This window comes from Flavobacterium sp. N2820, assembly GCF_025947285.1.
In the GTDB taxonomy this organism is placed as follows: domain Bacteria; phylum Bacteroidota; class Bacteroidia; order Flavobacteriales; family Flavobacteriaceae; genus Flavobacterium.
Genome location: NZ_CP110008.1, coordinates 172,415 through 287,757, shown reverse-complemented (window position 1 = coordinate 287,757; position 115,343 = coordinate 172,415). Strand labels below are relative to the sequence as shown.

Genomic DNA, 115,343 nt, shown 5'->3' with positions numbered 1-115,343 from the left:
TTCCTTTTAAGAAAGCGGTTAATCTTGCGTTGTATTTGTATCCTACGTGCGCATTCAAATCGAAATAACTGTCTAATGTAACTACTGTTGGATCAAAAATTGGTGGAAAAACAGCCGCAGCATTCTGAACTGATATCAAATCTTTTCTTTCGCCTACAAAAAACACATTGGCACCTGCATACCATTTTTCGTTGATGTCAAAATCTACTGTTGTTCCAACTTTTAATTGTGGTAAATTCCAAGCTTCGGCTTGCGTATCTGATGAATAATTATTGTAGGTTCCATTAATACCAAAAGTTACACTTTTAGAAAAATCGGCCTTTAATTCACCAAACAAACTCAATGTTTTTATATTATCATAAACTACCCCAAACGAATTCCCATAAGCGTAACCTTCTGTATTTGCAAATGTAGGATTGTATTCGTTACTCACATAAAGCGCTTTATCATCTTGGTTCAAATAGGATGCTCTAACATTAAAGGCTACTGAATTCGCTAATTTACCTTTTAAACCTGCATAAATATCATATTTGTTATCTGTGGGTGCAATAAAAAGTGTTGGTGACACAAATGAATTTTCTTCCACAAAATCAGCATATGAGTTTTGCTGTAAACCTCCTTCTGCACCAGCATAAGCTACTAAAATATCGCCAACTAATTTATAGGAAGCTTTGATGTTTGGATAAATAAAAATCTTTCCATCACTTTCCCCATTAATTTTTGCAGTTGCATAGAAAACGCCCGCACCTAACTGCACCGATAAATCATCTTGTTGGTATAAAATACTTGGTTTCATTCCTGCAATTATTGTACTGTATTTTAATTCCGAATCTATAGCTAACATTCTATCAAAACTACCACCAACGTAATCAACTACAAAATCGGCTTTGATTTTTTGATTCATTACTTCAAAATCAAAATTTGGCTTGATAAAAAATCGATTTTCACCCGAATTTAATCCATCTGAAAAACGTTTAAATTGCATACTTGCCTCACTAAAAATTCCGTCTTTTAATGTCATTTTTCCGCCAAGAGCAATTGTATTGTAACTTTGTTTTGAATCGATGCTGTTAATTGTTGCATCATCAAAAGCAATAGTTTCTGTAGGTAATCCGTACCAATTATAAATTTGATTTTTCACCCCTAAATCTACATTCCAGCTTAAATCGCGCTCACGCACTCCATAAGTTACATCTAAACTTGTGTTGTAATATTTATCATCTAAAACCAAATCTTTGATGCCGCCTTGAGAAGACAAATGGCGCAACATTCCACCTACATAATTGCTTCGGCTAAGATTTTGTGTTATGAACAATTCTGCATTTATTGTTGGATAATTTCCGAAACCTAACGTTGCGTAATTGTTGTATAATTTTTCTTTTTCGGCTTTATCAACTCCTGCCGCTTTTCCTTTCGCGGGTGTAAAAGTTGACGCTACTGGAAATGAAAAAATATTATACTGAATGGTTTCCTTTTTTTGCTCTTCTTCATCTTCCAAAACTGGTGTTTCTTTTACTTTGAAAGCATCAGAAATGGTAGGCGTGTATGGTTTTACAATATTTACTACTTCAGAGCCAATGTTTTCATCTTTTTTTTGAGAAAACGAAAATTGGATTCCGAATATTACTAAAACTATTGTGATTCTATTTAATTTCTTCATGTTCAAATTTTTTAGATGCGATTCTGAAACTAGTTCAGAATGACAGTTTCTTGCTATATATTAATTTGTGATGGATGAATTACGTTTTGCTTCTTCGATTTTTATCGCGTCTAATTCCTTTTGTGCTTCAGCAACTACATCTGCATATTCTGTGAAATTATCTATTACACTTTGCAAAATTTCAGTAGCTTGAAAACTATCATTTAAACTGAAATAGTTTTTTGCCATAATGATCAATGCTTTTGCTCCAAAAAACTTATAACCCGAATAATCACTTGCAATTTTTTCAACAACTGTGTTAGATGCATCAAATTTTCCTTCTTTATTTTTGAAATAAGCATCATAATATAATGCTTCTGCTTTTAGTTCGCCTTTTGCAATTTTATTCAATTTTGCATAAGCTTCTTTTGCTTTTGTTTCATCATTCGTTTTAATTGCCGAACGCGCTACTATTATTTGTGCATCACTTTTAATTCGATCATCAACTTTATCATTTGCCAATACTTTATCAGCATAAATTACAGCATTTACAAAATCTTGTTTTTCGTAATACGATTTCATTAAATTAGATTGTGCATACGTTTTATTTTGCGGAAATTCTGCTTCGGTTTCCAAACGTTTTAAAACCGGAATTGCACTGTCGTAATTCTTTGCTTTTAAATGCACTTGACACAAACGAGCTAGTGATTGTTCAGTAAATTCATTTCGTGGTTTTGAAACTACATAATCATAATGTTTCACGGAATTTGCTTCTAAATTATCAGCAAAATACAACTGCGCCAAATAGAAATTTGCTTTTAACGCATGTAATCCGTTTGGAAATTTACTCACATAACTTGTAAATCCAGAAATAGCTTGTTTGGCATTGTTTTGCAAATATTGTTTTTCGGCAGATTCATAGGTATCATTATCCAAATCAGCATTTGAAACTTCTACAAAAGATAAGGTTTTAACCCAATCAGCATATTCGTCAACTTTACCGCTATCTACATAAATTAAACGTGCAGTTGATACGGCTTCTAATGATTCTGGAGAATTTGGATATTCAGCAACTACTTTTTTAAATTTTGTTAACGCTTGCTCTTCTTTATTTCCGTTGTAATAAATCAACCCTTGTTTTAGAATAGCTTTTGCTACATAAGAACTCGATTTGTAACTGCTAATTAATTTGTCATAAGTCGAAATCGCCTTATCGGTTTGATTTTGATTCACGTAAGTATTTCCCAATTCATATAGTGCATCGTCTGCATATTGAGACGTTGGATAGGTTTTTATAAATTTTTCTAAATCTTCAATTTTACGTTCAGGTTTGCTTACAAAACCATAACTAATTCCTTTTTGAAAAGCTGCATAATCAGCATCAACACTCTTTAAATCAATTGCTTTATTGTAAGCGTCCATTGCTGGCCAATATTTTGTCGAGATGAAATTACAATCCCCTAAACGCAAATAGGCATCTGTCAAGCGTACTTTATCGTCTTTAATTGAAGTTGTAAAATCGCCAAAATATTTGATGGCATTATCATATTCTTTTAATTTAAAATACGCATACGCTAAGTTGTAATTTGCATTTTTGAATTCAGGAGTAGTTGAAGCTTCTGCGCTATTTAAAAATTGTAAAAAACTTAATTTTGCTTCTTCAAATTGATCCAAATTGTATTCTGTTTCGCCTTTCCAAAAGGTTGCTCTTGCTGAAAATTTTGCATCTTTATTTTCTGCGATAGATTTTTTAAATAATGAATAAGCTCCTTTGAAATCGCCATCGGTATACAGTTCTAAACCTCTATAAAAAGTCACTTTTTGATACGCTAATTTGTTTTCTGGTGATTTACTTTTTTCTAATAAAACCAAAGCTTCTTTATAATTTTTTGAAGTGATATACGAACTAATTAAGAGCGTATTGATTTCTTGTTTATATGACGTATTTGGATATTTTGCCAAATACGCATTCATAATTTCAGGAACTGATTGATATGGATTTCCAATTTCGTAACTTAATTTAGCATAATTCAAATACGCATCTTCTTGAATTTTAGCATCAAATTCCATTTCAGATGCTTTTTTAAATGCGTTTAAAGCTTGTTGCTTTTTATCTGTTTTTAAATAGCTTTCCGCTAAATGATAATAGGCATTTTGAGCCACAGCATCATTTCCATCAATAATTTTATTGAATTGTGTGATGGCATTTTCATAATCTTTTTGTTGATAATACGCATAACCCAACTGATAGAAATCGGTGTTGTTCCATTTTCCTTTTTTTCCTTTATAGTCTAATAAATAAGGTAATGCTTTGTCGTATTTTTTTAAATTGAAATAACTTTCTCCAATAATTTTGGACAATTCGCTCTTCTCATCGGCTCTTGATTTTGGCATTTGTTCTAAACCTAAATCAACTGCTTTTTGAAAATTACCCAATTTAAAATTCATATCGGCCTGAAAATAGCCCATTTTTTCTTTGTACTTATCTTGGTCAGAAACTTGTTCAAAATACTCATTGGCACTTTTATAATCATCCGTTTCATAAGACATGTACCCTAAATAGTATTTTGCCTGACTTCCAAATGTTTTAGAATTCACCACCATATTAAAATACTTAGCGGCTTCTTTGTTGTTTTTAGCTGTAAAATAGGCATATCCTTTTTGGAAATTATATTTTTCTTTGTCTGCTTGAGACATTGAATTGGGATCTGCTTTATCAAACCATTCTAATGATTTTGGATAATTTCCCTCATCAAAATAGTAATGAGCCACATCAATATAGGCTTGATTTGTTTTTGTACTGGTTGGATAATCTTCTACAAAATTTTCAACCAAAACATCAGCACCCATTTGATTTAATCGAATGGCGCAATTGGCAATATAGTAAGCGCAATCAGCTGCAACTTCTTGGTTGTTTGTTTTTGTTTTTTCTTTATCAAATAAAATTTGTGCTGCTTGATATTGTTTATCTTTATACAATTCAACCGCACGATTAAATTCGGTTAAATCATGTGTGTAAACCGACGATTGTTGTGCAAAAAGAGTTCCAGAAAAAAAAACTGTTAAGAAAGAAAGTTTTAAATACTTTATCATAAGATTCGTTATTTATAAGTTCCAAATATAAGGCTTATTAAAAGTATAAACGAAGCTTCTTAACATATTATTGTACTATTTTTGAACATAGTTTTTAACCAAATGCACTATTTTTAGTTGAAAAGCGTTTAAAATTTTGAAACCCAGTCATAAGTTATTACTTTTACATTTTAAAATCCATTTTCACTATGTCAGAAGCAGTTCTATCTTTAAAAAACGCAACCATTTATCAAGATAAAAATCCAGTTTTAACCGATGTTAATATCGAAGTAAAGCATGGCGAATTTTTATATTTAATTGGTAGAACAGGATCAGGTAAAAGTAGTTTTTTAAAAACTTTATATGCTGATTTAGCGTTAATTGACGGTGAAGGTAGCGTTGTAGATTATGATTTACCAACTCTTAAAGAAAGTGATATTCCGTATTTAAGAAGAAAATTAGGTGTGGTTTTCCAAGATTTTAAATTACTACCAGACAGAAGTGTAAAAGAAAACCTTTTATTTGTTTTGAAAGCAACTGGTTGGTCTGAAAAAGCCGAAATGGAATTAAAAATTGAAGAAGTTTTAGACAAAGTTGGCATGAAAGGTTTTGCTTCAAAAATGCCACATCAACTTTCAGGTGGAGAACAACAACGTGTTGGAATTGCAAGAGCATTACTAAACGACCCAGAATTAATTTTAGCCGATGAACCAACAGGAAACCTTGACCCACAAACCAGTGTGGAAGTTATGGAGGTACTTCGAAAAATTAATGCTAATGGTAAAACTATTTTGATGGCTACGCACGATTATGCATTGGTTTTAAAATATCCTTCAAAAACGCTGAAATTTGAAGGTGGAAAAATGTTTGAAGTAGTTCAAAGAACGGTTTAAATGTTTTCAATTCTAATTCCCATATATAACCATAATGCTTTCCCTTTAGTTGAAGAACTTCATAAACAATGCCTTGAATCTAAAATAACATTTGAAATTTTATGTCAAGATGATGCTTCTCAATCTGTTTTAAACACATTTAATGAAGAAATAAATCAATTACCAAATTGCTCTTTTATTAGTTTAAAAAAAAATGTTGCGCACAGACAAAATAGAAATTTACTTGCCGAAAAAGCAAAATATGAATGGTTACTTTTTATAGATGGAGATTCAAAAATTATTCAAAAAAATTTCATTCAGAATTATATTGACAATACGCAGAACTATCAAGTAGTTTATGGAGGAAGAAATCATCCTGAAGATTGCCCTTCAAATAATCAAAAATTACGATGGAAATATGGAAAATATATTGAAGATAAAATTGCGAATGAACGGAGGAAAAATCCCTATAAATGTTTATTGTTCAATAATACACTCATCTTAAAATCTGAGTTTAATAAAGTAAAATTTGATTCAGAAATTACACTATATGGCCATGATGATACACAATTTTCATACAATTTAAGTATCATAAAAAGCAATGTTCATCATATAGACAACCCAATCTTACATGATGATATTGATGATAATAAAAAATATTTAAAAAAAGCTGAAGAAAGCTTAAAAAGCCTTTTAAAACTTTATAGTTTACATAAAATTAGCGCTGAATTTGTTTCTATTTTAAAACTATATGAATTCTTAAAAAAAAGCAGATTAATCTATTTGATACAATTCGGTTTTAAAATTTTGAAGAAATTATTAACGAAGCAAATAATAAGTAACAATCCATCGCTATTAGTTTTTAATATCTACAGAATAGGATTTTTATGTACTTTAAAAGAACACGAAAAATAATTTAATTTTGTTTCAAACTCCAGTCATGTATCAATCATTAAAAAAAATAGTTCATTTAATAGTTCCCAAAAAAGCACTTTTTAGGATAGAACCAACTTTGAGAACTGTCTTTGCGATGCTACAAACTGGAAAAAACCATACGTGCACAATTTGTAGTTTCAATGCCAAAAAATGGACCAAAATATCAAACAATGACAACTTATGTCCAAATTGCGGAAGTTTATCACGCGATCGCAGACTGTGGAAGTTATTGAATGAAAAATATCTGCAAGAAAACAAATCCGTTTTAGATTTTTCACCATCAAGAAGTTTGTTCCGCAAATGGAAAAAAATTAAAACTGTAGACTATACAGCTTCTGATTTATCTGGAGATTTTATTGCTGATGTGCAATTTGATATAACTAATATTTCTAAACCAAATGAAAGTTATGATTTAATTATTTGCTATCATATTTTGGAACACGTAGTAGAAGATATAAAAGCGATGCAAGAATTATTTCGCGTATTGAAACCAAATGGAACAATATGGATTCAAACACCTTTTAAAGAGGGTGAAATTTATGAAGATTACACAATTACAAGTGAAGCTGAACGTTTAATACACTTTGGACAAGAAGATCATGTTCGATTTTATTCGGTTGATGGATTAAAAAAACGATTAGAATCTGTTGGATTTACTATTCTTGTAAATGAATATGAAAAAGACGACTATTTAGGATTTTCAAATGAAATAATACTGCTTGCAACAAAATAAGATGCCAAAAATATCTGTAATTATTCCACTTTTCAACAAAGGTTTTATCATTTCTAAAACCATCCAAGCCGTTTTAGCGCAAACTTACGCGGATTTTGAAGTGATCCTAATTAACGATGGCTCAACAGACAATAGTTTTGAAATTGCTTCTCAATTTTCAGATAAACGAATCCATTTATTCCAACAAGAAAATAAAGGAGCGGCTGCAGCTCGAAATTTAGGAATTGAAAGAAGTAATGGCGAATTTATAGCTTTCTTAGATGCTGATGACTACTGGTTTCCAAATCATTTAGAAGAATTGGTAAACCTCGCTGAACAATTTCCAAATTGTGGATCCTACTGTTCTAGATACCAAATTAAAAACACTGAAAAAACAATTTCTACTCCTGTTTTTAATGGCATCTCTAAAAATTTTAATGGAATTGTAGCTAATTATTTTGCTTCCAATCATCCTTATAAAATAAACATCACACTAAATCAAATGATTCCTAAAAAAATACTTTTAGAAATGAACTGCTTTACTTCTGGTGTTACTAATGGTCAAGATTTAGAATTGTGGACCAAAATTGCAATAAAATATCCTATTGCATTAAATAATAAAACAACAGCAATTTATAACTACTATTTACCAAATACTCTTTCGAAAAAAAGCATTAAAACAATGACTTTAATGGATTTTAATCAATTCAAAGAGCAAGAAAAACAGAATTTAGATTTAAAACGTTTTTTAGATTTTCATCGAATATTTTATGCCAAACATTATAAAATAGTTGGAAATAATGATAAAGTTGAATTTTATTTGAATGATGTAAACAAAGAAAACATTTCAAATAATATGAAACTATTCTTTAAAACACCTTCATTTATTTTAAGTAGTTTATTTCAATTTAAAAATTGGTTGTTCAAAAAAGGAATTAAAATTTAATGTTTGGTTTCTAAAAAAATTTGAAATTCTCTTATATAATCTTCTTCAGAAAATACGTCAGAAGCAATAACTAAACAAACAGCACCAGAAGAAAAATTCTTCAATTCGCGCCAAATTCCATTCGCAATTAATAAGCCCTCAAATGGTTTGTTTAAAGTAACTATATTTTCTTTTTGGCCATCATTTAAAACAACATCAAAACTGCCCGAAAGTGCAATTAAAAACTCTTGTTGTTCAATATGCGAATGTCCACCGCGCTCAGCACCACTTGGTACGTCATACAAATAATAAACACGCTTAATTTCAAAAGGAATGACATTGTTTTCAATTACGGAAAGATTTCCTCTAGGATCTTCGATCTTTGGAATAGATAATAATTTACAATTTTGTAGCATTGGCATAAGCTTTTTTCCCTTTTAGCGCTTGATTAAACAAGTGACCGATTTTTGAAAAGTTAATTTTGCGTAATTTTAAATCAAAAAATAATTTCAAAGCTATCCAAAATAAATACATTTTGCCAAATATTCGATAAAAAACTGCACTTTGCACAAAATAAATAGCTGAAATAGCCGTTTTTTGTCCTGTTGAAGGTTGTGAATGAGAAACTAATTGTTCAGGAACAAACCCAATTTTCAACCCTTTTTTAATTCCATCCGAAACAAATATCGCTTCTTCACCCATAAAAAATTCAGTTCCTAATCCAAAATTTTCATCAAATTGCATCATTGCATTTGTAAGACTTTCGTGTTTAAAAACTAATTCTACAGAAGAAGAATTTAAGATTTCTAACTTGGATAATCGAGACCGAAAAGTTCTTGGGTATTTTTTGGCTAAATTACCTTGACTGTTTAAAAATTGAAATCGAAAACCATCGTGTATAGAATAAGAATTGAATGATTTAATAATTTTTTTTTCAAATTTTTGCTGAAAAACAACGTCATCATCTGTAAAAACAAGTAACTTTTGTGTAGCATTTTTCAATGCTAAATTTCTACTTTTTGATAAACCTTTTTCAAATACATTGAGCACTTTTATGCACTCATTATCAGAATGTAAAATTTTATCTTCAATAGTTTGGTTAACTATAAGTATATTAAACTTTGTATAATCAGAAAACAAAAACATAGATTCCAAAAAATCAAAATTGGTTTGATTCATGGTAGCAATTAATATTTCTATGTCTGATTTTTGATACATTTTTAGCAATTATACTATATTTACACAAAGATATGAATTTAGAAATCAGAATTTAGAATTTAGAACTATTCCATGAAAATACTTTTACTTGGCGAATACAGCAGATTACACAATTCTTTGAAAGAAGGATTAGTCGCGCTTGGCCATGAAGTATCTATTGTAGGTTGTGGTGACAAGTTTAAGCAGTTTCCGGTTGATTATTCGATACATGCTCGAATTTGTAATGATATTAAATTTGTGAATTTTCTATATCGAGGAATTCGAAAAGTAACCCGATTAGACTTTGAAAAAATCGAAAAAGCCATACGCTTTTATTTGTTTTTACAAAAACGAAACGATTATCAGCATGTGCAATTGATAAATTCTGATGCTTTAGAAACTTATCCTTTGCTATCCCGCTTTTTATATAAAAAACTCTTTAAAAAAGTTAAAAGTAGAAGTCTATTAATTTGTGGTGATGAAACGCCAATAGTAGATTATTTGTTTAAAAAAGAATTCAAATATTCCGTTTTAACACCGTATTTTGAAAAGAATTCATTAGAAAAAGAATTTCATTTTCCGCTAAAATATAGAAAAAACAGCTATCGAAAAACATTTGATTGGTTAGTAAAAAATTGCCAAAACCTAATTACGTCTGACTTAGATTATGAAATTCCTATGCGAAAAATGGGATTTCAAACTACGTTTATTCCAAATCCGATAAATATAGATAAAATTACTTTTCAAAATATAAAAATTGAGGATAAAATTGTAATTTTCTTAGGTATCAATAGATTAAGTTACATCAAAAAAGGCATCAATTATTTCGAAAAAGCATTGGAAATTATCCAAAAAAAATATGCAGATAAAGTTGAAATTATTATCACCGAAAATCTTCCGTACAACGAATATATTTTGCAATATAACAAAGCACATGTTTTGCTAGATCAAGTATTTGCTTATGATCAAGGTTATAATGCTTTAGAAGCTATGGCAAAAGGAAAAGTAGTTTTTACAGGTGCTGAAACCGAATTTTTAAACCAATATCAATTAGAAGAAGACGAAGTTTGTAGTAATGCTTTGCCTAATGAAAATAAAATAGCTACCAAACTTTCGTTCTTGATTGAACACCCAGAAAAAATCAGCAAAATTTCTAAAAATGCCCGAAAATTTATCGAAAAAGAGCATGATTACAAATTTATAGCTGAGAAGTATTTAGTCTCTTGGAAATAACTTTATTTTTAAAAAACATTAATACTAAAATTATCATTATAAATTCAAGTGGATACGAATACTTTGCATTAGTTCCATAAGTTACAAAAGCTTGAAGTAAAGCCGTAACAAAAATTATAATAACACCAATTGCTTCTATAGAAATTCTTCTATTTCGTAATAATTCATAGAGATAATACGTTGCAATTAAGATGAAAAAGAGTTTAAAAATTTGTAGAATATATTTTTGAATAGTCCAAATTTGTGTAATAACTGAATCCACTAATGAGTTATCAAAAGTAACATACGGTTTCATATCATATACTTTCCAGAAATCTAAAAATGAACGATTGAAAACTTGAAACAAATAATCTGACTTATTTTTTTGAATAGTCGCCTTCGCAAATTTTCCCAATTCGTTTGAGAAATCAGGAAAAGGCAAATGATACTTTTTAAAAACACTATCGTTGTAAGCATACCAAATTGCCATTGAAACATCTTTATTTTCTCTGATTGCTTTTTCTCTGTAAGCAACATAAGGCTTAGAAATCCAATCAAATTCTGATGGAGATTTTTCTGCAAAATAAACACAATTTTGAGAGGTATTCAAACCTAAAAAAGTTGTAGAAACAAAGTAATTCGTATTCAATTTATTCACATATGACCAACCGAAGTAAGCTAAAATCGGGAAAATTAAAATAACAATTTTTTTATTGATTATAGTTTTCCAACTAAATGATTTTAAAACATATAAACCATAAATTAAAAAGGACAAAAAAACAAAAAATGGTTTTATCAATACTAAATAACCAAAAAATAAACTTATACTCGTTAAAACTAACTCATTTGTGTTTTCAAAATGATTCTTAGCTAACATCCAAAAAAGAATCGTTATAAAAAAGAGGGTTACTGTTTCTACTAAAATTGAAGTTTCAAAGAAAAAATGACACAAAAAAGAAGAAATAAAAATAGTTATCCAAAAACTATACTTCTGAGAAAATTTTAAAGCTATCAAAGTATCAAACCAAAATAATGTTGTGAGAATTCCTAAAATAAGTTGATACACTACTGTTAATTTCATGGTGCCCAAACCTAATGCAATGAACAGCGGATAACCTGGACTTCGTTCTCCGTTATAACCCGTTAAATCAAATTTCAACAAATATTCGCTTAAAGTCATAAAACTCCAACTATCAGGAACTTTAGTTATTTTTAAATATAATAAAGCCAATATAAACCGTACCAAAAAGCCTATCAATAACAATAGTTTTACTTCCTTTTGATTTAGAAATGATATGATATTATGGATTGTTTTACTTTTTATCATAATGAAAATAAATCTGTAATAATTGAAGTGGAAAACCTATCATATCTTTAAATCGAATTTTAGAATTTCCTTTTTCAATCCAAGTATCAAGGGGTATTTCAGCTACTTTTTTGTAATAATCCGTATCGATTTTCTTAAATCTTAACAGTAGTTCAACATCAAATAACCATTTTGTTTTAAATGGATTTTTAAAAAGCTCAATAGCTAAATCAGTGGCTATTATTTTTGCGCCACATTGCGTGTCATAAATGGGTGTTTTTAAAATAAACTGACTTATTACAGTGGCAAAAATTCTACCAAAATAGTGGCGAACTAATGAGCGTTGTACATTATTTCCTATCAATTTTATCCTACTTCCCATTACAAATAAAAAGTGTTCGCTCTTTGAAATAAAATGAAATAACTTTATCATTTCTTCAATAGGTGTAGCTAAATCTGCATCAAAATAGCCTATGTATTGATATTGAGCAACATTAAATTGTAAAAAACCTTGTCTGATGCTTTCTGCCTTTCCCGAATTTTTAGAATTCTGAAGAAAAAAAACATTAGAAAATGTGCGAGAAAATTGCTCTAACATCTGCAATGTATTATCAGTGCTAGCATCATCAACTAACAAGAAATCAATTTCGGAATACTTTTCAAACATAACGATGTAATCTTGTTTCGAAATACGAAAAGATTCATTGTAAAAAGGAATTATTAAAAGTAATTCAGCCATTATTTAAAATATTTTCCAAAATCAATTATCAAATATAATTTTCAAAGCTAATTATTTAATTCAGAAAAAGATAATTGAATATTAAAAACTATAATTTACTTTTTGTAATTAGAAATATTGTTTTCTCTTTCTTTTATGTCAGTTGCGAGTTTTCTTGTAAAAAGTTCGGCTCCAAATTTGTTTAAATGACTTGCGTTGTAAAAAAGATTTTTATCTAAACATATTTCATCTGTAGAATAATCATAAAATGTTAAACTATATTTTGTAGACAAATCTTCATAAATTTGAATTATTTCCTTTCGGTTTGATACAAAGTTCTGCCCTTCAATATATTCGGGAGCATAAACTAAAATTAAATCTATCTTCTCTCTTTTACATTCTTGAATAAATGATTCAAATAATTGCATACTTTGTTGATGCAATTTAACTTCATAAGACTTCATTTCTGCTTTGGCAGTATCAAAATCGGAATTCCATTTTAAATCCATTCCTAAATAACCTTTATTTCGATAAGTTTTATTTGATGAACCTGTTAATAGCATTTTTATACTCCCTTTTAAAGCTTGAAATTTTCCCGCATATCTAATAAGTGGTATCTCGTAATCATATTTTGTGTAACCTTTATAAGAACTTGTATATTTTTTAATGTTTTTATTCCATAACATATATGGAAGAAATTGATCTGACTCATACAAATCATCTCTTTTTTGCAAACTATATAAATCTACCGCTAATATTATTTTTTTGGGTTTATTGTTGTGTTTTAACAGTTCTAAATGTCTTAAATATTGTAACCAAAAATTATGACCATCAATTCCAAAATTATAAGCTGTAAGGTTTAATGAATCGCTAATAATTGCCGGGTCAATATGTACCCATGCTCTTGAAGAACCATAAATTGCCACTTCACAATTAGCCTTAGAATTATAAATATCATTCATTACTTCAAATTCTCCTGGAAACTGATTTGATTTACTTAGAAAGTAAGAAATACCATAGTCAAGAGGCAATATAAGCACTATTAAAGGCAAAATAAAAAACAATATTTTGAATATGAATTTTCTCATAAATTAAAACTGAAAATAAATAAATTGCTGCTCTTTACCGCCAAATAAAAATATTATAATGATAATGGAATAATAAAACAAGTAGCGCAATGGTTGTTTCCATTTTGAACCAAAATGTTCAATTGCATATTGCTTTTCTCTTCCTTGCCATTCTATTAAAATAAAAAACAATATGAGAATAATTGTTGTCAAAGCCTTTATCATTCCTTCAAATTCAGGAAAAGTAAAAAGAGATGATGAGAAAATTTGAGAAATATAACTTAAAGCATGTTCTATGTTTTCAGCACGAAAAAATATCCATGCTAAAACGGTTAATCCAAAAGTTAACAACATAAACAAAAGTTCTTTTGCACTTGGTAGTTTTGAGCCTTGAGCTACAATTCCAATATTATTACGATGGCTATTTGTTAATAATAAAGGTAAAAAATAGATCGCATTTAAAGCGCCCCATGCAATAAAAGTCCAGTTAGCTCCGTGCCAAAATCCACTGACTATAAATATGAGAAATGTATTTGTAATTTTCATCCACGTTCCACCACGACTGCCGCCAAGTGGAATATATAAATAATCTCGAAACCACGTTGAAAGTGAAATATGCCATCGTCGCCAAAACTCGGCAATATCCCTTGAAAAATAGGGAAAGTTAAAATTTCGCATCAAATCAAAACCAAAGAGTCTGGAAGTTCCAATTGCAATATCTGAATAACCCGAAAAATCACCATAGATTTGAAAAGTAAAAAACAAAGCTCCCAAAACTAAAGTACTTCCTGAATAATCAGATGAATTGTTGAAGATTAGATTTGCAAACTCAGCACAATTATCAGCAATTACAATTTTTTTAAATAATCCCCATAGAATTTGTCGCAAACCATCAACAGCTTTAGAATAGTTAAATGTTCTCTTTTTATTAAACTGGGGTAACAAATTAGTTGCTCTTTCAATTGGGCCAGCAACAAGTTGAGGAAAGAAACTCACAAAAGCAGAAAAAATAATGAAATCTTTTACTGGTTCAATTTTTTTTCTATACACATCAATAGTATAACTCATTGTTTGAAAAGTATAAAAACTTATTCCAACAGGTAATATTATATTGAGTGAATTTGCTTTTATATCGGAACCAAAAAATGAAAAAGCAGTTATAAAATTGTCTAAAAAAAAGTTGTAATATTTAAAAAAACCTAGAATTCCAAGATTTACAACAATACTTACCCATAATAATAGTTTCCTTTTTAACTTATTTTCTTCAAAACTTAAAATTCTACAAACAGTATAATCAACTATAGTACTTAATAGAATTAGTAATAAGAAATTCCAATTCCACCAACCATAAAAAAAATAACTAACTAAAACAATTAATGCGTTTTGTAGTTTTAAATTTTTGTTCGTTACAAACCAATAAAGAAAAAAAACTATTGGTAAAAAAATGGCAAAGTCTATTGAGTTAAAAAGCATTTTTGCTATTTTTAATTAAATTATACTCTTTTTTTATATTTAAAAAACAATTTTCTAAACATCAATAAAACTACAAAAAAGGTTATCGCATTTGCAATTACATACGCTTGCATAACTCCTTTTACTTGAAGCGAATCAAACAGAAAAAAACTTAAACCTAAAAACAATCCGTTGTAAATGATTTCAATAAAAATATATTTTGAAACCATAGCTTTTACAAGGATTTGAAAGCCAAAAGCTAAAGTCATCACTCGAAATAAATCGCCAATAAGTTGCCAAATTAACAATTCGCTCACCGCTTGAAATTCTGAAGTTAATGCAATTGAAATTATAATATCTTTTAATAAAAAAACCATTAAAAGAACGCCCATAAAAACCGGAATTAATATTTTAAAGTAATATTTTAATTCGGTTTTAAATTCATCATCCGTTTTTAAAGCTGATAACTTTGGCAAATAATACAACGATAATCCAGCGCTAAAAAACATCATATAAAACCCTGATATTCTTGTAATTGCTTCCCAAATTCCTGCATTGTATAAACTTGAATTATCAATAATATAATTACGAATTAAAATGGCCGTAACTGGAATTAAAATCGCACTAACTAAAGCCATTCCTATGAATTTAGATATTGTTTTTAGATAATGAGATTGAAATTTGAACGAAAAAGAAAATTGCTTTCTTACAAAAAAAACAGCGACAAAAAAGCTAACAAAATCGGCAATCGCAATCGCAAAAAAAGCACCTTCCAACTCTTGTTGGTAAATAAAATAAAACGAACTTACAAATAAGAGAATATTCGTACTAATTTGAATACCAACGATTTTCTTAAATTCTTGATTGGCATTAAAAATAGTGATTAGCAACGTTTGCAGAACAAAAAATGGCAATAAAACAGCAAAATAGTTCAAATAAACCGAAAAAACAGGGTTTTGAAATAAATAAGAACTTAATGGTTCTGCGAACAAAACAATTAGTATTGTTAATACAAACGATAAGCCCAAAAAGAATACTAAAAAAGAAGAAACAACGCTGTTTTTTTCTTCTTTACTATCTGTATTTTCTAAAAATAACTTGATTAAACCTTCTTTTAAACCTAAAACACTAATCGATTTGAATAATGATGTAAAACTTCTAAAATTTCCCGTTAATGCCATTCCGTTTGGTCCTAAAAACTCAGAAATGATTCGCACAGAGAAAATTCCCAACACAAATTGAACCAATACGCCAAAAGCATTTAGTGATAAAACTTTAAGTAATTTATGTTTTTCGAAAAAATTCAAATTAAATTTCTTTAGTAATTTTTGCTGGATTTCCAACAGCAACTACATTAGCAGGAATACTTTTTGTTACAACAGAACCATTACCAATCACCGAATTTTCGCCAATAGTTACCCCTTTCAAAATGGTAACATTATCACCTATAAAAACATTCTTTTCAATTGTAATTTCCGCACATTTTGGCGTTCCTGAAAGTCGTTTGTCAATTGCTAAATCATGTCCATCGTTATCCAGAATAGCACAATTTATTCCAATCAAAACATTATCATGAATCGTAACTTTTGAAAGCGATTCGATGGAACAATTGTTATTAATTGAGACGTCATTTCCAATGAAAATTTCACTTTCTGAACTTCTTGCTTCAAAATAAGAGTAATGTGAATAGTAGTTTGGTGAATTTACAACACCAATTTGTACATTTTTTCCAAACGAAATCTTACCTTTTCCGTTTAAAAGTAATGGATGATATAATTTGGGTTGACCCAAAACCTGCTGACAAGTTGATAAACTTTTATATTTTAATATCCGTAGCTTTACAAAAGTAAATTGTTTCAATTGATGCAGAATTCCCATTTTAATAATGATTTAAAGTTGAAATAATATGCTGAATTTCATCATCAGTCAAACTTGGATTCATTGGAATACTCACTACTTCTTCGTGTATTTTTTCGGTAATTGGAAACGATAGATGATTCCAATTAGACAACGCTTTTTGTTTGTGTGGCGGAATTGGATAATGAATCATCGTTTCTATTTTGTTATTTTTTAAATAATTTTGAAGTGCTTGACGGTTTTGAGTACGAATGATAAATAAATGAAATACATGATTTTCGCTCCCATCCCAAAATGGCAAGACTAATTTATCATTTTTAATTTCAGAAAGATAGCGTCTTGCAATTTGTCTTCTAAATTGATTTTCAGCGTCTAAATGAGGTAATTTCACATTTAAAAAAGCCGCCTGCAATTCATCTAATCGTGAATTTATACCAATAATTTCGTTTTCGTATTTTACTTTTGAACCATAATTTCTTAAAGAAAATAAAACCTCTGCCAATTCATCATCATTCGTTGTAATCGCACCACCATCGCCAAGAGCTCCTAAATTTTTACTGGGATAAAAGCTGTAGGCTGTTGGATGATAAGATGCTGAAACGAGTTCAGCATGACAATCTGTGACTGAAAACTGCGACTGAACACTAAATTTTGCGCCATGAGCTTGAGCTGCATCTTCAACTACTAACAAATTATGTTTTTGAGCAATTGCATTTATTTGTTCCATTTCGCACAATTGTCCATATAAATGAACGGGTAAAATAGCTTTGGTTTTGGAAGTGATTTTTTGTTCAATCCAATCCGGATTAATGTTGAAAGTCTCAAATTTTGGCTCCACTAAAACCGGAACTAAATCGGCTTGTAGAACTGCTAAAATACTAGCAATATACGTGTTAGCAGGCACAATAACTTCATCTCCTTTTTGCAATTTCCCCAAATGAATGTAGGCCTTGAAAATTAAGACTAAAGCGTCTAAACCATTTCCAACGCCTATACAATGTTTTGCTCCACAATAGCTTGCAAAATCAGCTTCAAATGTTTTCACTTCATTTCCTAAAATATACCAACCCTTCGTTAAAAATTGTTCCATTTTTTCTTGGAGTGCAATTTCAAACGGTTGGTTTATTTTTTTTAAATTTAGAAATGGAATCATATTAAAACGTTTTCTAAAAGTGAATAATTCTTGGTTTCAATTTCATAAAAATTTTGAACTATTGTTCGCGCTCCAAAACTTTCTTTCCAAAATAACAATCCATGATTAATGTTTTTTCCATGATTTTCATTGGAAATTCCGAAATCAAAAAAGTCTTTTTTAGGAAATACTTCATGAATTAAATAATTATGTAAAAAATCTAAACTACCCAATTCATTTTTATTTGAATTTCCAGAAATATATTGCGAATGCACAACAGAATTTGATTCAAAAATTGTGGTTCCGGCAACTATCTCGTTTTCTTTATACACATTAAATTGTCTAATATTGTTTGGAAATTTTGACTTTAAAAACGTAATTTCATCAAGTGAATGAACTGGTTTTGCTCTGTGTTTTTGCTTTAAATTAGGAATTAAAATTTCATTCCAAAATGACTCAAAACTTGCCTCTTCTTTGCAAATCAAATTATTTTCTTTGCCTTTTCTAATTCCTTCAATTCTTCCTTTAGTAAAGAGAAAATCAGTATGCATTGCTATTACTGATAAGGTGTCTCTTCTAACTAATTTCGCATTTAAAATAAAACTTAAATATTCCATTTCTTCAGAAGGAAATTTGGCATAAAAAGAAGGTAATTGTTTTAAATTAAGGGTTGAAATTTCATTCTCATATAAAAAACGCAACAAATTGAATGTTATTTCAATTACTTCTTGCATTTTTGTTTTTTGGTTTAGAACCAAACCGCCATACGTTAATCCTTGATGTGAAAAAACGATATCATCTACCTTATTTGCAGGCAAAATGGCTTTCAAATTTTGGTTTTCGTCAAAAATTAAGAGTGAAAAATCCTGAAATCTATCGCTGTGATATTCCATAAAATCGCGATGAAATAAAAAAGTAGCATTTTTAGCAGTGGCTACAAATTCATTCCAGAGCGAATAATCGGGTGATTGATATTTTCTAATGAAATAATTCTTCAAAACTTATTTTTAATTGCGGAAAATTACTAATTTTTTAGTTGCCAAAGTTTCATTATCCTATTTTTTAAAAAAAATATAGTAAATTGGAACCATAATTTCTGAATAATAATGTGTTGAAAAAAATTATTTGCCTCCTTTTTTGGGTTCAACTCTTTTTTCCTTCCTATACAAATGGACAGGATATAACACTTTATGAACAAGTAAACGGTCGGTATGATTTTACTTTTGTGGGAAACACATTAAATAGTGCAGAAAACAATCCAACTTTAGGCTATGTCACGGGAAATTCATCTTCAGCAACATTAAATTTAGGAAGTGGAGATTCGATAATAAGAGCTTATCTGTATTGGGCAGGAAGTGGAGATGGTGATTTTGAAGTAGATTTAAACGGGATTCCAATTACTGCAGAACGTACTTTTAGTCATTCGCGTTTTTTTGCACCAAATACCTTTACCTATTTTAGTGCTTTTAAAGATATTACAACATTTGTTCAAACTACTGGAAATGGCACTTATACAGTTTCAAACTTAGATATTTCACCTTATGAACCACTTCATTATTCAAGAAAAACAAATTTTGCGGGTTGGGCCATTTTAATTGTTTACGAAAATCCAAATTTAACATTGAATCAGCTGAATATTTATGATGGTTTGCAAGGTGTACCTGATACTTTACAAATAAACCTAACAAATTTATTTGTGCTCAATAATACAAATGCAAAAGCTGGTTTTATTGCTTGGGAAGGAGATTCACAACTTCCAACCGAAACTTTTACGGTTAATGGTACAACAATTAGTAATCCTTTTAATCCAATAAATAATGTATTTAATAGTACTAATTCTGTAACTGGTTCAACCACACTTTACAACATGGATTTAGACATTTATGATATTGATAGTTATGTTTCTATTGGAGATACAAATGCTACCATTACATTGTCTTCATTTCAAGATTTCATAATGATTAATACCGTTATTACCAAACTCAACAGTCAATTACCCGATGCAACTATTGTAACCAGTAATCCAATAACAAGTTGTAATTCGAGAGAAGTTGCTATAGATTTTACGGTTTCAAATACCAATAGTACTGAAGTATTACAATCAAATACGCCAATTACTTTTTATGCAGACGGAATTGCAGTAGGCACAACATATACTCAAACTGTCATACCAATTGGAGGAAGTGAAAATGGCACTTTTACACTAACTATTCCAAGTGCAATTCCCTTAAACTTTACACTTTTGGCTGTAGTTGATGATGCTGGAAATGGTGATGGAATAGTTACCGAATTAAATGAAAACAACAATTCTTTTGAATTAGATATCGAATTATTGGTTTCACCAGACTTTAATGATTTATTAGATTTAACAAGTTGTAATTTAGGATTTACCAAAGGATTATTTGATTTTTCAAGTTATGATGAACTGGTGAAAACAGATTTGAATCAAACAGTATCTTTTTACGAATTTTTTGATGATGCTACAAACAGTATCAATCCGATTAATAACACTTCAAACTACGAAGCTTTTTATACACCAAAAGAAATTTTTATCCGAATTGAAGATGAAAATTGTTATTCAATTACTTCTTTTAATTTATTAACTCGAAATTGTCCACCAAGAATTTATAACGCCGTTTCGCCAAATAATGATTATAGCAACGATGTTTTTTTTATTGATGGTCTTCGAGATATTTTTGTGAATTTTGAATTAGAGATATACAATCGATGGGGCAAACATTTATGGTCAGGAAATCAAGATAAACTGGATTGGGATGGAACTGTTCCGGAAGGAATTGGAAATCAAAAAGCAGCTCCAGGAACCTATTATTATATTTTATATTTGAATGATCCAGATTATCCTGAACCTTTAACAGGCTATTTGTATATTAACTACTAAAATTACATGTTTTGAGTGTAATAGTTGTAATCTTTCAATAAAGTTCTAATGAAATCTTGATCATTTCCTGATTGGTTTTTTATTCCAGTAACCGAAAGTACTTTTTCTCTCAACTTAATTATAGTCGCATAATCTCGAGTTGTAATCGCGGTTTCAAAGGTTTCTTTGATAATCCTAACATCATTATCCGATAATTTTATAACCAAAGGATAGGTTGGCACATAATCAGAATTGATGTCTTGAATAATTGTATGATTTATATTGACCTTATTTTTTAAAGTAATCACAGCTGTTCCTGCTGCCATATCCCCTAAACGTTGATTTTTTTGACTTGCAATTATTGTAATTAGCCCTATAATTCCATTTCCAATAAAAACTTCAACCAATCTAAACAACCATCGTACTAAATAATCGCCAAAACCAGCCTGATAACCATCTAACTTAATCACTTTGGTTTTCATTATGCGCTTTCCAATGGTTTGACCTTCCCACAAACTTTCCTGAACTATGGTGTAAAACATTATAGGTGAATAAATTATCCCATAAACAGCCATTATTGACCAATCATCCATAGCTTCAATTGTAGTGGTTAAACCTGTAATGTCTAAAAAAAATCCAATAACAACTACATAAGCTATCATAACCAGAATATCAAGCAGTTGCGCAAAAATTCGATCTCCTACAGAAGCCGCCGTAAAATTTATATTTACATTTTGTGTTGTATTTATGGATAATTGTGTCATATTTTATATTTTAGCATTTCATGAGAGAAATAGCATTCATAAAGCAAAATAAAGAAAAATGGCTTGAATTTGAACAAGCAATTTTTGGTAAAGCTAAAAAAAATCCAGATGATTTAGCCAATCTGTATATACATTTAGTGAATGATTTGTCGTATGCGCAAACGTATTACCCTAAAAGTAAGACAGTTGTCTATCTAAATCATTTAGCGGCACAAACCTATCAAAAAATTTATAAAACGAAAAGAACAGAAACCAATCGGATAAAACATTTCTTTTTAACCGAAGTGCCTCTTTTAGTTTATCAATACAGAAGATATATTTTGTATGCATTTTTGATTTTTGGAATTTTAACAACGATTGGAGTAGTTTCGGCTAAAAACGACGATACATTTGTTCGCTTGATCTTAGGCGACCATTATGTAAATATGACTTTAGAAAATATCGAAGACGGAAATCCGGTTGCGGTTTATAAAACGGGAAGTAACTGGGGTGGTTTTATTGCAATCACATTAAATAATCTTCGAGTTGGAGCACTCTCCTACTTTTTTGGAATTTTTTTAGGAGTAGGAACATTCTATATTTTATTGAACAATTGCATTATGTTGGGTTCATTTCAATACTTTTTTTATCAAAGAGGTGTTTTTTGGGAAAGTGTTAGAGGAATTTGGATTCATGGATCAATGGAAATTTTTGCAATGATAATTGAAGCAGGTGCCGGATTTATTTTGGGAGCCAGTATTTTATTTCCACAGACTTTTTCTCGCTTAAATTCGTTTAAAATTGGTTTTCAAAATAGTTTCAAAATATTTTTAAGCACCATGCCCTTTACCTTTGCCGCAGGTTTTTTAGAAGGCTACATTACAAGATTTTCTATGGAAATGCCTACCTATTTAAGCATTGGTATCATTTTAATAACCTTATCAATTATTAGTTTTTACTATCTAATTTATCCGTTTATAGTACACAAAAAAGCAAAGAAATATGTTTCAACTTTATAAAAAAAGAGATTTTAGCGCTCTTATAGGTGATACTTTTAACTTTTTTAAGTTGGAAGGAAAAAATTACTTTAAAAACTATTTTACCATCAATGGCGGATTACTTTTGCTTTTAGTAGTTATCATTTATTTCTTTTCAAATATTTTTATCAAAGGTGCTTTTGCAGGAGCTCAAAACGGAAACGATGACGCTTTTGTTAATGAAATTTACAGCAATTTATCGTTATTTATTGGGTTTGGACTCGGAATGATTTTACTTATGACCATAATTTCAGTTATAAATTATTCATTTCCTATTGCCTATTTAAAATTAATTGAAGAAAACAAAGAACGAAACTTTCAAAATTTAATCACCTATTTCAAAAGTAAATTAGGTAGAATTATTTCGTTTTATCTTCTTTCGTTAGTCATTTTAATTCCATTACTAATAATTGTTATTGGACTTACCATTTTATCCGTTTTTATCTTAATCGGAATTCCTTTAATTTTTCTATTAATCCCAACGATAACAAGTTTTATTGCATTAACGTATTACAATTATATAACCGAACAAATTGGTTATTTTGATGCGTTAGGCAAAGCCTATGAAATGCTAAAAAGTAAATTTTGGCCTATTATTGGTGCTACTTTTATTGTACATATGATTATTCAAATTACACTCGGAATTTTTACAATAATTCCATATATTATTGGTGTTATCACACTTTTTATAAATCCTCAATCGTTGCAACAAAATCCTGAAAATGCAATTTCATTTGTCATGATTTTACTAACAGCCATCATAATTATTTCTATTATTTTTAATTATACTTTACAAAACATCATTTTAATTAATCAAGGTGTTATTTTCTACAGTTGTAAAGAAGAATCTGGAAATGTGAGTGTAAACAACAACATTGATTTAATTGGAACCGATGAAGCTTAAATTGCTATTTCTTTACCTTATTCTTTGCTTAGGAAACGGTTTTGGCTTTTCACAGGTACAAACCGATTCTGCTGCTTTTCAGTCAAGAAAATTTGAAGACTTAAAAGAAAAATATTCCGACTCAGATTTCAATTATGTTGAAAAACCAACAAAAGTAGACACAACGGCTTGGGACAGGTTTTGGAGTGCTGTAAAACGATTTTTTAGTAATTTATTTGACTTTGGTGACGGAACAAAAGCATTAAGTGGTGTAGAAATTCTTATGAAAATAATTGCCATTTTAATCATTCTTTTTGTGGTTTATTTGATTGTAAAAATTATCATCAATAAAGAAGGTGGTTGGATTTTTGGTAAATCAGCAAAAAAAATTATAGTTTCAGAACTTACAGAAGAAGACATTCATTCTCTTGATTTTAACACGATAATTACGAAAGCTAAAAAAGAAAAAAATTACCGATTAGCAACGCGTTATTATTATTTATGGCTGCTTAAATCGTTTTCTGATCGCACTATAATTGAATGGGATATTGAAAAAACCAATGGGGATTATATAAATGAAATTTCAAATGCGGAATTAAAATCTGAATTTCAGTTTTTGTCTTACGTTTATGAATACAGTTGGTATGGCGAATTTGACCTAACGCAAACCGATTTTGAAAAAACAGAAACCGCTTTTCTAAAATTAATCACTAAGAAATAATATGCCAAAGAGTTTAAAAATATACATATTTCTTTTAGTAGTAATTTTCATTGGTATCATTTGGGCAGATGCTACAAAAGAAAGACCAATTGATTGGCGAGAAAGTTATTCACTTAACGAAAAAATTCCGTTTGGTTTATTCGTTTTTAATCAAGAACATAAAACACTTTTTAAACCGCAAACTGTTGAGAAATTTAGCGAATCACCTTATGAGTTTTTAGATCGAAATTACAACACTTACGATTCTATATATGATATCGAAGGAACCATTTTATTGATTCAAAACAAATCGGCAATTGATGAGTTTTCTGAAAACGAACTTTTCTATTTTGCTAGTCATGGGAATACTATTTTTCATAGTAATTCTATTTTTTCTCAAAAATTTGCAGATTCGCTCGGCTTTGAAATAAAATATTCAAATGATTTTGCAGATTCACTTCAATTCAAAATAAATCGAAATCAAAAAGCTAGTAATTTCTATTTTAACAAAGGCATTAATACGGCTTATTTTTCAAAAATTGATAGCAGTAAAACAGAAGTTTTAGGTACGCAAATTAATTCAAAAGGAGAAAAATTTGCAAACTTTATAAGAGTTCCCTATAAAAACGGAAATTTCTATTTGCATTTGCAACCGGTCGCTTTTACAAATTACTACCTTTTAAATAAACACAGTCAATATACCGAAGATGTTTTAGGCTATATCCCTTCAAAATCATCTATATATTGGAAAGTAAAACAATATGATAACGAAGAATTATCGAGTTCGCCAATGCGTTATTTATTGAGTCAACCGGCTTTAAAATGGAGCTGGTATTTAGCTTGGATAACTTTGATAATTTTTATGTTTTTCAATGCAAAACGAAGACAACGCGTCATCCCAATCAAAGAACCATTGAAAAATACCACAGTAGATTTCACAAAAACCATTGGAAACTTATACTATCAAGAAAAAGACCATCAAAATATTGCTGAGAAAAAAATCATTTTCTTTTTAGAAAAAATAAGAAATGAATATTACATTGACACCTACAATTTAGATGAAACATTCATCAATAGAGTCAATCAAAAAACAGGAAGAACTAAAAAAGATATTGAAAATGTTGTATTTATGATTAAAAAAATTAGAAATCAATCCAATACAACCGAAAAAGAATTAATTACTTTTAACGAACTATTAGAAAAACTCAATTTATAATGGAAAATAATTTTGAAACCAATAACGAACAAAACGAAAATGTAAACTTTGAATCGCGTTTAAATTTACAACCGTTACAAGAAAATGTTCAAAAAGTAAAAGCCGAAATTGCAAAAGTAATTGTGGGTCAAAACAAAATGATTGATCAACTTTTGGTTGCTGTTTTATCAAACGGACACGTTTTATTGGAAGGTGTTCCAGGAGTGGCAAAAACCATTAGTGCCAAACTTTTAGCAAAAACATTATCCTTAGACTTTAGCCGAATTCAGTTTACACCCGATTTAATGCCTTCGGATATTATTGGAACTTCAGTTTTTGATTTATCGAAAAGTACTTTTGAGTTTAAAAAAGGTCCAATATTTTCCAATTTTATTTTAATTGACGAAATCAATCGTGCGCCAGCAAAAACACAAGCTGCTTTGTTTGAAGTAATGGAAGAACGCCAAATTACAGCTGATGGAACTACGTATGTTTTAGAAAAACCTTTTTTAGTAATTGCCACACAAAATCCAATTGAACAAGAAGGAACATATCGTTTACCTGAAGCGCAATTAGACCGTTTTCTGTTTAAAATCAACATCGAATATCCAAATTTAGCTGAAGAAATTCACATCATTCAAAAAGAAAATGAATTACAGAGTCGTGATAAAATGAGCGCAATTGCAACCATTATTTCACAAAGTCACATCATTGAATTTCAAGAATTGGTCAAACAAATTCTAATTGAGCAAAATTTGATTGAATACATTGCAAAAATCGTTTTAAATACGCGTGAAAATGCGTTTTTATATTTAGGAGCTTCGCCAAGAGCTTCAATTGCAATTTTGAATGCAGCCAAAGGTTTTGCAGCTTTACGCGGAAGAGATTTCGTAACACCAGATGATATTAAAGACGCGGCAATTCCTGTTTTACAACACCGAGTAGTTGTAACTCCAGAACGCGAAATGGAAGGAATTACCAGTACCGAAATCATCAAACAAATTGTGGATTCAGTTGAAATTCCAAGATAATTTTCTAAAAGTTAAAGATAGTTTGTCATACTGAACTCGTTTCAGCATCTATTCTCAATAAACTTCCGTAAATATCGAATTTCAGCATCTATAATACAAATTTTAAAAAATAAATGAAACGCATTTTTAAACAGCTTTATCTCAATAATTTCCTTTTTTATTGCCTCATGGGAATCATTTTGCTATTTGCAGTAGCTTACCTTTTTCCTGCGTTGTATCATGCTGTTTGGTATGCTTTGTATGTATTAATTGCCTTTGTGAGCATCGATATTTTACTGCTTTTTGGTTCCAATAAAAAAGTAATTGGGATTAGAAATATGTCTGAAAAATTATCAAATGGTGATGAAAACGAAATTCACATTGCACTAAATAATCAGTTCACTTTTCCAGTTCATTTAAAAATCATTGACGAAATTCCGTTTCAATTTCAACAACGCAATTTTGAAGTAAAAAGAAAAATCAAAGCGTTGGCAAAAGACGATTATCGCTACTTTTTGAGACCAACCGAACGTGGTGAATACTTTTTTGGAAATCTAAATATTTATACGACTTCTCCACTTCGATTAATTAGCCGAAGATTTACTTACGATAACAATCAAATGGTACCAACCTATCCATCATACATGCAATTAAGAAAGTATGATTTGATGGCTTTTTCTAATAATTTATTCCAATACGGATTAAAAAAAATTAGAAGAATTGGACATACCATGGAATTTGAGCAAATTAAAGAATATGTGCAAGGTGATGATTTGAGAACCATTAATTGGAAAGCTACTGCGAAAAAAAATCAATTGATGGTAAACCAATACCAAGATGAAAAATCGCAAAATGTATATATGGTGATTGATAAAGGTAGAGTAATGAAAATGCCTTTTAACGGACTAAGTTTGTTGGATTATGCCATAAACGCGACATTGGTTTTGTCAAACGTAATTCTCAAAAAACAAGACAAAGCCGGAATGTTTGCTTTCTCTAAAAAAGTTGAAAACCGTGTTGTGGCTGAAAAAAGACAAAGTCAAATGCAACTCATCATGGAAAATTTATACAATGTAAAAACCGATTTCTTTGAAAGCGATTTTAGTCGTTTGTATGTTGATGTAAAAAAACACGTCAACCAAAGAAGTTTAATTATGTTGTATACCAACTTTGAAACTTTAGATGGTTTACACCGACAACTACCTTATTTAAAAGGAATTGCAAAGAATCATTTATTAGTTATAGTCTTTTTTAACAACACCGAATTAAATGATTTAATTCACAAAAATGCAAGTAACGTTCAGGAAATTTATGATAAAGTAATTGCCGAAAAATTTGCTTTCGAAAAACGATTAATTGTCAACGAACTAAGAAAATACGGCATCTATTCGGTTTTAACCCAACCCGAAAATCTAACTTTAGATACCATTAATAAATATCTTGAAATTAAAGCAAGAGGAATACTTTAAAATACAACAATTGTTAAATTTCTATTGTGGGAATTTTTTATAATCAGTTAATTTTTATCTTTAGCCTTTACTAAACCCAAAAACATGAAATACTTATCGTTACTGTTAGTATTCTTGATTTCCTTTTCAGGAAATGCACAAGAATATTTTCCAAAAAATGATGGCGTAAAACAAAGCTTCAAAAACTATGTTGCGATCACAAACGCTACCATTTATGTTGCTGCTAACCAAAAAATTGAGAAAGCAACATTACTTATCAAAGAAAACAAAATCATTGAAGTTGGCACAAACGTTTCTATTCCAAAAGGAAGTACAATTGTAGATGCAACAGGAAAAATTATTTATCCTTCGTTCATTGAATTGTATAGCGAATTTGGGATCAGCAAACCTACTCCAAGACCAAACGGAAATTTCACACCGCAATACGAAACCAATCGTGAAGGTTATTATTGGAACGACCACATCAAACCAGAATATAATGCGTATGAAAACTTAAGTTATGATGAAAAAGCCGCTGGAGGTTTAAGAGAAATTGGTTTTGGTACCATTTTAAGCCATCATAACGACGGTGTAATTGCAGGAACAGGTTTATTGTGGACATTAAACGATTTCGGTACAAACGCAGACAGAATACTAAAAGATAAAGTTTCGCAACATTTTACATTCAGTAAAAGTAAATTTTCAAAACAAAGTTATCCGTCTTCAATGATGGGAAGCATGGCCTTAATTCGTCAGGTTTTTCATGATTCAAAATGGTATGCACAAGGAAATGCAACTAACAAAGATTTGTCTTTAGAAGCTTTTAATAACAACAAATCACTATTGCAAATTTTCAATGCAGGCGATAAATTAAGTGCATTAAGAGCTGATAAATTAGGAGATGAATTCGGAATAAAATATCTAATAAAAGGTGGTGGAAACGAATTTGAACGTATTGAAGAAATCAAAAAATCGGGAGCAACTTTTATTATTCCAATAAATTTTCCTGATGTTTATGATGTTTCTGACCCATATTTAGCACAACAAGTAAGTTTGAGCGATATGAAATTTTGGAATCAAGCACCTTTTAACTTGAAAATTTTGGCTGAGAACAACGTTTCATTCGTACTTTCAACAGCTGATTTAAAAGAACCAAAATCATTTCTTTCCAATTTAAGAAAAGCCGTTTTATATGGTTTACCAAAAGAAAAAGCATTAGTAGCCTTAACCGAAACACCAGCAAAATTGGTCAATCAATTTGATAAAGTAGGGTCGCTTTCAAAAGGAAAATTAGCTAATTTCATCATCGTTTCAGGTGATATTTTTGAAGAAAAAAGCAATATCTTAGAAAACTGGGTACAAGGAAACCGCAATATCATCGATAAAATCAATCCTGCAGCTATTAAAGGGACATATGATTTAACCTTCGACAACCAAAAATATGAATTAAAAATCGAAGGCGAAGCTCCGAAATTCGAAGCAAAAATAGTTCGTGACAGCATTGAATATGGAACAAAAATTCAGTTTAACGATCCATGGGTAAATTTAGTTATCAAAAATCAAGATACTACAAAAGCAAATTTCGTTAGACTTTCAGGAACTTTCGTAAAAGACATGATACAAGGAAAAGCCGTTTTAGAAAATGGTAACGAAACTTCTTGGTTGGCTACAAAAAAAATAACAGAAGTTACAGAAGAACAAAAGAAAGAAGACAAAAAAGACGAACCGAAAGTACCGTCAATGTATCCAGTAACGTATCCTAATATTTCTTTTGGAAACGATGAAAAACCAAAACAAGAAACTATTTTATTCAAAAATGTAACCGTTTGGACAGGTGAAAAAGAAGGAATTTTAAAAGAAACCGATGTTTTAATCCAAAACGGAAAAATTGCAAAAATTGGTAAAAACTTACCTTCTTCAGGTGCAAAAGTAGTTGACGGAACGGGGAAACACTTAACGGCTGGAATTATCGACGAACATTCGCACATTGCCATTTCTAATGGAGTTAACGAGGGAGGACAAAACTCATCAGCAGAAGTTACCATTGAAGATGTAGTAAATTCAGATGACATCAACATTTACAGAAATTTAGCAGGCGGTGTTACTTCTGCAAACTTATTACATGGTTCTGCAAATCCAATTGGTGGTCGTGCGGCATTCATCAAATTAAAATGGGGCTATTCACCAGAAGAAATGTTAGTAAATGATGCTCCAAAATACATCAAATTTGCTTTGGGTGAAAACGTAAAACAATCGAATTGGGGTGATAATGCACGTAATCGTTTTCCACAATCGCGTATGGGTGTGGAACAAGTTTATGAAGATTATTTCACCAGAGCAATCGAATATAAAAACGAATGGGATGCGTACAAATCTGGAAAAGGTAAAAACAAAGTTATGCCAAGATTTGATGTAGAAATGGAAGTTTTAGGCGAAATTTTAGCTAAAAAACGTTTCATCACTTGTCATTCTTATGTGCAATCGGAAATCAATATGTTAATGAAATTAGCTGAACGCTATAATTTCAAAATTCAGACATTCACACATATTTTAGAAGGTTATAAATTAGCTGATAAAATGTCGGCTCACGGCGTTGCTGGTTCTACATTTGCCGATTGGTGGGCTTACAAATATGAAGTTAACGATGCAATTCCATACAACGCAGCGATTATGATGAATGAAGGTGTGCAAGTTTCCATCAACTCGGATGATGCTGAAATGTCAAGACGTTTAAATCAAGAAGCGGCAAAAACAGTCAAATATGGAAATGTAACTGAAGAAGAAGCTTGGAATTTCGTAACCTTAAATCCAGCAAAAATTCTTCAAGTAGATAACAAAGTGGGAAGTATTAAAGTAGGAAAAGATGCTGATATAGTACTTTGGTCTGATAGTCCATTATCTATCTACACTAGAGCAGAAAAAACGTTAGTAGACGGAATTATTTTCTATGATTTAGAAAAAGAACAAGAAGTATTGAGTGAAATTAAAAAAGAAAGAGCCGAATTAATCAACTTCATGTTAGATGCTAAAAACAAAGGAATGAAAACGCAATTACCTAAGAAAAAAGAAAACGGTCATTACCATTGTGACACCTTAGGAGAATATTGCAAAGAGTCTCACTATAAATACAATTAATGATGAAAAAATATATAGTTCTTTTATTTATTTCTTTGTATGGGTTTGCCCAACAAACGCCTGCTCCAAAACAAAGTAAATCGATTTTAATCCTTGGCGCCAAAGCACATTTAGGAAACGGACAAGTGATTGATAATAGCTTGATTTCAATTATTGATGGAAAAATCGCAACCATTGGCGATGCCACAGTAATGAAACCAGCTAAACATGACATAATGATTGAAGCAGCTGGAAAACACGTTTATCCTGGATTCATTGCACCAAATTCAACATTAGGTTTAGTCGAAATTGATGCGGTAAGAGCTTCAGATGACGAAAGCGAATTAGGTGATTTTAATCCTCATGTGAGAAGTATTATTGCATATAATGCAGAATCTAAATTAGTGGAGACGACGCGTCCAAACGGCGTTTTATTAGCGCAAATTACACCAAGAGGCGGAAGAATTCCTGGAACTTCATCAATCGTTCAATTAGATGCTTGGAATTGGGAAGATGCTACAATAAAAGGGAACGATGGAATTCATTTAAACTGGCCAAGAAGCTATTCAAGAGCTGGTTGGTGGGCAGAACCAGGAGGCATCGAAATGAACAAAAATTACGATCCGCAAGTAAAAGCTATTCAAGAATATTTTGACAATGCTTTTGCTTATTTGGGAAGTAAAAATGCTAAAAAAGATATTCCATTCGAAGCTATGAACGGCTTACAATCGGGCGAAAAAACATTGTTTGTAAATGCAAATGGCGAAAAAGAAATCATCGATGCGATTTTATTCAAAAAGAAAAACAACATCAAAAACATGACGATTGTTGGAGGGTATTATGCTTTTAGAGTCGCAAATTTATTAAAAGAAAACAACGTTTCTGTATTATTAAAACGTGTTCACGATTTACCTTTATTAGAAGATGAAGACGTAAATTTACCATACAAAAATGCAAAATTATTAGTCGATGCGGGTGTTTTAGTTGGTTTGCAAAATGCAGGCGACATGGAACGTATGCAAACCAGAAATCTTCCATTCTACGCTGGAACTTGCGCCGCTTGGGGACTTTCAAAAGAACAAGCATTGCAATTAATTACTGGAAATTCAGCTAAAATTCTTGGAATTGACAACCAATACGGAACTTTGGAATCAGGGAAAAGCGCCACATTATTTATTTCAGAAGGTGATGCTTTAGACATGAAAACCAACATCATATCATTCGCATTTATCGATGGAAGACAAATCAGTTTAGAAAGTCACCACACCGAATTATACGAACGCTACAAAGGAAAATTTGAACAACAAAAAAAATAAGACCAAAAGCCTTTCAGTAAATGAAAGGCTTTTTTGTATTTTTGCACTATAATTTCTATTTCATGAAACAAATTACCTCGGTTCAAAATCCGTTTATTAAATCGTTAGTCCAATTGCAAGAAAAAGCAAAAGTTCGTAAGCAAACGGGCACTTTTTTAATAGAAGGAAAACGCGAAATTGAGTTAGCACTAAAAGGCGGTTATGAATTAGAAACTATTTTGTTTTTACCCGAAATCATTTCGGAAAGAGAAATAAAAAATCTAGTTAAATCAGGTGAAATAGAACTTATCGAAATATCAAAAGAAGTCTATCAAAAATTAGCCTATCGTGATACAACTGAAGGTATCTTAGTCATTGCCAAAACAAAATCGTTAGCTTTATCCGATTTAAAACTTTCTAAAAATCCATTGATTTTAGTAGGCGAATCATTAGAAAAACCAGGAAATGTTGGCGCTATTTTAAGAACTGCTGATGCCGCTAATATAGATGCAGTTATTATCGCTCATCCAAAAAGCGATTTATACAATCCAAATATCGTTCGCTCAAGTGTTGGATGTTTATTTACTAGACAAATTGCAGTTGGAACTACGGAAGAAGTAATTACTTATTTGAAAGCAAATAAAATTAACATCTATTCGGCAACTTTGCAAGATTCTTCAGAATACCACACACAAAACTTCACTACTCCTACTGCTTTAGTGGTTGGGACAGAAGCTACAGGTTTGTCAGAAAAATGGAGAACTGAAAGTACTAAAAACATCATTATTCCAATGCAAGGCGAAATTGACTCAATGAATGTTTCTGTAGCTGCAGCTATTTTACTATTTGAAGCCAAAAGACAACGCGGATTTTAGTCTTTCATCTTTTCTCTTTTTTCTATTTTCTACATTTGCACAATTAGAAAAATTAGCTTACTTTTAAGTGGTTAAAGAAAATGTATGACAGAGATAGAATTAGAAGCCGAAAACAAAGCCATTGCGCAAGAATATAAAGAACTACTTCGCATCAGTTATCAAACCCTTACTGATGAAGACAAAAAAATCATCCGTAAAGCATTTGATGTAGCTGTTGATGCTCACAAAGACCAACGAAGAAAATCGGGTGAAGCCTATATTTTCCATCCCATTGCCGTAGCTAAAATTGTAGCGCGAGATATTGGTTTGGGAGCAACGTCAATAGCGGCCGCTTTAATGCACGATGTGGTAGAGGACACCGATATTACAGTTGAGGACATTGAAAAAATGTTCAATCCTAAAATTGCTCAATTGGTTGAAGGCTTAACCAAAATTGCCAAAGTTAAAACCGATCAAGAAATTTCAATGCAAGCGGAAAATTTCCGTAAAATGTTATTGACTTTGAATGATGATGTTCGGGTGATTATTATCAAAATCGCTGATAGATTGCACAATATGCAAACTATGGGAAGTATGGCCGATTACAAACAAGCCAAAATTGCTTCCGAAACCTTATACATTTATGCTCCACTCGCCCATCGTTTAGGGTTATACAACATCAAAACACAGTTAGAAGATTTAGGATTAAAATATACCGAACCTGAAGTTTACAACGATATTGTTAGTAAAATTAAGGAAACCAAAGAAGAACAAGATGCTTACATCAAAACTATTTCTGATGTTTTAAGCAAATCGATGATTGATGAAGGCATTGAATTTACGATTAAAGGTCGTCCAAAATCAATTTATTCTATTCGTAGAAAAATGAAAGCGCAAGGGGTTACTTTTGATGAAGTATACGATAAATTTGCGCTTCGAATCATCTATAAATCAAATCCGCATGATGAAAAATTCATTGCTTGGAAGATCTATTCTGTAGTTACCGATCATTATCGACCATCTCCAAGTAGATTACGCGATTGGATTTCTTCACCAAAATCAACAGGCTACGAAGCTTTACACATTACTGTAATGGGTCCAAAAGGGCGCTGGGTCGAAATTCAAGTTCGAAGCGAACGTATGGATGAAATCGCAGAAAAAGGCTACGCAGCACACTACAAATACAAAAACGGTGCAACTGAAGAACATGGTTTGGAAATTTGGCTAAACCAATTGAAAGAAGCTTTAGAAAATTCAACAGCAAATGCAGTTGACTTTGTAGAAGATTTCAAGTTGAATTTGTATGCTAAAGAAATCTATGTATTTACTCCAAAAGGCGAAATTAAATCGTTACCAAAAGGGGCTACTTCTTTAGATTTTGCATTCAGTATTCACTCAGAAATTGGTGTAAAAACAAGGGGAACAAGGGTTAACGGAAAATTAGTTCCATTAAATCATGTTTTAAACAGTGGTGATCAGGTAGAAATTATTACTTCCGCAAATCAAAAACCAACTTCGCAATGGTTGGATTATGTAACAACTTCTAGAGCAAAAAACAAGATAAAGAATGTTCTAAACGAAAATACTAAAAAAATTGCAGAGGATGGTAAAGAAATTTTAGAACGAAAGCTTCGCCATTTAAAAATCACCTTAAATGAGAATACAACCAACGAACTAGTTAATTTTTTCAAATTACAAACTAGTTTAGATTTATTCTACAGAGCAGGAATTGGTTCAATAGAAAACCAACAATTAAAAGATTATGCCGCTCAAAAAAGCAATACGTTAGTCAATTTCTTTAAGAAAACGATAAAACGTTCACCATCATCACAACCCGATCAAATCCATAAAAATGAAATCAGCAAGAAATTAGACATGCTGGTATTTGGAACAGAACAAGATAAATTAGACTACAAATTATCCAGTTGCTGTAATCCAATTCCTGGTGACGATGTTTTTGGATTTATAACAATTAATGAAGGAATTAAAGTACACAAAAAAGATTGTCCAAATGCCATTAGTATGCAATCGAATTATGCTTACCGAATTATTCAAGCCAAGTGGATTGATTCTTCGCAAGAGGAATTCAAAGCAATTTTAAAAATCACCGGAATGGATATTTTAGGGTTAACTAACGATTTAACTAAAGTGATTTCAAGTCAAATGAATGTCAACATTCAAAGTATTTCATTGAGTAGCGAAGCAGGTATATTTAACGGACAAGTAACTGTTGTAGTACAAAACAATACCATTTTGAAAAAACTAATAGATAATATTAAAAAAGTAGACGGAATTGACAAAGTAACACGTGTATACACTAATTAGATATGAGAAGATTTTTATTTCTATTAATATTTTTTACTGTTAGTCTTTCTGCACAAAATAAATTTGCCAAATATTGGTTAGATCCTGAAGGCAAGGAAATAAAAAACAAATACATGAGGCTTCTATCAGAAGAATATCCTGACAATTCAATGGCTTTTAGAAAAATCGCTGATAGTGGAATGGTCTATCAATATAATGCCCCAAAATATTCAACATACAAAGTTGACTATACCATTATTAAAACAGAAATTGAAAAAATTACAAATAAAACTTACACTGATTCGACTATATTTTTAATTAACTTCAATTACTTAGATGACACCTGTTCTGACTGGTTTTCGAATAATCTAAGTTCAGAAAAAATTAACGATAGAAAAACATTTATTGAGCCATTAAAAAAAGGCATTGAATATAAAAGCAATGTAATTTATTTAGCTTTCTTTGAAAACGGAATTGTGTTAAAAAACAAACCTGAATCAAAAAGAGAATATTTTTTTTCAGACCAAAATAATTTCTTTAGAAAAAATTTATTCATTAACGCAACTGTTTGTGGCTCATTTGGACTTATAAAACCAAATGGTCAAACTCTAATTAGAAATGGTGAATATAGACCCGATTCAATGAACGAACATCTCAAACCGGAAATTTGGAATCTTATTTTTCAACAATAATTATAATGTCTTAATAACTCTGTTCAAAAAAATTGCTAACTCCTAACTTCTAACTTCTAACTTTCACTATCTTTGCCAATATTTCATTTAACAAAGCAATGGAAAACAAAAATCAGGAAATTGTAAAAAATGTTTTTACAAAATATTTAGAAGAAAAAGCACATCGTAAAACACCAGAACGATACGCCATTCTTCAGGAAATTTACAATGCAACCGAGCATTTTGATATCGAATCTTTGTACATCAAAATGAAAAATAAAAACTATAGAGTAAGTAGAGCTACACTTTATAACACTATCGAACTTTTATTAGAATGTGGTTTGGTGCGTCGTCATCAGTTTGGACAAAATCAAGCGCATTATGAAAAATCATATTTCGACAAACAACATGATCATATTATTTTAACGGATTCTGGCGAAGTTATCGAATTTTGTGACCCAAGAATTCAACAAATAAAACAAACCATGGAAGAAATGTTTGGAATTGATATCACAAACCATTCACTTTACTTCTACGGAACAAAAAAACAACAATAAACAACTAACTACAAATAATAAACAACAACACAATGACTGTAGATTTACTACTTGGATTACAATGGGGCGATGAAGGGAAAGGAAAAATCGTTGACGTTCTTACTTCAAAATATGATATTATTGCTCGTTTTCAAGGTGGACCAAATGCGGGACACACTTTAGAATTTGACGGAATTAAACACGTTTTAAGAACAATTCCTTCTGGAATTTTTCATAAAAACGCCATCAATATTATTGGAAATGGTGTGGTAATTGACCCTGTAGTTTTTCAAAAAGAAATCGAAGGTTTAGCAAAATTCGATTTAGATATTACAGCTAAATTATTCATTTCAAGAAAAGCACACTTAATTTTACCTACGCACCGTTTACTTGACGCTGCTTCTGAAGCATCAAAAGGAAAAGCAAAAATTGGTTCTACTTTAAAAGGAATTGGTCCAACTTATATGGACAAAACGGGTAGAAACGGACTTCGTGTTGGTGATTTAGAATTAGAAGACTTCAAACAACGCTATAGAGTATTAGCTGACAAACACGAAGCGATGATTGCTTTCTATGATGTTGACTTACAATACGATTTAAAAGAAATGGAAGAAGAGTTTTTTGAAGCTGTAAAAGACTTGAAAAAATTAACTTTTATCGATAGTGAGGAATATTTAAACAAAGCCTTAAAAGAAGGAAAATCAATTTTAGCAGAAGGAGCACAAGGTTCTTTATTAGATGTTGATTTTGGAACCTATCCTTTTGTAACTTCTTCAAATACAACTGCGGCTGGTGCTTGTACTGGTTTAGGAATTGCACCAAATAAAGTAAAAGACGTTTTCGGAATTTTCAAAGCTTACACAACTCGTGTAGGTAGCGGACCATTTCCAACAGAAGATTTCAACGAAGCTGGTCAAACAATGGCTAAAGTGGGTAATGAATTTGGATCGGTTACTGGACGTGCACGTCGTTGTGGTTGGTTAGATTTAGTAGCTTTAAAATATGCAGTTCAAGTAAATGGCGTAACCCAATTATACATGATGAAAGGCGATGTGCTTTCAGGATTTGATACGTTACAAATTTGTACAGGTTACAACTACAAAGGACAACAAATTGAACATTTACCATACAATATTGAACCTGAAAACGTAACACCAATTTTTATAGAAATGAAAGGTTGGAAAGCCGATTTAACAGGAATGACAACCTATGATGAATTACCACAAGAATTAAAGGCATACATCGAATTTATTGAGACTGCAGTCGAAGTGCCAATCAAAGTAATTTCGGTGGGACCAGATAGAAAACAAACTATTACCAAATAATTTTAAAAACGCTTTCTTTTTAGAGAGCGTTTTTTTTTGACTATTAATGATAAAAAAATCTTAATAGATAACCGCATTTCTACTTTTTACTTAAATTTGACTCAAAATAAATACGTCTTGAAAAAAACAGTGTTGTTAATCGCTTTTTTACTTTTTACGGTAGTGAATGCATTTGCTCAAAAAAGTAAAGAAATAATCATCGAAAACTCAGATTATACAGATAGAAATGAAATTGAAATTCCTGGAGCAGTTATTTTTACTGGGAATGTTCAAGTACTTCATAATGGTATTAAAATGAATTGTAACAAAGCCTATTACTTTGAAAGTGAAAAGTATATCAAAGCCTTTGGAAACGTTATAATTAATCAAGGTGATTCTATTTTTATGAATAGTCGCTATGCAGAATACGATGGAAAAACTGAGTTTGCATTTGCAACAGGCGATGTATCAATGCGTTCTCCTGAATCAACTTTAGTTACAGATACCGTTTATTTTGACAAAAAAAACCAACAAGCTTTTTATAATTCTTATGGAACCATTCATAATAAAGAGAATACTCTAAAGAGTAAATCAGGTCGCTATTATGTGGATCAAAAAAAATACAAATTTACAACTGCAGTTACTGTTACCAATCCGCAATCTACGATTAAAACCAATAACTTAGATTTTTACGAAAATTCTGGACATGCATACGTTTTTGGACCTTCAACCATTACCAGTAAAGAAAATGTAATTTATACTGAAAATGGTTTTTATGATACGAAAAACGATGTTGGAAAATTATCAAAAAATTCTAAAATCACGTATGATAATAAAATTATTGAAGGCGATGATCTATTTTATGACCGAAAGAAAAATTATTCGAGAGGAATTAATAACGTAAAAATTACTGACACCATAAATAAAGTAATTGCTACAGGACATTTTGCTGAACTTTACAGAAATCTTGAAACTAAAAAAGATTCAATGGTATTAACTAAAAAAGCATTAGTTAAAACATTAGTAGAGAAAGATACCATGTTTATGCACGGAAAAAAAATCATCGTTTCTGGCCCACAAGACGACAGGGTAATTCGAGCTTTTAATAATGTTCGATTTTACAAAACCGATATGAGTGGAAAATGTGATTCGTTACATTCAAGTACAAAAAACGAATTAACACAACTAATCGGAAAACCAATACTTTGGAACAACGAAAACCAAATGACAGGTGATGTAATGCATTTAATAGGCAACAATGAAACTGAAAAATTAGACTCGCTAAAAGTATTAAATAACGCATTTATTATTCAAAAAGACAGTTTAAGTAAAAACGGATTCAACCAAATGAAAGGCCAAAATTTATTTGGAAGATTTGAAGAAAACAAACTAAAAGAAGTGGATATCATCAAAAATGCTGAATCCATTTATTATATTTATAATGATAAAAATGAATTTGTTGGCATCCGGAAATCAGTTTGTAGTCGCATCAACTTAGAAATGAACGAAAACAAAATTGAAACAATGACCGGATTTAATAATACTGAGAGTAATATTTATCCAGACAACGAATTTCCAGAAAATGCTCGAAAATTAAGAGGTTTTGCGTGGCGTGGCGATGAACGAATTCTATCCAAAGAAAATATTTTTCCTGAAGATGAATTGGCCATAGATGCTAAGGTACAAATAGATGCCAAACAGAAAGCTATTGAGTCTGAAAAACCAATGAAAATTCAAAAAGAAACTTTGGAATACGATGAAAAAAATCCGAAACCAAAAGATAAAACCGTGAAAAAGCAATAAGTTTTATACTTAATACAAAATATTGTTTAGTAATTCACAACAAAGCTTAGAGCCTATAGCTTAAAGCCTAAAGCAGATTAAAAATGATTGAAGATTTTTTTAAATACCAAGCACAAACTTCTCCTTATCCTTTAGCGCTAGAAGTTTCCTATGCAAAAGGTTCCTATATATTTGACACTAACGGAAATCCATATTTGGATTTTGTGGCTGGTGTTTCGGCATGCACATTAGGCCATCAACCTAAACGTGTAAACGACGCTATTAAAAAGCAACTAGACACCTATTCTCACGTAATGGTATATGGCGAATATGCACAACATCCAGCGACAGAATTATGCAAATTATTAGCCGAAAACCTTCCCTATCCACTAACAAAAACATATTTAGTGAATTCAGGAACGGAAGCAATTGAAGGTGCGTTAAAACTAGCTCGTCGTGTTACGGGAAGAAGCCAATTAATATCGTGTCACAACGCCTATCATGGCAACACAATGGGAAGCATGAGTGTGATGGGATTTGAAGAACGCAAACAAATTTTTCGTCCGTTAATTCCTGATGTCGATTTCATTACGTTCAACAACGAAGCCGATTTAGAAAAAATCACTACAAAAACGGCAGGAATTTTATTAGAAACTATTCAAGGTGGTGCTGGTTTTATTGAACCTCAAAACGATTTTCTTAAAAAAGTGCGCCAACGTTGTGATGAAGTTGGTGCCATTATGATATTAGACGAAATTCAACCTGGATTTGGTCGAACAGGAAAGCTTTTCGGATTTCAAAACTATGATGTTATTCCCGATGTGGTTGTTATGGGAAAAGGAATGGGTGGCGGAATGCCTGTTGGTGCTTTCACAGCTTCCGAAAAAATGATGGATTTATTAAGTCATGACCCAAAACTTGGGCACATAACTACTTTTGGTGGACATCCTGTCATTGCGGCAGCATGTTTGGCAACATTACAAGAAGTTACCGAAACCAATTTAATGGCGGAAACTTTAGAAAAAGAACAATTATTCAGAAGTCTTCTCGTTCATCCTTTAATTAAAGAAATTCGCGGCCGTGGATTAATGTTAGCGGCCATGACAGAAACTCCTGAAATCACTAACGAAGTAGTGCTTCGCTGTCATAAAAGAGGGCTTATTTTATTTTGGTTATTATTCGAAGGTTGCGCCGTTCGAATTACACCACCACTTACACTTACTAATGAGGAAATTAGAAAAGGTTGTGGCATTATTATTGAGGTACTTAATGAGATTGAGAAAGAATTTAATTGATGCAAAGTTGAATGATAAAAATTGGCCGTTTTGGACATAAAAATTGTTAATTAAATTGTTTAAAACAAATCCTTTTTAATCCTACGCTTGCATCAAATATAAGTACCTTTATTAAGGATAAATCATAAAAGAGAGCGCTATGAATTTGAGTCACGAAGAAGAAGAAAACAGCTTATCCTTATCTAAATTTGAATCGATGTTAAAAACCAACAAAGTTTTTTTCTTTGATTCGGAAGAATTTGAAGACATTATTCTTCATTATATGGATACTGGCCGATTAAATTTGGCCAAAAAAGCGCTAAAATTAGGTTTAGAACAACACCCAAAATCTACCGGATTAAAATTAGTTCAAGTAGAAATGTTAGTCTATGAGGATAAACTCGATGTAGCTGAAAAGTTATTGAATGAGTTATATGCTATTGAACCTACAAACGAAGAAATTTACATTCAAAAAGCCAACATACATTCCAAAAGAGATGAGCATGAAAAAGCTATTGGGTTTTTAAAAATCGCGCTTAAATATACAGATGACTATGCGGATGTATATTCGATGATTGGTATGGAATATCTTTTCATGGATAATTTAGAATTAGCTAAAGAAAATTTCATCAAGTGTTTAGACGAAGATACCGAAGATTATTCGGCACTTTATAACGTAGTGTATTGCTTTGATTTTTTAGATCAAAACGAAGAAGCTATCGTATATCTAACCAAGTTTATTGATAAAAACCCGTATAGCGAAGTCGCTTGGCATCAGTTAGGTAGACAATATTATGCGCTTAAAAACTTTGATAAAGCGGTTTGGGCATTTGAATATGCTACCTTAATCGATGAAGGTTTTTTAGGTGCTTACATGGAAAAAGCAAAATCGTATGAGAAGCTTAAAAAATTTGAAGAAGCAATCGACTGTTACAAAATAGCCATTGAATTAGACGATCCATCTTCGTTTGTTTTATTACGCATGGCAAAGTGCTATGAACGACTTGGAAACATTGAATTTGCGCTTAATTTCTATTTAAAAACAGTTCACGAAGATCCATTGCTAGACAAAGGTTGGATTGCAATTACCGATTTTTATATTCGTCAAAAAAACTACCAAAAAGCCTTGTATTATGTCAACAAAGCAATTGGAATTGATGGTGATAATCCGTTATATTGGAAACGTTTTGCTGCTGTAAATAGTGCCTTACATTTCTTTGAAGAAGCAGAATATGGCTACAGAAAAGCATTTGAATCGGGTGATGTAAATTTAGATACTTTCACACTTTGGACAGATGTTTTACAATTTCTAGGCGAATTTGACAACGCTATCGAAATACTATTAGAAGCCACTACCCTTTTCCCAGAAGAATACGAAATCGAATACCGATTAGCGGGATTGTACTTTTTGAGCAACGAAAATAGTAAAGGTAATTTTCACCTAAATAATGGATTACGATTGAATTACAAAAACAAAACCGTTTTAAAAGATTATTTTCCAGTAGTTTGGGAAAGAACCGAAGTACAAAACCAAATTGCAAAATTTAAAAAATAATTATCAACTTATAATTCTATTCCAAAGTAGCAATGCTTTGGAATTTTTATTGCTATGAGAAAACTATTTCCCGATTATTTAATTATTACTTTAAAAGGTTTAGCTATGGGCGCTGCCGATGTTGTTCCAGGTGTTTCAGGCGGAACAATTGCTTTTATATCTGGTATTTACCAAGAATTAATTGACAGCATCAACAACGTAAATTTATCGGTTTTAAAAACCTTAAAAAAAGAAGGATTAAAAGCCGCTTGGCAACAAGTAAATGGTAGTTTTTTATTGGCTTTATTAACCGGAATTGGAATTAGTATTCTTACTTTTTCAAAAGTAATTACACATTTGTTAGAAACACAACCTATTTTAGTTTGGTCGTTCTTTTTTGGATTAATTATCGCAAGTATTGCATTAATTTGGAAAGAAACCAGCAACTGGAAAATGGTAGACATTTTAGCACTAATAATTGGAATTGCGCTATCTTATTACATCACAATCGCAAGACCTGTAAGTTCTCCTGATAGTTATTGGTATTTATTTTTATCAGGATTTATTGCCATTATTGCTATGATTTTACCAGGTATTTCAGGTGCTTTCATTTTACTTTTAATGGGATCGTATGAAACCGTAATTGGAACCATAAACCAATTTAGAGATGGTTTAGTAAATTTTAATACCGAAGTACTCGGACAAGCCATTTTAAAATTAGGTGTATTTGCCATTGGGGCAATTATTGGTTTAAAATCATTTTCAAAAGTATTGCATTGGATGTTCGAAAAACACAAAAACACAACACTTGCTTTATTGATAGGTTTTATGGCAGGTTCATTAAATAAAGTATGGCCTTGGAAACAAGTTTTAGAAACAAGAATCAATAGTCATGGCGAAGTGGTGCCCTACATAGATAAAAGTATTTTGCCCCAAAATTTTGATGGACAACCGCAAATTCTAACCGCTATTACATTAGCAATTATTGGATTTATTGTAATTTTTGGAATGGAAAAATTAGCTGCTAAATTGGGAAAAAATTAAAAAATAACATTCTCCTAACACAAATTAATGAAATACTAATTAACTTTGATTAGTCTCATTTAAAAACCATCAAAAATGAAAAAGAAAAGTAAAAAGCAATTAAAATTTGGTCTTATTGGACGAAATATTAGCTATTCTTTTTCTAAAAAATATTTCTCCGAAAAATTTGAAATTAGTCATTTTGACAATTGCGAATACAAAAATTATGACATAGAATCCATCAAAGAATTTCCTAAAATTGTTTCAGAAACCAAAGGACTGATGGGATTTAACGTAACTATTCCGTACAAAGAAGAAATTATTCCGATGTTGGATAAACTTTCTAAAACGGCAAAAATAATAGGTGCTGTTAATTGTGTAACTGTTTCTAAAAAAAGAAAATTAAAAGGCTACAACACTGATTATTATGGATTCAAAAAATCGATAAAACCATTAGTAAAAGAACATCATAAAAAAGCATTAATTTTGGGAACAGGCGGTGCGAGTAAAGCAGTTGCTTATGCGTTACGAAAACTAAAAATTGAATACGATTTTGTTTCCAGAACGCCCGACGAATTTCAGTTTGATTATGCTGATTTGAATGCTGAAGTTTTTGAAGAATACCACATTATCATCAACACAACACCAGTTGGAACCCATCCAAATGTGGAAGAATATCCAAATTTAGACTACAGTTTGTTTACTAAAAAACACATTGCCTATGATTTGGTTTACAACCCCGAAGAAACGGCATTTTTAAAAAAAGCCAAAGAAAATAACGCAAAAACAAAAAACGGCTACGATATGCTTGTTTTTCAAGCGGAAAAAGCTTGGAAAATATGGAATGAATAGCCTTTATTAGTCAAAAGATACATAAAAAAACAAGCAAAGTTTTTCAAATCAATTTGTCATACTAAACGCGTTTCAGTAGTTCTGAGTATCTTATTTTGTTCCTTCATAATTTCATACCTAAGCCATTTTAAGTTAAGCTTTTGGAAAAGTATATGACTAATAATCATTAAAACCCAAAAAAGCGAATCATCAGCAGTCTAACCCCAATAGCAGGGCAACTTGCCCTTGAGCAAATGGAATGTATAGTTTAAAAAGAGATCAAAAAAAATGCTTAAACCTTTCGTTTCAAAGAAAATAACAGATAAATAGTCGATTTTTTTTGAATTTTCGTAGTGCTTTACTATCTTCACACCTTTAATAGTAACCTTAAGCATTTATACAATGTCAGAAGCACAACACGATAACCTGCAAAACGCAGACGGACAAGACTCAATTGAACAACAAAATGATGTTACAATTATTAGTCAAACAGTATTAGAAGAAATCGACAATTCAAATGCAGAAGAAAACGAAGACGACTCGGTAAAAGAAAAGCACGAAATCCCAATGCTGGATTACGATTCCTTATCGATGGAAGAATTAACCGATGAACTTGAAAAATTGGTTACCAACGAAAAAGTAATGGCAATAAAAGACCATGCTGAAGGAATTAGAAAAGCTTTTTCAGACAAATACCATCATTTTATCGATGAAAAAAGAGAGGAATTCAATGCGCAAAATAACGAAGAAGGTGTTGATTTTGAGTACCATTTTCCTTTAAAAAATAAATTTGATACGATTTATAACGCGTACAAAGCCAATAAAGCAAAACATTTTAAACAATTACAAAATAATTTAGAACACAACTTTGCGGTTCGTGAAGCATTGATTGAAGAGTTAAAACAACTTATCGATTCTGGTGATTCTAACATTGGAGACATGTTTAAAAAAGCGAATGATATTCGTGAACGTTGGAAAAATGCAGGAGCCATTCCGAGAGATAAATACAACATCTTATGGAACAATTACCATTTTCATACCGAGCGTTTTTATGATGTAATTCATTTAGATAAAGAAGCGCGCGATTTAGACTTGAAAAACAATTTAGAGCAAAAGCTACATATTATTGCAAAAGCGAAGGAATTGTTAAATGAAGAAGATGTAATGAAAGCCTTTCGTGAATTGCAATTATTACACCGTGTTTGGAAAGAAGAAATTGGACCAGTAGACCGAGAACACAGAGAAGTAATCTGGAATGAATTCAGCGATATCACCAAACAAATGCACGATAAACGTGAAGCGTTGTATGCTATTGCAAGAGGTAGAGAAACTGAAAACTTAGCAGTTAAAAACGAAATTATTGCGCAAATTGAAGCTTTGGGAACCGAAAAAATCGATTCACACAGTGGATGGCAAGCACAAATTAAAAAACTAGAGGCTTTGCGTGAAGCCTTTTTCAAAGCAGGAAAGGTACCAGCAGAAGTAACTGAAGATACTTGGGCAAAATTCAAAAATGCGGTTAGAGCGTTTAACGTTCATAAAAATGTATTTTATAAAGATATCAAACACGAGCAACACGAAAATTTGACTAAAAAGTTAGCCTTAGTTGAACAAGCAAAATCATTACAAGAAAGTACCGATTTCAATGTTGCAACGCCAATTATGAAGAAAATTCAAGAAGATTGGAAAAAAATCGGGCATGTACCTCGTAAATATTCAGACAGCATTTGGAAAGATTTTAAAGATGCTTGTAACGCTTATTTTGACCGAATGCACGAAGCCAGAAACGCAGAAAGTAGCGAAGAAGTAGAAGCATTTGAAAAGAAGAAAGCCTTTTTAGAAGAATTGAAAGATTTTACCCTTTCGGGAGAACATAAAGCGGATTTAGATGCGATAAAAGCACACATTGCAACTTGGAAAACATTTGGTAAAGTGCCGTTTAACCGCAGACACATCGAAGGAAAATTCAACAAAATTTTAGATGCCTTATTTGAAAAGCTAAGCATGTCTAAAAAAGATACCGAAATGATGCGTTTTAGCAACCGTTTAGAGCAAATGAGCGACAACGATGATAAGCGTGCGTTAGAACAAGAACAATTCTTTATTAGAAAGAAAATCGACGAAGTTCAAAGCGAAATTTTTCAATTAGAGAACAACATTCAATTTATTAGTAGTAGCTCTAAAGGTGAAAACCCATTTATTAAAGAGGTACAAAAAAGTATCGAACGCCACAAAGACGATTTGAAATTGTGGAAAGAAAAACTACAACAAATTAAAAATATGTAATAAAAAATCCCGAGTTTAGGCTCGGGATTTTTAATACTTTCACAATGAAAAAAATCTTATTACTCTTAGCATTCACTTCATTTCAATTACTTTCGAGTCAAATAAATGTTAAAGATTCTTCCTTTCAAGCCATAGGCTATTGGGATTTGAATGAAACACAAAAATATAAAGTAACACATTCAAAATATAAGGTTGTTGGTACAGACTCTACACTTACCACAAAAATTGAATATGATTTAAATATCAAAATCACAGACTCAACAGCAAAATCATATACCATAGAATGGGAATATCTTAATTTTAAAACCAATCTAAAAAACCCTTTTATTTCCAAAATGTTAGGTATAAATGAATTCAAAAAAATTGTTTTCAAAACCGATGAAATGGGAAGTTTTCAAGAAATTGTAAATAGTGAAGAATTAGAAAAAGGATATAAAAAAAGCATGGCTTTATTAAAAAAAGAATTTTCTGGATTTGATAAAGAAGCTTCACCCATGTTGAAACAATTAGAAGCACTCTATGCAAACAAAGCTTCAATTGAAAACGGAGCTACTAAAGACATCAAGCAATTTTATAATTTTCATGGTGGTGCATATACTTTAAATGAAGTCTTAGAAGGTGATTTAAAAGTGGATAATTTGTTTGGTGGTGAGCCATTTGACGCAAAGGTTTATGTTGAACTAACCGATATTTATAATGAAGACGAATATGTTATTTTAATGATGGAACAATATGTAGATAAACAACAACTATCTGATTTAATTGTAGATGTTGGAGAATCGCTTACAAATAAAAAAATAAGTGAAGATTTAAAAAAAGACATTGAAAACATTGAACATAGCATAATACTCACAAGTTCAATTCACTCAACCGGATGGCCTTTATATTCTATGCAAGTGACGGAAATAAACATCAAAAATAAAAAAGAAGTAGAAATAAGAGAAATCGAAATTATAATTGAAGAAGAATAATGAAATCCCAAGTGAAAGCTTGGGATTTTTTGTTTTGAAATATTGAACAAAAAATCCAGATTTAAAATATTATAAAAATCAATAAAAGAATATCAAATGGACAAAATCTAATGTGATGCTTCGTTACCTCAGCATGACAAATAATGCAAAAAAAATGTATCCTTTGTGTCTTCTTTGTGGACTTTGTAGTTAAAAAAGATGTTTCAACACAAGAAACTAAACCTTAATTTTTTTTCTCAATTCCACACAAAAACATTAATTTTAGCATAAACTATTAAAAAATGAAATACTTTATTTTCCTCTTTTTATCAATTTCAATGTTTTCTCAAAAACGTGAAATAACTTATAATTTGCATTTTAATAACTCTGAAAAAAGCTCATCGATTACCATTAAAGAAGAAAAAAAAATGCTGCTTTTGGAATATAAATTAATTGATAGTATTTCTTCTGCTCTAAATAAAGATAAAAAATACAATAGAATATTACGTAAAATTGAAAAACTTTCATTTAAGCCAGAAAATTTAAAACGGATAGAAAATTATGTTTACCAATTAAACATTATTAAAGAAAAATATTTTTTTTACAAATCAGATAGAATTTTGGTACCAATTTCAGAAAATGAAATTTTTTATAACGATTTTAATAATTTATTCAACACTCATGTCGATATCTTAAAAAATAAAAAGAAAACACGAATTGTATTAGATAGTAACAGAAATATAGAAACAATATTAAAATTTAATAATGATATTAAAATTATTTTTATGACATCACCTGATGAAAAAAGTCACCCAATATTAATTTCATTCTTAAAAAACACACTTAACTTATATAGAGAACAAAAACAAAATAATTTTTTAAAAAAAGAATATATTTATAATTATTGATATGCATTTTTGATTTCAACTACTCTCAATTCCACACAAAAACACTAACTTTAGTTACCAACCATTGTACAAATGAACCGCTCAGAAGAAATAAAAAAACAGTTTCCGTTTTTTCAAGATGCACTTGTAGCAGAATTAGTTACACACGCCATTGAGAAAGAATTTGAAAAAGAAACCGAGTTGGTTCGTGAAGGGCAATACATTAAGGTAATTCCGTTAGTGATTAGTGGATTAATCAAGGTTTTTACCCGTTTTGAAGACAAAGAACTCCTACTCTATTACATCAAACCCAATGAAAGTTGTGTAATGTCGTTTTCGGCAGGTATTAATGAAGCACCTAGCAAAATTTTTGCAATCACCGAAGAAGATAGTCACGTTTTGTTAATTCCTGTTGAAAAATTATCCAAATGGATGAAAGATTTTCCTGATTTTAATTCCCTTTTTTACACACAATACAATTTGCGCTATGCCGATTTATTGAGTACAATTAACTCATTACTTTTTGAAAAATTAGACAAACGTGTGTATGATTACTTAAAAGAAAAAGCAACTATTTCACATAAAAATCCTTTAAAAATTTCACATCGTCAAATTGCCAATGAATTAGGAACGGCAAGAGAAGTCATTAGTCGCATCATGAAAAAACTCGAAGCCGAAGGCAAAGTCAAACAATTCTCAACTACCATAGAAATTTTTTAAACTTTTTTCCTCATGGTGACTATAGTCACTGCACAACCATTTTCTTGCGTCTATCTTTACCTCATATTAATTAATCAATAAAATATTTATCATGAAAAAAAATATGGGAAGTGCAGATAGAATCATCCGTGTGTTGATTGCTGCCGTGTTAGCATTTTTATACTTTAATGGAACTCTTCATGGAACATTGGGAATTGTTGCTTTAGTTGCTGCAATTGTTTTTACTGCCACAAGTTTAATTAGTTTTTGCCCTCTTTACCCCTTTCTTGGTATAAATACTTGTTCTCTAAAAAAGTAATTTTTCGGAATAAATCAATACTTATTTGTACAACCAATAAAACAGTATCACATTTTTTTTGATACTGTTTTTTTAATTTCTAAATTCTAATATCTGAATTTAAAATCTATCTTTGCACCTTCAAAAATTTAAGGAAGCACTTTTAACCTTTTAAACCTTAAACTTTTAAACTTAAATTATGATTACAGTAAACGACATAGCCGTAGAATTTGGAGGAACCACTCTTTTTAGCGAAGTAACTTTTGCCATCAATGAAAACGATAAAATTGCCTTAATGGGTAAAAATGGAGCAGGAAAATCTACGCTTTTAAAAATTGTTGCCGGAGAAAACAAACCTACACGTGGTGTAATTTCGGCGCCAAGTGATGCTGTAATTGCCTATTTACCTCAGCATTTATTAACTTCTGATGATTGTACCGTGATGGAAGAAACATCAAAAGCGTTTGCTGATGTGTTGAATATGAAGAAAGAAATCGACGAAATCAATGAGCAATTAACGATTCGTACGGATTATGAAAGTGATGAATACATGAAATTGATTGAACGCGTTTCGGAATTATCTGAAAAATTCTATTCGATTGAAGAAGTAAATTATGAAGCCGAAGTTGAAAAAGTATTAAAAGGTCTAGGTTTTGAACGTGAAGATTTTAACCGACAAACTTCAGAATTTTCGGGTGGTTGGAGAATGCGAATTGAGTTAGCTAAAATTCTTTTGAAAAAACCCGATTTAATTTTGTTAGATGAGCCAACGAATCACATGGATATCGAAAGTATTCAGTGGTTAGAGGATTTTTTGATTAATCAGGCGAAAGCAGTAATGGTAATTTCCCACGATAAAACCTTTGTTGATAATATTACCAATCGAACTATTGAAGTTACAATGGGACGAATTTATGATTACAAAGCCGTTTATTCTGAATATTTAGAATTGCGAAAAGACAGAAGAATTCACCAACAAAAAGCTTATGATGAGCAACAAAAGTTCATTGCAGAAAATCAAGCATTTATTGATCGTTTTAGAGGAACTTTTTCCAAAACTGAATCGGTACAATCGCGTGTAAAAATGTTGGAAAAAATTGTTCCAATTGAAGTGGACGAAATTGATACTTCTGCCTTAAAACTAAAATTCCCACCTTCACCACGTTCAGGACAATATCCAGTGGTTGTTGAAGGTTTGTCAAAAACGTATGGCGACCATGTGGTGTTCAAAGACGCCAATATGGTAATTGAACGTGGACAAAAAGTAGCTTTAGTTGGAAAAAACGGAGAAGGAAAATCAACCATGATTAAAGCGATTATGGGCGAAATTGATTTTGAAGGAAAGTTAGAAGTGGGCCACAATGCTCAAATTGGCTATTTTGCACAAAATCAAGCGTCGTTATTAGATGGCGAAATGACCATTTTTGAAACGATAGACCAAATTGCAGTGGGCGATGTGCGCACAAAAATCAAAGATTTATTAGGTGCGTTCATGTTCAAAGGCGACGATATTCAAAAGAAAGTAAAAGTGCTTTCTGGAGGAGAAAAAACGCGTTTGGCCATGATTAAATTATTATTAGAACCTGTCAATGTTTTGATTTTGGATGAGCCAACGAATCACTTAGATATGAAAACAAAAGACATCATTAAAGATGCCTTACGTGATTTTGACGGAACTTTAATCTTAGTATCTCACGACCGTGATTTCTTAGATGGTTTAGCCGAAAAAGTATTTGAATTTGGTCACAAACGCGTAAAAGAACATTTCGAAGATATCAAAGGTTTCTTAGCACACAAGAAAATGGATTCTTTGAAAGAAATTGAGAAGTAGTTTTTGAGTATTTAGTTTTCAGTCGCAGTTTTCAGTGTTCAGTCTGTCATACTGAACTTGTTTCAGCATCTAAAGCATTAAATATCCTGCAAAAATTTCAATTTAAAATTTTGCAGGATATTTATTTTTACTCAATTACAAATCTAACTCCAACTTCACTGGAGATTTTTATTTTTTCAAATTCTATTGGAGAAATATAACCTTTACTTTCTTGTTCATATAAACTTCTATTTCCTCTAATTAGAACTCCTGAAACGTTACCTTGCAACATGTTTGTTGTATTAATATGACCAATAAAAATAGCTTTTCCTACTTTTTGATTGAGCGGATTTAAATAGCTTTCTGCTGTAGCTTTTGCGTTTTCAATTGCCTTTGAGTTGATTTTTAATTGTATTTTTTGTGATTCTGAATGTTCCGTCTTTTCTACGTTTACATTTGAAATCCCTATTTCTTCCAAACCAATAAACACTTTGGTGGTTTGAGTTGCATCAAATACTAAAATGGAATATGATTTAGACTTTTGAATGTCTGTTGATTTTAGAAAATATTTTTTAAATGTACTTAGCATATCTTTCATAAATACATCTTTTTTTACATCAACACCAATTACTTGAAGTTTGGTAAACATTTCTTTTTCTAAATCTTCAACCGATTTTTTTCCTTTCGTATCTTTTTCTGTAATAAGAACATCAATATAAATACGATTAGGCGTAACTAATGTATCTGATTTTCCTTCAACTTCAATATACGGTTTATCAATAAAGTTTTTCTCTTGACATATTGCAGTCATAGAAATAGATAGGATTAAAATTTGTGTTAATTGTTTCATTTTTATCTGTTTATGATTATACTTTTTTCACCCACTTCTCAAAACCTAGAACAGTTGATTTGATTTCCTTTTGCCATTGCTTTCCATAATTCTTATTCAAATATTCAAAAATTAAAGTGTTTTTTACTTCATATTCTTCAAAATTTTCGGGTGCAATACAACCAAAATCATGAAACCGAACATTATATTTTTTGGCAAAAGCTAAGTCATCTTTTGTAATTACCGATGCAATTCCGCCTAAAACATAAATGGTTTTAGTATTTGAATTGATTTCGATTTTTATAGTTTCGTTTTGTTTTTTCTCTTGTGCTTGGATTGCAAAGGAGAAAAGAAAGATTACTAAAATCAATTGTAACTTTTTCATTTTTTAGAACTTTTAGTTATGACAATAAAGACACCATTTCTGCCTTCTTCACCGTAGTAAGCTGCACCAGACATTCCATCTAAAATTTCAATTTTTTTAATTTCTGAAGGATACAGTTTATCAAATATTTTTTTAGTTGAAATTTTATTGTCTATTACATATAATGGTTGGATATTTTTTGGCTCTTTTCTTTTGTGTGATAAAGTTATATATTCAGGAAGTTTATTAATTGTGAAGAAATCTTCTTCAGAAATGTCTCCACTAAAATCAGCACCACCCCATTCTACAAGAGTAAACCCTTTTCGCTCTGTTTTTGGAAGTTGTTGTTCTTTAATTTCAGTGAAATTTTCTAAACCATAAAATTCCATGTAAATTCTAATTGTGGTTTCTGGTTTTGGATTGACATTTAAAATAGCAATTTCGTCGCATTCTTCATTTACTAAAAAATGAATAAAATTGTATTTATTTCGTTCCAAAAGAGGCAACCAATATTGAATAAATTCATTTGTTTCTTGATTATTCAGACCAATGTGTTCTAATTTTTCGATTAAAAATTCGATTGACTTTTCCTTTGGCACAATAAAACCATCATGATATTTATAATGTTCTTCTGGAAAGTCAATGGTTCCGTCCCAAAATAACGAACTATAATAACGATTGGTTTTTTTATCGAAAATTTGTCCGTTTGGTTCAGCAATTACGTCCCAATTTTTATCGTATTTTGGAAAAGTAGTTAATAGTTTTCCTTTTAAATCGAGTTTTATCTCAATTGCTATTTTTTCAGTCGGATAAAGATAGATGACAGGTTTTTCCAGCATAATCTGTTGGTCTGATTTGAGATTAACAACAAGGTTTTCTTCATTTTCAATTTTTATTTTTTGTGATTTAAATCCTAAAAATGAAATTTCTATAACATCATTTAATTTAACTTCAATTGAAAATTTTCCATCAAAATCGGCTTGTGTTTCTGTTTTTGAGTTTAGATTCTTAATATATGCACCTGAAAGTTCAAGTTTTTCACAATCGTAAACTGTTCCAATAACTTTAAAAACTTCGGTTTCATTTTTTATTGAATTTTCAAGCGAATATTTTTCATATAATTTCTTCAATTCTCGCTTAGAAATATTTTTGGTGGTAATTATAATGGCTCCGTTACTTTTTGCATTAATAAAATTAGAGGGTATATTTTCTTTTTTAAATACTTTTACAGATTCAATATTTTTTGGATCAATTGCATACATAATATCTCTATGAACCATGTCTCCATTGATTACAATTAGAGCTTCTGTTTCTCTATCGTTATAAGTGTTATCTCTTTTAATATGAGATGTTCCTACAACTTCAATAGGTTTTAAATCTTTTGATAGAAGTATAGGATTGATTTTTTTATTTTTCCCAATTTTTACTTTTTCATAAACAATTGAATAATAACTGAAAATTAGAGTATCTCCTTCTTTAGCATGAACAGAGTAATTTCCATCAAAATCAGTTTTTACACTATTTGGATTTCCTTGTACTTGAATGTCTGCATCATAAATTGGTCCTAATTCGTCAGAGACAACTCCACTTACAGTTACTAAGTTATGATTTAATGTTTTACAACTTTGTAATAGTAAAATCAAAACTATTGAAATTGCTGTTATTTTCATTTTTTTATATTAATTATGCTCACTTAACTGAGTTAAAAATGATTTATTTAATGATTATATATATAGCTTAATAAATAGTTTCCTTGTGTTCATTTTAAACGAGCACAAGGAAAACTAAATTAATCTTTTATTCTTAATTAACCGCTTCCACCAAACGAATAAATTCTGCACGATACCCTTCTGCATCATTTGATTTTCCTTGTAAAGCTAATGCTTTTATAGCAAGTGCTGATTTATTATCTATCAATTTAGAATCTCTCAGTTTTAATCCAAACCAAGCCACAGCAGAACAAAATTTAAAATCTTCGCTCGTATTTTGCAATGCAATCGATTTATTTTCAATCACTTCAACCATTTCAATACTTTTTTCTCCATCTGGTTTTTTATAACGAAATTTAATCGTAGCCAATTCATTAGAATAATCTTTATTTGATGTTACAGCTTCAGTATATTTTAAATCTGGAATTGCATCGGTAAATTTACTTTCAACACCAATTGGTATAATTTCATACAAAGCAGTAACGGTATGACCACTTCCTAATTCGCCTGCATCAATGGCGTCATTTTTAAAATCTTCTGGACGTAATTTTCGGTTTTCATAACCAATCAATCGGTAACTTTGAACGTGTTTTGGGTTGAACTCAATTTGAATTTTCACATCTTTAGCAATTGCAAACATACTGCCTTTAAATTCTTTTCCTAAAAAACGATTTGCCTCTTGAATGTTGTCAATATAGGCATAATTTCCATTTCCTTTGTCGGCTAACGTTTCCATCTTACTGTCTTTATAATTTCCCATTCCATAACCTAAACAAGTTAAAAACACACCCGATTTTCGCTTTTCTTCAATAAGTGTTTCCATATCTTTGTTAGAACTAGCACCTACATTGAAATCGCCATCAGTAGCTAAAATAACTCGGTTATTTCCCCCTTTGATGAAATTTTCAGAAGCTATTTTATAAGCTAATTCGATTCCTGCACCACCAGCCGTGCTTCCGCCAGCGTTCAAATTATCTAACGATTTAATAATTGCTTCTTTGTTATTTCCAGCTGTTGGTGGTAAAACTAATCCTGCTGCTCCGGCATAAACCACAATAGCTACTTTATCCTCATCTCTTAATTGACTTACCAACACCTTCATAGATTCTTTCAACAATGGCAATTTGTTTTGAGCACTCATCGAACCTGAAACATCAATTAGAAATACAAAATTTGAATTGGGTAAATTATCGCTATCTATTTGTCTTCCTTGTAATCCAATTTTAACTAATTTGTGTTTTTCGTTCCAAGGACTATTACTATATTCGGTATGAATAGAAAACGGATGATTTGATTTAGGTTGTGCATAATTGTACTTAAAAAAATTCATCATCTCTTCTACTCTAACAGCATCTTTTGGCACCACTTGTCCATTATTAATAAACCTTCTAACATTAGTGTAAGAAGCATTATCTACATCAATTGAGAAGGTTGAAAGTGCTTCCGTTTTTGGATTTGTAAACGGATTTTCAATAAATGTGTCATAATCTTCTTGAGAAGGTGTTTCAATAGTAGTAACAGGCTTACATTTTGCAATAATTTCTTGTACTTTCTTTTTATCTTCTTCATTTAATCCTTTTTTTGTCAGCACAATAATTACTCCACTAGCACCTTGATCACCATATAAAGCGGCACCTTGAGCACCTTTGATAATATTTGTAGATTCGATAACTTCAGGTGGCAAAGATTGCAAAGTGTTTGCATCTGCAATAACATTATCAATTACTATTAAAGCTTGATTGTTACCAGAAATAGAACGATTTCCTCTTAATACAATTCGGGTTGTTGGCGTTACACCATTGTTAGTTGTATTTACAGTTAAACCAGATACTTTGCCAGATAACGATTGTACCACATTAGGATTTGAAGCTTGTGTAATTTCTCTAGAATTAACAACTTGAACAGAAGTAGTATATTCTTCTTGCTTCTTTCTAATTCCCAAAGCACCAACCACTTCAACATCATGTAGAGTTCCTTCGCTTTCCAAAAAAACATTAATGACCGGATTCTTCTTAACTGTGATTTTTTGTGATTTCATTCCAAAATACGAAAAAATTAAAACATCATTTTCCTTGGTTTCAATTTTGTATTTTCCGTCAAAATCAGTAGACGTTTTTGTTTTAGTTCCTTGAATTAAAACTTGAGCACCAGCAATTGGCCCCAATTGATCAGAGACAACTCCAGTTACCATAATATTTACATTATTAACTGAATTAAAGCTACTTAACACGATAAAGCTAAGGAAAGTTAATAGCATAGCTATCCCTAACGAAAAGATTTTTACATTTTTCATGACGTTTGATTTTAAATTAATAGAAAGATTTTTTTTTAAGGACGGTTTTTTGGTTTTCCGTCAATTGTTGTAATAATTACCACACCATTTTTACCTTTTTCGCCATAAATTGGAATGGCTCTTTCAGGGAGAAGAACTACGATAGTATCAATTTTTTGTTTACTCAATGGAGCATACGGACTAGTAGGTTTTTCGCCATATAATTCTTCTTCGGTATAGGCAACACCATTTATGTAATAAAGCGGATTTTTGAGTTCGGTTACGGTTTCATAATCTGAATTTGCAATATTTTTTGGCGATTTTTTACTCAACTTTCCATCGATAAGAACTAAATCATCATTTGCTGCTTTTTTGTCTTTATCCTGAGTGGTTTCGGCTGAATTCATATTTATGTCATATTGCCTTCCCTTTGCTAAATAGCCTGAATTATTTATGGATGCAGAATTAGACATGTTATTATTGTAACTCGGAACCAAACTAGTTTTTGCCATTTCTTGAACTTCTTCCATCGCAATTGGAGTAGGCATCATCACTTCTTTTTTCGATTTATAATTAATCGTATCGTTAATTACAATGTTATTCTGAATTACAATTTGTTGCTGTAAAATTTGCTCCGCCTCTTTTTTAATTTCTGGATTTGTATTTACTAGACCATTTGCCGATTCTAGTGTTGGAATGTTGTTTTTTGATGAATCAATTGTAGTAATTGTATTTTCAGGAATAATTACATCTTCTTTTTCTTGTAGTAAGAAAAAAGTTAACGTTCCGACTAAAACTACTGATGCTGCAACTGCTAATTTTTTCCACAAATGCTTCTCTTTTTGAAGCGTTTGTGTTTCCATTTTGTCTTCCACACGAGCCCAAATCTTCTCCATGCCTGGAAAGTCTTTTTGAGTTGCGTTTTCGGCAGCTTGTTGTATTTTTTTATATAATTTTTCTTCTGTTCCCATGACTATTTTGCTTTTTGATAGTAAAAAGTTCTTACCAATTCTTTTAATTTACTTTTTGCCGCATTCAATTGCGATTTTGATGTGCCTTCGCTAATGCCAAGTTGCTCTGCAATTTCTTTGTGCGAATAGCCTTCAATCACAAACAAATTAAAAATCGTTTGACATCCATCAGGAATATAATTCAGTAAATTGAGCAAATCTTCTTCTTCTAAATCGGTAACTTCATCGGCTAAGGGTTGCGAATTGTAACTCACATCTTCCAAATACAAATTAAAGTTGATGTTCTTTTTAATTTGTAATAAGCAATTGTTCACTGTTATTTTTCGAGCCCATGCTTCAAAAGCTAAGTCTTCTTTAAGTTGTTCGATTTTTGTAAAAATTGTAAAAAAAGCATCGGCCAACACTTCTTCAATTTCTTCCTCCTTTTTTAAATACCGTTTACACAAACGATAGAGTTTTGGCGCCATAGTTTCATACACCATGCGTTGTGCTTCGCGGTGTTGTTTTCGGCAGCCTTGTATGTGTTTTACATCCATTGGTAAACTTGCTTTTTTATATAGAGTAGAAAAGTGGGGAAAAGGTTGGGAAGAGCATGAAAAAAAGTATTCTGTGTTTAGTTTTTAATGATTAATTTTTAATGATAGTTTATAAATCGTAGCTTCTAACGCCTCAGTATCATTATCTTCACACAATAAAAATTCTAATTCGGTTTCTGTTTCATTATAAAGTGTTATGCCTTCAAATTTTTGATGTTCTGATAACAAATGAACTTCTATAATTTCAAATGTTGGTGCGTGCATAATGCCTAAAATAGTTCCTAAAACTTCGCCGTCTTCATAAGTAGATGTTGTGTTTTCGGCGCAAGCCAAGAAATAAATTGTATCACCAACCAAAATTGCATCGGTAAAAGTGGTTTCTACATCATCTAAAGTAGGAAGTGAAATCGGTACAAAACGTATTCCGTCTTCTTGATGATTTGGGATAATAAAAATTCCATTTTGGCTGTTTTTTGAATTGCCTCTTTGAAAAAGTAACATGGTTTGGTTAGCATAAATTGCACCTTCGATATTCAATTGATCATGGGAAAACGAACCTACAGATTTTAATTTTTGATATAAAACACTCAAATCTTGTGATTTCAAAGCATCGGAACCTAAATCTAAAGTAAACATCGAATTTCTTTTTTCGGTAGAACCAGAAGCCAACATAATTAGTTGATTTCCATATTGTGTGATGCTTTCTAAATCGGGTTTTTCAGCTTTTTCTATATTTTCTTTGGCCTCTTTAACAAGGGGAAATTTCAGTAAAAGTTTTTTTGCAATATCATATTGGTATAAAAAATGACTCGAATCTGAAATAACAAATAAAACATTTTGCGTATACCACAAACCAGATGGTGCTGTAATACCTTTTATAGTGAATAGATTTGTAAGTTTGAAATTTTCCATATTTTTACCGATAACTTTATGAAGTTTTTAAGTCAGAAATTGCTCATAAAAGTACTATTTTTACATTTATTAAAAAGCGATTGAAAATGGAAAATATAAACAGTGAAGATTTTAAAGTAAAAACAACTATTAAATTAGCTGATTTTGCTACGAAATTAAACATTGATACCGATAAAGATCAAGAAGAATTAGCCTTAGATAAAATCCAGAAAAAGCTTTCTAAAAAACAAGACGCTATGTATGCACACAATCGTCATGCGTTCTTAATTTGCTTGCAAGGTATGGATACCAGTGGAAAAGACAGCTTAATTCGTGAAGTTTTCAAAGAATTTAATCCACGTGGAGTTGTGGTACATAGCTTTAAAACGCCCAATTCAACCGAATTAGAACACGATTATTTATGGCGTCATTATTTGGCTTTACCCGAAAAAGGAAAATTCGCTGTTTTTAATCGCACGCATTATGAAAATGTATTGGTAACAAGGGTGCATCCCGAATATATTTTGTTTGAAAATTTACCAGGAATTGAAAAAGTAGCAGATATTACACCTCAATTTTGGGAAAATCGTATGGAACAAATGGTAAATTTTGAAAAACACATTTCGTTAAACGGAACCAAAGTATTGAAATTTTACTTTCACATGAGTAAAGATGAACAACGCGAACGTTTACTAAAACGATTAGAAAACCCAGAAGACAATTGGAAATTTAGTACTGGTGATTTAAAAGAGCGCGCCCTTTGGGACGACTACATGAAATATTACGAAGAAGCCATTAATAAAACATCAACTGATTTTGCTCCGTGGTATATTATCCCAGCAGATGACAAAGGTGTTGCACGATATATTGTTGCAAAAATTATTTGGGAAGAACTGGAAAAACTAACCGATATAGCCGAACCCGAATTGGACCCAAAAGTAAAAGCAAACATTGAAGAATATAGAACACAATTGAATAAATAGTTTCAATAAAAAAAACTACTAATGAAAGTATATACCAAAACAGGCGACACTGGAACCACAGCATTATTTGGAGGAACACGTGTACCAAAACACCATATCCGTATCGAAAGTTATGGAACAGTTGATGAATTAAATTCGCACATTGGATTAATTCGCGACCAAAACATGAGCGATTTATACAAAAAAGTACTCATCGAGGTACAAGATAGACTATTTACAGTCGGAGCCATCTTAGCCACACCACCCGAAAAAGAAACATTGAAAAATGGTCAGCCGCGTTTACAAAATTTAGGTATTGTTGAATCTGACATTGAATTTTTGGAAAACGAAATTGACACAATGGAAGAAGCATTGCCACCTATGACGCATTTTGTTTTGCCAGGCGGACATACAACTGTGTCATATTGTCATATTGCACGCTGTGTATGCCGTAGAGCCGAACGTTTAGCGGTGCATTTGAATGACATAGAACCTACAAATGAACTTGTAATTAAATACCTAAACCGACTTTCTGACTATCTTTTTGTGTTGGCACGAAAGTTGTCCCATGATTTGAACGCTGAAGAAGTACAGTGGATTCCTAGGAAATAAGTGTTCAGTGTGTAGTTTTCAGTCTTCAGTTTAACCATTTTATTGAACACTAAAAACGGAATACTGCCTACTAAAAAAAAGACGTTCTTAAAAATTATTAAAAAAAGTAAAAAAAAACTTGATTTTTTGAGTAATAAATTTATTTTTGCATAAACTTAAATCGATAAAAAGATGTATTGGACATTAGAATTAGCGTCATATTTGAGTGATGCCCCTTGGCCAGCGACCAAAGACGAACTTATCGACTATGCTATCAGAACTGGAGCACCATTAGAAGTAGTGGAAAACTTACAGTCTATAGAAGACGAAGGCGAAATCTATGAATTGATGGAAGAGATTTGGCCAGATTATCCTACAGACGAAGATTATCTTTGGAATGAGGATGAATACTAAAAATAAATAAACACAACAGAAACAAAGTCTCTTTACTGAGACTTTTTTTGTGGTTTTATAAGCAATTAAAAAAGAAAATTAAAATTATGAGTATCATAAATTCCATATTGAAGGCTTTTGTGGGTGATAAATCGGAGAAAGATGTAAAAGCGATTCAACCTATAATCACAAAAGTAAAATCGTTTGAAAGTGCCTTAAAAGCATTATCTCATGACGAATTGCGTGCTAAAACAGCCGAATTTAAAGCTAAAATTCAACAAGCTCGTGCCGAGAAAGACAACAAAATTGTTTCGCTAAGACAAGAAGCTGAACAAACACAAGATATTGATGCTCGTGAAGATATTTATGCTGAAATCGATAAAATCGAAAAAGAAGCTTACGAAATTTCAGAAAAAGTATTAAACGAAATTCTTCCTGAAGCTTTTGCTGTAGTAAAAGAAACGGCTCGTCGTTTTAAAGAAAATACTTCTTTAACTGTAACCGCTACACCAAAAGATAGAGAATTATCGGCTACAAAAACATACATCACTATAGAAGGTGATAATGCAACTTGGGCAAATTCATGGAATGCAGCTGGAAAAGCAATCACTTGGGACATGATCCACTACGACGTTCAGTTGATTGGTGGAGTTGTTTTACACCAAGGGAAAATTGCCGAAATGCAAACAGGTGAAGGAAAAACATTAGTAGCAACATTACCATTATATTTAAATGCCTTAACTGGAAACGGTGTGCATTTAGTAACTGTAAATGACTATTTAGCAAAACGTGATAGCACATGGAAAGCACCTTTATTCGAGTTCCATGGTTTAACTGTGGATTGTATTGACAATCATCAGCCAAATTCTCCAGAAAGAAGAAAAGCGTATGAAGCAGATATTACGTATGGAACAAACAACGAATTTGGTTTTGATTACCTTCGTGATAATATGGCGCATGCCCCAGAAGATTTGGTACAACGTAAACACAATTATGCAATTGTTGACGAGGTCGATTCGGTTTTAGTTGATGATGCAAGAACACCATTAATTATTTCAGGACCAGTTCCACAAGGTGACCGTCATGAATTCAACGAGTTAAAACCTAAAGTTGAAAACCTAGTAACTTTACAACGTAAATTAGCTACGGATTGTTTAACTGAAGCGAAACGTTTATTCAAAGAAGGAAACAATAAAGATGCAGGATTTAATTTATTGCGTTCGTACAGAGCCTTACCAAAAAGCAAAGCATTAATTAAGTTTTTATCAGAAGAGGGTGTAAAACAACTACTTCAAAAAACTGAAAACAGCTATATGCAAGATAATAACCGAGAAATGCCAAAAATTGATGAAGCATTATACTTTGTTATAGAAGAAAAGAACAATCAAGTAGAATTAACCGATAACGGAATTCAATACTTGTCACAAGATACAGATGCCCAATTTTTCGTTTTACCAGATATTGGAACCGAAATTGCTCAAATCGAAAAAGCAAATCTTTCAACAGAAGAAGAAGCTGAACGAAAAGAAGAATTATTCAAAGATTTTTCTATAAAATCAGAACGTATTCACACGTTAACACAACTATTAAAAGCATATACTTTATTTGAAAAAGATACCGAATACGTTATCATGGAAAATAAAGTGATGATTGTTGATGAACAAACAGGACGTATCATGGATGGTCGTCGTTACTCTGATGGTTTACACCAAGCCATCGAAGCAAAAGAAAATGTAAAAATCGAAGCTGCCACGCAAACATTTGCAACTGTTACATTACAGAATTATTTCCGTATGTATAGCAAATTAGGTGGAATGACAGGAACTGCGTCAACTGAAGCTGGAGAGTTTTGGGAAATTTACAAATTAGATGTTGTAGAAATCCCAACAAACCGTCCGATGGCTCGTAAAGACAAAGACGATTTAATATACAGAACCGTTCGTGAAAAATTCAACGCAGTTATCGAAGATGTAGTCCAATTATCAAATTCAGGTCGTCCTGTATTAATTGGAACCACATCGGTTGAAATTTCGGAATTATTAAGTCGAATGTTAAAGATTAGAGGTATTCAACACAATGTATTGAATGCAAAAATGCACAAAAGTGAAGCAGAAATTGTAGCAGAAGCTGGAAAACCAGGAGTTGTTACGATTGCGACCAATATGGCTGGACGTGGTACCGATATTAAATTATCAGACGAAGTTAAAAAAGCAGGTGGTTTAGCAATTATCGGAACAGAACGTCACGATTCGCGTCGTGTGGACCGTCAGTTAAGAGGTCGTGCTGGTCGTCAAGGAGATGTAGGTAGTTCTCAATTCTATGTGTCTTTGGAAGATAACTTAATGCGTTTGTTTGGTTCGGAAAGAGTAGCAAAAGTTATGGATAGAATTGGTCTAAAAGAAGGTGAAGTAATTCAGCATTCAATGATGACAAAATCTATCGAAAGAGCACAGAAAAAAGTAGAAGAAAATAACTTTGGAGTTCGTAAGCGTTTGTTAGAATATGACGACGTAATGAACGCTCAAAGAGAAGTAGTTTACAAAAGAAGACGCCACGCTTTACACGGAGAACGTTTGAAAGTTGACATCGCAAACATGATGTATGACACTTGTGAAATCGTTGTTGAACAAAACAAATTATCGGGTGATTTTAAAAATTATGAATTTGAATTAATTCGTTATTTTTCAATTAGTTCGCCAGTTTCTGAATCAGAATTTTCTAAACTTTCTGATAGAGAAATCACTGGAAAAACGTACAAAGCTGTTTTAGAACATTATAACGATAAAATTGCGAGAAATGCTGCGGAAGCTTTCCCAATTATTAAAAATGTTTACGAAAATAACAATGGCCAATATTTACGAATAATTGTTCCTTTTACAGACGGAATAAAATCGTTAAATGTGGTAACCGATTTAGAAAAAGCGTATACTTCAGAAGGTAAATCATTAGTTGCTGATTTTGAGAAAAATATCACTTTAGCGATTGTTGATGAAGCTTGGAAAAAACATTTACGTAAAATGGACGAGTTGAAACAGTCAGTTCAATTAGCTGTTCACGAACAAAAAGATCCATTATTGATCTATAAATTTGAAGCCTTCAACTTGTTCAAAAAAATGATTGATGAAGTAAATAAAGAAGTAATTTCGTTCTTATTTAAAGGCGATTTACCATCTCAAAGTCCATCAGACATTCAAGAAGCTAAGCAAGTGCGTCAAAAAGAAAACTATACTGAAACAAAAGAAGATTTAGATAGTGATGATGCTGCAAGCGAGGCAAGAAAAGCTGGTGAAATGGCAAGTCAAAGACCTCAAGTAACTGAAACAATTACAAGAGAAATGCCAAAAATTAATCGTAATGACACTGTTACAATTAAACACGTAATGAGTGGAAAAAGCGAAACCATGAAATACAAAAAGGCAGAAACCCTATTAGCTTCTGGCGAATGGGTTTTAGTAAATGAATAAATTTATTGGCACTTTTTTTGACATACTAAAAACATCAGTACTTTCACTGGTGTTTTTTTTTATATTTGTAAAAACTAATTCGTAATAAAATGTTTAAAAACATCCCATTTCTATTTGTTACTCTATTATTAGTAACTAACGTCTCTTTAGCTCAAAAGAAAGAAAAAATAAAAGGTTCTAAAATCGTAACTGTAGCACTTAAAGAAATTAACAGCTTTGAAAATATTGAAGTAAGTGACAATTTTGAAGTTTTATTAGTAAAAGGAACACAACCATCTTTAGAAATTGAAGCCGATGATAATTTACATGATATTATAAATTTTGAAGTTTCTGGTAACACACTAAGAGTAAATGCATTAAAAGACGCTAGTGGTTTTAAAAAATTTACGGTTAGAATCAATTATTCTGACAATTTAAAACTAATTATTGCTCGTAACGAAACTACAATCAAAGCCTTGGCCGATTTAGAATTAGAAAACATAACCATAAAAAATTATGATAATTCTAAGTCTTTCGTAAATGTAAAATCTGATTATTTTTCACTCATCTTAGATGATAAATCGGAAGCCGAAATCAATGTAAAATCAGAAAATACAACTTTAGAGTTAAGTAAAAGTAGTGAGCTGAAAGCATTAGTAGCTTCTCCAGAAGTTAAAATTGACATGTACCAAAAAAGCGAGGCTACAATTGAAGGAAATACTGCTAATGCAAAAATTCGTTTAGACAATACAAGTAACTTAGTAGCGCAAAAATTTGTAATCGGAAATTTAGAACTTGATGCAGAAAACTATTCTAAATGCGAAGTAAATGTAAGCAGTACAATCCAAATAACTGCAGCTGGAAAATCACAAATTGAATTATTTGGAGAACCGAAAATTACTATTGAAAAATTTGCAAATAATGCAACTCTTTATAAAAAAGAAAAAAAATAAATCTTTATAAATAATAAAAAATCCGGCATTACTGCCGGATTTTTTATTATTCATTTTTGATTACTCTTTCGAAGCAATATATCTTTCAGCATCTAAAGCTGCCATACAACCTGTTCCCGCTGCAGTAATAGCTTGACGATACACATGATCAGCAGCATCACCCGCTACAAAAACACCTGCTACATTCGTTTTTGAACTTCCTGGCACATTTACAATATAACCTGTTTCATCTAATGTAATATAATCAGCAAAAATATCTGTATTTGGCTTATGCCCAATAGCTACGAAAAATCCGGTTGCTGGTATTTCTGTAATTTCACCGGTTGCTCTGTTTTTTGCTTTAACACCAGTCACTACTTGTCCGTCACCTAAAACTTCTTCTGTTTCAGTATGCATTAAAATTTCGATGTTTTCAGTTTTTTGGACACGTTCAGCCATAATTTTAGAAGCTCTAAATTTATCGCTACGCACTAACATTGTCACTTTTTTACATAATTTAGAAAGATAATGGGCTTCTTCACATGCGCTATCTCCAGCTCCAACAATTACTACTTCCTGATTTCTGTAGAAGAATCCGTCACAAACCGCACAAGCAGAAACTCCACCACCTAATTTTAAATAATGTTGTTCCGATTCTAATCCTAAATATTTAGCAGAAGCACCCGTAGAAATAATTACTGTTTCAGCGTGAATTTCTATAGTATCGTTAATCCAAACTTTATGAATTTCTCCCGAAAAATCAACCTTAGTTGCCCAACCATCACGAACATCTGTTCCAAAACGTTGCGCTTGTGTTTGCAATTGTACCATCATTTCTGGTCCGGTTACACCATCTGGATAACCTGGAAAATTTTCCACTTCATTTGTTGTTGTTAATTGTCCTCCAGGTTGAGTACCTTGATATAAAACCGGATTCATATTCGCTCTAGCTGCGTAAATAGCTGCAGTATATCCTGCTGGACCAGAACCTATAATTAAACATTTTACTTTTTCAATTGTATCAGACATAATTTTATTCTTTTAAGAGTAGCAAATGTAAGTTTTTAATTAAAATTATTTCTTAAAAATAGATTAGAATTAACAATTCCGTAATAAGTTATATTTATTTTAGAAAAAAATTTTGATAATAAATATTAAGTCCTATATTTGCACTCACAAATTCGGGGTGTAGCGTAGCCCGGTTATCGCGCCTGCTTTGGGAGCAGGAGGCCGCAGGTTCGAATCCTGCCACCCCGACAAAAAGACTTTCTCAGGAAAGTCTTTTTTTGTTTATAAAACTTTTCAATAAGCTATTCAAAGCATCTATACCTTCTCATCACAATTATCTATATTTTTTTAGCATCTATTCCCAAAACTTTCTCATGAAAACAAAAAACACATAGAATATTATTTCTATTTTTGCTAAAATAAAACAATACAACATTTTATGCTAATTATTGGAATTGCCGGTGGTACCGGAAGTGGAAAAACAACAGTTGTACATCAGATTATGAATGAGTTACCTTCTTCTGAGGTAGGAATCATTTCTCAAGATTCATATTATAAGGAAACCCATCATTTAAGTTATGAAGAACGTACTAAAATCAATTTCGACCATCCAAGAGCTATTGATTTTGAATTGTTAGTAACACATTTGAAAGAGCTAAAAGCTGGAAAAACCATTGAACAACCTGTTTATTCTTTCGTAACTCACGATAGAACCGATGATAAAATTATCACACATCCAAGAAAAGTAATGATTGTTGAGGGTATTTTAATTCTTACAAATCCTGAATTGAGAGATTTATTTGATATTAAAGTATATGTTCATGCTGATTCTGATGAACGTTTAATTCGTCGTTTAAAGCGTGATATTGCAGAGCGTGGACGCGATATGGAAGAAGTTTTAAATCGCTATCAAACTACTTTAAAACCAATGCACGAGCAATTTATTGAACCCACAAAAGCATTTGCAGATATTATTATTCCTAACGACAAATACAACACCGTAGCTATAGATGTAGTTCGCGCTGTAATCAACCAAAGACTAGTATAATGAACAAATTAAAGAATTTAATTGCCAACTATCCGTTCCTGAAAATTTTAGCGAACCGATATGTTTTGGTGTTAATTTTCTTTGCCATTTGGATTTTGTTTTTAGACAATTATTCCTATTTAGAACATCGTGTTTTAGACAAGGAAATTGATGTGATTGAAGACAACATCAACTACTACAAAACCGAAATCAAAAAAGACAGTGCTAGTATTAAGCATTTAAAAAACAATGATAGAGTTGAAAAATACGCTCGCGAAAAATATTACATGAAACGCGAAAACGAAGACATTTATATCATTGAATTTGAAGAGGAGAAAAAAGCAGAAAAAGAAGCTGAAGCCAAAAAAACAAATAGTAACAATTAAATATATAATTCGTGACTAACAATAATCTATTTTCAGAATTTGAATCAGTTTCCGCAAAACAGTGGAAACAACAAATTCAATTTGAACTAAAAGGTGCAGATTACAACGAAACACTAGTTTGGGAAAGCCCAGAAGGGATAAAAGTAAAACCTTTTTATCACAGTGATGAAACAAAAGTGAATCTTGATGCTATCATTCCTTCAAAAGCTTTTACAATTCTACAGAATATTTTTGTGCACGATGTTCAAAAATCAAATGCTCGTGCGATAGAATCTTTACAAAGAGGAGCAGAAAGTGTTCGTTTCACTATTGAAAATGATGCAATTTCGCTCGAAGAATTGATGCAAAATCTTCCGTTAGAAAATGTAACTTATTATTTCAATTTGCCTTTTCTATCAATCGATTTCGTAACTAAGATTAACGACTATTCATTCAAAAATAAAGCGAATATTTGCATTCAAATTGACCCAATAGGACAATTAATAAAAGATGGTAATTGGTTTGAAAGCCTTGAAAAAGATTTTGAGAAACTAAATACAATTGCTTCTAAATCAACTGTTCCATTTTTAACGATATCAAGCGGAATATACCAAAATTCAGGAGCAAATATCGTGCAACAATTGGCTTACACTTTAGCTCAAATAAATGAATATTTTAATAAAATTCCTGCAATAAATCAGCCAATTACAATTGAAGTAACTGTTGGAACGAATTACTTTTTCGAAATCGCAAAACTAAGAGCATTACGATTATTATTCAACACATTAGCATCAGCATACAATCATAATTTCGATTGTCATATCATTGCTACACCAACCAAACGTAACAAAACGTTATACGATTACAATGTAAATATGTTGCGAACTACTACCGAATGTATGTCGGCAATATTAGGTGGAGCAGATGGCGTAGCAAATTTAGCTTATGATGCGATTTATCACAAAGACAACGAATTTGGCGATAGAATTTCGAGAAATCAACTCTTGGTTTTAAAACACGAGAGTTATTTCGATAAAGTGAATAATCCTGCTGACGGTACATATTATATTGAATCCTTAACCGAACAATTAGCTGAAAAGGCTTTAGAATTATTCAAAGATATCGAGAAAAATGGCGGTTTAATTTCGCAATTAATCGATGGAACTATCCAAAGAAAAATCAATGAAAGTGCACAAAAAGAACAAGAACTTTTTGATTCTGGGAAAGAAGTTTTGCTAGGGACCAACAAGTATCCAAATAAAAACGACCAAATGAAAAACGATTTGGAATTGTATCCTTTCGTAAAACAAAACGCCAGAAAAACGTTAATCACACCAATTATCGAAAAACGTTTGGCTGAAAAACTAGAACAAGAACGTTTAGCTCAAGAGTAATAATCATGAGAAAAGATATACAACATTTACAAATAGGGAAAAGGGAAAAGGGAAAAGGGAAAAGCACTGATTCTAACAATTTTACCACAGCCGAAAACATCGAGTTAAAACCAATTTACACTAAAGAAGATATTTCTAATTTAGAACATCTTGGTTTTGGAGCTGGTTTTGCACCAAATTTACGCGGACCATACGCTACTATGTATGTTCGCCGACCTTGGACGATTCGTCAATATGCGGGATTTTCTACTGCGGAAGAAAGTAATGCCTTTTACAGAAGAAATCTTGCCGCTGGACAAAAAGGTTTATCAGTTGCCTTCGATTTAGCTACACACAGAGGTTACGACTCAGACCACGAAAGAGTTGTGGGTGATGTTGGAAAAGCTGGAGTTGCAATTGATTCAGTGGAAGATATGAAAGTACTTTTCGACCAAATTCCGTTAGGTGAAATGTCGGTTTCGATGACGATGAATGGTGCGGTTTTGCCAATTATGGCATTCTACATTGTTGCAGCGGAAGAACAAGGCGTTGCTCCTAACCTATTGTCGGGAACGATTCAGAATGACATTTTGAAGGAATTCATGGTGCGAAACACCTACATTTACCCACCAACACCTTCGATGAAAATTATTGCGGATATTTTTGAATATACCAGTAAAAATATGCCGAAATTCAACTCGATTTCGATTTCGGGTTACCATATGCAAGAAGCGGGAGCTACTGCCGATATTGAATTAGCGTACACTTTAGCAGATGGTTTGGAATACATTCGCACTGGTTTAGCAGCAGGAATGGATATTGACACGTTCGCTCCTCGCCTTTCGTTTTTCTGGGCGATTGGAATGAATCATTTTATGGAAATTGCGAAAATGCGTGCCGGTCGTATGCTTTGGGCAAAACTATTGAAACAATTCAACCCAAAAGACGAAAAATCATTAGCATTAAGAACGCATTGCCAAACTTCGGGTTGGAGTTTAACGGAGCAAGATCCTTTTAATAACGTAGCTCGAACTGCGATTGAAGCAGCAGCTGCAGCCTTTGGAGGAACTCAATCGTTACACACGAATGCCTTAGACGAAGCGATTGCTTTACCAACCGATTTCTCAGCTAGAATTGCTCGTAATACGCAAATCTTTTTACAAGAGGAAACCAAAATTTGTAAAACGGTTGACCCTTGGGCAGGAAGTTATTATGTAGAAAGTTTAACCGCAGAAATTGCTGAAAAAGCTTGGGCTTTAATTGAAGAAGTAGAAGCGCTTGGCGGAATGACAAAAGCCATTGAAGCTGGAATTCCTAAACTAAGAATAGAAGAAGCTGCCGCACGCAAACAAGCCCGTATCGACAGTAGTCAGGATATTATTGTGGGTGTGAACAAATACCGTTTGGACAAAGAAGATCCGTTACATATTTTGGATGTGGATAACCAAATGGTGCGCAAACAACAAATTGAACGTTTAGACCAAATTAAAGCGACTCGCGATAATGCAAAAGTTGCCGAATGTATAGCAAAATTAACTGAAAGTGCTAAAAATGGTGGTGAAAATTTACTATCTTTAGCAGTAGAAGCAGCACGAAACAGAGCTACTTTAGGCGAAATTAGTGATGCTTTAGAAGTTGTTTTTGGAAGATATAAAGCACAAATTAGAAGTTTTAGCGGCGTGTATAGTAAAGAAATAAAGAACGATGTAAGTTTTGAAAAAGCAAAACAACTAGCTGACGCTTTCGCGAAGAAAGAAGGTCGTCGTCCTCGTATTATGATTGCGAAAATGGGACAAGACGGTCACGATCGTGGTGCAAAAGTAGTAGCAACAGGGTACGCCGACGTAGGTTTTGACGTAGACATTGGTCCGTTATTCCAAACGCCACAAGAAGCTGCGAAACAAGCGGTTGAAAACGACGTACACATTTTAGGTGTTTCTTCTTTAGCAGCGGGACACAAAACCTTAGTACCACAAGTAATTGAAGAACTAAAAAAATACGGAAGAGAAGATATTATGGTAATTGTTGGCGGTGTAATTCCTGCACAAGACTACCAATTCTTATTCGACGCCGGAGCAGTTGCAGTTTTTGGTCCTGGAACTAAAATTAGTGAAGCGGCAATTACGATTTTAGAGGTTTTATTGGAGGAGTAAATTTTCAAAAACCATAAAAAAAGCATTTACAATTTAAACGTTGTAAATGCTTTTCCTTTTTTTGTGAGTACTATTACAAACTCATTCTAAACTCCTCTAAAACTGGACTAATTTTGCCGTAATAACGTTCATCTACAAATAATTCTACTGCTAAATCTGTATTTCCAAAACCTGCCAATCTAGCTGATTGTAAATTGTCTTTTTTTAGAACATCAACACCAACTGCTTCAATTTTTTGTTTTAATGTTTCGGCTAAAATTTCACTTCCCGAAAAAACTTTCATCATTCCCATAGTTGTATATTTTTTAAATTAATCTTCCATTTCGAAGAAAAGTGGTTCAATCATTATTCGATCTGCTAAAATTTCAACTCTTTCCGTAATTTGTGAACAGAAGAACAAACGTTGTGTTTTCTCAGCACTCATGGAAAGCCTTTGAATTATTGAATCTTCGCGCTTTCGCAACATTTCTTCTACATCGTCAACCACAAACATTTTAATCGTATTCATGTTAAATCCTGCCGATGAAAACATTTCATTAATTCGAATTGGCGTTCCAATTAAAACGTCCATTCCTAAAGAAATTTGATTTTTGTCATAATCCATATCGCCTTTTTCATGTACGCCAAAAATACGTAAATTGGTGTAATGATTCATTTTTTTGAATGTTTCAAGCGCTTCCAATACTTTTTCTTTGTCTTGCACCAAAACCAAAGCGCGCGTACTTTCGCCCATAGGTTTATCCATGCGTTGGATAACATTCATTAAAATGGTAGTTGTTTTTCCACTCTTTTTTGGAGATTGAATAACTGCATCAACGCCACTTTTAATAGTTGAAAAAGTTTCTTGTTGCATTTCATTGGCCTCGATTAAATTGTTTTCAATCAACGCTTTTTGAAGACTTGGATTTATTTTTTTTAATTGCATTATTTTATTTTGTTGCGAATAATTTTACGTCTTGTTCTGAAATTTCTGTTCCACCTAAAATAATTAAGCGTTCAACTACATTTCGTAATTCTCGAATATTTCCGGTCCAATCGTATTCTTGTAATAATTTTATAGCTGATTTGGAAAAGCTTTTTACTGCATTTCCTTGCTCAGAAGCTATTTTTGCAGCAAAGTGTTCAATCAATTCTGGGATATCTTCTCTTCTATCATTTAAAGCCGGAACTTTGATTAAAATAACCGCTAAACGATGATACAAATCTTCTCTGAATCTTCCTTCTTCAATTTCCTTTTTTAAATCTTTATTTGTTGCTGCAACCACACGCACATTGACTTTAATGTCTTTGTCTGCACCTACTCTTTGAATTAGATTTTCTTGCAAAGCACGTAAAACCTTAGCTTGAGCCGATAAACTCATATCGCCAATTTCATCTAAGAAAATGGTTCCTCCATCAGCGGCTTCAAACTTTCCTGCTCTATCTTTTACAGCGGAAGTAAAAGCACCTTTTACGTGACCAAACAATTCACTTTCAATTAATTCAGACGGAATTGCTGCACAGTTTACTTCTATAATTGCTGCATTGCAACGCTCACTTCTTTCATGCAATTGATGTGCTACTAGCTCTTTTCCAGTTCCATTTGGACCTGTGATTAAAACTCTAGCATCGGTTGGAGCAACTTTATCAATCATGGTTTTAATGTGATTGATTGCCTCGCTATTTCCAATCATTTCATAGTTTTTAGAGACTTTCTTTTTCAAGATTTTGTTCTCTACAACCAATTGTTTTCGGTCTAAAGCATTTCGAACCGTATTCAACAAACGATTCAAATCAGGTGGTTTTGAAATGTAATCAAAAGCGCCTAAACGCATCGTATTTATAGCAGTTTCCAAATCACCATGACCAGAAATCATCACCATCGGGATTTCAGGTTTAATTTTTTTAACAGCTTCTAATACCTCAACACCATCCATTTTTGGCATTTTGATATCGCAAAGAATCAAATCATACTCTTCGTTTTTGATTTTTTCTAAACCTTGCAAACCGTCTTCTGCTTCTTCAACTTTATACGAGTCATTTTCTTCAGAAAGTATTTTAGTCAATACTCTTCGAATAGCTGCTTCGTCTTCTATAATAAGGATTTTACTCATTTTTTTTAGGTTAGAAGTTTATGTGTTTAAAAGTTTATGAGGGTTTTGAAAACTTATAAACTCCTAAACTTTAGACTTTTTAAACTTACTTTAATATTTCAACCATTTGTATAATTCTTTCCAAGTTGGTTTTTTTCCGTACATTAAAATACCTACACGATAGATTTTTGCCGCAAACCAGACTACAAAGATAAACGTTCCGTACAATAAACCTATAGAAAGTAGTAATTGCCACAACGGAACTCCAAATGGAATACGCATGAGCATCACAATTGGCGACGTTAATGGAATTATGGAGAATACAGTCGCTATTGTGCCATGAGGATCATTTATAACCGTGAAAAATCCGATATAAACACCCAAAATTAAAGGCATAATTATCGGCAATAAAAACTGTTGTGAATCGGTTTCTGAATCTACTGCTGCACCAATTGCTGCATAAAACGAGCTATATAAAAAATAACCTCCAATAAAATAAATAATAAATGAAATAATTAATGTAACTAAAGGTAAATTGGTAATTTCATTAAAATACATTTGTAGTTTAGCCACTTTATCAACATTTCCGGCAGCTTCCATCATTTCTGGCGACATAGTTGAAGAAGCGCCCATTTGCAATCCTAAAAATGTGGAAGCAATAAAAAACAATAATGTTCCAACAATTGCCCAGATTAAAAATTGTAAAATTCCAGCTAAAGAATTTCCAATAATTTTTCCCATCATTAATTGGTATGGTTTTACCGAAGAAATAATGATTTCAATAATTCTTGACGTTTTTTCTTCAATAACACTTCGCATTACAAAATTGCCGTAAATAACTATAAACATCATAATTAAGTAACCAAACAATCCTCCAATGGCTACCTTAATTTCATTCAAGCCTTTTAAACTTTCTTCACCCGAAAATTTTGAAAGTTTTAAGGAAGAATCTGCTTTGGCTTTATCAATTTTTTCTGCATCAAAACCCAATACTTTTAAATTTTCTTGCGTAATTACAGAATCAATAACTTCTTCAACATCTGAAATAAAATCTAAACTTGGGCTATCTTCTGAAATATATTCTACTTTTTCCTTTAAATCCTGAACCGAAGTTACTTTTGGAATGTAAAGCAATCCTTCATAGCTTTTACTTGCAGTATCTTTTGCAATTTTGAATGGCATTGCTGACAAATCTGTATAATTGGTAAACTTGTCGTTTTTAAATTCTTTTTTGAGCAATCCTGCTTCGTCATGAATGGCTATTTGTGTTACAGAATCTTTATTCATTGTAGATAAATAACCCACAAGAACAGCCATACCAACAAATAAAAGCGGACTTAAAAAAGTCATTACGATGAACGATTTATTACGCACTTTGGCAATAAATTCTCTTTTTATAATTAAGGATAATATGCTCATGATTATTTGCTTACAGTTTGAATGAATATATCGTTAACACTTGGAATTTTTTCTACAAAATGGGTAACTTGACCAAATTGCGACAAAATAGAAAGTAATTCGTTTGAATTGTGTTGACCTAAATGCACTTCTAATTTTAAATCATCATTTAGTGATTTGAAATTGGTTTGACTTATCGTGAATTTTTGTGTCAAATGCACCATCAATCCTTCAATATTATTGGTTAACACGCCCACTTGAAACGTATTAGAACGATGATGACGTTTTACATCTTCTAACTTCCCTTCAATTAACTTATTTGATTTGTGAATTAAAGCAATGTAATCACACATCTCTTCAACCGATTCCATTCGGTGGGTTGAAAATATGATAGAAGTTCCTTTTTTGTTTAATTCGATGATTTCGTCTTTAATTAAATTGGCATTTACTGGATCAAATCCTGAAAAAGGTTCATCTAAAATCAACAATTTTGGTTGGTGTAAAATCGTAACAATAAACTGAATTTTTTGTGCCATTCCTTTTGAAAGCTCTTGGATTTTTTTATCCCACCAACCTTCAATTTCAAACTTTTCAAACCAATATTTCAATTGTTTTTTAGCATCCGCATACGGCATTCCTTTTAACTGTGCCAAATACAAACACTGCTCTCCTACTTTCATGGTTTTGTACAAACCACGTTCTTCAGGCATATAACCAATATATTGAACATGTTCGGGCTTGAGTTTTTCTCCATCTAACAATACCGTTCCACTATCAGGCATTGTGATTTGGTTAATGATACGAATTAAAGTTGTTTTTCCTGCTCCATTTGGCCCAAGAAGTCCATAAATACTTCCTTTGGGAACTTGCAACGAAACATTGTTTAGGGCTGTATAATCGCCATATTGCTTGACTACATTTTGTACTTCGAGAATATTGCTCATAAAAAGTGATTTTGTTTGATTAGTTAGTAGCGTAAAACTACATTTTGTTACAAAAAAAACCCACCCTTTATTGCTAAAGGATGGGAAAAATTGCTATGAAAAAGAAAAACTCACTCTCCTAAGAAAGTGAGTTTCAAATGTATTAAATTATATTTAATTATGAAAACATATCTTTAACTTTTTCAAAAAAAGATTTATCTGATTTTTCTGGTTTCGGAATGAAGTTTTCATCGGTGAGCATTTTTTCAAAAAATTGCTTTTGTTCTTTGTTTAAAGTCTTTGGTGTCCAAACATTTACATGTACTAATAAATCACCATTTCCGTATGAATTTAAACTCGGAATTCCTTTACCTTTTAATCGTAAAATCTTGCCCGATTGAATGCCTTCTTCCAACTTGATTCGTACTTTTCCAGAAACAGTTTCAATGTCTTTTGATGCACCTAAAGCGGCTTCTGCAACACTGATATATAAATCGTAATGTAAATTTTCACCTTCACGTTTTAAAAATTCGTGTTCAATTTCTTCGATAGCAACAATTAAATCCCCAGGAATACTATTGCTCCCTGGCGCTTCATTACCTTTATTAGCCACTTTTAACTGCATTCCATCAACAACTCCAGCAGGAATTTTAATAGAAACCGTATCGTCTTCTAATAACATACCTTGTGCATCTGCTCCAGCTGGTTTTTGATCTAAAATTTGACCCGAACCACTACACGTATGACACGTAGTAGCCGTTTGCATTCTGCCTAAGATAGTATTAGCAATTTTCATGATTTGCCCAGAACCATTACAAGTAGGACAAGTTCTATAAGTTACACCTTTAGCCTGAACTTTACGTTTGACTTTGACTTTCTTTTCTACACCATTAGCAATTTCTTCCAAAGTTAGTTTCACTTTGATTCGAAGATTACTTCCTTTGACTCTGCGTTGACCACCGCCACCACCGCCAAATCCAGAAAATCCGCCGCCACCAAAAGCGCCACCAAAAATATCTCCAAACTGACTAAAAATATCATCCATGTTCATGTGTTGACCACCGCCAAATCCACCGCCATCAAAAGCTTGGTGACCATATTGATCGTATTTAGCTTTTTTGTTGGCATCACTTAAAACTTCATAAGCTTCTGCAGCTTCTTTGAACTTTTCTTCCGCTTCTTTATTTCCAGGATTTTTGTCAGGGTGAAATTCGATTGCTTTCTTACGATATGCTTTCTTAATTTCTTCTGGTGTAGCATTTTTTGAAATGCCTAATATTTCGTAAAAATCTTTTTTCATTTTAAAATATTATAATAATGATTAAAACGCGATGAATCGCGTTTCTACGGTAAAAATTATTGTCCGATTACAACCTTTGGGAAACGAATAATTTTGTCACCTAACTTGTACCCTTTTTCAATTACGTCAACAATTTTACCTTTTAATTTATCGTTTGGTGCTGGAATTTGGGTAATAGCTTCAGCAAAATCAGCATTAAAAGCATCTCCTGCTCTAACTTCTACTTCTTCCAAACCTTTAGAAATTAATGTACTTCTTAGTTTATCATGAATCAATTGCACACCTGTTACCAATGCTTCATCTTCTGACTTAGAAACTTGTGCCCAAGCTCTATCAAAATCATCTAAAACAGGTAGCATCGCTTGTAAAACTTCTTGATTTGCTGTTTTGAACAAATCAATACGTTCTTTGGCAGTTCTTCTTTTATAATTTTCAAATTCAGCAAAAAGACGTAAAAATTTATCTTTTTCATTGCTTAATTCTTCTTGTAATTGTTCTTCTACCGATAATTCTGGTGTTGGAATTCCTTGAGTTTCTGAAACATTTTCTTCATTAATGTTCTCCTTTTCGATGTTTTCAGTACTTTCTTGACTCATATTTTTGAATATTTTTTTAAACATTTTTACTTTAGTAAATGGGATTGCAAATGTATTGCCAAATCTTTAAAAATGTCAAATTGTCAGCTATTTTTATTTGATTTGAAATTTTAGGAACCCTTTAAGAGAATTTAAAAATTCGATTTATTAAGTTTGTGATGAACTAAAAAAAATTAAAATATGAAAAAAATCATCTTGAGTTTATTTGTATTGGCTACTGTTTCTTTAAACGTAGCCTGTAAAGGAGATAAAAACGAAAATGGTGAAGTTGGAGAAGTAGCTTCAGCTTCAGCTGAAAGCACCACCTATGTTGTAGATGCAAAAACATCTGTAATTGAATGGATTGGCTCTAAACCAGCTGGAAAACACAATGGGACTATTAACCTTAAATCGGGTGAATTAGCTGTTAATAATGATAGTATTCAAAGTGGAAAATTTGTAATCGATATGAATTCGATTGTAGTTACTGACTTAAAAGCGGGAGATGGCAAAGAAGATTTGGAGTCCCATTTAAAAGGAACTGGCGATAAAGAAGGAGAAGATCATTTCTTTAATGTTGGTAAATTCCCTGAAGGAATGTTTGAAATTTCGAGCATTACTTCTGAAAACGGAAAAGCAACTGTGAATGGAAATTTAACTTTAAAAGGAGTTACAAAACCAGTTAGTTTCCTTGCTACTGTTGCATATGAAGGAAATAACATGACATTAACCTCTGATTCATTTCAAATTAACAGAACACATTGGAATGTAAATCATGCTTCTAAATCAATTTTTGATGATTTAAAAGACAAATTTGTAAACGATGAAATTGAACTAGTTGTAAAATTAAACGCAACCAAACAATAAAATCAAAACCGCCAATTGGCGGTTTTTTTTATTTTAATAAATCATTCAAAGCTTTGTCTAAAGAGGCAAACTTGAACTGAAAGTTTTCATCTAATAATTTTCTGCAACTAACATGTTGACTTGAAAATAAAATTTCGTGCATTTCACCAAGAATAAATTTCATTACAAACTGTGGAATATTTGGTAAAAAAAAAGGTTTTTCAAGTGATTTAGCAATCGCTTTTGTGAGTTCGCTATTTGATACAGGATAAGGTGAAACACCGTTATAAATTCCAGGCAACTTGTTTTCAATAACATGATAAAAAATAGCTGCTAAATCATGAATATGAATCCAAGATTGATATTGCTCACCCGAACCAAAAGCTGCTCCTACTCCATATTTTATAGGTTTTACCATTTCTTGTAAAGCGCCACCGTTTTTTGCAAGTACAATGCCGATTCTTATTTTGGAAACAATTAGTTCTAATTTTTCAAATTGGCTTACTTCATTTTCCCATTGTTTTACAACATTTCCAAGAAAAGAAACATCGACATCTAAATCAGTTTCATGATAAATATTTGTCAAACTGTTTGGATAAATCCCAATAGCGGACGCCGAAACGATTTGTTTGACTTGATTTGGCGTTTTTTGAAGTGTTTGAAACAGTAATCGAGTTGAAAGTACGCGACTTTCAATAATTTCTTCTTTATAGGATGTTGTCCATTTTTTTGCAACACTAGCTCCAGCCAAATGAACAATTACTTCAACATCTGTTAAGGAAGCTACATCTATTTCTGATGTTTTTGGATTCCAATAAAAACCTTTATAATTAACATTGGTAACCAATTTATTTTTTGAAGTAGATAAATAATGAACAATGTGTCCGTTTTGAAGTAACAAGCCTACTAATTCTTGTCCTACTAACCCCGTTGCACCTGTAATTAAAATTGTCATTTTCTTTTTCCTTTTTCTCAAAGTTACAATCAAAAACAGAACAATGAAAGCAAATTAACTTATGTTTAGGATTAGTTGGAAGTTTTAACCTCTCACTTTAATAGTCCATTCAAATTGCATTTCTGAGACTTGCTCACCTTTTTCGTTTTTACCAGTTGAAGTTAGCCAAATGGTTTGACCTTCATTTGAATCAATTGCTTTTTGAATGGTTTCTTTTATTGCTGTACCTTGATTACAAGTAAATGTTATTCTTCCAGTGGCTTTTTTAGTGAAGACACTCTTATTTTGAGCTACAAGCATTGAAATGTTTTTCTTGCTTTCTTTAATTTGATACATTACCAAAGCTCCCGTTGTAAACTCAGCCGCCATTGCTTGCACTGCAAAATACATGGAGTTAAACGGATTTTGATTAAACCAACGGTGTTTTACACTTACTTCACACGTTTCTGGAGAAATTGATCGAACACGTACGCCACTCCAAAATGCAGAAGGCAGTTTAAAAAAGGTAAAAAGATTCAGTTTTGCGGGTGTAAACTCCATAATTCATTGATTTATTTTGTAAAAATACAAAAAATACTATGCATTCCTACTATTTTTTTAAATGTTAATTTTATGTTAAATATTAGTACTATGCGTAACATAATACTTGCTTTTAGACTTATCTTTGTATAAGAAATTAATAGGTAATCTAATTTCAATCATCAAATCAATCAATTGCGCAAGCAAAACAAATCAAAAAATGAACAGTTTAATTAAAAAAATCAAAAGGAATTATGAACATTGAAAACACTAAAGCGCAAATGCGAAAAGGTGTTTTAGAGTTTTGCATCTTATCGGTATTAAAAGAAAAAGATGCTTACACCTCTGAAATATTGGACACGCTAAAAAACGCAAAACTACTTGTAGTGGAAGGAACAGTATATCCTTTATTAACAAGATTAAAAAACGATAACTTACTAAATTATCGCTGGGAAGAATCCACATCGGGACCACCTAGAAAATATTATGGGCTAACCGAAGAAGGAAAAGATTTTTTACAAGAATTAAACGGCACCTGGAAAGAATTAGCAGACGCCGTAAACATAATAACAAGTCAAAACTAACAGTCATGAACAAAACAATAAGTATAAATTTAGGAGGTTTTTTCTTCCATATTGACGAGGATGCCTATCAAAAATTATCGCGTTATTTTGATGCGGTGAAACGCTCTCTTGCTCCTGATGGAAGAGATGAAATCATGAAAGATATTGAAAGCAGAATTGCAGAATTGTTTCAAGAACGCATTCAAAACGAAAAACAAGTCATTGGCTTAGTAGAAATTGACGCTGTAATCGGAATCATGGGACAACCAGAGGATTACAAAATTGATGAAGAAGCACCTTTAAATTCAAATTTTAGCGCTTCAAATAAAACCTACAACAGAGCTAAAAGATTATATAGAGACAAAGACAATTCGCTATTAGGTGGTGTTGCTGCTGGTTTTGGACATTATTTAAATATTGATCCATTGTGGGTTCGTATATTATTTATTATTGCCACATTCATAAGTTTTGGAACTGCAATAATTATTTATCTAATTCTTTGGATATTAATTCCTGAAGCCATTACCACTTCGCAAAAACTAGAAATGAAAGGTGAACCCATCAATATTTCTAACATTGAACGAAAAGTAAAAGAAGGAATTGATGAAATTGCAGATAAAATTGGAAGTATTGATCATCAAAAAATAGCTGATAATGCAAAAAATGGTGCTGAAAAAGTAGGAAGTTCTATTGCTGATATTTTTGGAACTATTTTTAAAATATTTGCAAAGTTTATTGGTGCGTTAATTGTAATAATTGCTTCTTCTTCACTTTTAGGAATAATAGTTTTTGGAATAATCATGTTGTTTACCTCAACGATGCCCGATAATTATATTCTAAACCGATTTGAAGCACCTATAGGATTAGAAACTCCGTTTTGGGTACAAGGAATATTATTTATTTTAGTATTTGGAATTCCGTTCTTTTTCTTACTTTTATTAGGATTAAAATTATTGGTAAACAATTTAAAATCAATAGGAAACGTTGCTACGTATACCTTAATTGCTACTTGGGTAATTGCTTCTGGAATAGCAATATCATTGGGAATCAATGAAGCAACTCAAATGGCGTTTGAAGGAAAAGTAATTCAAAAAGAAGAAATTATTTTGATGCCAACAGACACGTTATACATTAAATTCAAAAACAATGATTTCTATTCTAAGAACACACACAATGGAACTGATTTTAGATTAACACAAGATGAAAACAATAAGGATATCATCTATTCTAACAATATTTCGATAGAAATTATGGAAACTGATGAAGCGATTCCTTATATCCAAATTGAAAAATTAGCCAACGGAAAATCCGCTTCTGAAGCAAAGAAAAGAGCAGAAAAAATCAAATATGGTTACAAAATTGAAGGAAATACATTAATTTTAGATAATTATTTAATTTCTGCTGTTGAAAACAAATTTAGAGGACAGGAAGTAGAATTATACTTATATTTACCAAAGGGAACGCTATTTAAAACCGATAAAAATTTCAAACATTTTGATTATACAAATAATGATTTTTTTGATTTAAATTATGATTTTTCTAATGGTATTTATAAAGTTGAAGCTGAAAATATTATATGTTTAAATTGCCCGTCTTCAGAAAATAATTTTGAAGAAAATGAAACAAACAATGACTCAAGCTCAACTATTATCTTAGATGCAAATGGCGTTTTAATCAAAAAAGAAATCAAAGAAGTTCAAAACGATGTAAATCAAGAAGTTCAAAATGTAAAAATTGAAATTGATACTAAAAAAGAAACCAAAAACTAAATAACTATGAAAAAATCCCTAAAACTAGTAATAGTTTTCATTTCAATGACATTACTATCGTGTAATGCCAATCTAAACCTAAAAAACGGCGTAGATGGAAGTGGTAATATCATTACAGAAAAAAGAACTATCAACCAAAACTTTGATAAGATTGCAGCAAGCAGTGGCGTTACAGTAATTGTTGAACAAGGTTCACCAACCGATGTTGAAGTTGAAACAGACGACAACTTAATGCAATATGTTGTTACAAAAGTTGAAAACGGAACATTAATTGTTAAAATTGAAGGCAGCATTAATACTATGTCCTCAATCGATGTAAGAGTTAGAATGAGTTCAATTGCTGGATTAGAAAGTTCAAGTGGTTCAAGAATTAGCTCTAAAAACACGTTAAAAGGAAATACCATTGCTGTGAAATCTAGTAGTGGAAGTGAAATTGACACTAATTTAGAGTATGAAAACGTGAGTTGCGAATCGTCAAGCGGAAGTTCAATTACCGTTTCTGGAAAAGCTTTAAAGCTAGAAACAGCCTCATCAAGCGGAAGTGAAATTGATGCTGATGAATTAATTGCAAATGATGTATATGCACAAGCTACGAGCGGAAGCTCAACTACAGTGAAACCAATTGTGAAATTAGACGGTAAAGCTTCTAGCGGAAGCTCAATAAATTATGTGCAGACTCCTAAAACTATCACAAAAGAAGAAACCTCTGGTGGAAGCGTTGATAAAGAGTAACTGATTAAAAATCAGAATATTTTAACAAATAATTAGTACATATTTTAAAATCAACTAATTACTTTTACACATACAACTAAACAAACTAAATTCAATTCTCATGATAAAGTTAGTTATCCAAATTATCGAATTTGTATTTACTTTTATCGTAAACTTGATAGAATCAATACTATAATAAAAAAAAAACACCTGCAAAAATGTTGGTGTTTTTTTATTTTTCACCATATAGCTCAACTAAAGTGGTGAGAAAAAAAACGGGATTTAAACAAACCAGATTGTATTAAATTTCATTTATAGCCTGAATTCCTTCTAGAAAATCTATTGTTTTTACTTCTTCAAAAAAATCAATTTCGGTTTCGTGAGGCAAAAAATCAGAAATAATCCGAACAATAAAATCTTGCGGTTTTTTCAAATACATAAATGTGTAATCTTCCATATTAACTACCGTTTTCTCAGCTAAATCGGTTGTTCTTACAAACTTATCAGAAGTCAAAGAAGATAAGCATGGTAAATTCAACTTGGGTTCATTGATAATGGGTTTTCCATTTTCAAACAAGCCACCTTCGTAACCGTATAAAGAAGCAGTAGTGATTTCGATTGGTTTTCCTAAACGCAAATGAGAAGGTAAATTAGCTTCTTTTCCAATTACAGCTGCAAAACCCATTAAGATACAAATATCGTGTGGTGGCAATTGCATCAGAGTTTTAGCTGTACTTTCACGACCAATTCCAGAAACAATTATGTCGTAAGTATGATTTAAATTAGGAATTCGAGCTAAAGCATGAAGCACTTTTTCTCGTTCAATTTCCATTGGTGTAAGGATAATTATCGTCAAGGTCTTAGAATTAAATCACAAAATAAAGTAATTTGAAGAAAATATTGCGCGTATATTTTTTATATTTTTGTTTCATGTCAAAACTTCCCAACATCACCTCAAGTATATTCTCTGTAATGTCGCAATTAGCGAACGAACATAGCGCTATAAATTTATCGCAAGGATTTCCAAATTTTCCAGAAGATGAACGCTTGATACAAATTTGTGAACGCATTATTAGAGAAAATATTCATCAATATACCCCAATGGCAGGTTTACCTTCGTTGTTGGAAAAAATTGCGAATCAAACTCTAAAACAATACGGTAGAAAAGTCAATACTACAACTGAAATACTCATTACTGCTGGTGCTACTCAAGGCGTTTTTACAGCGATAAATACATTTGTAAATCAGGGTGATGAAGTGTTGATTTTAGACCCAAGTTATGACAGTTATGAACCTTCGGTTTTGGTAGCGGGAGGAAGACCCGTTCGTGTTTCATTAAATGATGATTACACTCCAAATTTCAACCGAATTGAAAACGCTATTACAGCTAAAACCAAAATGATTGTGATAAATAATCCACACAATCCGACAGGAAGAATTTGGACAGAGAATGACTTTGAAGCTTTAGAAACTATTTTAGAAAAACATCAACAAGTTCTTATTTTAGGAGACGAAGTTTACGAATACATTACGTTTTCACAACCGCATATTTCATTTAATTCACGTGCAAAATTAGCAAGTAAAACCATTATAGCATCTTCTTTTGGGAAGTCACTACACGTTACAGGTTGGAAAGTTGGCTATTTAATTGCCTCTGAAAAATTAATGAACGAAATGAAAAAAGTACATCAATTTTTAGTATTTAGCGTAAATAGTTTTTCGCAACATGCCATTTCAGCATATTTAGAAGTTGTAGATTTTAATGAAGTTTCAAAAATGTATCAACGTAAACGTGATTTGTTTCAAAACCTAATCAAAAAAAGTCGATTTGAAGTAATGCCTTGTGATGGAACCTATTTTCAAGTAGTAAATTACAATGCTATTTCTAGTAAAAATGACATTGATTTTGCAAAAGAATTAATAATCAATCATGGTGTAGCTTCAATACCTATATCAGTATTTTATAATGATGCTACCGATAGAAAAATGCTGCGCTTTTGTTTTGCTAAAACAGACGAAACATTAATCGCTGCTGCACAAAAATTATGTGTAATTTAGTTTTTACTTCTAAATTTAATTATAACGCCAACTCATTGACCTTAACAATACCTATACAAAAACTCAAATTGAACCTATAAACTACTATAAAACTCATTATTTTCAAAAGGTTAACACAAGCAAAAATATATTGTATAGTTTTTATACGTTGTTGATGTTTATTATTAAAAAAAGATATGTTAATTTTAAAAATATGAATTCTCTCAAAAACATGATTTTAAAATTACAAAAAAAAATCTTTCTCATCCTCCTCTTTTCATTCACCTCTACCACATTTGCTCAATTGAGTTTTTGTAACGGAAGTAGTGGAGCACCAATTTTTTTAGAAAATTTTGGTAGCGGAACTAACTATGGTCCAGCTTTACCAGCGAATGTAACAAATTATACCTATGTAAATAGTGGTTTTCCGCAAGATGGTCAATACACATTATTTTTCAGAACCAATCTAATCCCTAACAATTGGTTGTATTCATTAGACCGAACACCTGATAATGAACCAGATGGTTTAAATGGGAAATGTCTAATAGTAAATGCAAGTAATTCTCCAGGGCAGTTTTATAGAAGAACTGTTACTGGATTGTGCAGTAATACCCGTTTTGAATTCTCAGCATGGCTATTGAATATTTATAATGCAGCTTCAAATTCATGCCCAGGCAGTGGAATACCAATTAATGTTACTTTTGAAATTTGGGACGAAACAGATACTTTTTTACTACAGTCGGGCAATACAGGAAATATTACTGGTACTGCTGTGGCAAACTGGAATCAATTTGGACTAGTTTTTACTATGCCTGCTGGGCAAACTTCCGTTGTACTCAAAATGCGTAATAATGGCGTTGGAGGTTGTGGAAATGATTTGGCAATAGACGATATTATGTTTAGAGCTTGTGGAGAATATAGTGCCATTACCAATACAACTACAGGAGTTAACACGATGACTATATGTGAAAACACTTCAATAACTAATCCTAATATAGAAGTTAATACAACAGGAACGATAACACATGTATATCAATGGCAACAAAGTAACGACAATGTAAACTTTACAGATATTGTTGGACAGAACGCTTCAAATTATACAATTCCCAACATTAACACCACAACATATTACAGAGTTAAACTAGCACAAGATGTGTCAAATTTAAACAATCCATTTTGTTCAACACTTTCAGATGTTTATTCCGTAATTTTCAACTCAGCTCCTAACCCACCTGTTTCCAATGGAAATCAAACAATTTGCTCCAATCAACCCACTAATTTAAGTGTTGGAGTTGCTCCAAACGAAGGAGTCGATTGGTATGATAGCCCTACTGGTGGAAATTTAATACAATCCAATTCAACTATTTACAGTTCAAGTAGCATTGGGATATATTATGCAGAATCCTATAATTACACCACTGGATGCAGAAGTAACACACGAACTCCTGTAGAACTTTTACCCGCTACAACACTATCTTATTCAGGCTCATCAACATTGTGTTCAGGCTCATCAACAGCAATTACACTTGTTGCTTCAGATTCAAATGCAACATTAAATTGGACCGCAACCTCAACAGATGTAACCGGATTTTCAAACGACTCAGGAACTAGTATAAACCAAACTTTACAATATACTGGATCAACATCTGGCACTGTTGTATACACTGTAACACCAGTTTTAAATGGCTGTGAAGGAATTGCCGAAACAATTACTGTGACAGTAACACCTGCAACAAATATTTCCTTAGTTTTTGCACCATTCACAACTACATATTGTTTAAATGCTGTTCCAGAAAGTCTACCGCAATTCTCCTCGAATACAACTCCAATTGCAGGAACATGGAATCCATCAACTGTAAATACATCTTTATTGGGCACCACAACCTACACTTTTACGCCTCAGGTAGGACCTTGTGAAAGCATTCTTCCATTTGAAATTAACATTACTATAGGTACTAATTTTTCGCCCAATTTTGAAGATACCATATCGTTTTGCTCTGGAGAAAATCCGCCTGTACTTTTAAATACATCACCCAATGGAATTACTGGAACGTGGTCACCCGCAGTAATTAATAATTTAGTGGCGGGTAGTTATACTTTTACACCTATTTCTGGTTCAGGTTTATGTACAGTTTCACAAACAATAAATACAATTGTTTTACAGCCTTCGTTGACGAGCATCACATACTTTCTTTCAGGAACTTTTTCTGAAAATCAAACCATAACTGTTGTTGCATTTCCAAGCGGTAGTTATTACTATCAACTTGATAATGGATCCTTTCAAGAACATGCTATTTTTGAAAATGTAAGTGCAGGAAGCCATACAATAACTGTTATTGATCAAAATGGATGCGGTGAAGCTATATCTAAAGATGTTTTTATTATTGACTATCCTAATTATTTTACACCAAATGGTGATGGAGTAAATGACTATTGGACAATTGTAGGAATCAATAGTTTTGAAAAATGGAAAATTTCAATTTTTGATCGCTATGGAAAACTACTTACGCAACTTTCATCTACAAACTTGATTTGGGATGGCACATTTAATGGGTACAAACTACCCGCTACTGATTACTGGTTTGTAATTGACTATCAAGAAAATAACATCAAGAAAACATTTAAATCGAATTTTAGCTTATTGCGATAATATGAAACTTATAAAGTGTTTCATTTTAAATGACTACATTTACTAAAAACTATTTATTATGGCAAAAAGTCAAGATGCAAAGAAAACTGCAAAAAAAGAACCTTTAAAGACCGCTAAAGAAAAAAAGGAGGAAAAACGAACTAAAAAAAATACGCCAAAGCGTGATTAATAAACACCCAAACACGAATTATTTTCGTGTTTTGTGTTTATATGTACCATCAAAAGCATTTAAAACAAATTAAAAGTTACAAAATTAATGCAAACAAAATTGGGAATAAATCATGTGAAATACCCTCTAAAAAAGCATTAAAGTGTAACATCAAAATATTTTTATTTTATTATTTTTCTGGCTCTAAATCAGTTATCTAGCACTTTAACCCATTGTTAACAAAATTGACTTGAAAAAACCATAAATAATTGTATTTTTACCACTTAAAATTTTTAACAATCAAATGGGTAAAATCATTGCAATTGCCAATCAAAAAGGTGGTGTAGGAAAAACAACTACTTCAGTTAACTTAGCGGCGTCTCTTGGTGTTTTAGAAAAAAAAGTACTTTTAATTGATGCAGACCCACAGGCAAATGCCAGTTCGGGTTTAGGAATCGATGTAGAAAGTGTCGAAATCGGATCGTATCAAGTGCTAGAACATAGCGCAACTCCAGAAGAAGCTACAGTTTCATGTTCTGCTCCAAATGTTATGGTTATTCCAGCTCATATTGACTTGGTAGCTATAGAAATTGAATTAGTAGATAAAGAAAATCGTGAGTACATGCTTAAAAAAGCATTAGAAAGTGTAAAAGACAAATACGATTACATCATTATTGACTGTGCTCCTTCATTAGGATTATTAACATTGAATGCACTAACAGCTGCTGATAGTGTAGTTATTCCAATTCAGTGCGAATATTTTGCTTTGGAAGGTTTAGGCAAATTATTGAATACCATTAAAAGTGTACAAAAAATTCACAATCCAAACTTAGATATTGAAGGATTATTACTCACTATGTACGATTCACGCTTGCGTTTATCAAATCAGGTAGTGGAAGAAGTCCAAAAACACTTTAACGATATGGTTTTTGATACCATTATCCAAAGAAATATTAAATTGAGTGAAGCACCAAGTTTTGGCGAAAGCATTATTAATTATGACGCAACAAGCAAAGGCGCGACTAATTATTTAAACTTGGCAGAAGAAATTATTAAGAAAAATCAATAATATAAAGATGACAAAAGCGGTAAAAAAACAAGCCTTAGGAAGAGGTTTATCGGCTTTATTAAAAGATCCTGATAACGATATTAAATCGGTTGAGGATAAAAATGCTGATAAAGTTGTAGGAAGTATTATTGAATTAGACATTGAATCGATTGAAATCAACCCGTTTCAACCTAGAACAAATTTCAACGAAGAAACATTACAAGAATTAGCCAAATCAATTAAAGAATTAGGTGTAATTCAACCCATTACGGTTAGAAAATTAGACTTCAATAACTACCAACTAATTTCGGGAGAGCGTCGTTTGCGTGCTTCAAAATTGATTGGATTGAAAACCATCCCTGCATACATTCGTTTAGCAAATGACAATGAATCATTGGTTATGGCTTTGGTAGAAAATATCCAAAGACATGATTTAGATCCAATTGAGGTAGCTATTTCATACCAACGCTTAATCGAAGAAATCAATTTAACCCAAGAAGAATTGAGCGAGCGCGTAGGAAAAAAACGTTCGACAATTACTAATTATTTGCGCTTATTAAAATTAGACCCAATCATTCAAACTGGAATGAGAGATGGATTTATATCTATGGGTCACGGAAGAGCATTGATTAATATTGACAATCAAGACATTCAAAGCGATATTTACCATAAAGTAGTGACTCAGAATCTTTCGGTTAGAGAAACAGAAGCTTTGGTAAAAAATTATCAAGATAGTTTAAAACCTAAAGCTGCAAAGTCTGCAAAAGGCAACGCATTTGACATCAGAGAAGATGAGAAAAAAGCATTTGCAAACTATTTTGGAACAAAAGTTGAAGTAAAAGTAGCTGGTAACGGAAAAGGAAAAATTACTATTCCATTTCATTCAGAAGAAGATTTTAATCGCATCTTAAAATTAATCAATTCGTAGTGAGAAAACTTCATTGCATAGTTCTTTTAACCTTTCTTTTTTTGAGCTTTCAAGGAAATGCACAAGAAGAATTACCGTTACGTCCTGCTGATACTGTTAAAACAATTATCAATCCAAATGCACCAGCAAAAGCAGCATTTTATTCAGCATTAGTGCCCGGATTAGGACAAGCGTACAATAAAAAATATTGGAAAATTCCTATTGTTTACATTGGATTAGGTGTTGGTATTTATTCTTACACTTGGAATCAAAAAAAATATCAAGGCTTTAGAGGTGAATATAAGAAACGTTTAGCTGGAACTTCACTTGGCGAAGACGATCCAACTTATGGTATTTATTCTGATGACAAATTAATAAGAGGTCAAAAATTTCACCAAAGAAATCGTGATTTATCGGCATTAATTACAGCCGGAATTTATATTTTAAACATAGTCGATGCCAACGTTGATGCACACTTAATGCAATTTAACGTGAATGATAATTTATCAGTAAAACCCGATTTAAACCAAAACGAATTGGATTACAAATACAATTATGGTTTGACGCTTACCTATAATTTTTAACAAATAATTGGGTAACATTTTATTAAAATCCCAACTAATTCAAAATGAAGATAGCACTTTTAGGTTACGGAAAAATGGGAAAAGTTATTGAAAAAATAGCTTTAGAACGCGGTCATGAAATTGTATTAAAAAAAGATCATGATTCCACATTTGCAGGCATAGAAAATGCTGATGTAGCGATTGATTTTAGTGTACCAGATAGCGCTGTTGTAAATATTTCAGAATGTTTAAATAGTGGAATTCCTGTGATTTCAGGAACTACTGGCTGGTTAACAGATTACCCTAAAATGGTTGAATTATGCAACGCAAAAAACGGAAGTTTTATTTATGGTTCCAACTTTAGTTTGGGCGTAAATGTGTTTTTTGAATTGAATGAATATTTAGCAAAAATGATGACCAATTTGAAACAATACAACGTTTCAATGGAAGAAATTCATCACACGCAAAAATTAGATGCCCCAAGTGGTACTGCAATAACATTAGCTGAAGGTGTAATAAAACATACCGATTATGCAAATTGGACATTGGAAACACCAATTAGTAACGAAATACACATTGAAGCTAAACGCATTGAAAATGTACCAGGAACACACAGTATTTTTTATGACAGTGAAGTAGATCAAATCGAAATCAAACATACTGCTCACAGCAGAGAAGGTTTTGCATTAGGAGCCGTAATTGCTGCCGAATGGTTGGTTGGTAAGAAAGGTGTTTTCACAATGAAAGATGTTTTGGGGTTGAACTCAAAATAAACAATTATACAATTTAACAATTAAACGATATTAAAAATGGAAATATCAGGTTGGTTACTTTTTATCTTATTCGTTCAAGTAATTCACGGAATTGGAACTTGGAAATTATATGTAAAAGCAGGTAGAAAAGTATGGGAAGCCTTTGTACCCATATACAACGGAATTGTATTAATGCAAATTATAAATCGTCCGAAATATTGGATTTTACTACTTTTTATTCCAGTTATTAATTTGTTTTTATTTCCAATAATTTGGATTGAGACATTGAGAACTTTTGGTAAAAAATCAACTTTAGACATGGTTCTAGGTGTGGTTACACTTGGTTTTTATATCGCTTATGTAAATTACACCCAAGAAGTAACTTACCATGCTAATCGCGATTTAACACCGCCTAACAAAACAATGGATACTTTAGGTTCGCTTTCGTTTGCAATTGTAGTGGCAACAATTGTTCATACCTACATTCTACAACCTTTTGTTATCCCAACGTCTTCACTAGAAAAATCATTATTAGTTGGTGATTTTTTATTGGTAAGTAAATTTCATTATGGAGCAAGAACACCAATGACACCAATTGCTGCACCAATGGTTCATGATACTATACCTGTAGTTAAAGTAAAATCATATGTATCAAAACCTTCGTTACCTTACTTTAGATTTCCGGCATTACAATCTATCGAGCGTAATGATATTGTAGTGTTTAACTGGCCTACAGATACTTTGTTTCACATGTACAAAGCTGCTGATAAACGATATGATAAACCAATTGATAAGAAAACCAATTACGTAAAACGCTGTACAGCTATTCCAGGAGACAAAATTGAAATTAAAGAAGGTATTGTTTTTATTAATGGAAAAGAATCTATTCTTCCAGAAAGAGCAAAGCCTCAGTTTTCTTACAAAGTAGCATGGGATGGTACAACACCTGTAAATTTAGACTACATTAAAGAAGAATTAAAAATTACTGATGCATTTGGACAAATTGCAAAAGACACGCTTGTATTCAGTGCTTTACCATTAGAATCTGTTGAACGTTTAAAAAGTATACCTGGTCTTACTAAAGTCGAACGAATAATTCACAAAGAAGTTGATAAAACAATATTTCCTGGTACAAAAGACTGGAATGTAGACAATTTAGGACCTATTTATATTCCTCAAGCGGGCAAAACAGTGGAACTAAACAACGAAACTTTACCTTTTTACAAGAAAGTTATTAGTGAATATGAAGGTAAAGATTTAAAAGTAAATGGAAACGAAATAAGAATTGATGGAAAAGTAACCACTTCATACACTTTTGAACAAGATTATTATTGGATGATGGGAGACAATCGTCATAACTCATTAGATTCTCGCTATTGGGGATTTGTACCCGCTGACCACATTGTTGGAAAACCAATTTTTATTTGGATGAGTATTGAGGGCATTAATGATGGTATTAAAAATTGGAGCATTAGAGGAAATAGATTATTTACAACCGTTAGCGGAACTGGGCAACCACAATCTTATTTTAAATATTTCTTATTTGCTTTAGCAGGCTATTTTGCTTTTGACTATTTCAGAAATAAGAAAAAGAAAAAAGAAGAGAATAATGTTTAATTGTTAAACCGTTTAATTGTTTAAAAGGAATGCATAAATTTTCATTTGAAAAATTAGATGTTTGGATTGAATCAAAAGAGTTAACAAAAACAATTTATAATTTAACTATATCTTTTTCTGATTGTGAAAAATTTGGACTTGTTTCTCAATTAAGAAGAGCTTCCGTTTCTATTTGTTCAAATATTGCGGAAGGAACTTCAAGAATTTCAGATAAAGATAAAGCACATTTTATTTCTATGTCTTATAGTTCAACAATGGAAGTTTTAAACCAATTAATACTTTCTTTTGAATTAGATTATATTGATGAAACAAACTATATTAATTGTAGAAATCAAATAAATAGTATTTCAAATAAATTGAATGCTTTAAGAAACTATATTCTAAAAAACAAAAACTAATCTGTTAAACAATTTCACAATTCAACTTTTTAACATAAAAATGAACATTCTAATACATCCTACATACTTTCCGTCTATTAGTCATTACGTTGCGATGATTAAGACTGACATGGTTACTTTAGAAATGGAAGATAACTTTCAAAAACAAACCAACAGAAATAGAATGTACATTTACAGTCCAAACGGTGTTCAATTGCTAAATATTCCTATAAAACACAGTCTTGACAGACATCAAAAATACAAAGATGTTCGTATTGAAAACGATTTTGGATGGCAAAAAAATCATTTTAAATCATTAGAGGCTGCCTACAGAACTTCCCCTTTTTTTGAATATTTTGAAGATGATTTTCGTCCGTTATTTGAAAAAAAGCACGAATTTTTAATGGATTTGAATTTAGAAACCTTTGAATTAGTAAACGATGCATTAGGAATACAATTTTCGATTGAAAAAACAACCGAATATTTCCATGAAATAACCCATTTAAAAGATTATAGATCACTTGCAAACGGTAAAAAAGACACTACTCAAATTGAAGAGTACACGCAAGTTTTCAATGAAAAACATGGTTTTCTCAATAATTTAAGTATTTTAGATTTACTTTTCAACGAAGGAAGATATGCCGTAGATTATTTAAAAAATCAACAATTATAAATTAAAAAGCCAGAACTAATCTTCTGGCTTTTTAACTTCATAAGGTTGCAGATTTATTCTAAAACAAAACTTACTGTAACTGTACTAACAATTTCAATTTCACCAATTGCTAAGGTTTCTTTTGGCATACCACCTTCGTCTGCAAGAGCCATTGTTTTCATTTCAGAATACATTGGTCTTGGATAATTGGTATATGAATTATCAGAAATCACTAATGCTTTCCCCACTTTTTGACCCGCTAAAACCGAAACATAATCTTCTGCTTTTTGCTTGGCATCTAACATAGCGTTTTTTCGCGCTTGACGCTCATACTCTTTAATTTTAGACGATTTAAATTCTACACCTTGAATGTTATTTATTCCCGAATCAACCAAATCCATCATTAATTTTTCATATTTAGATAAATCTTTTAAATGAATTGAAATGGTTTGATTGGCAACATAACTGTGCTTTTTAGTATTGTAATCGTAATTTTTATATAAATTCACACGTTGCGTTTGATAATCACTGGTAGGAATTCCCCTTTGCTTGATTAATTTCAAAACTTTATCAACGATTTCATCGTTTTTCTTTTTAACTTCTGCAGCTTCTTTACCTGTGTTTTCCACAGCAACTGTAATGATTGCTTCATCGGGAGTAACTTTAATTTTTCCTTCACCTGAAACACTAATTTGAGGAATTTGTTTCACCTCTTGCGCTTGTACCATAGTTGTAAGTAAGGTTAGTACCAAAAATAATTTTTTCATAATTTCTAATTTTAAATCTATAATTTCAACTATTGTGCCAAACTTATCTTTATAATTTATTTGCTCTTTGCAAGAAAAAAAGTACAACGATTGGAATCAACAAAGCAACTACAGTAATTGTTTCGTTTTGAATTAGTTCTGGTTTTTTTGATAACGTAATTAAATAGCCACCAATTGCACCACCAAAATGGGCTACATGACCAATATTATCATTTTTTGCTTTCATTCCATATATTGAAAATAACAAATACGCAAAACCAAAAATATAGCCTGGAATTATGCCATACATATATAAATTAGGTTCTAACAAAATTGCACTGTAAATAATTCCAGTAACAGCTCCAGAAGCTCCAACCGCACGATAGTAATAATCGTCTTTATGAAAATATAAGGTGAGTAAGTTTCCAGTTACTAAACTTCCAAAATAAACAAATAAGAAAAGTGCATTATTTAGATTGCCCACCACATGGGGTGCAAAAATGAAAAGCGTAAACATATTGAAAAACAAATGTTGCATATCTACATGTAAAAACCCTGAAGTAAACATTCTAATTTGCTCTCCAGATCGAATACTTCCAACATGAAATTCATATTTTCTAAAAAAATAAGAATCATTAAACGCTTTATAACTTGCTAAAACATTAGCTATAATAATGGCAATAACTACAAAATTCATTTGACTAATTTTTGGTAAATTTAGCAATAGTTTGTCTATTTACTATGCGATTAAAAAAGTATATTTGTAAAAAAAAGTTTCATGCAGTTACTCATATATTTAATTTTCTATCCCATTTTATGGTTAATTTCTATATTACCGTTTCCTGTTTTTTATGTACTTTCTGATTTTGTTTGTTTTTTAACTTACAATATCATTGGCTATAGAAAAAAAGTAGTTCGTGAAAACATTGCCTTAGCATTACCCCATTTATCTGAAAAAGAACGTCTTGTCGTAGAAAAAAAATTCTACAAGCACATGTGCGATATGTTCCTTGAAATGATTAAAACACTTTCTATTTCACAAAAAGAAATCGAAAAGCGTTTTGTGTTTAGCAACATGGAAGTATATCATGAATTAGAAAAGAAAAATAAAAGTATCGCACTATTATGTGCACATTATGCGAGTTATGAATGGGTAGTTTCTATGAATTATCATATTCATTATAAAGGCTTTGGAATTTACAAAAAACTTGCAAATCCTTATTTTGATAAATTAGTAAAACAAATCCGTTCAAAATTTAAAGCAGAATTAATTACAACAAAAGAAACAATTCCAACTATTGCTGAAAACTACAAAAATGGAACATTAGCATTATATGGTTTTGCTAGCGATCAATCGCCAAAAGCACATGCTGCATACCATTGGGCGCCTTTTATGGGACATATAGTTCCTGTTCACACTGGTGCTGAAATGTTGGCCAAACGTTTTGACATGAATGTGATTTTTCTTAAAACTAAAAAAATAAAGCGTGGTTATTATGAAGCTAGTTTTGAAATTTTATCGGAAGATGCTAAATCAGTACCAAATTATGAAATTACAGATCAGTTTTTAAAACTTGTAGAAGCACAAATATTAGAAGCTCCAGAATATTATTTATGGACACACAAACGCTGGAAACACAAAAATAAAGCTCAGTAATTACTGAGCTTTATTTTTGTTATTTGAACCAACTGTCAACCATTCTCTTTTCTGAGTGTAAAGCATTTTTATGGGTAAACTCATTCGTTTTTGGATTATACGTATAATCAATTGACCATTCTTTATGATTGGCTGCTAAAGCTTTAATACTTTCACAAACCAACTGAATTTCATCAGAAGTTGTAGTTGGGTGAATCGACATTCGAATCCAACCTGGTTTTTGGATCAAATCGCCCGACGAAATTTGACATACTAAATTATGCGAAGTTTCTTGGTCTACGTGCAATAAAAAGTGTCCGTACGTTCCTGCACAACTGCAACCACCACGCGTTTGAATTCCGAATTTATCGTTTAATAATTTCACCCCTAAATTGTAATGCAAATCGTCAATATAAAACGAAATGACGCCTAATCGGTCTTGATGCTGATTGGCTAAAATATGTAAATTATCAATTGCATTTAATTCTGAAAAAATATAATCAACCAATTCATGTTCTCGGTCCAAAATGTTTTTAATTCCCATTTTTTCCTTCAACTGTATCGCTAATGCAGTTTTAATCACTTGAAGAAATCCTGGCGTACCACCATCTTCTCTATCCTCAATATTATCTATATATTTATGTTCTCCCCATGGATTTGTCCAACTTACCGTTCCTCCTCCTGGGCAATCTGGCACATTATTTTTATATAAGTTTTTATTAAAAATTAAAACACCCGAAGTACCAGGTCCTCCTAAAAATTTATGAGGCGAAAAGAAAATTGCATCTAAATAACTTTCTGCATCTGGATGCATATCTATTGCTACATAAGGTCCTGAACACGCAAAATCAACAAAACAAACACCATTATTTTGGTGCATTATTTTTGCCACTTCGTGATAAGGTGTACGAATTCCTGTTACATTTGAACAAGAAGTAATTGAGGCAATTTTAAAACTTCTATCTTTATATTTATCGACTAAAATTTTAAATTCTTCCATACAAAACAGACCTTCTTCATTCGCCGGAATCACCTCAACATCTGCAATAGTTTCTAACCAAGAAGTTTGATTAGAATGATGTTCCATGTGAGAAATAAAAACAATTGGTTTAATTGCATCAGGAATTATGGTAAACTCTTTCAAATTTTCAGGAATACGAAGTCCTAATATACGCTGAAATTTGTTAACAACCCCTGTCATTCCTGTTCCGTCAGTAATTAAAATATCATCAACATTAGCATTAACATGGTGTTTAATAATATGTCTTGCTTCATGATAAGCCATGGTCATTGCAGTTCCTGAAACGGTAGTTTCGGTATGTGTATTGGCTACAAAAGGACCAAATTGATTCATTAACTTTTCTTCAATTGGGCGGTATAATCTTCCGCTTGCAGTCCAATCGGTATAAATAATTTTTCGTTCACCAAAAGGCGATTCAAAACTTTGATTAATTCCGATTATATCTTTTCTGAATTGGTCAAAATAACACTCTAATTCCGTTTTCGTAGTTGTTGTTGACATGCTTTAACCTAATTTATTTATTCTTTTGTGGGTCTTTCGTATAAAACTGTTTCTACCGTTTCAAAATCGGTAGGTTTTCCTTCAGCAACAAAATATTTTACTAAAATTTGTCCCCATAAATCACCATTAGAATATTCTGCAATCAACCATCGGTGATTTAAAATTTTTGAGGTGTTTACTAAAAATGCTTTTCCGTCAATTGGTTCATATGGAATAAGTATATTTCCGTTCTTATTTTCGTTTAAAACCAATAAATCTTCTTTTACTTTTTCGGCAACTTTTTGATAATCTAAACTGTTTTTGTAAAAATACTCTTGTGCATCTTCATCACTTTCTAACGAAAAATAATTTGCCATTGCTAAAGTTGCAACAGAATCACGAGAAGTTTTTAAACGCTGTTGAATTTTAGTTACTTCTTGATCTTTAGCATCTAAAATTTTAGTCGAATTCACATATTGAAAAATATTAAACAATACTGAAAAAATTAGTCCGTATAAAATTACGTTTTTCATATTTTAACAATTAATTATTAAGTTATCATAAGCTACAAACACATTTTTAGGTAATTTTTGCTGAATTTCTTCGTGAAATCCAAAAACATGACTAATGTGTGTTAAGTAGGTTTCTTTTGGTTGCACCAAAGATATAAAATGTAATGCTTCTTCTAAATTAAAATGTGTGGTGTGCAATTCTTCACGCAAGCAATTAATTACCAGTACTTTACAATTCTTTATTTTCTTAATTTCTTCTTCACTCATGGTTTTAACATCTGTCAAATAAACAAAATCTTGAATTTTATAACCAAAAATTTGTAAATTTCCATGCAATGCATCAATCGGAATAATGGCGGTATTCTTAACGAAAAAAGATTCATTTTTAACCACTTTATTTGTGCTTACACTTGGTGCACCCGGATATTTATTTTCGGTTTCAAAAATGTAATCAAAACGTTTTGCTAAATTGGTTAAAACGCGTTGGTGAGCATATACAGAAATGTCGCCTTGTTGAAAATAAAAAGGTCGAATATCATCTAAACCAGCTGTGTGATCGGCATGTTCGTGAGTAAATAACAAAGCATCAATACGCTCACATTTCGAAGTTAGCATTTGCTGTCTAAAATCGGGGCCACAATCAATTACGATTGAAGCATCTTCGGTTTCAATCCAAACCGAAACACGTAATCTTTTATCTTTACTATCTGAACTCAAACAAACAGAATGTTTGCTTCCAATTACAGGAATTCCTTGCGAAGTTCCAGTACCCAAAAAATAAATTTTCAAAGCCTTTTCTTTTTACAAAAATAACAATAAATATGGTATTTTTTCTCAAAATGATTAACTTTGCATTCTACCGGTGAAGTCTATGGCTCGCTAAACAAAAAAATAATGAAAAGTATTACAACTGATATAAAAGTGCGTGGTGATAAAGTTATAGAACAAATTCCTTCTATAAAAGATAAGGCATTGCGTATTAATCTCAATGAAAATATCTACGGAACTTTTGCTGAAATTGGAGCTGGACAAGAAACCGTTCGTAACTTTTTTAGAGCTGGAGCTTCTTCTGGAACCATTGCTAAAGCCATGTCTGCATACGATAAAGACTTTAGTGATGCTATTTATGGTGAAGAAGTAGATGGTCGTTATGTTACCGAAAGTCGCTTAAAGAAAATGTTGTCGCATGAAATTAATTTAGTAGAACAACGTTTAAATCGCGATAAGCATCCCAATAAATTATTTTTTAGTTATGCCAATACCGTTGCTACTATTGATTTTGCAAAACAATTCAAAGGGCACGGATGGGTAGGAATTGTGTACCAAGTTGAACCAGATGAGGATTATAACGAAATTACGTTACACATTCGTTTTAAAGAAAATGATGCCAAATTGCAACAAGAAACGCTTGGAATTTTAGGTGTGAACCTAATTTATGGCGCATTTTACAAATACAATGATCCTAAAAAACTTTTACGTTATTTATACGACCATTTAGATAAAGACCAATTAGAAATTGATACCATCAACTTTTCGGGGCCACGTTTTGCTAATGTTGACAACCGATTAATGAGTTTACAATTGGTTAAAAATGGCATGACCGATGCCGTGATGTTTGGTCCTGATGGAAAAAATATTCTTCCAGCTGCTGTGTTATATAAGAAAAATATTTTAGCGTTAAGAGGAAGTTTTAGACCTGTTACTAAAGTAAATATGGACATGTATGAAGAGTCATACAACATGTTTATTGAAGAAAATAAAGTAGATAAAGACAATACATTTGTTGTTTTTGAAATTACACTTTCTAACTTAAAAGCCGAAGGTGAAATAGACGAACGTGATTTTCTTGACCGTGCAGAACTACTTTGTAAATTAGGTCAAACCGTAATGATTTCAAACTTCCAAGAATACTTTAAAGTAGTTGAATATTTCTCCAATTACTCAAAAGCACGCATGGGATTGGCTATGGGTGTAAACAATTTAGTTGAAATTTTTGATGAAAAATATTACCGCCATTTATCAGGTGGTATTTTGGAAGCTTTTGGAAAATTATTCTACCGCGATTTAAAAGTGTATTTGTACCCAATGAAAGACGAAGAAGGTAATATTATTACGTCTGAAAATTTAAAAGTACATCCAAGAATGAAAGAATTGTACAAATTCTTTAAATTCAATGGAAAAGTAATCGATATTAAGGATTATGATGAAAAAAACCTAGATATTTTCTCTAGAAAAGTATTAAAAATGATTTGCAAAGGCGAAACAGGTTGGGAAGAATTATTACCCGATGGTACTGCAGAAGTAATTAAAAAAGAGAAATTATTCTCCTATGCTTGCGAACTAGATTTAAAAGAAACAGAAGGAATACAATAACAAAAAAGGCTACAAATTGTAGCCTTTTTTTATTTCAATATCTGCGCTGCATGAGCTTTTGTTTTTACATCTGAAATTACTTCTTCTATAATCCCGTTTTCATCAATTATAAATGTGGTTCTGTGAATACCATCGTATTCTTTACCCATAAATTTCTTTGGTCCCCAAACACCAAATGCCTGAATAACCGATTTATCTTCATCAGCTAACAACGGAAATGGCAAATTAAATTTCTCAATGAACTTAGCTTGCGCTTTTGCACTATCTGCACTCACACCTAATAACGCATAATTATTGGCTTGAAAACGAGCATAATTATCTCTCAAATCACAAGCTTCTGCCGTACAACCAGGCGTGCTTGCCTTTGGATAAAAGAAAACAACTAATTTCTTTCCTTTATAATCGGCTAATTTGTGAGTGGCTCCATTTTGGTCTAAACCTGAAAAATTAGGTGCTTTATCTCCTGTTTTTAATGTTGTCATATTTTTATACTTTTACAAATGATTCAAATAAAAACTAAAGATAGTTAAAAATGACCAAAAGCGAGAAGGTAACATTTGTTATAAATACGTTAAATGAATTATATCCCGAAATTCCGATTCCGTTAGACCATAAAGATCCATACACATTGTTGATTGCAGTTTTGCTTTCGGCACAATGCACCGATGTTCGTGTGAATCAAATTACACCACTCCTATTTGCCAAAGCTGACAATCCGTATGATATGGTAAAAATGACAGTGGAAGAAATCAAGGAAATCATTCGTCCGTGTGGTTTATCACCTATGAAATCGAAAGGAATTCACGGTCTATCCGAAATTTTAATTGACAAATACAATGGCGAAGTACCTCAAAGTTTTGAAGCATTAGAAGCATTACCAGCTGTGGGACACAAAACAGCAAGTGTCGTGATGAGTCAAGCTTTTGGAGTACCCGCTTTTCCGGTAGATACACACATTCATAGATTGATGTATCGATGGGGATTAACCAATGGCAAAAACGTACAACAAACAGAGAAAGATGCCAAACGTATTTTTCCAGAAGCGTGTTGGAACGAGTTACACTTGCAAATTATTTGGTACGGACGCGAATACTCACCTGCTCGAGGCTGGAATTTAGAAAAAGATATTATTACCAAAACAATTGGAAGAAAGAGTATAATTAATGAAATTAAAAAATAAATGGCTTCAAGAAATATAAATCAAATGATCTTTGCTGGTGTTTACCCACATTATATAGCCAAAGCAGAGAAAAAGAATCGAACAAAAGAAGAAGTTGACGAAATTATTTGTTGGTTAACGGGTTACACGCTTGAAAGCTTACAAAAACAAATTGATAGCAAAGTTGATTTTGAAACTTTTTTTGAGCAAGCACCACAACTCAACGAAAACGCAACAAAAATCACTGGCGTTATTTGTGGTTATCGCATAGAAGAAATCGAAGACCCATTGATGAAAAAAGTACGCTATATGGATAAATTAATTGATGAATTAGCCAAAGGAAGGGCTATGGAAAAAATCTTAAGACCATAAAAAATGCCTCAAATCTCTTTGAGGCATTTTCTTTAATTAGCTATAATTTCAATTGAAACATTACCTACTTTATAGGTACTCAATGCTTTAGAAAAATTGAGTAAAAACGAAACCGTTTCTTTTTTAGGTAACATCATTTGAGGAACTAATTTTCTTTTAGAGTAAAGTTTTGCCATGTATGGAGTTTATTTGTTTAATTCTATAACGGCAAAATTTTACTTTTAGTATTAATTCGTCAAAATAATTTGATTTTTTTCTATAATTTTTCTCAAATTCAGCAGTGCATAACGCATTCTACCTAGGGCAGTATTTATACTAACTCCTGTTAATTCAGCAATTTCTTTAAAACTCAAATCTTGATACATGCGCATCACTAAAACTTCTTTTTGATCGGCTGGAAGTTCGTCTAATAAGCGTGTTAAATCAACCTCAACTTGCTCAGTTATCATTTGACTTTCAACCGTTGGCGCATTATCAGTCATATAATTAAAAATAGAATACTCTTCCGTTTCCCTTTGAAAAGGCATTTTTTTTGCTTTTCTAAAATGATCAACTACTAAATTGTGAGCAATTCGCATAACCCAAGGCAAAAATTTTCCTTCTTCGTTATACGATTTTGTTTTTAGTGTTCTAATGACTTTAATAAAGGTATCTTGAAAAATATCATCTGATAAATCTCTATCATTAACTTTTGAATAAATAAATCCGTAGATTTTAGATTGATGTCTTTCTATTAATGAAGCTAAAGCAGACTCATCACCGCTTATGTAATTCTTCACCAATATCGCATCCGGAAGTACAAGATTAGCCATAACAATACCTTTTAGTTAATTTAAGTTTTCGGGTTCTAAAAAGTATTTTTATTGTATAGGCAATTCTTGTTTTGAGATTATTTAAGCCAAATTTAACATAAATTTTATTTAAGAAACAAATTTTAATTAAAAATTTAACATTTAAAAGACAATAAAAATAAAAAACACTTTCTTTTCCTAATGAAACTGAAAGTGTTTTATACTAAACATGAGCTAATTCATAGTGTGCTTTTCGGTAAATTACACTTTTTATTGAATTACTATTTTTTTATTACTTTTTTGATTTCCTGAATAAATTGTTAGTACATAAATACCTTCTGCTACATTTGAAACATCAATTGTATTGGTATTTACTTGTGTATCTAAAACTTTATTTCCAATAATAGAATACATTTCAACCTTATCAATCTTGTATTTAGAGGTAATTTGAATAAAATCTCTCGCAGGATTAGTGAACGTAAAATTGATAAATTCATTATAATCTACTTGATCTAAAGCACAGTTGTTACCAACAACATAGGGAAAATATGCTGTCACAGATAATCCATTCGCGTAAGCAAATTTTACGGCATAATTAATTGTAGCTCCAATAGTTTGCCCTGTAATTGTGTGAGTAAAAATGTTTCCAGAAACATTTGTCATTGGTGTTTCGGTAAAAGGTGATTGTTTCCACAAATAGGCTACAACACCTACTTTATCAGTATCTAACATTTCAAAAGTAATTTTTACATCAGTTCCAATGGTTTCAAATGCATAATTGTATCCAATTGAAAAAGAACCTTGTTGTGCAACCGTATCTGTTCCTGAACAACCCGTAACATCTAGAGTTGTAGCATTTAATACAATTGAATTATTCACAGCATCATTTCCAGTTACATCACTTGCGGCAACAGAAAAAGTATAATTTGTATTTGGGCTTAAACCAGAAATTACTAACGATTTTTGCACCCCAGAAGTTCCTGCAGACGAATTAGTTAAGCTTCCATAAGCAACATCATAAACTATTGTTCCAGAGTCATCATTTGCATTCAGCAATAATTCAACAGAGGAACTAGTTATATTACCAACAGTAGCAGTGAAATTTGTTGGTATTTGCGTGTCTACTACAATATTTTGATAGACTCTTACATAATCGATTACCATTGAACTTTGTGTATAACTTGGACTGATATTTCCAGCTATTCCACCCATTGCAATATTGAGTAAAAGATATTGTTCTAAATCAAAAGGCCAATTACTTGGTGTTTTAACCGCTGGATTATAGGTATAAAATGGCACACCGTCTAATAAAAAAGTAATTTGAAAAGGAGACCAATTCATAGAATATATATGATAATCTGTACCCAAATTATTAGCAATTGTTCCACCAATGTTCATTGTATTTCCAAAAGAAGAAGGGGTGTGAAGAGCACTTTGAACATAATTTACCGATTGCGAAGGTGTTATTCCATGTTCCATAATATCAATTTCACCACATGCAGGCCAATTTGTAGTTCCAAAGGCTGCATCAAAGAAGCCACCATCTTCATTTACGTTTTTACCAAGCATCCAAATGGCGGGCCAAGTTCCTGCTTCTATTGGTAATTTTGCTCTAACATCAACACGACCATATTTAAAAGCAAATTTTGAATTCAATCGTGCCGAAGTATATTGTTTTGTAAAACCTTGTGATGTGTAGGGTTCTTTTTTGGCTACAATATTTAGAAATCCAGCATTTACAAATGAATTAGTTAATTCGTCGGTATAATGTTGAACTTCACCATTGAACCAACTTCCGCCAGCTGGCAATTGCGTTTGATGATGCCATTTGGTAGGATTTACAGCGCCGTTTACATCAAATTCATCTGACCAAACTAAATCATTATAAACCACATCAACTTGCGCAAAAAAACATTGAGTGCAAATTAAAAATGAACAAATGATAGTATAAAAAGTATTTTTTTGCATAATAAATGTGTTTTAACTAAATGAAATTTAAACCATTAAATTTTCCATAACCAATTTTGGAGTGCGGTCAATTCTAAAAAGTCCCCAATGCTTTTCGGGTTCTAATGCATCATTTGAACCTTTCCATGATTCATCAAAAGCCTCAAAAACGTAAGTTAAAATCCCTTCCTTTTCTGACCAATTGACTAAATCGTTATAATATATGGCTTGATATTCTTCACTAACATTGTGAGATTCTATTCCTTTTCCGTTGGAATTGGTTGCCCAACCTGCTTCGGTAATAACAACAGGTTTGTTAGGGTACAAATTTGCTACAGCGGAATAATTTTCTCTTGTATAATCTAAAGCTTGATGAATATTTTTATATTCCCAAACCGGATAAGTGTGAATAGATATAAAATCAACCAATTCTGCCAAAGGTTTTAATTTTGTTAACCATGGCACATAATTTTCACAAAAAGTTACAGGTTGTTTCGCTTCTTTTTTAATTAACATCACATAAGCCATCACACTAGAAACTGGAACATAGTGATCTGTCCAATCTACACATGCTTCATTTCCTGCAGAAAGCAAACAAATAATATCCGAATATTGATTGGCTAACTCAATTAATCGTTTGATTTGATTGAGGTTTTTAATTTTATTGTGAGCCAATTCTGATTCTGAATAATTTGCACCTCCCCATGGACATCCAAAATTATTCATTTCGGCAACAATATAAGCACCCAACATTACTTGTAACGGTAATTTTTCTTGACGAATGACTTCTAAAACGGTTACTGCATGTGCATCACAATCATACAAACGAATGTGTTTCCATTGGGTTTGAAGGAGCAGTAAATCTTCTTTTATTTCATCATACGAAGGATAAATCCCTCCCGGTTGTTGTCCTTCTCTAAAACCCGAATAGCAAATTGCATTACCTGGAATGAGCTGAAGTGCTTCAAAATTATTTACCATATTTTAGCTTTTCGTTTTTATCCCAAATTCCCCAATGTGCACCAACTTCGCCTTCTGGCCCTACTTTCCATGATTCATCAAATGAAGAAAAATAGAAAATTTGGATATTTTCATCTTTGGACCAAAGTTGAGTATTGATAAAATACTTCATTGCATTTTCATCCGAAGGATGCGAATCTTTGAAACTTTCCCCATGACTTGGCCAACCCGTTTCTGTGATAATCACTTTTTTTCCATTGGCTACACTTTTTGCTTGATGATACATACTTTTCATGTGAGACAAAGCATATTCTTGATTTGTTCCTTCCCAATACGGATAACAATTGGTTAAAATAACATCACATGCTTCTGTAATTCTTGGCTTAATGGTAAACTCATAATAGGCATCTACATAACCTACGGGAATATGAAAAGGGATTTCGTTTTTTACTTTATGGATAAACTGAAGTAATTCATCTTCCGATAAGTCTTTTCGATACATTACTTCGTTTCCTACAGCGGCAATATCTACAAAACCCTCTTTTGCCAACTGAATTAGGGCTTCTATTTCTTTTTCGTTCTTTTCGGCGTCGTCTCCTAACCAAGCTCCTACGAGTGTTTTCATTCCTAACTCACGAGCAATTTTAGGAATAAATTCGTTTCCTTCAATGCAAGAAAACGAGCGAACCCATTTTGTATAAGGCGCCATGATTTCAAGCCTTCTTCGCACTTGCTCTTCAGAAATAGTATCACCAGGTTTTTGACCTTCTTCATACATACTAAAGCAAAGTCCGTGCATACCACTTTGCAAAACTTGTGAATATAAAAGTGTGATGTCTTCTGGAGATTTTGTTGAAAAATCAAGGCCATTTTTGAAATCAGCAGTTGCAGAATCAAAATTTTTGGAATACAGTATGTAGTCGGTTCTGAATGACATTTTACTTTACTTTTAAATTGTTATTTTTTTCAGCTCTTCTTTCCTTTAATTCCTTTTGTATTATTTTTACTCTATCTTCATTTAAGCTATATTTCCACATAATCCAAACAGCTATAAGTGCAGTTAATGAAGGTATAATAATGTCTGCAATTCTTAAGTCATTCATTGTTTCTAATGTTTGAGTGTCACTTCCAGCATCAAAACCAACAAGTGACAAAACCAAACCACCTAACGCTAACGCAATTGATTGACCAATTTTTACTGACCACCAGTATATTGCACCAAATGTACCTTCTCTTCTTGGTAAACCATTTTGAAGTTCATCTAAATCACACACATCCGCTGTCATACTCATCATTAAGGTGAACAATCCACCCAATCCAAATGCCATAAAAGGAATTGGAAGTAGCAATATAATTGGTATCTCTAAAGAAAATTTAACCACACCAACTTGAACAAAAACATCATTAAAAAGCACAGCGGTATTTTGATCAACTTCTACAAATCCCCACCATTTAAATATGTAACCTACTATTGAAATAAATGTAGAAATAATGAATGCATTACGCTTACCAAATTTGTTTGCCATCCAAGTTACTATAGGAATAACTATAAAAAATGTAGTTACCGCAATTAATATTGAGAAAACAGCTGGTACCGTTCCTGCTAATTCATAACTTCCTTTAAACATGTAAAAAACAATAATAAAAAAACTAAATGAACCAACCATTTGAAATCCATTGAACACTAAAAATGTTGCTCCACACAAACGCATAAACGGATTATTTTTAGTCATATTTTTCATCGTAATCCATAAAATTTTCATGTTTTTTGTCAAATCTTTGAATGTTAAATTGGCTTTACTATCTGCGTCAGAAACATCCATTTCTTTACAAAAAATAGCAGGCATAATTCCAAAAAACAAACACGTAAAACCTACATAAATTGATAATGTTCGAACACCGTCCGCTTGTGATTCAAACAAATCTTTGTTAGCAATTAATACCCAAAAAAGAGGAACTATCATCCAAGATATTTGTCCAACCATATTAGCAATTCCCATTAATCTTGTTCGTTCTTTAGTATCAGAACTCATTTCATATCCAAAACCGATTAGTGGTGTTGAAAAAATTGTATTGGCAAAAATGAATAGAATAGAAAATAATAAAAAATACCAGAAATTAAATGTTGTACCATTTTCTGCAAATAACTGCCATTGCACTGCAAATAATATAGCCGATAAAATTGCACCCACAAAAATGTAAGGTCTTCTTCTACCCCATCTTGAAGTAGTATTGTCTGAAATAAATCCCATTATAGGGTCGGTAAGTGCATCGAAAAATCGTGGAATAGCCGAAAGTAAACCTGCAATTGCTGGTTCAATTCCAAAAGCTGTAATTAAAAAAAATGAGAAAACTCCAAGTGCACCAGGCAATAAATTATTGACCAAATGTCCTGATCCAAAAGCAGCTTTTTGAACAATAGGAACTTTTGCTACGATATTTTCGTTATTTTTTACCATAATTTTATTTTTTTATAACAACTGTCTGCAATGCCTTTGCATCAATAGAAATGACTGTATTTTGATTATTAATTTGAATTTCGATGGTATATTTTGTTGTAGTTGGATTAAATATCACTAGAGCAATTGATTCATCTGGATTCTGAACTGCGGTTACTTTAAGGTCTTTATTATTGACATCACATCCAATTTTAATTGCTCCTGGTCGCATGAATTTGCTAAAATGTGCCATTACATAATACAATGGTGTAAAGTATACTTCGTCGTTTTCAGCGTCTACAATTACAGGTGCGACACACCAGTTTTTGAACCAATTTGGACCACCTTGTCGATCTAAAACCATATTCCAATCAACCCAACCATCAACTTGATTATTCAAACATCCGATAATATCTTCTGCATAACGATTAACAGGTGCATATTTTGGATGCAAATATTTGTCTTTCTCACTAGCCCAATCCCAACCCCAATCAGTAGCTTCTTTTTTCCAATACCAAGCATCATCTTGCCAGTGTGGAACTTCAGAATCTACACAAGCTTCAGTTTGAATTAAATATTTATTGGGTGCTTTATTGTGTGCATATTGTAAGGCTTCCGGAAAAACTTCATATGTGCTTTCGTACCAATGAATAGCGGTTCCTGCAAAATATTTTGATGTCTTCTCATCTTTGTACATGGCATCCACCCATTCTTGTAAACCTGCTCTATTTTGGTCGTAACCTAAAACTTTAATATCTTCCCAACCATCTCTTTCTAATTTTGGTCCCAAATGATTTTGAACAAATAAGGTCATTTCTTCTGGTGAAAAAAGTGTGCTTTCCCAGTTGTTTCCATTGCCATGAGGTTCATTTATTACTGTAACACCCCAAATATCAATCCCTTCTTTTTTGTAAGCTTCTAAATATTTTGAAAAATACAAGGCAAAAGTGTCGTTAAATTCAGGTAATAATTTTCCGCCTACATAACTTTTATTGTCTTTCATCCAAGGCGGGCATGACCAAGGCGAAGCAATAATGTTAAATCCCTCTTTAGAAATTGCTTTCGCATCTAAAATCATAGGAATAATATCTGCTTTATCGTCTTCAATTGTAAAATGTTCTAAGGCTAAATCATTTTCTACTTTAGCATAAGTATAATTCTTAAGTGAAAAATCACAAGAAGCTATAGTTGTTCGAGTTAGTGAATAATTTGCCCCATTTTCACTAAAATAAGCATTCAGGATTTTTTCACGATTTACTTTACTAATTTTAGTCAGTAAATGAGCTGAAGCTTCTGTAAAAGAACCACCAAAACCTGTTATCGTTTGAAATTTTTTCTCAGGATTAATGTTAATTAGAACCTTATTTTCTGTAGAAGAGAATTGATCTATCTTTTTCAATGCATTTCCGCTTTCAGAAGTTTCATATACCTCTAATTCGATAGCATTATTTATTCCTTTACAATTTATCATCGTTATCAGTAATAGGGTAAAAAGTATATATTTTGATTGTTTCATGATGTTACTTTTTAATTGGTGGTGCTAAAACCGTTTCCATCAGTTCTGTTTTATTTCCAGAAAACGTTTTAACTATTGCGTTTCCATCTCTTTTTAAAGAAGAAAATACATTGGCATCTACTTGATTCCATAAGGCAAATTTTGCTTTTCCATCTACGGTGAAAATTCCGAAATAATTTTCAGAACCGTTTTTATTTTGGCTGTCTTTCCAAGGTTCATCAAAGGCTTCAAAAAAGAAACAAGAAATACCCTCTTTAGCGGTCCAAGTTCTCATACTTTGATAATATAATGCTTGTTTGTATTCATCAGAAGCTTTTGAACCGTGAGCACCATAATGTCCATCAGAACTAGAAGCCCAACCTGTTTCCCCGATATGAATGGGTTTATTAGGACTTATCTTGTGCACATAGGCTGTTACATCCTGAAATTGTTTTTCGGCAAATTGTTGTGCTCTTAGCATTGCTGATTCCGCTTTTTGAATTTCATTCAAATGATTTTCTTTACTAGATGATTGCCAAAATTCAGGGTTATAATGCGAATTATGATACGGGTACGTATGCATCGAAACATAATCGACTGCTTTTATCAATTCTTCTAAATCTTTAGTGTGATAACTCGTATCTCCACCACCCCAAGAAGCAAAATCGTCTGAACTTGTAATCCAAACCTCTTTTGATAGTTTGTTTTGCTTTTTTAAATCTTGCAAATGATTCACCCATTTTAAAATGACACTTGGTTGCACATAATAACTGGTTGCCCATTTTACCATAGCTTCGTTACCCACTGCGATGATTTTTACAATTTTTGGATGTTTATTAGCTAATTCTACTGCTTTTTTAATTTCAATTGCGTTTCTTTCGCTTTCTTCAAAATGATTTGGTTCGAGATTTGTCCACGCATTTTTACAATCAATCCAAGCACCTAGCATAACATACATTTCAAAATTGGCATCTTCTTTTTTTAATTGTTCAATTGCTAATAAAACATTTGAGGCGTGTTTCAAATGGACATTATAGGTTCTAACAACTTTTATTTTTAAAGCAGAAAGAATTTTTAAATCTTCTTTTAATTGTTCGATTGTGGGTTGAATATCTCTTGTATTTTCTCGATAACCGCCATAGCAAATTGCTAAATAACTTGGATTTCCTAAAATATCTTTTGCCGTCACTTCTTTTGGTTTTGAATTTTTGGTTTGGCTCGTTAATTTGGTTTTACATGAAAATCCAAAACATAGGATTCCAATCAAAAAAAATATTTTTGATGCTTTTATGAATGCTATGCTTTTGACACTTTTCATCATTGATTCGATTATTTTAAATCGTGGTTTAAAACGTTTACAATAATTTGTTCAATTTTACCTGTTCGACCAAAAATTTGTTGGCTTGTCATTGTATCTAATGTTAACGAATCTATTTTTTTAGAAGTTCCATCAGTTGAAACAATTTCTATACATTGATTAGTTGCTATTTTGTATACCACCGGAATTTGACAAAAAGTAAAACAAAGCGAATTTGCTTCTAATGCTATCGATTGATGTTCAAAATAAACATTCACGTAATTAAATAATTTTGAAGTAGTTAAAAACTCTTGTTTTCGCAATAGACAAGGATTAAATTGTAGCGAACCGTTTTTGATGAAAACACCTAATTCGCCAAAACGACTTAAGATATCTTCTTTTACTTGTCCAGTCATTCCGGGTTGTTGCGCTCCTTTTCCGGCTGGTGTGTGCGAATAAGCATCAGTTGGAAATGCGCCGTATAAAGTTGGTGACTTATGAACACCAATTCCTTCATTTATTTCGTAATAATGTTCTAACAATCTTCCAATAACTTCTGGTGATTCGTTTTCTTCAATAGCTTTTAGGCAACATTCTTGCACCGCCAATTGTAGTTTTGAAACCATGTGCCAATAGATTGAACCTAGTCCTTCGTAACCATAAAAAGTTCCTGAACGACCTGTAAATGCTTTGTGATTAAAGATTTCTTCAAAAATTTCTAAAATCGTATTTTGTTCTTTTTCAACTAATGATTTGAAATCTGATTTTTGTTTTAACTGCTCTAAAGCGTTTTTTAAATCGTTTGCATTATGAAAATTTCCGTTGAAATGATAGTTTCCTAAGATGTCTTTTTCTACAATTTGTGTATTGTTTTGAGCAACTAGATTTTGTAATAATTCTGATTTAACAATGGCTTCTTTAGCAATAGTATTTTTATCGATGAATTTTGGTAATTCTTTATTTGGATACAACAAATAGCTGTATTGATCGTGTCTAAACAGTTTGCTTTTCTTTAAACTATCTAACACATTTAGATTTTCTTTTGAAGATAAATATCCCGAACTCAAAACGGCAACCTGACCTTCTAACATCTCACTTAAATAAGAAATCGAAATCTCAGCATTATTTTTAATGGTCATTAAATTGTATGCGTGATACAAATTATCTGAACGTTTGTTAGCGTTGATCGCATGTTCGATAAAATTCAAACTCACATTGGTAAAGTTTTTTAAACCTTGCATTGAATGTGTTCTTTTTTTACCCCAAAATCCACTATTGTATATTTGGTAACGGTATTCAGACGCTGCTTTTCCTAATCTATCTAATATATTTTTTCTTGAAACATCATCAATTTTTCCTGAAAGTAAATGTTCATTTTCCAATAAACACTCTCTTACTTCATGATAAAACTCAACCATTTCATTAGAAATTTTGATATTTTCTAATGTTGATTTATCAAGCATTTGCTGGAAAAACTTCAAAAATCTTCTCAAATAACACAACGTTACCATCGAAACACCGTTACCAACCAAAGCGTTGTTGGCATCGTTCCATTCTGGTCGTTGTGTGTTCATCCAAATACCAGCTTCTGGAATAAAATTGGACATTTTTGATAAAACAGTTGCCAATATTTTTTCGATGAAATTAACGTGGTAAATGCTTTTATCATTACTATGTAATAATGCACCATCAGCACCTATTTGCTGTTTTCTTTCATTGATTAATTTTTCCCAACTATGACTGTATTCAATTGTATCTTTTGGATTTTTTAGAATTTCTTCATACGGTTTAATGATGTAAGGAACAGCCGCATATACAAAACATTCCTCATCGAAGTAAGCATTTAATTTACCTGGAGCAAATTTTTCAATAAATTCTAAAAACTTCAGTAAATAGATAATTTGATGGTCGCCCCAATATCCAATATATGACCAAGGGTTGTCTGGTTCAATGGCTTCCCAATCAAATCCATCTTTTGTAACACGGTACGGATTGTAACCATCAAAAGTAGAAGCGTTTAGGAATTTATGAATCATACTATCAATAAATTCTGGAAAAGAATGCGCTAATGCTTCCCAATTTTGAAAAATATCACGCCAATTTCCCTCATAATCTAATATTTTTGAGCCATCAATTTCACTGTGTGTATTGATTGAAAATTTATTCCATGGACGACTTGGATCACCGTGTCTTCTACTGAATTTTAGTGGCAAATATTCAAAACATAAACGCTCAAAATCAGCATCATTTTGTTGTTTTGCAAACTCTTTTAACGATTGAAGCGAAAATACGTCTGGTAATTGATTGATTTTATGTCCTAATTTGTCAAAAACACTTTTGTTTGCTTTTTTACAATAAAGTGAAAAGTCGTTTTTTTCAATTTGGTAGTTGTTATCAAAAATTCCACCACGCATGATATTAAAAAGCGTGTTTGAAAAGTGTCTTGTATCTCTTAAATTATCTTCGGTCGCTTGAAGTGCATCAGAAGAAGCGTTGATTTCAATTAATTTTTTTGTTCCTAATTCAATATCCGCTTTGATGCGACTTTCAAGAGTACTATCATTAGAAATCGTTTCAATGATTTGAACAATATCTGCATGATTTTGATTTACGTTGGCTACAATCATCCAGTTTGTTTCTGAATTTGCATCCAAAGAAATTTCGTTATTGATAAAATAAGCCCCTTTTTCGCCTTTAATATCATCTTCTTGAAGAATTGAATTTCCTCTTCTAAAATTATTTACTTGTAAAGAAGACACTAAATAAGATGGATTTTCAAAACCTAAAGCATAAGCTACATTGGCTTTTAAAGCTTCACTTGGTTCGGCTTTATCAACAATTATGGCACTTAATGCAAAAATTCCTAAGCCGCTGTTTTGATGTAATTCACTTCTTTTATAGGCATCAACTAAATTACTTGTTGAAGCTTGCAAATCGCTGCTCACACCGTGTGGCATAATATTTTGTATTCCGTCTAAAATTGAAATTTGATAGTGATTATTCGAATGATTTTGCAGTATCGCTTTTTTTACAAAACCGAATTTATTACTCGAATTCCACTCATAACTAAAGGTTAGTTCTAAGTCATGATTTACCTCCTCAAAAATGATTTTATTACCGTAAAAATTTTTGTATAAATTTCGGCTTATATTGTATTTATCCGTAAAACGTTCTGAAAATGGTTCCCAAACTAAAGTTTGATTGTTGAATGAAACTTGAAAAATAGACTTACTTCCTGTTATATCTGCTGATTCGGTAATTTTATCATCTGTATAATACGGAAAAAGTGCGAATTCAGCATTTCTTCTTCCTGCAGAAAGTCCGCCATTACTAGAAATAAACATCCAATGATTTGAATCGGAAACGATGCTCATAAAAAATGGGCGCATTGCATCGTTATTATTTATTTTATAAAATTTTTCTCCATGAATGGTAACAATATCCATTGTAACCGATTTATCTTCAGTTTTAGATGCTATGTCAAAAAAAGTTGTAGTGCTTTTACTCATGATTTGGTTGCTTCAATTTTCATTTTTTATTCCATAACAAAATAAATACTAGGCTTTTTTTAAAAAAACCTAATATTTATATTGTTGAAATAGAATTATTCTTACTTATTAGTTACTTATGTTATTGATAGATTCTTACATAATCAACAAGCATTGTTTGTGGAAAAGTAGTATCTCCATTAGGTGAGCCTGGTAAATTTCCACCAACAGCAACATTCATGATAATATAAAATGGCTGGTCAAAAACCCATTCTCCGGGAACATCTTCAGGAGTAATTTGATTATACAATACATCGTCAATGTAGTAATTGATGTAATTTTCACCCCATTCGATTCCAAAAATGTGAAAACCTTTATCAAAACGATCATTTTGAAGTGTATAATTTTTAGTAATAGCATTTGCTCCAGAATAACCAGGACCATGAATTGTTCCAAAAGCGGTTGTAGGATTATTACCTAAATATTCCATAATATCAATTTCACCACACTCTGGCCAAATTACAGTATCTGAATTAGCACCCAACATCCAAAAAGCTGGCCATAAACCTTTGCCCCATGGAAGTTTCACTCTTGCTTCAATTCGTCCATATTTTTGTTCTACCTTTCCTTTGGTCAAAATTCTTGCAGATGTGTATCCAGAACCCATGTACAATTCTTGTTTTGCTGTAATTTTAAGCATTCCGTCTTCAACAACAATATTTTCTGGTCGGTCTGTGTAATATTGTAATTCGTTATTACCCCAACCATTGTTTCCCGTACCAATATTATAACTCCAGTATGCGCTATTTGGAGCTCCATCAACGTCAAATTCGTCTTGCATTACTAGATTTTTCATTGTAGTTACGGTTTGTTTTTCATCAGTTGAACATCCAGAAATAACAATTAATGAAAGCGCTAAAGATATACTTCTGATGCTATTTTTATTTTTTATAAACATGATTTACTTTTTTAAATAGTTAGAAT

General features: G+C 31.6%; 103 protein-coding genes and 1 tRNA gene (1 of these 104 cut by a window edge). 57 read left to right on the top strand and 47 right to left on the bottom strand.

The window, feature by feature from the left end; genetic code table 11:
• Positions 1-1,660, bottom strand: the 5' portion of a protein-coding gene (locus tag OLM52_RS01385) for a TonB-dependent receptor (RefSeq protein ID WP_264549371.1). Its footprint begins 95 nt before the window's first position; the window shows 1,660 of its 1,755 coding nt (coding positions 1-1,660); it begins with the start codon at positions 1,658-1,660; the stop codon falls past the left edge of the window.
• 60 nt (positions 1,661-1,720) lie between these two features.
• Positions 1,721-4,732 carry a tetratricopeptide repeat protein gene (locus OLM52_RS01380; RefSeq protein ID WP_264549370.1) on the bottom strand — a complete coding sequence of 1,004 codons (3,012 nt, stop codon included), beginning with the start codon at positions 4,730-4,732 and terminating at the stop codon, positions 1,721-1,723.
• 188 nt (positions 4,733-4,920) lie between these two features.
• Between OLM52_RS01380 and OLM52_RS01375 the strand changes: the two genes are divergently transcribed.
• Genes OLM52_RS01375 through OLM52_RS01360 form a run of 4 tightly spaced genes read left to right on the top strand, consistent with a single transcriptional unit; the run spans position 4,921 to position 8,177 of the window.
• Positions 4,921-5,604, top strand: coding sequence for a cell division ATP-binding protein FtsE (locus tag OLM52_RS01375; RefSeq protein ID WP_264549369.1), 684 nt, complete (start codon positions 4,921-4,923; stop codon positions 5,602-5,604).
• The gene (locus OLM52_RS01370; RefSeq protein ID WP_264549368.1) at positions 5,605-6,498 is read left to right on the top strand and encodes a glycosyltransferase family 2 protein; all 894 of its coding nucleotides are present in this window, start codon (positions 5,605-5,607) and stop codon (positions 6,496-6,498) included.
• Positions 6,499-6,523: 25 nt separating this feature from the next.
• Positions 6,524-7,252 (top strand): class I SAM-dependent methyltransferase, encoded by a 729-nt coding sequence (locus tag OLM52_RS01365; protein ID WP_264549367.1) that lies wholly within the window; start codon positions 6,524-6,526, stop codon positions 7,250-7,252.
• Position 7,253: 1 nt separating this feature from the next.
• Positions 7,254-8,177 (top strand): glycosyltransferase family 2 protein, encoded by a 924-nt coding sequence (locus OLM52_RS01360; RefSeq protein ID WP_264549366.1) that lies wholly within the window; start codon positions 7,254-7,256, stop codon positions 8,175-8,177.
• On the opposite strand, the gene OLM52_RS01355 is transcribed toward OLM52_RS01360, so the two are convergent.
• Positions 8,174-8,572 carry a sugar 3,4-ketoisomerase gene (locus OLM52_RS01355; protein ID WP_413614418.1) on the bottom strand — a complete coding sequence of 133 codons (399 nt, stop codon included), beginning with the start codon at positions 8,570-8,572 and terminating at the stop codon, positions 8,174-8,176. The two genes, OLM52_RS01360 and OLM52_RS01355, sit on opposite strands and share 4 nt — an antisense overlap.
• Entirely contained in the window at positions 8,556-9,374 is an 819-nt protein-coding gene (locus tag OLM52_RS01350) for a glycosyltransferase family 2 protein (protein ID WP_264549364.1), read from the bottom strand. Before OLM52_RS01350 ends, OLM52_RS01355 begins: the two co-directional genes overlap by 17 nt.
• A gap of 72 nt (positions 9,375-9,446) precedes the next feature.
• On the opposite strand from OLM52_RS01350, the gene OLM52_RS01345 reads away from it, so the two are divergent.
• Positions 9,447-10,586, top strand: coding sequence for a glycosyltransferase (locus OLM52_RS01345; RefSeq protein ID WP_264549363.1), 1,140 nt, complete (start codon positions 9,447-9,449; stop codon positions 10,584-10,586).
• Here the strand turns inward: OLM52_RS01345 and OLM52_RS01340 are convergent.
• The 8 genes from OLM52_RS01340 to OLM52_RS01305 all read right to left on the bottom strand — a co-directional run bounded on the left by OLM52_RS01340 (position 10,552) and on the right by OLM52_RS01305 (position 19,095).
• Positions 10,552-11,892, bottom strand: a complete 1,341-nt coding sequence (locus OLM52_RS01340; protein WP_264549362.1) for a hypothetical protein — start codon at positions 11,890-11,892, stop codon at positions 10,552-10,554. The two genes, OLM52_RS01345 and OLM52_RS01340, sit on opposite strands and share 35 nt — an antisense overlap.
• Entirely contained in the window at positions 11,879-12,610 is a 732-nt protein-coding gene (locus OLM52_RS01335) for a glycosyltransferase (protein WP_264549361.1), read from the bottom strand. The genes OLM52_RS01340 and OLM52_RS01335 overlap by 14 nt, the downstream gene beginning before the upstream one ends.
• Before the next feature lie 95 nt (positions 12,611-12,705).
• Positions 12,706-13,677 carry a hypothetical protein gene (locus OLM52_RS01330; protein ID WP_264549360.1) on the bottom strand — a complete coding sequence of 324 codons (972 nt, stop codon included), beginning with the start codon at positions 13,675-13,677 and terminating at the stop codon, positions 12,706-12,708.
• Between the two features lie 3 nt (positions 13,678-13,680).
• Complete coding sequence (locus tag OLM52_RS01325) at positions 13,681-15,129, bottom strand: MBOAT family O-acyltransferase (protein WP_264549359.1); 1,449 nt, start codon at positions 15,127-15,129, stop codon at positions 13,681-13,683.
• 20 nt (positions 15,130-15,149) lie between these two features.
• The gene (locus OLM52_RS01320) at positions 15,150-16,415 is read right to left on the bottom strand and encodes an O-antigen translocase (protein ID WP_264549358.1); all 1,266 of its coding nucleotides are present in this window, start codon (positions 16,413-16,415) and stop codon (positions 15,150-15,152) included.
• Between the two features lies 1 nt (position 16,416).
• Positions 16,417-16,986 carry an acyltransferase gene (locus OLM52_RS14305; RefSeq protein ID WP_319800214.1) on the bottom strand — a complete coding sequence of 190 codons (570 nt, stop codon included), beginning with the start codon at positions 16,984-16,986 and terminating at the stop codon, positions 16,417-16,419.
• Position 16,987: 1 nt separating this feature from the next.
• Positions 16,988-18,118, bottom strand: a complete 1,131-nt coding sequence (locus OLM52_RS01310; protein WP_264549357.1) for a DegT/DnrJ/EryC1/StrS family aminotransferase — start codon at positions 18,116-18,118, stop codon at positions 16,988-16,990.
• Positions 18,115-19,095, bottom strand: coding sequence for a GNAT family N-acetyltransferase (locus OLM52_RS01305; RefSeq protein ID WP_264549356.1), 981 nt, complete (start codon positions 19,093-19,095; stop codon positions 18,115-18,117). Before OLM52_RS01305 ends, OLM52_RS01310 begins: the two co-directional genes overlap by 4 nt.
• Positions 19,096-19,322: 227 nt before the next feature.
• Here OLM52_RS01305 and OLM52_RS01300 point away from each other — a divergent pair, with 227 nt between their 5' ends.
• Positions 19,323-20,996 carry a gliding motility-associated C-terminal domain-containing protein gene (locus OLM52_RS01300; protein WP_264549355.1) on the top strand — a complete coding sequence of 558 codons (1,674 nt, stop codon included), beginning with the start codon at positions 19,323-19,325 and terminating at the stop codon, positions 20,994-20,996.
• A gap of 2 nt (positions 20,997-20,998) precedes the next feature.
• Here the strand turns inward: OLM52_RS01300 and OLM52_RS01295 are convergent, their stop codons facing one another.
• Positions 20,999-21,739: an RDD family protein gene (locus tag OLM52_RS01295; protein WP_264549354.1), complete on the bottom strand. Its 741-nt coding sequence runs from the start codon at positions 21,737-21,739 to the stop codon at positions 20,999-21,001.
• A 20-nt stretch (positions 21,740-21,759) separates the two neighbouring features.
• Here OLM52_RS01295 and OLM52_RS01290 point away from each other — a divergent pair, with 20 nt between their 5' ends.
• The 24 genes from OLM52_RS01290 to OLM52_RS01175 all read left to right on the top strand — a co-directional run bounded on the left by OLM52_RS01290 (position 21,760) and on the right by OLM52_RS01175 (position 51,464).
• Entirely contained in the window at positions 21,760-22,737 is a 978-nt protein-coding gene (locus tag OLM52_RS01290; RefSeq protein WP_264549353.1) for a stage II sporulation protein M, read from the top strand.
• Positions 22,721-23,659 (top strand): hypothetical protein, encoded by a 939-nt coding sequence (locus tag OLM52_RS01285; protein ID WP_264549352.1) that lies wholly within the window; start codon positions 22,721-22,723, stop codon positions 23,657-23,659. Before OLM52_RS01290 ends, OLM52_RS01285 begins: the two co-directional genes overlap by 17 nt.
• A complete protein-coding gene (locus tag OLM52_RS01280; RefSeq protein WP_264549351.1) occupies positions 23,649-24,359 on the top strand; it encodes a DUF4129 domain-containing protein in 711 nt (236 codons plus the stop codon). Before OLM52_RS01285 ends, OLM52_RS01280 begins: the two co-directional genes overlap by 11 nt.
• 1 nt (position 24,360) lies before the next feature.
• Positions 24,361-25,554: a DUF4350 domain-containing protein gene (locus OLM52_RS01275; protein ID WP_264549350.1), complete on the top strand. Its 1,194-nt coding sequence runs from the start codon at positions 24,361-24,363 to the stop codon at positions 25,552-25,554.
• Complete coding sequence (locus tag OLM52_RS01270; RefSeq protein WP_264549349.1) at positions 25,554-26,564, top strand: AAA family ATPase; 1,011 nt, start codon at positions 25,554-25,556, stop codon at positions 26,562-26,564. Before OLM52_RS01275 ends, OLM52_RS01270 begins: the two co-directional genes overlap by 1 nt.
• A 167-nt stretch (positions 26,565-26,731) precedes the next feature.
• Positions 26,732-28,012, top strand: a complete 1,281-nt coding sequence (locus OLM52_RS01265; protein ID WP_264549348.1) for a DUF58 domain-containing protein — start codon at positions 26,732-26,734, stop codon at positions 28,010-28,012.
• A gap of 84 nt (positions 28,013-28,096) precedes the next feature.
• Complete coding sequence (locus OLM52_RS01260; RefSeq protein WP_264549347.1) at positions 28,097-31,126, top strand: amidohydrolase family protein; 3,030 nt, start codon at positions 28,097-28,099, stop codon at positions 31,124-31,126.
• Between the two features lie 2 nt (positions 31,127-31,128).
• Complete coding sequence (locus OLM52_RS01255) at positions 31,129-32,421, top strand: amidohydrolase family protein (RefSeq protein WP_413614417.1); 1,293 nt, start codon at positions 31,129-31,131, stop codon at positions 32,419-32,421.
• 62 nt (positions 32,422-32,483) lie between these two features.
• Complete coding sequence (locus OLM52_RS01250) at positions 32,484-33,275, top strand: TrmH family RNA methyltransferase (protein ID WP_264549345.1); 792 nt, start codon at positions 32,484-32,486, stop codon at positions 33,273-33,275.
• An 84-nt stretch (positions 33,276-33,359) separates the two neighbouring features.
• Entirely contained in the window at positions 33,360-35,579 is a 2,220-nt protein-coding gene (locus tag OLM52_RS01245) for a RelA/SpoT family protein (protein ID WP_264549344.1), read from the top strand.
• A gap of 2 nt (positions 35,580-35,581) precedes the next feature.
• Positions 35,582-36,250 carry a hypothetical protein gene (locus OLM52_RS01240; RefSeq protein WP_264549343.1) on the top strand — a complete coding sequence of 223 codons (669 nt, stop codon included), beginning with the start codon at positions 35,582-35,584 and terminating at the stop codon, positions 36,248-36,250.
• Between the two features lie 98 nt (positions 36,251-36,348).
• Positions 36,349-36,786 (top strand): Fur family transcriptional regulator, encoded by a 438-nt coding sequence (locus OLM52_RS01235; protein ID WP_153200960.1) that lies wholly within the window; start codon positions 36,349-36,351, stop codon positions 36,784-36,786.
• Between the two features lie 32 nt (positions 36,787-36,818).
• A complete protein-coding gene (locus OLM52_RS01230) occupies positions 36,819-38,090 on the top strand; it encodes an adenylosuccinate synthase (RefSeq protein WP_264549342.1) in 1,272 nt (423 codons plus the stop codon).
• A 117-nt stretch (positions 38,091-38,207) separates the two neighbouring features.
• Complete coding sequence (locus OLM52_RS01225; RefSeq protein ID WP_264549341.1) at positions 38,208-39,872, top strand: OstA-like protein; 1,665 nt, start codon at positions 38,208-38,210, stop codon at positions 39,870-39,872.
• Positions 39,873-39,955: 83 nt separating this feature from the next.
• Entirely contained in the window at positions 39,956-41,146 is a 1,191-nt protein-coding gene (locus OLM52_RS01220; RefSeq protein WP_264549340.1) for an aspartate aminotransferase family protein, read from the top strand.
• A 139-nt stretch (positions 41,147-41,285) separates the two neighbouring features.
• Positions 41,286-42,680: a tetratricopeptide repeat protein gene (locus OLM52_RS01215; RefSeq protein WP_264549339.1), complete on the top strand. Its 1,395-nt coding sequence runs from the start codon at positions 41,286-41,288 to the stop codon at positions 42,678-42,680.
• A gap of 54 nt (positions 42,681-42,734) precedes the next feature.
• Positions 42,735-43,703: a DUF368 domain-containing protein gene (locus OLM52_RS01210; protein ID WP_264549338.1), complete on the top strand. Its 969-nt coding sequence runs from the start codon at positions 42,735-42,737 to the stop codon at positions 43,701-43,703.
• A gap of 75 nt (positions 43,704-43,778) precedes the next feature.
• Positions 43,779-44,534, top strand: a complete 756-nt coding sequence (locus OLM52_RS01205; protein WP_264549337.1) for a shikimate dehydrogenase family protein — start codon at positions 43,779-43,781, stop codon at positions 44,532-44,534.
• A gap of 381 nt (positions 44,535-44,915) precedes the next feature.
• Complete coding sequence (locus OLM52_RS01200; protein WP_264549336.1) at positions 44,916-46,799, top strand: DUF349 domain-containing protein; 1,884 nt, start codon at positions 44,916-44,918, stop codon at positions 46,797-46,799.
• A gap of 44 nt (positions 46,800-46,843) precedes the next feature.
• Positions 46,844-47,770, top strand: coding sequence for a hypothetical protein (locus tag OLM52_RS01195; RefSeq protein WP_264549335.1), 927 nt, complete (start codon positions 46,844-46,846; stop codon positions 47,768-47,770).
• Positions 47,771-48,051: 281 nt separating this feature from the next.
• A complete protein-coding gene (locus OLM52_RS01190) occupies positions 48,052-48,657 on the top strand; it encodes a hypothetical protein (protein ID WP_264549334.1) in 606 nt (201 codons plus the stop codon).
• A gap of 72 nt (positions 48,658-48,729) precedes the next feature.
• Positions 48,730-49,356, top strand: a complete 627-nt coding sequence (locus tag OLM52_RS01185) for a Crp/Fnr family transcriptional regulator (RefSeq protein WP_264549333.1) — start codon at positions 48,730-48,732, stop codon at positions 49,354-49,356.
• Positions 49,357-49,447: 91 nt separating this feature from the next.
• Entirely contained in the window at positions 49,448-49,654 is a 207-nt protein-coding gene (locus OLM52_RS01180; RefSeq protein ID WP_264549332.1) for a DUF2892 domain-containing protein, read from the top strand.
• Positions 49,655-49,832: 178 nt separating this feature from the next.
• On the top strand, positions 49,833-51,464 hold the full coding sequence (locus OLM52_RS01175) for an ABC-F family ATP-binding cassette domain-containing protein (protein ID WP_264549331.1): 1,632 nt from the start codon (positions 49,833-49,835) through the stop codon (positions 51,462-51,464).
• 127 nt (positions 51,465-51,591) lie between these two features.
• On the opposite strand, the gene OLM52_RS01170 is transcribed toward OLM52_RS01175, so the two are convergent.
• From OLM52_RS01170 to OLM52_RS01140, 7 genes are all read right to left on the bottom strand, one after another.
• Positions 51,592-52,293, bottom strand: coding sequence for an SIMPL domain-containing protein (locus tag OLM52_RS01170; protein WP_264549330.1), 702 nt, complete (start codon positions 52,291-52,293; stop codon positions 51,592-51,594).
• A 16-nt stretch (positions 52,294-52,309) separates the two neighbouring features.
• A complete protein-coding gene (locus tag OLM52_RS01165; protein ID WP_264549329.1) occupies positions 52,310-52,657 on the bottom strand; it encodes a hypothetical protein in 348 nt (115 codons plus the stop codon).
• Positions 52,654-54,306, bottom strand: coding sequence for a carboxypeptidase-like regulatory domain-containing protein (locus OLM52_RS01160; RefSeq protein WP_264549328.1), 1,653 nt, complete (start codon positions 54,304-54,306; stop codon positions 52,654-52,656). The genes OLM52_RS01165 and OLM52_RS01160 overlap by 4 nt, the downstream gene beginning before the upstream one ends.
• Positions 54,307-54,439: 133 nt before the next feature.
• The gene (locus tag OLM52_RS01155) at positions 54,440-56,638 is read right to left on the bottom strand and encodes a YfbK domain-containing protein (protein WP_264549327.1); all 2,199 of its coding nucleotides are present in this window, start codon (positions 56,636-56,638) and stop codon (positions 54,440-54,442) included.
• Between the two features lie 35 nt (positions 56,639-56,673).
• Entirely contained in the window at positions 56,674-57,588 is a 915-nt protein-coding gene (locus tag OLM52_RS01150; RefSeq protein ID WP_264549326.1) for a hypothetical protein, read from the bottom strand.
• 2 nt (positions 57,589-57,590) lie between these two features.
• Positions 57,591-58,124: an RNA polymerase sigma factor gene (locus tag OLM52_RS01145; protein ID WP_264549325.1), complete on the bottom strand. Its 534-nt coding sequence runs from the start codon at positions 58,122-58,124 to the stop codon at positions 57,591-57,593.
• An 84-nt stretch (positions 58,125-58,208) separates the two neighbouring features.
• Positions 58,209-59,036 carry a DUF6929 family protein gene (locus OLM52_RS01140; RefSeq protein ID WP_264549324.1) on the bottom strand — a complete coding sequence of 276 codons (828 nt, stop codon included), beginning with the start codon at positions 59,034-59,036 and terminating at the stop codon, positions 58,209-58,211.
• An 86-nt stretch (positions 59,037-59,122) separates the two neighbouring features.
• On the opposite strand from OLM52_RS01140, the gene OLM52_RS01135 reads away from it, so the two are divergent.
• From OLM52_RS01135 to OLM52_RS01115, 5 genes are all read left to right on the top strand, one after another.
• Complete coding sequence (locus OLM52_RS01135; protein WP_264549323.1) at positions 59,123-59,998, top strand: PPK2 family polyphosphate kinase; 876 nt, start codon at positions 59,123-59,125, stop codon at positions 59,996-59,998.
• 21 nt (positions 59,999-60,019) lie between these two features.
• Complete coding sequence (locus OLM52_RS01130; protein ID WP_264549322.1) at positions 60,020-60,589, top strand: cob(I)yrinic acid a,c-diamide adenosyltransferase; 570 nt, start codon at positions 60,020-60,022, stop codon at positions 60,587-60,589.
• 171 nt (positions 60,590-60,760) lie between these two features.
• Complete coding sequence (locus OLM52_RS01125; RefSeq protein WP_264549321.1) at positions 60,761-60,982, top strand: DUF2795 domain-containing protein; 222 nt, start codon at positions 60,761-60,763, stop codon at positions 60,980-60,982.
• A gap of 86 nt (positions 60,983-61,068) precedes the next feature.
• The gene (gene secA / locus OLM52_RS01120) at positions 61,069-64,425 is read left to right on the top strand and encodes a preprotein translocase subunit SecA (protein WP_264549320.1); all 3,357 of its coding nucleotides are present in this window, start codon (positions 61,069-61,071) and stop codon (positions 64,423-64,425) included.
• Between the two features lie 89 nt (positions 64,426-64,514).
• The gene (locus OLM52_RS01115) at positions 64,515-65,357 is read left to right on the top strand and encodes a DUF2807 domain-containing protein (RefSeq protein ID WP_264549319.1); all 843 of its coding nucleotides are present in this window, start codon (positions 64,515-64,517) and stop codon (positions 65,355-65,357) included.
• Positions 65,358-65,417: 60 nt separating this feature from the next.
• Here the strand turns inward: OLM52_RS01115 and trxB are convergent, their stop codons facing one another.
• Complete coding sequence (trxB, locus tag OLM52_RS01110; RefSeq protein WP_264549318.1) at positions 65,418-66,365, bottom strand: thioredoxin-disulfide reductase; 948 nt, start codon at positions 66,363-66,365, stop codon at positions 65,418-65,420.
• 153 nt (positions 66,366-66,518) lie between these two features.
• On the opposite strand from trxB, the gene OLM52_RS01105 reads away from it, so the two are divergent.
• From OLM52_RS01105 to scpA, 5 genes are all read left to right on the top strand, one after another.
• Positions 66,519-66,593 (top strand) — tRNA-Pro (locus tag OLM52_RS01105).
• 190 nt (positions 66,594-66,783) lie between these two features.
• Positions 66,784-67,392, top strand: coding sequence for a uridine kinase (gene udk / locus OLM52_RS01100; protein ID WP_264549317.1), 609 nt, complete (start codon positions 66,784-66,786; stop codon positions 67,390-67,392).
• Entirely contained in the window at positions 67,392-67,757 is a 366-nt protein-coding gene (locus OLM52_RS01095) for an FtsB family cell division protein (protein ID WP_264549316.1), read from the top strand. Before udk ends, OLM52_RS01095 begins: the two co-directional genes overlap by 1 nt.
• An 11-nt stretch (positions 67,758-67,768) precedes the next feature.
• Positions 67,769-69,130 (top strand): methylmalonyl-CoA mutase subunit beta, encoded by a 1,362-nt coding sequence (locus tag OLM52_RS01090; RefSeq protein WP_264549315.1) that lies wholly within the window; start codon positions 67,769-67,771, stop codon positions 69,128-69,130.
• A 2-nt stretch (positions 69,131-69,132) separates the two neighbouring features.
• The gene (scpA, locus tag OLM52_RS01085; RefSeq protein ID WP_413614424.1) at positions 69,133-71,262 is read left to right on the top strand and encodes a methylmalonyl-CoA mutase; all 2,130 of its coding nucleotides are present in this window, start codon (positions 69,133-69,135) and stop codon (positions 71,260-71,262) included.
• A gap of 73 nt (positions 71,263-71,335) precedes the next feature.
• Here scpA and OLM52_RS01080 read toward each other — a convergent pair whose 3' ends face one another.
• The 7 genes from OLM52_RS01080 to OLM52_RS01050 form a co-directional block, all read right to left on the bottom strand.
• The gene (locus OLM52_RS01080; RefSeq protein ID WP_153200897.1) at positions 71,336-71,554 is read right to left on the bottom strand and encodes a DUF2007 domain-containing protein; all 219 of its coding nucleotides are present in this window, start codon (positions 71,552-71,554) and stop codon (positions 71,336-71,338) included.
• An 18-nt stretch (positions 71,555-71,572) separates the two neighbouring features.
• A complete protein-coding gene (locus OLM52_RS01075) occupies positions 71,573-72,187 on the bottom strand; it encodes a DEAD/DEAH box helicase (protein ID WP_264549313.1) in 615 nt (204 codons plus the stop codon).
• A 4-nt stretch (positions 72,188-72,191) separates the two neighbouring features.
• On the bottom strand, positions 72,192-73,355 hold the full coding sequence (locus tag OLM52_RS01070; protein ID WP_264549312.1) for a sigma-54-dependent transcriptional regulator: 1,164 nt from the start codon (positions 73,353-73,355) through the stop codon (positions 72,192-72,194).
• Positions 73,356-73,445: 90 nt separating this feature from the next.
• Positions 73,446-74,753, bottom strand: a complete 1,308-nt coding sequence (locus OLM52_RS01065) for an ABC transporter permease (protein WP_264549311.1) — start codon at positions 74,751-74,753, stop codon at positions 73,446-73,448.
• 2 nt (positions 74,754-74,755) lie between these two features.
• Positions 74,756-75,676, bottom strand: coding sequence for an ABC transporter ATP-binding protein (locus OLM52_RS01060; protein ID WP_264549310.1), 921 nt, complete (start codon positions 75,674-75,676; stop codon positions 74,756-74,758).
• A 157-nt stretch (positions 75,677-75,833) separates the two neighbouring features.
• Complete coding sequence (dnaJ, locus tag OLM52_RS01055; RefSeq protein WP_264549309.1) at positions 75,834-76,955, bottom strand: molecular chaperone DnaJ; 1,122 nt, start codon at positions 76,953-76,955, stop codon at positions 75,834-75,836.
• 56 nt (positions 76,956-77,011) lie between these two features.
• Entirely contained in the window at positions 77,012-77,575 is a 564-nt protein-coding gene (locus tag OLM52_RS01050; protein ID WP_264549308.1) for a nucleotide exchange factor GrpE, read from the bottom strand.
• Positions 77,576-77,731: 156 nt separating this feature from the next.
• Here OLM52_RS01050 and OLM52_RS01045 point away from each other — a divergent pair, with 156 nt between their 5' ends.
• Positions 77,732-78,397 carry a YceI family protein gene (locus OLM52_RS01045; RefSeq protein ID WP_264549307.1) on the top strand — a complete coding sequence of 222 codons (666 nt, stop codon included), beginning with the start codon at positions 77,732-77,734 and terminating at the stop codon, positions 78,395-78,397.
• A 28-nt stretch (positions 78,398-78,425) separates the two neighbouring features.
• Here OLM52_RS01045 and OLM52_RS01040 read toward each other — a convergent pair whose 3' ends face one another.
• A complete protein-coding gene (locus OLM52_RS01040) occupies positions 78,426-79,331 on the bottom strand; it encodes a TIGR01777 family oxidoreductase (RefSeq protein ID WP_264549306.1) in 906 nt (301 codons plus the stop codon).
• Positions 79,332-79,415: 84 nt separating this feature from the next.
• Positions 79,416-79,871: a DUF4442 domain-containing protein gene (locus OLM52_RS01035; RefSeq protein WP_264549305.1), complete on the bottom strand. Its 456-nt coding sequence runs from the start codon at positions 79,869-79,871 to the stop codon at positions 79,416-79,418.
• A gap of 233 nt (positions 79,872-80,104) precedes the next feature.
• On the opposite strand from OLM52_RS01035, the gene OLM52_RS01030 reads away from it, so the two are divergent.
• From OLM52_RS01030 to OLM52_RS01020, 3 genes are read left to right on the top strand one after another with little or no spacing between them, the layout of a single operon-like run.
• The gene (locus tag OLM52_RS01030; protein ID WP_264549304.1) at positions 80,105-80,434 is read left to right on the top strand and encodes a PadR family transcriptional regulator; all 330 of its coding nucleotides are present in this window, start codon (positions 80,105-80,107) and stop codon (positions 80,432-80,434) included.
• Positions 80,435-80,439: 5 nt separating this feature from the next.
• On the top strand, positions 80,440-82,182 hold the full coding sequence (locus tag OLM52_RS01025) for a PspC domain-containing protein (RefSeq protein ID WP_264549303.1): 1,743 nt from the start codon (positions 80,440-80,442) through the stop codon (positions 82,180-82,182).
• Between the two features lie 6 nt (positions 82,183-82,188).
• Positions 82,189-82,914 carry a head GIN domain-containing protein gene (locus OLM52_RS01020; protein WP_264549302.1) on the top strand — a complete coding sequence of 242 codons (726 nt, stop codon included), beginning with the start codon at positions 82,189-82,191 and terminating at the stop codon, positions 82,912-82,914.
• Positions 82,915-83,194: 280 nt separating this feature from the next.
• Here the strand turns inward: OLM52_RS01020 and OLM52_RS01015 are convergent, their stop codons facing one another.
• Complete coding sequence (locus tag OLM52_RS01015; RefSeq protein WP_264549301.1) at positions 83,195-83,749, bottom strand: hypothetical protein; 555 nt, start codon at positions 83,747-83,749, stop codon at positions 83,195-83,197.
• A gap of 74 nt (positions 83,750-83,823) precedes the next feature.
• On the opposite strand from OLM52_RS01015, the gene OLM52_RS01010 reads away from it, so the two are divergent.
• From OLM52_RS01010 to OLM52_RS00970, 9 genes are all read left to right on the top strand, one after another.
• Positions 83,824-84,951, top strand: coding sequence for a methionine aminotransferase (locus tag OLM52_RS01010; protein WP_264549300.1), 1,128 nt, complete (start codon positions 83,824-83,826; stop codon positions 84,949-84,951).
• 193 nt (positions 84,952-85,144) lie between these two features.
• Entirely contained in the window at positions 85,145-87,580 is a 2,436-nt protein-coding gene (locus OLM52_RS01005) for a T9SS type B sorting domain-containing protein (protein WP_264549299.1), read from the top strand.
• A gap of 452 nt (positions 87,581-88,032) precedes the next feature.
• Positions 88,033-88,797 (top strand): ParA family protein, encoded by a 765-nt coding sequence (locus OLM52_RS01000; RefSeq protein ID WP_264549298.1) that lies wholly within the window; start codon positions 88,033-88,035, stop codon positions 88,795-88,797.
• 7 nt (positions 88,798-88,804) lie between these two features.
• A complete protein-coding gene (locus tag OLM52_RS00995; RefSeq protein WP_264549297.1) occupies positions 88,805-89,704 on the top strand; it encodes a ParB/RepB/Spo0J family partition protein in 900 nt (299 codons plus the stop codon).
• Between the two features lie 41 nt (positions 89,705-89,745).
• Entirely contained in the window at positions 89,746-90,267 is a 522-nt protein-coding gene (locus tag OLM52_RS00990; protein WP_264549296.1) for a DUF5683 domain-containing protein, read from the top strand.
• A gap of 44 nt (positions 90,268-90,311) precedes the next feature.
• A complete protein-coding gene (dapB, locus tag OLM52_RS00985) occupies positions 90,312-91,019 on the top strand; it encodes a 4-hydroxy-tetrahydrodipicolinate reductase (RefSeq protein ID WP_264549295.1) in 708 nt (235 codons plus the stop codon).
• A gap of 36 nt (positions 91,020-91,055) precedes the next feature.
• A complete protein-coding gene (gene lepB / locus OLM52_RS00980) occupies positions 91,056-92,615 on the top strand; it encodes a signal peptidase I (RefSeq protein WP_264549294.1) in 1,560 nt (519 codons plus the stop codon).
• A gap of 29 nt (positions 92,616-92,644) precedes the next feature.
• The gene (locus tag OLM52_RS00975) at positions 92,645-93,013 is read left to right on the top strand and encodes a four helix bundle protein (protein WP_264549293.1); all 369 of its coding nucleotides are present in this window, start codon (positions 92,645-92,647) and stop codon (positions 93,011-93,013) included.
• Between the two features lie 40 nt (positions 93,014-93,053).
• A complete protein-coding gene (locus OLM52_RS00970; RefSeq protein ID WP_264549292.1) occupies positions 93,054-93,665 on the top strand; it encodes a WbqC family protein in 612 nt (203 codons plus the stop codon).
• A 53-nt stretch (positions 93,666-93,718) separates the two neighbouring features.
• Here the strand turns inward: OLM52_RS00970 and OLM52_RS00965 are convergent, their stop codons facing one another.
• The gene (locus OLM52_RS00965) at positions 93,719-94,411 is read right to left on the bottom strand and encodes an SIMPL domain-containing protein (RefSeq protein WP_264549291.1); all 693 of its coding nucleotides are present in this window, start codon (positions 94,409-94,411) and stop codon (positions 93,719-93,721) included.
• A gap of 49 nt (positions 94,412-94,460) precedes the next feature.
• Complete coding sequence (locus OLM52_RS00960; protein ID WP_264549290.1) at positions 94,461-95,087, bottom strand: rhomboid family intramembrane serine protease; 627 nt, start codon at positions 95,085-95,087, stop codon at positions 94,461-94,463.
• An 81-nt stretch (positions 95,088-95,168) separates the two neighbouring features.
• On the opposite strand from OLM52_RS00960, the gene OLM52_RS00955 reads away from it, so the two are divergent.
• A complete protein-coding gene (locus tag OLM52_RS00955; protein WP_264549289.1) occupies positions 95,169-96,047 on the top strand; it encodes a lysophospholipid acyltransferase family protein in 879 nt (292 codons plus the stop codon).
• 19 nt (positions 96,048-96,066) lie between these two features.
• Here OLM52_RS00955 and OLM52_RS00950 read toward each other — a convergent pair whose 3' ends face one another.
• Genes OLM52_RS00950 through OLM52_RS00940 form a run of 3 tightly spaced genes read right to left on the bottom strand, consistent with a single transcriptional unit; the run spans position 96,067 to position 98,828 of the window.
• Positions 96,067-97,548 carry an aminotransferase class V-fold PLP-dependent enzyme gene (locus tag OLM52_RS00950; RefSeq protein ID WP_264549288.1) on the bottom strand — a complete coding sequence of 494 codons (1,482 nt, stop codon included), beginning with the start codon at positions 97,546-97,548 and terminating at the stop codon, positions 96,067-96,069.
• Between the two features lie 17 nt (positions 97,549-97,565).
• Entirely contained in the window at positions 97,566-98,060 is a 495-nt protein-coding gene (locus OLM52_RS00945) for a hypothetical protein (protein WP_264549287.1), read from the bottom strand.
• A gap of 3 nt (positions 98,061-98,063) precedes the next feature.
• Complete coding sequence (locus OLM52_RS00940) at positions 98,064-98,828, bottom strand: MBL fold metallo-hydrolase (RefSeq protein WP_264549286.1); 765 nt, start codon at positions 98,826-98,828, stop codon at positions 98,064-98,066.
• 114 nt (positions 98,829-98,942) lie between these two features.
• Here OLM52_RS00940 and OLM52_RS00935 point away from each other — a divergent pair, with 114 nt between their 5' ends.
• A complete protein-coding gene (locus tag OLM52_RS00935; RefSeq protein ID WP_264550507.1) occupies positions 98,943-100,412 on the top strand; it encodes a TonB-dependent receptor in 1,470 nt (489 codons plus the stop codon).
• 29 nt (positions 100,413-100,441) lie between these two features.
• On the opposite strand, the gene bcp is transcribed toward OLM52_RS00935, so the two are convergent.
• Entirely contained in the window at positions 100,442-100,894 is a 453-nt protein-coding gene (gene bcp / locus OLM52_RS00930) for a thioredoxin-dependent thiol peroxidase (RefSeq protein ID WP_264549285.1), read from the bottom strand.
• Between the two features lie 50 nt (positions 100,895-100,944).
• On the opposite strand from bcp, the gene OLM52_RS00925 reads away from it, so the two are divergent.
• Both OLM52_RS00925 and OLM52_RS00920 read left to right on the top strand, forming a co-directional pair.
• Entirely contained in the window at positions 100,945-101,592 is a 648-nt protein-coding gene (locus OLM52_RS00925; RefSeq protein WP_264549284.1) for an endonuclease III domain-containing protein, read from the top strand.
• Positions 101,593-101,943, top strand: coding sequence for a DUF2200 domain-containing protein (locus tag OLM52_RS00920; RefSeq protein ID WP_264549283.1), 351 nt, complete (start codon positions 101,593-101,595; stop codon positions 101,941-101,943).
• Between the two features lie 32 nt (positions 101,944-101,975).
• On the opposite strand, the gene OLM52_RS00915 is transcribed toward OLM52_RS00920, so the two are convergent.
• The 10 genes from OLM52_RS00915 to OLM52_RS00870 form a co-directional block, all read right to left on the bottom strand.
• Positions 101,976-102,119 carry a hypothetical protein gene (locus OLM52_RS00915; protein WP_264549282.1) on the bottom strand — a complete coding sequence of 48 codons (144 nt, stop codon included), beginning with the start codon at positions 102,117-102,119 and terminating at the stop codon, positions 101,976-101,978.
• A gap of 51 nt (positions 102,120-102,170) precedes the next feature.
• Entirely contained in the window at positions 102,171-102,755 is a 585-nt protein-coding gene (locus OLM52_RS00910; protein WP_264549281.1) for an RNA polymerase sigma factor, read from the bottom strand.
• A 249-nt stretch (positions 102,756-103,004) separates the two neighbouring features.
• Positions 103,005-104,702 (bottom strand): family 16 glycosylhydrolase, encoded by a 1,698-nt coding sequence (locus OLM52_RS00905; RefSeq protein WP_264549280.1) that lies wholly within the window; start codon positions 104,700-104,702, stop codon positions 103,005-103,007.
• 27 nt (positions 104,703-104,729) lie between these two features.
• Positions 104,730-105,662, bottom strand: a complete 933-nt coding sequence (locus tag OLM52_RS00900; RefSeq protein ID WP_264549279.1) for a glycosyl hydrolase family 17 protein — start codon at positions 105,660-105,662, stop codon at positions 104,730-104,732.
• Positions 105,652-106,578, bottom strand: coding sequence for a glycosyl hydrolase family 17 protein (locus OLM52_RS00895; RefSeq protein WP_264549278.1), 927 nt, complete (start codon positions 106,576-106,578; stop codon positions 105,652-105,654). The genes OLM52_RS00900 and OLM52_RS00895 overlap by 11 nt, the downstream gene beginning before the upstream one ends.
• Before the next feature lies 1 nt (position 106,579).
• Positions 106,580-108,100 (bottom strand): MFS transporter, encoded by a 1,521-nt coding sequence (locus OLM52_RS00890; protein WP_264549277.1) that lies wholly within the window; start codon positions 108,098-108,100, stop codon positions 106,580-106,582.
• A gap of 4 nt (positions 108,101-108,104) precedes the next feature.
• Positions 108,105-109,595, bottom strand: a complete 1,491-nt coding sequence (locus tag OLM52_RS00885) for a glycoside hydrolase family 30 protein (RefSeq protein ID WP_264549276.1) — start codon at positions 109,593-109,595, stop codon at positions 108,105-108,107.
• Positions 109,596-109,599: 4 nt separating this feature from the next.
• Positions 109,600-110,892: a glycosyl hydrolase family 17 protein gene (locus tag OLM52_RS00880; protein WP_264550506.1), complete on the bottom strand. Its 1,293-nt coding sequence runs from the start codon at positions 110,890-110,892 to the stop codon at positions 109,600-109,602.
• An 11-nt stretch (positions 110,893-110,903) separates the two neighbouring features.
• Positions 110,904-114,380, bottom strand: coding sequence for a hypothetical protein (locus tag OLM52_RS00875; RefSeq protein ID WP_264549275.1), 3,477 nt, complete (start codon positions 114,378-114,380; stop codon positions 110,904-110,906).
• Between the two features lie 121 nt (positions 114,381-114,501).
• A complete protein-coding gene (locus tag OLM52_RS00870) occupies positions 114,502-115,317 on the bottom strand; it encodes a glycoside hydrolase family 16 protein (RefSeq protein ID WP_264549274.1) in 816 nt (271 codons plus the stop codon).
• Positions 115,318-115,343: the final 26 nt, after the last annotated feature.

Excerpts from the sequence above, each read along its gene's own strand:
- OLM52_RS01380 (WP_264549370.1), bottom strand. The coding sequence starts at position 4,732 with ATGATAAAGTATTTAAAACTTTCTTTCTTAACAGTTTTTTTTTCTGGA.
- OLM52_RS01375 (WP_264549369.1), top strand. The coding sequence starts at position 4,921 with ATGTCAGAAGCAGTTCTATCTTTAAAAAACGCAACCATTTATCAAGAT.
- OLM52_RS01370 (WP_264549368.1), top strand. The coding sequence starts at position 5,605 with ATGTTTTCAATTCTAATTCCCATATATAACCATAATGCTTTCCCTTTA.
- OLM52_RS01365 (WP_264549367.1), top strand. The coding sequence starts at position 6,524 with ATGTATCAATCATTAAAAAAAATAGTTCATTTAATAGTTCCCAAAAAA.
- OLM52_RS01360 (WP_264549366.1), top strand. The coding sequence starts at position 7,254 with ATGCCAAAAATATCTGTAATTATTCCACTTTTCAACAAAGGTTTTATC.
- OLM52_RS01355 (WP_413614418.1), bottom strand. The coding sequence starts at position 8,572 with ATGCTACAAAATTGTAAATTATTATCTATTCCAAAGATCGAAGATCCT.
- OLM52_RS01350 (WP_264549364.1), bottom strand. The coding sequence starts at position 9,374 with ATGTATCAAAAATCAGACATAGAAATATTAATTGCTACCATGAATCAA.
- OLM52_RS01345 (WP_264549363.1), top strand. The coding sequence starts at position 9,447 with ATGAAAATACTTTTACTTGGCGAATACAGCAGATTACACAATTCTTTG.
- OLM52_RS01340 (WP_264549362.1), bottom strand. The coding sequence starts at position 11,892 with ATGATAAAAAGTAAAACAATCCATAATATCATATCATTTCTAAATCAA.
- OLM52_RS01335 (WP_264549361.1), bottom strand. The coding sequence starts at position 12,610 with ATGGCTGAATTACTTTTAATAATTCCTTTTTACAATGAATCTTTTCGT.
- OLM52_RS01330 (WP_264549360.1), bottom strand. The coding sequence starts at position 13,677 with ATGAGAAAATTCATATTCAAAATATTGTTTTTTATTTTGCCTTTAATA.
- OLM52_RS01325 (WP_264549359.1), bottom strand. The coding sequence starts at position 15,129 with ATGCTTTTTAACTCAATAGACTTTGCCATTTTTTTACCAATAGTTTTT.
- OLM52_RS14305 (WP_319800214.1), bottom strand. The coding sequence starts at position 16,986 with ATGGGAATTCTGCATCAATTGAAACAATTTACTTTTGTAAAGCTACGG.
- OLM52_RS01310 (WP_264549357.1), bottom strand. The coding sequence starts at position 18,118 with ATGATTCCATTTCTAAATTTAAAAAAAATAAACCAACCGTTTGAAATT.
- OLM52_RS01295 (WP_264549354.1), bottom strand. The coding sequence starts at position 21,739 with ATGACACAATTATCCATAAATACAACACAAAATGTAAATATAAATTTT.
- OLM52_RS01290 (WP_264549353.1), top strand. The coding sequence starts at position 21,760 with ATGAGAGAAATAGCATTCATAAAGCAAAATAAAGAAAAATGGCTTGAA.
- OLM52_RS01285 (WP_264549352.1), top strand. The coding sequence starts at position 22,721 with ATGTTTCAACTTTATAAAAAAAGAGATTTTAGCGCTCTTATAGGTGAT.
- OLM52_RS01280 (WP_264549351.1), top strand. The coding sequence starts at position 23,649 with ATGAAGCTTAAATTGCTATTTCTTTACCTTATTCTTTGCTTAGGAAAC.
- OLM52_RS01275 (WP_264549350.1), top strand. The coding sequence starts at position 24,361 with ATGCCAAAGAGTTTAAAAATATACATATTTCTTTTAGTAGTAATTTTC.
- OLM52_RS01270 (WP_264549349.1), top strand. The coding sequence starts at position 25,554 with ATGGAAAATAATTTTGAAACCAATAACGAACAAAACGAAAATGTAAAC.
- OLM52_RS01265 (WP_264549348.1), top strand. The coding sequence starts at position 26,732 with ATGGGAATCATTTTGCTATTTGCAGTAGCTTACCTTTTTCCTGCGTTG.
- OLM52_RS01260 (WP_264549347.1), top strand. The coding sequence starts at position 28,097 with ATGAAATACTTATCGTTACTGTTAGTATTCTTGATTTCCTTTTCAGGA.
- OLM52_RS01255 (WP_413614417.1), top strand. The coding sequence starts at position 31,129 with ATGAAAAAATATATAGTTCTTTTATTTATTTCTTTGTATGGGTTTGCC.
- OLM52_RS01250 (WP_264549345.1), top strand. The coding sequence starts at position 32,484 with ATGAAACAAATTACCTCGGTTCAAAATCCGTTTATTAAATCGTTAGTC.
- OLM52_RS01245 (WP_264549344.1), top strand. The coding sequence starts at position 33,360 with ATGACAGAGATAGAATTAGAAGCCGAAAACAAAGCCATTGCGCAAGAA.
- OLM52_RS01240 (WP_264549343.1), top strand. The coding sequence starts at position 35,582 with ATGAGAAGATTTTTATTTCTATTAATATTTTTTACTGTTAGTCTTTCT.
- OLM52_RS01235 (WP_153200960.1), top strand. The coding sequence starts at position 36,349 with ATGGAAAACAAAAATCAGGAAATTGTAAAAAATGTTTTTACAAAATAT.
- OLM52_RS01230 (WP_264549342.1), top strand. The coding sequence starts at position 36,819 with ATGACTGTAGATTTACTACTTGGATTACAATGGGGCGATGAAGGGAAA.
- OLM52_RS01220 (WP_264549340.1), top strand. The coding sequence starts at position 39,956 with ATGATTGAAGATTTTTTTAAATACCAAGCACAAACTTCTCCTTATCCT.
- OLM52_RS01215 (WP_264549339.1), top strand. The coding sequence starts at position 41,286 with ATGAATTTGAGTCACGAAGAAGAAGAAAACAGCTTATCCTTATCTAAA.
- OLM52_RS01210 (WP_264549338.1), top strand. The coding sequence starts at position 42,735 with ATGAGAAAACTATTTCCCGATTATTTAATTATTACTTTAAAAGGTTTA.
- OLM52_RS01205 (WP_264549337.1), top strand. The coding sequence starts at position 43,779 with ATGAAAAAGAAAAGTAAAAAGCAATTAAAATTTGGTCTTATTGGACGA.
- OLM52_RS01200 (WP_264549336.1), top strand. The coding sequence starts at position 44,916 with ATGTCAGAAGCACAACACGATAACCTGCAAAACGCAGACGGACAAGAC.
- OLM52_RS01195 (WP_264549335.1), top strand. The coding sequence starts at position 46,844 with ATGAAAAAAATCTTATTACTCTTAGCATTCACTTCATTTCAATTACTT.
- OLM52_RS01190 (WP_264549334.1), top strand. The coding sequence starts at position 48,052 with ATGAAATACTTTATTTTCCTCTTTTTATCAATTTCAATGTTTTCTCAA.
- OLM52_RS01185 (WP_264549333.1), top strand. The coding sequence starts at position 48,730 with ATGAACCGCTCAGAAGAAATAAAAAAACAGTTTCCGTTTTTTCAAGAT.
- OLM52_RS01180 (WP_264549332.1), top strand. The coding sequence starts at position 49,448 with ATGAAAAAAAATATGGGAAGTGCAGATAGAATCATCCGTGTGTTGATT.
- OLM52_RS01175 (WP_264549331.1), top strand. The coding sequence starts at position 49,833 with ATGATTACAGTAAACGACATAGCCGTAGAATTTGGAGGAACCACTCTT.
- OLM52_RS01170 (WP_264549330.1), bottom strand. The coding sequence starts at position 52,293 with ATGAAACAATTAACACAAATTTTAATCCTATCTATTTCTATGACTGCA.
- OLM52_RS01165 (WP_264549329.1), bottom strand. The coding sequence starts at position 52,657 with ATGAAAAAGTTACAATTGATTTTAGTAATCTTTCTTTTCTCCTTTGCA.
- OLM52_RS01160 (WP_264549328.1), bottom strand. The coding sequence starts at position 54,306 with ATGAAAATAACAGCAATTTCAATAGTTTTGATTTTACTATTACAAAGT.
- OLM52_RS01155 (WP_264549327.1), bottom strand. The coding sequence starts at position 56,638 with ATGAAAAATGTAAAAATCTTTTCGTTAGGGATAGCTATGCTATTAACT.
- OLM52_RS01150 (WP_264549326.1), bottom strand. The coding sequence starts at position 57,588 with ATGGGAACAGAAGAAAAATTATATAAAAAAATACAACAAGCTGCCGAA.
- OLM52_RS01145 (WP_264549325.1), bottom strand. The coding sequence starts at position 58,124 with ATGGATGTAAAACACATACAAGGCTGCCGAAAACAACACCGCGAAGCA.
- OLM52_RS01140 (WP_264549324.1), bottom strand. The coding sequence starts at position 59,036 with ATGGAAAATTTCAAACTTACAAATCTATTCACTATAAAAGGTATTACA.
- OLM52_RS01135 (WP_264549323.1), top strand. The coding sequence starts at position 59,123 with ATGGAAAATATAAACAGTGAAGATTTTAAAGTAAAAACAACTATTAAA.
- OLM52_RS01130 (WP_264549322.1), top strand. The coding sequence starts at position 60,020 with ATGAAAGTATATACCAAAACAGGCGACACTGGAACCACAGCATTATTT.
- OLM52_RS01125 (WP_264549321.1), top strand. The coding sequence starts at position 60,761 with ATGTATTGGACATTAGAATTAGCGTCATATTTGAGTGATGCCCCTTGG.
- secA (WP_264549320.1), top strand. The coding sequence starts at position 61,069 with ATGAGTATCATAAATTCCATATTGAAGGCTTTTGTGGGTGATAAATCG.
- OLM52_RS01115 (WP_264549319.1), top strand. The coding sequence starts at position 64,515 with ATGTTTAAAAACATCCCATTTCTATTTGTTACTCTATTATTAGTAACT.
- trxB (WP_264549318.1), bottom strand. The coding sequence starts at position 66,365 with ATGTCTGATACAATTGAAAAAGTAAAATGTTTAATTATAGGTTCTGGT.
- udk (WP_264549317.1), top strand. The coding sequence starts at position 66,784 with ATGCTAATTATTGGAATTGCCGGTGGTACCGGAAGTGGAAAAACAACA.
- OLM52_RS01095 (WP_264549316.1), top strand. The coding sequence starts at position 67,392 with ATGAACAAATTAAAGAATTTAATTGCCAACTATCCGTTCCTGAAAATT.
- OLM52_RS01080 (WP_153200897.1), bottom strand. The coding sequence starts at position 71,554 with ATGGGAATGATGAAAGTTTTTTCGGGAAGTGAAATTTTAGCCGAAACA.
- OLM52_RS01075 (WP_264549313.1), bottom strand. The coding sequence starts at position 72,187 with ATGCAATTAAAAAAAATAAATCCAAGTCTTCAAAAAGCGTTGATTGAA.
- OLM52_RS01070 (WP_264549312.1), bottom strand. The coding sequence starts at position 73,355 with ATGAGTAAAATCCTTATTATAGAAGACGAAGCAGCTATTCGAAGAGTA.
- OLM52_RS01065 (WP_264549311.1), bottom strand. The coding sequence starts at position 74,753 with ATGAGCATATTATCCTTAATTATAAAAAGAGAATTTATTGCCAAAGTG.
- OLM52_RS01060 (WP_264549310.1), bottom strand. The coding sequence starts at position 75,676 with ATGAGCAATATTCTCGAAGTACAAAATGTAGTCAAGCAATATGGCGAT.
- dnaJ (WP_264549309.1), bottom strand. The coding sequence starts at position 76,955 with ATGAAAAAAGATTTTTACGAAATATTAGGCATTTCAAAAAATGCTACA.
- OLM52_RS01050 (WP_264549308.1), bottom strand. The coding sequence starts at position 77,575 with ATGTTTAAAAAAATATTCAAAAATATGAGTCAAGAAAGTACTGAAAAC.
- OLM52_RS01045 (WP_264549307.1), top strand. The coding sequence starts at position 77,732 with ATGAAAAAAATCATCTTGAGTTTATTTGTATTGGCTACTGTTTCTTTA.
- OLM52_RS01040 (WP_264549306.1), bottom strand. The coding sequence starts at position 79,331 with ATGACAATTTTAATTACAGGTGCAACGGGGTTAGTAGGACAAGAATTA.
- OLM52_RS01035 (WP_264549305.1), bottom strand. The coding sequence starts at position 79,871 with ATGGAGTTTACACCCGCAAAACTGAATCTTTTTACCTTTTTTAAACTG.
- OLM52_RS01030 (WP_264549304.1), top strand. The coding sequence starts at position 80,105 with ATGAACATTGAAAACACTAAAGCGCAAATGCGAAAAGGTGTTTTAGAG.
- OLM52_RS01025 (WP_264549303.1), top strand. The coding sequence starts at position 80,440 with ATGAACAAAACAATAAGTATAAATTTAGGAGGTTTTTTCTTCCATATT.
- OLM52_RS01020 (WP_264549302.1), top strand. The coding sequence starts at position 82,189 with ATGAAAAAATCCCTAAAACTAGTAATAGTTTTCATTTCAATGACATTA.
- OLM52_RS01010 (WP_264549300.1), top strand. The coding sequence starts at position 83,824 with ATGTCAAAACTTCCCAACATCACCTCAAGTATATTCTCTGTAATGTCG.
- OLM52_RS01005 (WP_264549299.1), top strand. The coding sequence starts at position 85,145 with ATGAATTCTCTCAAAAACATGATTTTAAAATTACAAAAAAAAATCTTT.
- OLM52_RS01000 (WP_264549298.1), top strand. The coding sequence starts at position 88,033 with ATGGGTAAAATCATTGCAATTGCCAATCAAAAAGGTGGTGTAGGAAAA.
- OLM52_RS00995 (WP_264549297.1), top strand. The coding sequence starts at position 88,805 with ATGACAAAAGCGGTAAAAAAACAAGCCTTAGGAAGAGGTTTATCGGCT.
- dapB (WP_264549295.1), top strand. The coding sequence starts at position 90,312 with ATGAAGATAGCACTTTTAGGTTACGGAAAAATGGGAAAAGTTATTGAA.
- lepB (WP_264549294.1), top strand. The coding sequence starts at position 91,056 with ATGGAAATATCAGGTTGGTTACTTTTTATCTTATTCGTTCAAGTAATT.
- OLM52_RS00975 (WP_264549293.1), top strand. The coding sequence starts at position 92,645 with ATGCATAAATTTTCATTTGAAAAATTAGATGTTTGGATTGAATCAAAA.
- OLM52_RS00970 (WP_264549292.1), top strand. The coding sequence starts at position 93,054 with ATGAACATTCTAATACATCCTACATACTTTCCGTCTATTAGTCATTAC.
- OLM52_RS00965 (WP_264549291.1), bottom strand. The coding sequence starts at position 94,411 with ATGAAAAAATTATTTTTGGTACTAACCTTACTTACAACTATGGTACAA.
- OLM52_RS00960 (WP_264549290.1), bottom strand. The coding sequence starts at position 95,087 with ATGAATTTTGTAGTTATTGCCATTATTATAGCTAATGTTTTAGCAAGT.
- OLM52_RS00955 (WP_264549289.1), top strand. The coding sequence starts at position 95,169 with ATGCAGTTACTCATATATTTAATTTTCTATCCCATTTTATGGTTAATT.
- OLM52_RS00950 (WP_264549288.1), bottom strand. The coding sequence starts at position 97,548 with ATGTCAACAACAACTACGAAAACGGAATTAGAGTGTTATTTTGACCAA.
- OLM52_RS00945 (WP_264549287.1), bottom strand. The coding sequence starts at position 98,060 with ATGAAAAACGTAATTTTATACGGACTAATTTTTTCAGTATTGTTTAAT.
- bcp (WP_264549285.1), bottom strand. The coding sequence starts at position 100,894 with ATGACAACATTAAAAACAGGAGATAAAGCACCTAATTTTTCAGGTTTA.
- OLM52_RS00925 (WP_264549284.1), top strand. The coding sequence starts at position 100,945 with ATGACCAAAAGCGAGAAGGTAACATTTGTTATAAATACGTTAAATGAA.
- OLM52_RS00920 (WP_264549283.1), top strand. The coding sequence starts at position 101,593 with ATGGCTTCAAGAAATATAAATCAAATGATCTTTGCTGGTGTTTACCCA.
- OLM52_RS00915 (WP_264549282.1), bottom strand. The coding sequence starts at position 102,119 with ATGGCAAAACTTTACTCTAAAAGAAAATTAGTTCCTCAAATGATGTTA.
- OLM52_RS00910 (WP_264549281.1), bottom strand. The coding sequence starts at position 102,755 with ATGGCTAATCTTGTACTTCCGGATGCGATATTGGTGAAGAATTACATA.
- OLM52_RS00905 (WP_264549280.1), bottom strand. The coding sequence starts at position 104,702 with ATGCAAAAAAATACTTTTTATACTATCATTTGTTCATTTTTAATTTGC.
- OLM52_RS00900 (WP_264549279.1), bottom strand. The coding sequence starts at position 105,662 with ATGGTAAATAATTTTGAAGCACTTCAGCTCATTCCAGGTAATGCAATT.
- OLM52_RS00895 (WP_264549278.1), bottom strand. The coding sequence starts at position 106,578 with ATGTCATTCAGAACCGACTACATACTGTATTCCAAAAATTTTGATTCT.
- OLM52_RS00890 (WP_264549277.1), bottom strand. The coding sequence starts at position 108,100 with ATGGTAAAAAATAACGAAAATATCGTAGCAAAAGTTCCTATTGTTCAA.
- OLM52_RS00885 (WP_264549276.1), bottom strand. The coding sequence starts at position 109,595 with ATGAAACAATCAAAATATATACTTTTTACCCTATTACTGATAACGATG.
- OLM52_RS00880 (WP_264550506.1), bottom strand. The coding sequence starts at position 110,892 with ATGAAAAGTGTCAAAAGCATAGCATTCATAAAAGCATCAAAAATATTT.
- OLM52_RS00875 (WP_264549275.1), bottom strand. The coding sequence starts at position 114,380 with ATGAGTAAAAGCACTACAACTTTTTTTGACATAGCATCTAAAACTGAA.
- OLM52_RS00870 (WP_264549274.1), bottom strand. The coding sequence starts at position 115,317 with ATGTTTATAAAAAATAAAAATAGCATCAGAAGTATATCTTTAGCGCTT.